Origin of the sequence: Tenacibaculum halocynthiae, assembly GCF_964512825.1 — a bacterium.
Taxonomy (GTDB): Bacteria; Bacteroidota; Bacteroidia; order Flavobacteriales; family Flavobacteriaceae; genus Polaribacter; species Polaribacter halocynthiae.
In genome coordinates, this window is the sequence record NZ_CAZELG010000012.1 from 240,411 (window position 1) to 350,868 (window position 110,458).

Consider the following 110,458-nt stretch of genomic DNA (forward strand, 5'->3'; position numbering starts at 1 on the left):
ATCATATGTTTCTCCACTATCTGCAAAATCTCCATCTTGATTCCAATCTATCCATGCTATTGCATCAACTCTATAATTACCATCAGTATTTACTGATACTGTAAGGTTTACTGATGAAGATTGAGATACTGTAGTACTTAAATTAGTAAAGTTTTCATATCCAACATTTTTAGCTGGTCCATCAGCTTTATTAATAGACCCGAATACTACTCTTGTAACTCCTGTTGCATATGATGTATTTCCACTAGATGCACAATAGTTTATTTGTACTGCTGTAGTTGTAAAGTTTACTGAAGCACTATAACTAGAGTTTCCTGATGAACACTTGCTACGAACTTGAGCTTCATATTGTGTAGAAGCTGATAATCCACTTAATGTAGCTGATGTAGTTGATGATGCATTAGTTGTCCATGAACTAGTTCCAGCTTGACGGTATCTAACATCATACGTTGCTCCTGAAACTGCTGTCCAGTTTACTGTTGCTCCTGTTGCAGTAACTCCACTTGTTGAAACTCCTGTTGGTACTGTTGCATTACAAACACTTCCACTACCAAACTTATCAGATAACGCTAAACTACGTCTAGAACCACCTGCTTCTAATACAGCACGCATTCTATTTTTTTGTCCTAATGTAAATAAGTTCATACATGTATCATCCGAATAGTCCATATAATTTTGAACCATATCTTCAGAACCACAAGAAGTATGACCAGTTTTACAACCATAATTAGCTGCATCAGATTCTGGTGTATCAGATACAAAATCATCTGAACCACATGGTCCATCACCCCATATATGACGTAAGTTTAAAAAATGTCCAACCTCATGAGTTGTTGTTCTACCTCCATCAAATGGTGATTGCGCAGTACCAGTTGTACCAAAATACTGGTCAGCCATTACTACTCCATCAGTAGAAGCTGCTCCACCTGGAAATTGAGCAAATCCTAAAATTGTACCTGAACCTCTTGTTAATTTATCAACAATCCACATGTTAAGATATTCAGAAGTATTCCAAGGGTCAACTCCACCTCTAGATGATTTCTTCATATCATTACTAGTGCTCTGATTTTGAAGATCCCAAGTAGATTTACTAACTGAAGTTCTAGTAATACCTGTTGTAGGGTTACCATTAGGGTCAATAGTTGCTAATTTGAATTCAATTTGAGTATCAGCAGCTTGTGACCATTTATTAGTTCTATCTGAATTTGTTCTCCTAAAATCAGCATTCAACACATCTAATTGTGATTGAATTTGTGCCGTACTAATATTATTAGTTGAATTTGTATATAATATATGAACTACTACAGGTAGTGTAATTATTGATCCAGAAATTTTTCTCTTGGTATTGTTGTTCTCTTTGATTTTTCTTTGGGTGAATCTTTCAATTTCATCCATTCTTTTTTGTAATGTAGGGTCTTGTCTTTTTCTATTTTCCAAGTCTTCCATTGCATGGCAAGTTCTTTTCTGTTGGGCAAAGGTAGCTCCAGCAAAAAATACGCACATTAATAACAAAGTAATTTTTTGTCTCATATTAGAAGGGTTTTAAGTTAAATTATTAATTATTTTATTGTTTTTTACATAAAAATGTATAGAAAGTTCGGCAAATATATAAAATTTATAAAATAAAACAACAAACAGCCTCAATTCGATACATTATTCGTAAAATAAAATCTAATAAAAAAGGTTATTTTTACAAAAAACACCTATAAATGCTACATATTAAAAATTTATCTATTTCTTTTAAAACAAATGAAATTTTAAACAAAGTTTCATTTTCAATATATAAAAATGAAATTTTAGGTATTGTTGGAGAAAGTGGTAGTGGAAAATCTATTAGTTCACTAGCTATTATGGGTTTATTAACTAAAAACGCTACAGTTTCAGGAGAGGTTCTTTTTGAAAACAGAAACCTACTATCTCTTAAAGAAAATGAATTTCAAAAAATTAGAGGAAAGGAAATCGCTATGATTTTTCAAGAACCCATGAGTTCTTTAAACCCAACTTTATCTTGTGGTTTTCAAGTAGCAGAAATTTTACACCAACATAATTCTTTTACCAATAAAGAAATTAAGCAAGAAGTAATTAAATTATTCAAAAAAGTAAAACTACCAAGGCCAGAACAATTATATAATTCATATCCTCATGAAATTAGCGGAGGGCAAAAGCAACGAGTTATGATAGCCATGGCAATAGCATGTAAACCTAAAGTTTTAATTGCTGATGAACCTACAACAGCTCTTGATGTTACTGTTCAAAAAGAAATTATTTTACTATTAAAAGAACTTCAAGAAGAACATAAAATGAGCATTATTTTTATTTCTCATGATTTAGCTTTGGTTTCAGAAATTGCAGATAAAGTTGTTGTTATGTATAAAGGGAACATTGTTGAAAAAGGAACTGCTTCATCTGTTTTTTTAAATCCAAAAGAAAACTACACAAAAGCATTAATAAAATCAAAACCAACTATAGATAAACGGCTAAAAAAACTACCTACTATTAGTGGTTTTATCAATGGTACTGTTAAAAATACAGTGTATACTAATGAAGAACGAGAGTTATTTCATCAAAAAATATACAATCAAACTCCTTTATTAGAAATAATTGATTTAAAAAAAGAATTCATTACTAATGGCTCATGGTTCTCTAAGAAAAATAAAGTTGTAGCAGTAAATTCAGTTTCATTTAAAATCTATGAAGGAGAAACCTTAGGTTTAGTAGGAGAAAGTGGTTGTGGAAAAACAACCTTAGGTAGAACAATTTTACAACTAGAAAAAATAACCTCTGGACAAATAATTTACAAAGGAAATGATATTACAAAACTTTCAAAAAAGGACTTAAAAAGTCTAAGAAAAGAAATTCAAATTATATTTCAAGATCCTTTTTCTTCTTTAAACCCCAGAATTACTGTTGGAAAAGCTATTATAGAACCTATGATAGTTCATAATATTTTAACATCTAATAAGGAGCGTAAAGAATATGTTTTAAATCTTCTTAAAAAAGTAGGTTTAGAAGCCGATCATTTTCATCGTTATCCTCATGAGTTTTCTGGAGGTCAACGTCAAAGAATTGGAATTGCTCGCACTATCGCTTTACAACCCAAACTTATTATTTGTGATGAATCTGTATCTGCTTTAGATGTATCTGTTCAAGCACAAGTTCTTAATTTATTAAATCAATTAAAATCAGAATTTAATTTTACATATATCTTTATTTCTCATGATTTATCAATTGTAAAATATATGGCCGATCAATTAGTTGTTATGAATAAAGGGCTTATTGAAGAAATAAATGATGCCGATATTATTTACAACAACCCTAAAACAACGTATACAAAAACGTTAATTAAAGCAATTCCAAAAGGGTTATAACTTTTTTCAAAGATTATTTAATAGTATATTGCAGCATTAAAAAAGAAACATATGAAAATTATTGTTCCTATGGCAGGAATTGGGTCTAGATTACGACCTCATACTTTAACTATTCCTAAGCCATTGACTGTTATAGCTGGTAAACCTATTGTACAACGTTTAGTTGAAGATATTACTTCTGTTGTTAATCAACCTATTGAAGAAATAGCTTTTATTATTGGCCCAGCAGCAAAAGGTTTTCCTTCAAATACTAAAGATGAACTTTTAAAAATAGCCTCTAGTTTAGGAGCAAAAGGAAATGTATATGTACAAGAAGAAGCTTTAGGTACAGCACATGCAGTTCATTGTGCAAAAAATTCTTTAAGTGGACCTTGCGTTGTAGCTTTTGCTGACACTTTATTTAAAGCAGATTTTACATTAGATGCAAATGCAGATGGTGCTATTTGGGTAAAACAAGTAGAAGATCCTAGTGCTTTTGGTGTTGTAAAATTAAAAGAAGGTGTAATCTCTGACTTTGTAGAGAAACCAAAAGAATTTGTTTCTGATTTAGCGATTATTGGAATTTACTACTTTAAAGATGGTGATAAATTATTAAATGAAATTAATTATTTAATTGATAATGATATTAGACCTTCTGGAGAGTTTCAATTAACTGAAGTTTTAGAAAATTTAAAGCAAAAAGGAGCTCAGTTTATTCCTGGAAAAGTAGATGCTTGGATGGATTGTGGTAAAAAAAACCCAACAGTGGATACTAATAAACAAGTATTAACTTTTGAACAAGCTGATGGTAATAATTTAGTATCAAAAGACGTTATATTAGAAAATTCAGAAATTATACAACCTTGTTACATTGGAGAAAATGTAGTTTTAAAAAACACAAAAGTTGGACCTTATGTTTCTATAGGGGCTAATAGTGTAATTGAAGATTCTACTATTGTAAATTCATTAATTCAAACCAATGTTCAAATATCTAATGCTAATTTAGATAATGCTATGATTGGTAATCATGCAAAATATAATGGTAAATATACATCAGTAAGCATAGGTGATTATACAGAACTTACATAAAAAAAACTTTAAAATTTGGATTGAAAGTAAAATTAGTAAACATATTTTTTGTGCTTTTTTTACTTTCATTTTACTCCTCATTCCTTCTTCATTACTTTCTCAAGACAGTATTCCTTTAGCTGCTTCTGTTGATGAGCAAAAAAGTATTGATTTTCAAAAACATTTTTTTAAAGCAATCACTCATAAAGCCATTAACAACCATCAAAAAGCTATTGAAAGTTTAGATGAGTGTAATCAACTTATTCCAAATGATGTAAGTGTTCTTTTTGAGCTTTCTAAAAACTATCACAAGTTAAATAAATATATTGAAGCTGTTGAGTATGCTAATAAAGCGTTAGTTTTAAAACCAAATAATCTTTGGATTTCTGAGCATTTAGTTCAAGTGTACAGAAGAAATAATGCTTTAGATCAAGCTGTAGAAATACAAAAAAACATTTCAAAACAGCATCCTAAAAAAAAACAATATCTAGTCTATTTATACTTACAAAAAAACGATATTGATTCAGCTAAATCAGTTTTAGCTGAGCTTGAAGCTGCTAAATTATTATCTCCTAGACTTAGGCGAATAAAAAAAAGGTTGACCCATCCTAACAATACTAAAAATCAATTATCAAAAAATATTGATAATACTACCAAGGCTAACTATGAAAGTCAATTCAAAAAAAATAAATCTTTTTCTACATTAAAAACACTACTTACAAAGTTAGATTTAGAAAACAATTCTAAATTACTAGTGTATAGTAAAGAAGGTATAACACTCTTTCCTGCACAACCTTTAGTGTATTTAATGAATGCAAGAGCAAACAATAAAAGCAAAGAATATAAAAAAGCTATTGCTAGTTTACAAAATGGTATTGATTTTGTGATAGATAATCCTGTTATGCAAACTAACTTTTATAATGAGCTTATTAAATCCTATCAAGGTATTGGAGACACTAAAAATGCTAATAAGTATCGTAAAAAAATAAAAAAATAATTTTTCAAACCTATAAAAGAATGAAATTATTAAAATACATACTTGTTTTATTAGTTGTTTTTACTTCGTGTAAATCAAATAAGTCAATAACTACAACCAAAGTTGTAAAACAAATGTCAGCTAGAAGAGTTGCTAAAAAACACACAGCTGAAAATTTTGAAAAAAGAACTATTGACGCAAAGTTAAAAGTAAATTACAAAGACAATAAGGAGAATATAGGTTTTTCAGTAAGAATGAAAATAAAAAAAGATGAAGTAATTTGGTTAAAAGGAACTAAGTTTATTACTGTTTTTAAAGCTAAAATAACTCCTACAAAGGTTAGTTTTTATTCTCCTTATAAGAAGAATTATTTTGAAGGTGATTTTTCGATGTTAAAAAAATTACTTGGTACTGACATAAATTTTAAACAACTTCAAAACATGTTACTTGGTCAAGCAATATTTGATGTAAAATCACAGCGTCAGAACGTTGAAATCATCAAAAATTCGTATCAATTATCACCCAAAAAACAACCTAATTTGTTTGATGTATTTTTCTATATAAATCCATTACATTACAAATTAGATAAGCAATCATTAGTAAACGCTATTAAAAATCAACGCTTAGATATTTCATATCCTACTTATATGAATAAAGAAAACATTGTTTTTCCTAACAAAATAAACATCTTAGCAAAAGAAAGTTCTAAATTTACTAATATTAATATGACGGTACGATCTGTTAATTTTAATACTAATTTAAATGTTGATTTTTCAATTCCAAAAGGATATAAAGAAATACAGTTATAAATGAAAAAATCTCTTTTTTACATATCATTTTTATGTCTGCTTTTAACTAGTAGTTTTTCTTCTTATTCACAAACAAGAAAAGAACTTGAAAAACGACGTTTTAATATAAAAAAAGAAATTAAACAGGTAAATACTTTGCTTTTTAAAACAAAAAACAAAAAAAGTAATGCCTTAGATGATTTAAAAGACATCAATCAAAAAATCAGTATTAGAGAGCGTTTAATTGAAACAATTGAACTTGAAACTGAAACACTTGATAAAGAAATTGAAAAAAATAAAAAGCAATTAGTAAACTATAATGAGCAATTAGTTAAGCTTAAAAAAGATTATGCTGATATGGTTGTAAAAACACATAAAAGTAAATCTTTACAAAGTAAAACTATGTTTTTACTTTCTTCTCAAAGTTTTTACCAAGCCTATAAAAGGCTTAAATACATGGAGCAATACAATAATTTCAGAAAAAAACAAGGAGAAGAAATTATTGTAAAAACAAAAGATATAGAGAAGTTAAATGATTCTTTACTTACTAGAAAAAAAATCAAAAAACGTTTAGTTGGTGAGGAAAAAGAAAATAAAGAAGAAATTGAAAGTGATAAAGAAAATCAAGAGAAATTAATTTCGAAAATTAAAAAACAAGAAAAGAAATATAAAAGAGATCTTTTAAGAAAACAAAGAGAAGAAAAAAGAGTAGTAGCTAGAATTGATAAATTAATTAGAGATGCTATTGCTAGATCAAATAAAAAGAAGAAAAAAGGAACTAAAAAATCAACTGAATTTAGTTTAAATGCTGAAGAAAAAGTTTTACTTGCTAGCTTCGAGCAAAATAAAGGTAATTTACCTTGGCCTGTAAAAGGTATTATAACTAGAAAATATGGTGTTCAACCTCACCCTACATTTCCTGGAATAAAAATAAACAGTCCTGGATTGCATTTCGTAACAAAACAAAACTCAAATGCTAAAAGTATTTTTAATGGAAAAATACTGGTTGTTCAAAGGCATGCAGATGGAAGAAAATCAGTTTACGTTCAACATGGTAATTATATTTCTACGTATAACAATTTAGAAAAAGTATATGTAAAGAAGGGAGATGCCATTAAAACCGGTGACAAACTTGGTAAAATATTTACTGATAAAATAACAGGTAAAACTAAATTAAGTTTTGTTTTATATAAAAACACGAACCGTTTGAATCCTTCTGACTGGATACAATAAAAGTTTATAATCAAAAGAAGAAGTGAAAAACGCAGCATACTTTATCGTTATTACTATAGCTATTCTAGCAACATTAGTTATTGGAAAAGGAATTCTAATTCCTTTTATTTTTGCTTTAATTTTTTGGTTTTTAACAAGAGAAATACGAAAAACTATATATCGTATTCCATTAACTAAGAAATATATTCCTAAATGGCTATCTAATGTATTTGTTTTCACTTTAATCATACTTAGTTTTAGTTTTATTTCTGAAATAATAACAAATAGTATTACCACATTAACCTCATCATATCCAAAATACGAACCTAATATTGATGCTATCATTACTAAAGTTGATAGTTATTTTCATGTTGATATTATTAAATCTGTAAAAGGTTTTATTGGAAAATTTAATTATGGATCTATTTTAGGTGATATTGCAAATGGTATCAGTAGTATTTTAGGTGATACTTTTATGATAATAATTTATGCCTTATTTATATTTTTAGAAGAATCTAGCTTAAAAAAGAAATTGCATAAAATGTTTCTTAACGACGAGGAAAATTATAATAATATGCAAACCATGTTAAGTAAGATAGAAGAGTCTATTTCAAACTATTTACGCTTAAAAACATATGTGAGCTTACTTACAGGTATTCTAAGTTATATTGTTTTACTTTTAGTAGGTGTTGATAGCGCACCCTTTTGGGCATTTTTAATATTCTTATTAAACTATATACCAACTATAGGATCTTTAATTGGTACGGTTTTTCCTGCCATATTTTCCTTATTACAATTTGGGGAGTTAACACCTTTTTTAATTGTTTTATTTGCCGTAGGAAGTATTCAAGTAATTGTTGGTAATTTTATAGAACCTAAACTTTTTGGAAAATCATTAAACTTAAGTCCTCTAGTAACTATAATATCACTTGCTGTTTGGGGTAAAATATGGGGTATTACAGGTATGGTGTTAAGTGTACCCATAACAGTAATCATGATTATTATATTTTCACAATTCGAAAAAACAAAATCAGTTGCTATTATTTTATCTGAAAATGGTGATATAGAAGAAATTTAATCAAAAGGTTAATTTCTTTTATACATTTTTAAAACGTTTTAAAGCCTTTTAAGACGTAAACAACGCTTTTAACTCTGTAGCGTTCTTTGGTTCCATTTTACCTGCTAAAACCAAGCTTAATTGCTTTCTACGTAAAGCGCCATCATAACGTTTTTGTTCTAATTCTGTTTCTGGTTCAATTTGTGGAATTGGTACAGGCTTTCCAGTTTCATCAACAGCAACAAATGTATATATACCTTCATTTACCTTTGTTTTCTCTCCAGATTGACGGTCTTCTATCCATACATCAACATAAACTTCCATTGATGATTTAAAAGCACGTGAAACCTTTGCTTCAATAGTAACAACACTACCAACAGGAACAGACTTTGTAAAAGCAACATGATTTACTGTAGCAGTTACCACAATTCTTCTAGAATGACGACGAGCAGCAATACTACACGCTCTATCCATGCGTGCTAATAATTCACCTCCAAAAAGATTATCTAAATAATTTGTTTCTCCAGGTAAAACTAAATCCGTAAGTGTAGTTAACGATTCTCTAGGTGCTTTTGCTCTCATCTTATAAGTTTGATGCAAAGATATACATAATGCAACAAAATAAAAGAGCTAAAAAAAGATATAAAAAAGACTATTTTTCTAATAGCCACGCATCTTCAGAAACAGTTTCTTTTATGCGTAATAATTCCTTACGAGCCAATTCTTTAGTTTTATAACCATCAAATGCTACTTGCGTTAATCCCCAAGAGTTTTTACCAAGAATTTTTGCATCAAACCCTTGTTTTTTTAATTCTTCAACCTTTTTAACAGCATTTTCTTCTACTTGAAATGCACCTGCAACAATATAAAAGTTTATTCCTTCTTCTTTTGTTACATTTAAATTTATTGTAGGTAATGGACTATCTATTACAAAAGTTGCTGATTGTATTTTTTTCTCTAAAGATTTTTCTTGACTAGCTAGCATTTTTTGTTGCTGTTTATTTTGAACTCCATTCCATCCAGTATAAATAACCCCAACAACTGCCGCTGCAACTGCCGCTCTTTTAACAAAAATAGGAATCACTTTTTTAGTTTCATCTTCCTCTAATGAAGGTAATGTTTTAACCTCTTCATTGAATCGTTTAATTTCTTTGGATTCAGTCTCTGATAAACCAAAAGATTCTACTAAAAAGTTGCTATTATTATTAGGTTCAAAAATTAACTGCTTATCTTCATTTAAAGTAAGCGTACCAACTTTATCAACCTTAACAAGTGAAGTTTCTAATTGTTCCTTCCATTTAGTAACTTCAATTGAAATTTTCTCAGTAGCTTTTTCAAAAGAAATTTTTTCTACCGAAGCAATATGGTTTGCCAATAAACCATCATTATGTTGTAAATACGCATTAAGTGTTAATTTCTTTTTAGGCGGATAAAAAGTACTTGTAGAAGCATTTATTTTTGCACCAATTTTATTGGTTACGAACCCTCCAAAATTAGGAACAATTACGCAGTCGTATCTATATAATAATTCGTTTATGTAGTTGGCTAATGTCATAAAAACAAAACTAGTAATTTTAATAGTTGTTTCTATTTTTTTATTAGAATACTTATTAACACTTTTTTTGTATATTGATACTCAATTTTTTGCGCTATGAAAAAAGAAAAATTACTGGCCATTCTTAGGCTACAGGCTACAAAAAACGTAGGAGATATTGTTGCGAAAAAACTTATTTCTGCTACAGGTAGCCCAGAACAAGTATATAAAGAGTCTCCTAAATCACTTGCAAAAATACCTGGAATTGGTTCGCATATTTTGCAGCATTTATTTGACAAAAAAACATTGTATAAAGCTGAAAAAGAACTCTGCTTTTTAGATAATAATAACTACTCATTTTCATACTTTTTTGACAATGATTATCCTAATAATTTAAAACAATGTATTGATGCTCCTATTTTAATTTTTAATGATGGAAACATAGACCTCAACAATTCTAAAATTTTAGCAATTGTGGGCACACGAAATATTACTTCCTATGGAAGAGAATTTTGTGTTGAACTTATAAAAGACTTAACACAATACAATCCAATAATTGTAAGTGGTTTTGCGTATGGTGTTGATATTTGCGCTCATAAAAACGCTATTAAAAACAACTTACAAACCATTGCTGTTTTAGCTCATGGATTAGAAGAAATATATCCAAAAACTCATAAAAAACATATTCATTCAGTAAATAAAAATGGAGGATTTATAACAGAGTTTTGGCATGATGAACAACCTGTTAGAGAAAATTTTTTAAAAAGAAATCGTATTGTAGCTGGGTTATCACAAGCTACTATAGTTATTGAATCGGCTAAAAAAGGAGGTTCATTAGTTACAGCAGATATTGCAAATTCATATAACCGAGATGTTTTTGCTTTAGCAGGAAGAGCAACCGACGTTTTTAGTACTGGTTGTAATGATCTTATTAAATCTAACAAAGCACATTTACTAACTTCAGCCAACGATATTGCTAAAATGCTTAATTGGGACTTACAACCATCATCTGCACCAAAACAAATTGAACTGTTTGTAAACTTAAATGAAAAAGAACAAAAAGTATATGACTATCTTACTATAAGAGGAAAACAATTATTAGATATTATAGCTTTAGATTGTGACATTCCTGTTTATCAATTATCTTCTATTCTTATCCAAATGGAATTAAAAAATGTTATTACCCCTTTACCTGGTAAAATGTTTGAGGTTTAATAAACTATTCTTTTAAAAAAAAGAGCCTAATTATAGGCTCTTTTTTTTAATTTAAGTTAATCAAATTAAGGTTTTCATCAACTGCTCCTATAAAGGTTTTAACTAAAGATAAGTTACCGATACCAGCAACTTCTTCAGTAGTATTATAACCTGAGACGAAGAAAATTTTATTGTCATATTCAATTAAATTTGGTGTAAAATCTCCTTTAAATTTAAATGACTTTAACTCAACTCCATCATTTGAATACTTTCTAATAAATTCATCTTCTGTAATTATAAATCCATCATTTACAACTATCAATGATTGTATTCTGGAAGTGTAATACCCCGAAAAATTGACCTTCTTTAATTCTTTTCCTTCTTTAGTAATAATCCTAAGTTCACTATGACTATAAGCTACGTAATTACCATTATTTAATTTCTTTAAATTGAAAACACCACTTAAATCATTATTTGTTTTAACGACCCCACCTAATTCAGTATCATAAGTTTTATGGCTTAAGAACTCTAATTTATCATTAAAAAATAATATTATAGGTTTATAATTTTTAAAAGTTGAAAAATCAATTGGTTCTGTTTGCCCACCAAAAGCTATATACCCAGTACTAGTTTTTAACATAGCACCTATAAAACCTTGCTTTATTTGATTATATATCTTTCTTTCTATAAACTTACCTTCTTTATCTCTAATTTCAATTGTAGGGTTATGATAATCTTTATCTCTGTACGAACCATAGTATAAAAATTGATCTGATTTTTTCATAAAACCATAATAAGCTTTATAAGAAAAATTTTCGTTTTTTAAGCTATTCCAAGTAGCATCTAATAAAACCTCTTTTCCACCATTTCTATCACTTAATGTTCTTGAAAAAACAATGTTTTTAGTTGAGTTTTCTAAAAAATTTACAAAAGCTCTACTTGCATTGTAATACTTATCAGCAATATATTTTTTAGTAAATTTTTTAGTAGCAAAATCAAACTCCACAAAATTAAACACGTTTTTTGAAGAATTAGAAGCAAAATTAGTATGCCTCTCTATATAATACAGTTTACTATTATACACTCCTGAGTTTATTGGAAAAAAGTTATCTCCAAGAAAAGAAGGCACTTCTACATAACTACTTTTTACGTTTGTTACTGTTATATTAATTGTTTTTTTTAAAAACTCCCCTTTACTGTTTTTTACAGTTAGAGTTACTTTTTTTTCACCGTCATTATCAAATAATAATACAGGATTTTTTTCTGTTGTTGTTTTCTTATAATCATACTCAAAAAGATATGAAACTGCATTTTTTGAACAGTTTGTAATAGTAACTGGTTCATTCACTTTAACAACCATTTTATCAACTTCAAAACAAACAGTAAGCTTAGTATCTATAACATCTTCTGAACTACATGATGTCAAAACAACAAATATTAGTATTAAATTAAAAAATCTCTTTTTCATTTTTATTGTTTATAATTAAAAAAAGGCAAAACTAATATTAATTTATCTATTTTTGAGAAAAACCCATCTATGTCTTCTGAAGAAAAATTAATGTCGCAAAAAAAACCTGCGTTTCCTGTAACTAATCAATTAAACAATTACTTAATTGAGCATAGTAGGAACATTAAAATTCCCATTTTTTATGATGACTTATTACGTTTTCAAGGATCTATTGTGGTTTATGATAAAAACGATGAAGACACCTTATGGGTACGTACGTATTATTCAGAATTTGAACGTCAAGAGATAGATTTAAGCCTAAAAAAAGTATATACTATTTTACATTCAAATGGTAATGATGATACCATTCCTTATTTAAATGTCGATGCTATTGATTATTGCACCTTTGGTAATTCAAAACCTTTTAGAGTAAAAATTCGTAATGTTTTAAATGATAACTATACTTATTTTTATGTAAAAAAAACTGATGCTTCTAGAATATATGGATTAGAATTAGAACATATTTTATCTCCCTATAATCTTAATTTTTTGGTATATAAAGACACTTTAATTGAAGAACATATTGCTGGAATACCTGGTGATGATTTTATTAAAGATTTTTTACCTAAATGTACTGAGTCTGAAAAAGCTCAAATAGCTAAAGAGTTTGTAAAGTTTAATGAACGTTGTATGATTCGTTTATTGGGCGATATGCGTTCTTATAATTATGTAATTGTTCCTACTCATGATTTTGACCATGTAGTTTATAAAATTAGGGCTATTGATTTTGACCAACAATGCTTTGAGGGTAAATTTAAAGTATATTATCCTCAGTTTTTCAAAGAAAACTTCCCTATGGTAACCCTAGTAGGTCAAAAACTACAAGAAGCTTCTATTAATCAATACAAAATAGAAGAAAGATCTATTGTTGCTAAACGTATTCTAAGTTCTGAAACTAGAATTCAAGAACTAGTTTCTTGTATGAAAAATGATATAGTTTCTACTGAAAAAAACGTGAAAATATTAAAACAACAAATTTTCGATTTCACCAAAGATGTTCTTTTTAAAAAGAACTCAAGTATGGGAGAAATATTAGAAACCGCATTACAATTTGTAAAACGTAACTATGAGAACATGAGAGTTTCTTAATTTATTTTATTAAAATATCGCTTCCAGAATAATTAGAATTTAACTCTCTCCAATGACGAATTCTAGGGATGTTTATTGAATTGATCATATATTTTCCCTCAAAAATTAATCGTTCACCTTTTTCTGGGTTATTTGGAAAAATCATTTCCAAACCTAGTATTTTGAAGTTTTCTTTTGCTACATATAATATCCAATGTTTTGAAAATAGCTCTTTGTGTAATTCTATAGATAGTTTATAACTTTTTGTAGAATTAAAAAGGGTTTCTTCTACAGAGTCTATTTGTTTAATTTCAGAAGGCAATGACATTGGTAAGCCTAAAAGGGTTTTATAAAATCGATGATACCCTTTATTTCTCGTAGGTTCTAATCTATATTTTTTTACTAAAACAGAATCTGTAATTATTTTTCCATCAAGAAAAGTAATAGAACTTTTTTTATTTATTCTATGAATTGAAACATGTTTATTTCTATTACGTTGTAATTCAAAAAAATCAGAGGCATTATTTAACTCAACAATCGAGTATCTATATGGATTTCTTATTCTTGGCTCTTGAATATGTACTTTAAAATGAGAAGTTTCCCATTCATTTTTAGGATCATGAAACTGAATACTCTTCTTTAAAATAGTTTCTTTGTTAATGATAGCTTCTTTTTTATTACAACTACCAAAAACAACTACCATTGTTAGTATTGTTAAATATCTAATTAAAAACATTTTATAAAGTACGATACTATTTTATAAACATCCTAATAAAACATTATTAAAACAACTAAAAAACGTGTTTGAGGTATCAAACACGTTTTTTAACTTATTAAAATTTATTTTCCTTAGTTTTTGTACACTAACCCTAAAGAGAAACCTCTTTCATTTCCAAAATTTCGTCCATCCAAATTAAATCCATATCCAGCAGAAAAACCAAAATTGTGTTTAAAAACTGGAACATATACATCAAAAGAAAAGTTAGTATAATCAACCTCTGTTTGCGATAAAGCAAGAGGCCCTCCGTTAGCTCCAAACTCAGCAGATCCAATATCATAACCTGATGTAGCATCTTGAATACCTAACTTTGCATGTGCATATATCCACTCGTTATAATAACCAAGTTTTACACTATACAATAATGCATTAGGGATTGTAAAGTCAGAATTACTTCTAATACTATATCCTGATTGTAATTCAGCAAATAAATTAAAGTTTGTTGTGTATTGAGCAACAACTAAACCATCAATAGCAGTTGCTTTATTTCCTACTGATAAAATACCGTTTCCTTCATAATTACTAAGAGGAAAACTAATTCCAGTGGAACCACCAAAAGAAAATTTACCACCATCATCAAAGTTTTTTTCAAATAATCTTGCTTTTAAAAAAAGAGATAAATCTTGAATACCACTTACCTTACTTTTTTGATGAACAGGATCTACATTACCTTCACCACTTTTTACTGAGATGTATGGAAAAGAAGCAATGGCAGATAGCCAATTATTTATTCCGTACTCTCCATAAACACTTACAATTGACGAAGAAATCTCTCCTAAATTAGCTGGATTAGTGTCGGTTAAAGTAGCTCCACGATAAAACTTATCGTAACTTTTATTAGAGTAACTCATAGCAATAGTAAAGCTGTTTTTTTGAGGATAAAATCCACTAATTGGAGTTTGAGCTTTTGCTACAAATGAAAAGCACAAAAGCATAGCTGACCCAAAGAAGGTAGTTTTTAATTTTAGCATGATAGGTAGTTTTTAGTTGTATCGTTAGACGAAACTAAAAAACAGCCCTTACAAAATAATTTAATCCCTATTATCCAATAGCTTATAAGTTACTTTCTCTTACTCCTTATACTTTCAATAACAACAGTAGCTAAAATTAAACTACCTCCTATAAAGGTATTGATAGTAGGCATCTCTTTTAAGAAGAAAAAAGCCAATATAATACCAAATATAGGTTGTACACTACTTATAATACTTGCAGTTGATGCTGAAAAAAACTGTAACGAATGTACCATTAAACTATGACCAATAGCGGTTGTTAGCAATGCTAACAATAATAAATATGGCCATTGAGTTTGAAAACCTGAAATATCCATAAAAAACAATACTGGCAGTAAACATATTGTTATTATTAGTGTTTGATAAAACATTAACATTACTCCATTGTATTGAAGTACGTATTGCTTTAAAATTAGCAATCTTATTGAATAACACAGGGCCGACAATAATCCAAACAAAATGCCTTGTGCATTTGAATTTTCGAGATTAAAATCTGGCGATAAAATATACAAACCAGCCAAAACTAAAACCCCTAAAACAAGGTAAATAGGATTAAATTTTATTTTAAAAAACAAAGGTTCTAAAAAAGCAATCATAACCGGAAATGTATATAAAGACAACATTCCAATGGCAACATTTGATAATTTTAAAGCATAAAAATAGGTAATCCAGTGTGCAGCCATAAAAACACCACCAACAATAAATGGTCCATAATGTTTGGATGATTTTATGCGAATATCTATTTTTTTGTATTTACAAAACACAAATAAAAATACCATAGCAAAAGATGAACGAAACCATATAATTACTTCTGAAGGCATAGCAATATACCTACCTAAAACACCAGAAGTACTTATAAAAAGTGTGGCTAATAATAATCCTAAAATATTTTTAATGTGATTGTTTTGCATTGGTGCTTTGTTTTCGCCTATTAAATAAGTTCAGTGCAATATATAAAATAGCAGGAATACCAATCCAAATAAGTTCACTATAAATAACTCTTAACCCCCATTTACTAAAAAATTTACTAGCTCCAATTGGGGAAACTTGAATTGGTCTCCATGAAAAAAAGTAACGTGTATTATCAAAAGGAGAAAATAAGGCTACTCCTAGCCCACCATTAGTTAAGGCATCTAATATAGCATGAGACATCGTACAAAGTGTAAAAAAAAGTATATATAACACTCCCTTTTTAGTCAAAAAATGTTTTCTGTAAAAGAGAAATGTAATAACTCCTCCTAGTAAAATTGAGAATACAAAAGAATGAGAAAAGCCTCGATGCCCCCAAAAGCTTTCATACTTAATACCAAAACTAAATCCCATTACATCAGCATCAGGTAAAATGGCACAAATAATGCCTAATATCCAAAACTTTTTATTTTGAATGGTTTTTGAAAAGCTAGTTCCTAAAGCTACAGCCGTTAGTGCATGTCCAAATATTGATGCCATATTAGTGAAAGTTACATTTTAGTGAAAAACATTAAAGAAAACAATCCTATACCTATATAAATAGCTCCAATAACGTAACTTTGAGTATTTGGCTTAAAAAAATCTCTTTTAAAATACTTTATAAATTTAGTATATATTGATACTACAAAAATTCCCCAAAGTATTGCTATTAATATAAAAATTAATCCCAGAAATAATATTTGGGACGCTTCTCCCTTTTTAGAAATTGTTATAAACTGAGGTAGAAAAACGATAAAAAACAAAATAGATTTAGGGTTAAAAAAACTAATAATAAGACCGCCAAAAAACACATTCTTTGATGGCTCTTTTGTCTTTTTTTTCTTCTTTGAAATCCCTTTAGTTTTAAGTATCTTATTCATTCCCAAAATTATTAAATAAAACACACCTCCATATTTTAGTATAGTAAACCCAAATCTAGAATGGATTAAAATTTCTGAAAACCCTATGGTTATCGCAACAACATGAATAAATGTTCCAGCTTCAATACCCAATACAGATAATATTCCAGCTTTATATCCTTTTTCTACTGTTCGTGCTATAATATAAACAATAGCTGGTCCAGGTGTAATTATTAAAAAAATAGAAGCTATAATAAATAGTAAAACATTTGTTAGATCGGGTATTGTCATTTTTTTGATTTTTTTATCAAAAGTAGCCCCGATTAAACAACAAAACCTTAATCTGTATTAAGGTTTTGTTGTTTCATTTTTATTACGAAGTGAACTCAAAAACTCTGGACTTACCCCTAAATAAGAGGCTATTTGCCTTTGTGATAACCTCAACTCAATTTTTGGGTAATCACTTAAAAAGTCATTATATCTTTCTTTAGCTGAACAAGAAAGACTTTGTTTTATTCTTCTCTCTTTTTTATACAACATTTCATTTCCTAACAACCTAAAGTAACGTTCAAACTTTGGAACTTTTATTAATAATTTATCTATATCTGATCTCTTTAATTCAAAAACTTCAGTGTTTTCAATAGCTTCTATTGTATAAATAGAAGATGTCTCTTTCCAAAAACTTTGCATATCTAAAATCCATTGATTTTCTATACCAAATTCAAAAACTCTTTCTTTTCCTTCTGTATTTATATAATATTTTCTTATACAACCTTTTACTACAAAAAATTTAGATAAACATATACCACCTGAAATTAACAGTTTTTCTTTTTTAGTAATTTTTTTATAGCTTACTAAAGAAACAAAAAACTCTTCTTCTTCTTTACTTAGTTCAATATGTTTATGTAGAGATTTTAACAATAAATTAAATTCCATTTGTTTAAATATCTTGCAACGTTTTCAACGCTTTATTTACTGAATCTATTTTAATAAACGTGATTAACAAACGTAAACCATTTTTGGTTTCCTTTTCTTTCATAACACAACTTTTTGAATGTTTTTGAACATACTGTAGCATCTTAGAAAAAGCTTCTGTTTGATAAAAATCGCTTTGCTGATTAGAAACAAAATACCCAATCATTCGTTTTTGTTTTAAAATCATTTTTTCCAAGCCTAACTCTTTCGCTAACCACTTTATACGAACACTGTCTAATAAATCGGCAACTTGTGTTGGATATTCTCCAAAACGATCAATAATTTCACTCTCAAATACCAATAGTTCTTCTTCAGTAGTTAGGTTAGATAGTTTATTATACAAGCTTAATCGTTCAGACACAGAATTTACGTAATCATCAGGAAATAGGATTTCAAAATCAGTATCAATTTGGACTTCTTTTACATATTCTTTAGGGCCTTTATCTTCTGTATTATAAAGCTCTTTAAACTCATTTTCTTTCAGTTCTTCAATAGCTTCATGAAGTATTTTTTGATACGCATCAAAACCAATATCATTAATAAAACCACTTTGCTCACCTCCTAATAAATCACCAGCACCACGAATTTCTAAATCTTTCATAGCTATATTTAATCCACTACCTAAATCAGAAAATAACTCTAGTGCTTGAATTCTTTTACGAGCATCTTCAGTCATATGATGATACGGTGGTGTTATGAAATAACAAAAAGCTTTTTTATTTGAACGCCCTACACGACCTCTCATTTGATGTAAATCAGACAGCCCAAAATTATTCGCATTGTTTATAAATATTGTATTTGCGTTTGGAACATCTAATCCACTTTCAATAATCGTAGTAGACACCAATACATCAAACTCATTATTCATAAATCCTAACATGAGTTCTTCTAACTTCTTACCTTCCATTTGTCCATGTCCAATACCAATTTTAGCATCAGGGACTAAACGCTGTAATAAACCTGCCACTTCTTTAATATTTTCTATTCGATTATGAATAAAAAATACTTGACCTCCTCTAGAAACCTCATAAGAAATAGCATCACGTATAGTTTCTTCAGTAAAGCGAATTACGTTTGTTTCAATAGGATGACGATTTGGTGGTGGTGTTTTAATTACTGATAAATCACGTGCAGCCATTAAACTAAATTGTAATGTACGTGGTATAGGTGTTGCTGTTAGTGTTAGCGTATCAACATTTTCTTTAATCGTTTTCAATTTATCTTTAGCAGAAACTCCAAACTTTTGTTCTTCATCAATAACTAACAATCCTAAATCTTTAAATTTAATACTCTTATTTGTTAGCTGATGCGTTCCTATAACTATATCTACACTTCCTTCTGCAATTCCTTCTAAAACTCCTTTTCGTTGTTTTGCGGTCCTAAATCTATTTAAGTAATCAATTGTAACCGGAAAGTCTTTTAATCGACTAGAAAAGGTTTTAAAGTGCTGAAACGCTAAAATAGTAGTTGGCACTAACACTGCCACTTGCTTTCCATTATCTACAGCTTTAAATGCTGCTCGTATGGCAATTTCAGTTTTTCCAAATCCAACATCACCACAAACCAATCGATCCATTGGTTGTTCTTTTTCCATGTCAGCTTTTACATCTTGAGTTGAAGTAAATTGATCTGGAGTATCTTCATATAAAAAACTTGCTTCTAATTCGTGTTGCATATGAGTATCAGGTCCAAATGCAAAGCCTTTTTCTAACCTTCTCTTAGCATATAATTTTATTAAGTTAAAAGCTATTTCTTTAACTCGTTTCTTCGTTTTTTGTTTAACTTTTTTCCAAGCACCTGATCCTAGTTTATATATTTTAGGTGCTTTTCCATCTTTTCCATTGAATTTAGATATTTTATGTAACGAGTGGATACTTACATATAAAATATCACGATCTCCATATATTAACTTTATGGCTTCTTGCTTTTTACCTTCTACATCAATTTTTTGTAATCCTCCAAATTTTCCAACTCCATGGTCAATATGTGTTACATAATCACCAACATCAAGTTTTGTTAATTCTTGAAGTGTAATTGATTGCTTTTTTGCATATCCGTTTTTTAATCTAAATTTATAATAACGCTCAAATATTTGATGATCTGTATAGCAAACAATTTTCTCGTCTTCATCTATAAATCCTTGGTATAATGGAAATACAATAGTCTCATAATGTACTTCCTGTTCAGCATCATCAAAAATATCTTTAAATCGCTGTGCTTGTTTATCATTCGCACAAAAAATATAATTGGTAAATCCGTTATTATGATTTTCGTTTAGGTTATCAATTAATACATTGAATTGTTTATTAAACGAGGGTTGTGGCTTTATGTGAAAAAGAACATCTTTATTAGTATTTTCTTTTTTTAACTCTGAACGAAATGAAATTTCTGCTACAGTAAAATTCTCTAATTGTTTTTTAATTTCATTACCGTTACTAAATAAAGCTGATGGCTCTGAATGGTTTATTTCTTTTGATAATTCACTAAATGCAATTTCTGCTTTTTGAAAAAACTTATCTAACTGTGCCCCTATTAATTCAATATTTCTAGCAAATATTATTGTTTTTGAAGAAATATATTTTAGAAAACTCTCTCTGCTTTCTTGCAAAGTTTTATTTTCTACATTAGGCATAATACTAACCTTACTTAATTTATCTTTAGAAAGTTGTGTTTCTACATCAAAAGATCGAATACTATCAACTTCATCACCAAAAAACTCAATTCGGTAAGGTTCGTCATTAGAAAATGAGAATACATCAATAATACCTCCACGGACCGAAAATTCTCCTGGTTCGGTAACAAAATCAACTCGATTAAAATTGTATTCAAACAGTACTTCGTTTACAAAATCTAAAGATACCTGTTCACTAACCGCTAACTTTAAAGTGTTTTTTTCTAGTTCTTTTTTAGTAACTACCTTTTCAAAAAGTGCCGTTGGATACGTAACTATAATTGCTGGTTTTTTACGTGAATTAATCCTATTTAATACTTCAGATCGTAATAATACATTTGCATTATCTGTTTCTTCTATTTGGTACGGTCTTCTGTAAGAACCTGGATAAAACAGTACATTTTTTTCTCCCAATAATTGTTCTAAATCATTGAGATAATAAGCAGCTTCTTCCTTATCATTAAAAATTAATAAATAGGGTTTATCTGCTTGTTTAAAAGTTTCTGAAATAGTAAAAGACAACGAAGAACCGACCAAATTCGTTATTTGAAAATGGTTTTGTTCTTGTTGAAGCTGGTTTACAATCTGTTTTACTTTACCAGATTGTTGGTAATGATTTACAATAGTTTGCTTACTCAACGTAAAAAATTTTACACAAAAGTAAGATTATTATTTTTTGTAATGACCTTGAAGTTATTTTGATTGCATATAAAAAAACACCTATTTTGGTTTCTTAAACAATTGCTATATGAAAAACTTACTTTCTATTATACTCTTCTCTATTTCTACTATTCCATTATGGTTATACATAGTTGATGGTTATTATCAAAAAAATATAAAAAAAGGATTTCATTATATACTTACATTCATTAGTATTATTATAATTTCTTTTATTATGTTAAGTATATACAGGTTATATTTTGTTTTTACTCTTCCTTTAATTATATTCATTTTTATTATTCAAACTAAAAGAAAAAAATAATTTAAATACTCTTTATTTTACAAATTTCTTTATTAGGTAAAACAATGACTCCGGTAGGATAAGTATATAGGATTACACCTTCAAAAGCACTTTCAAACTCTAAAAGAGCTTCTTCATTTTCTAATTCACATAATATAGCTCCTTCTTTGATTAGATCTCCCTCGTTAACATGCCATTTCTTTATTTTTAAGTTTTAAATTTCTTTAAAATCTGGAACAATGATCGAAGATTCTTTTCCTTTTTCTAAAACAAGACTCTTTTCTTCATTATTATCAATCAGTTTTTTTTCCTCATTAATAATTTTAAAAATATTTTTAAATAGTTTTTTTATCATTTTAAAACACTTTTTTATTAAAATTAAGTATAAAAATTCTTAAAATATCAAAAGTGTTCCTTTATTAAAATATTCAGCAGTTATTTTTGTTCCATTAATAACATCTGTATCCCAATCTTGACTTATAAGCCATTTGTTTTTGAGTTTGTTAATTACTACATGAAATCTTCCATAAGTAATAAAAGGTTCTTTATTTTTTTCAGTGTATTTAATGCGATAATATCCTACTTCGTACCCTATGTTTTTTTTATAAACTCTTTGTTCAAAACTGAAGTCTATTTGCCTTTTTCTAGTACTTGTTTTTTGATATGATGACTTTACTGTGTTTTTATACTCCTTACCCATTCGTATACCATAACTGTTAACTCGTAGTACATCATCGGTATGTAACTTGTTAAATTCCTTCCAATTTTTAGCTTCAAAGTGTTTTTTAAACGGTTTCCAAAGTTCTTGATTAACTTCACGAATAATAGCTTTTTTATTTTGTGAAAAACTACATATGCTTAAAAAAGCAAAAATCAGTAATATATACACAGATTTCATAAATACTTTACTTATAATTAACCTGTTAACAAGTTACTGATTTTTATTTACAATACTTATTTTTAGATAGTTTCTAAAAATTACTTGTTTTGACAATAGTTTTCTTTCAGTTTTACATTATGTAGTTTTTTCCATATTTGGTGTTCAAATGGTTGTGGTGAAAATCGAAAAAGGGGCATATACTTTTTTGTTTTTTTACAATAAAAGCTCTCTACAGATACCTGAAGTGTAATCAACTTTTTTGTTCTGAAAGAATCGTGTGTAATTATTTTTCCTGTAAATTTGGTTATTCCGTTGGTTTCTTCTTTAGCTATAATAGTAACCTTAGCTTCTGGAATTATTTTATCTTTTTCTTTATTTACCGCTTTCATTAATCCATCAAAATATAACTTCAAATTATCTTGAAAGAATTTAGCATTTGGTTTCTCTTGCAAGTTTATATTCCATACAAAAACGTACGACCAAAATTCTGAACTTTCAATATTACCCCACCCTTTTGCAAATCGAATATCTTCATAGCCTACAAAGTCAATTTCTGGTGCAAAACCAAAAGGTAAATGAATAACTTCTTTACCCCAAGTACTATCTGCTACTAACAAGAGGTTCTCTTCTTTTTGTCCAAATGTTGCTATAGTTGTTAATAGTAGTGTTATTACAAGTAGTTTATTCATGTTTTATTTATTTTTAAATATTTATCAAAGAATACAGTTGAAAATCTCTTCTCTATTATATTACAATTGTAAGGTAACATCAAAACCAATAGCGTCAGATATTGCTCCATCTCTAACTTTACTTGTATAATTAACTTTCCAACGTCTTCTATCTATTTTAAATTTTGTTGTTAGCCTTTTATTTTCATAATCCATTGTAGCATTAAAGTTAATAGGTTTTGTAATACTTTTCAAGGTAAGGTTTGCTTCAATTCGAACTGCACCATCTTTAAAATATTTCACTTTTGTAATTATCAAACTTGCTTTAGGGTGTTTTTGAACATCAAAAAAATCAGGATCTTTTAAATGGTTTTCCAAATTTGTCTTCGCTTTACCTTTTTCAATGTCAGTACTCACTAAAGTATTCATATCAATAATAAATGAACCGCCAGTAATTTTATCGTTAGTTTTAATAAAATACCCTTCAGTAAAGTTAATAGTTCCTTCATGACCTCCAAAATAAAAAGTATAGTATCCATTCCATTTTATGGTACTGCTTTTTGTGTTTATTATTAATTTTTCTTGAGCCTTAATATTCATTGATAGACTCATAATACTGATAATTACAATTAAAAAATTTTTCATGATATTTATATTTTGAAGTAAAACTAAAAGGGCTTTAAAATATAAGTGTGAAAAAAGTGTAAAAGAAGTGTCAACAGTTGTAAAATGTCAGATAATTATATGTTATTTACCAAAATTATGAGCAAAAAAAAGATTTATATATACTTTAGTTTGGCCAGTATTCTATTATTAGGGTCATTCATTTCTTATTTTAATTCTGATGAAAATGATTTTTCTGAAAGAGTAAAAGTATCATTACGTTCAGTAGGTAATCAATTATTACTTTCAAGTAATGATAGTACTTCTTTAGTTTTACCTATTCGTGAAATAAGTTCTTATAAATATAAGCTGTCTTTTCAGAAAAATCTGTCTTTTGAACCTAGTGATTTAACAACAATTATTAAAAATAATTTTGATAAATCATCACTTCCTAATTTTTATAGAATAGCAATTTTACGTTGCTCTGATAGTGAAGTTGCTTATAGTTATGAAATAAAAAATCATAGTGAAAAAGATATTATACCATGTAAAGGCAGAGTATTGCCTAATACTTGTTATACTGTTGATGTTAAATTTACCAACAAAACAGAACAATTTTTCAAAAAATACATTTTTCTATTAGCATTTCTCCTACTAATCATAATTGTTTTTTTAGATTTCCTTTTTTCAAAAAATAAACTTACTCATTCATCAAGTACTTCTTCTAAAAATAGAATTACTATTGGAAGTTTTAGATTTTATCCTGATCAACATAAACTGATACGTGAAGCTGTTGAAATTACCCTTTCTAAAAAAGAATGTGAATTGCTTGCAATTTTTGCCGACAGCCCAAATCAAATTATTAAACGTGATGAACTTTCTAAAAAAGTATGGGAAGACAATGGTGTTTTTGTTGGTAGAAGTTTAGACACCTACATTTCTAAATTACGTAAAAAGTTAAAGGAAGATTCTTCAATTAAAATTACCAATGTTCATGGTGTAGGATATAGTTTAAAAATTGAGGATACTAAAAATTAATACTTTTATTTTCTCTTTTTAATAAATACTTTTTGTTTATTAAAAAAACAGGTTTTAACCATGTTTTTTTAAGTGATAATATCAACTGTAACTAAACTATCTCCTTTTTTTAAAACTCCCTTAAAAAGTGCATTAAAAAAAGCCGTTTTAATTAATCAATTTTATACTATTTAAAACATAGTATAAGAAAAAGTGATAGTTAATTTTAGCAAGAGATTTTAAAAAAAATCTACATTTTATTGTTTGTGACTTTTTTTAAAATTGCGCTTCTAAAAAATACAAGATTGTTTACTTTTACATTAATTAAAAAAATAAAAAAATTATGTCTATATCAGATTTATATGCAAGTGGAAAACACAAACAAGAAATAGGTCATTTTGCAAGTGTAGTTAAAATAGCAAAGATTGATAATGTGATTTCAGAAGGAGAACAAAAATTATTAGATAGAGCTGCAGTAAAATTAAATATTAGTACTGAAGAGTATACAGAAATTTTAAAGAGTCCTGAAAAATTTCCTGTAAACCCTCCTGTAAGTTATGATGAACGTATTGAACGTTTATACCGATTAACAAAAATGATTTTTGCAGATGAAAGTGTTGATAGAGATGAAGTGATTATTATGCGTAAAATTGCTGTTGCTTTACAATTTCCTACTGATAATGTAGAAAAAGTTTGTGATGAAGCTATACACTTAATATTAAATAATAATGAGCTTGATGCTTTTACTGAAGCTATAAAAAAGGTAAATTTAATTTGATTATATACTAAATTTACATAAATTTAGTTTTTAGTATAAACTCATACCTTTATGAAATCAACGTTTTTTATAGTACTTTTTTGTTGTTCATTAACAACATCTATCATTTCGCAAAACTTAAATGAGTCATGGCAAATTGGTGTAGGTTTTGGTATTGCAAAATTTAATGAAAGTGATGCTGGTTATATTGGTGATCAATATATTTTTCAAACACCTAGATTAAATTTAACAATGCCTATTGGTGAGCGTTTATCTGTTGATGGTGCTATTTCATTTAATACCATAAATGATGTTGGTATTATGACAAACTCTGTTAAATACTTTTCAATGGATGCTTCAATACGTTACAATTTTGATGCAATTTTAAATAATTTTAGTCCGTACCTTTTTGTTGGTGGAAGTATTGTAGATTCAGAACGTAAAATGACACCTACTTTTAACATTGGTGCGGGTGGTATTTATTGGGTTTCTGATAGAATAGGAATTAATCCTCAAGTATATTACAAGCATTCTTTAGAAAGTTATGAAAGCATGCGTTCTCATATACAAGGTGCCTTAAGTATAATAATTAAATTAGATTGGAATAATCTATTTGAAGGTGGTAATCACGCAGCTAGATCATCTGGATCATGTAATTAACACTTACAATATAAACAAAAAAAAGAGCGGTTTAAAACCGCTCTTTTTTATTTATAATTTATTTACTGCATTCTGTAAACGTTGAATCGTATTTTCTTTACCAACCATTTCAATAATATCAAATAAGTGAGGCCCTTTTAAAGCTCCTACTAAACTTAATCGTAAAGGTTGCATTACTTTACCAAAACCTACTTCTTTTGAAGTAATCCATTCTTTAACTATTTTTTCAATGTTCTCAGAAGTGAAATCTTCAATACTAGAAATTACAGTTATTAATTCTTCCATTAATATTGGAGTTCCTTCTTTCCATTGTTTTTTACTTGCTTTTGCATCGTATTCGCTTGGATTAACAAAGAAAAAGTTAGATAACTCCCAAAAATCAGCTACAAATGTTGCTCTTTCCTTAATTAACGAAACTACTTTCTCAATATATTCATTGTCTTTTTCAATTCCTTTTTCCTTTAAAATTAATAAAAACAGTGCTGTTAATTCTGAATTTGATTTTTGTTGCATGTATTGCTGATTAAACCAATTAGTTTTTTCAGGGCTAAATTTTGCTCCTGACTTACTAACTCTAGTTAAATCAAAATTTTCTACTAATTCTTGTAACGAAAACAACTCTTGTTCAGTACCAGGGTTCCATCCTAAAAAAGCCAACATATTTATAAATGCATCTGGAAAATATCCATCTTCTTTATAACCACGTGAAACATCTCTTGTTTGCTCATTTGTATACTCTAAAGGAAACACAGCAAACCCTAACTTATCACCATCTCTTTTTCCTAATTTACCTTTTCCAACTGGTTTTAAAATAAGCGGTAAATGAGCAAACTTAGGCGCTTCCCAAGCAAAAGCTTTATACAAAAGTATATGCAATGGCATAGATGGCAGCCATTCTTCTCCACGAATTACATGAGAAATTTCCATTAAATAATCATCAACAATATTAGCTAAATGGTATGTTGGCATACCATCTGATTTATACAGTACTTTATCATCTAAAGTATTTGTATCTATTTTTATTGTACCACGAATTTCATCTTGCATAATTAAAACTTCATCTTGTGGAGTTTTAAAACGTACTACATATTTTTCATCAGCTTCTAATTTAGCTGTAACCTCTTCTTTAGATAATCTTAATGAACTTTGAAGTTTTTCACGATTATGCCAATTATAAATAAAGGTTTTCCCTTCTGCCTCATGCTGTTTACGATGTGCATCCAACTCTTCTGCAGTATCAAATGCATAATAAGCCCATCCGCTTTCAATTAATTGATTAGCATACTGTTTATATAATTCTTTTCTTTCTGACTGACGGTATGGTCCAAACTTTTCATTTTTACCTGGCCCTTCATCAAAAGGTATATTACACCATTCTAATGAATCTATGATATACTTTTCTGCGTTAGCCACATAACGAGTTTGATCAGTATCTTCAATACGTAAAACAAAAGTTCCATTATGTTTTTTAGCAAATAAATAATTAAATAAAGCGGTTCTAACACCACCTATGTGTAAAGGTCCTGTAGGACTTGGAGCAAAGCGTACTCTTACGTTATCAGTCATTTTTTGTACTTTTAAATCTGTGTGTACCAATTTTGAAATCACAAAGATACTTATACCTATCAAAGTTTAAAATTATACATAACAAAAAAGCTCTTCAAAAAATTTGAAGAGCTTTTTTAATACAGTTATTGATTACTATATTTTTAAAATTTATAATAAATTCCAAAATTTAAAGCTGCTTTTTTAGCTACATTTCTTCCGCCAAAAGCACCACCAAAACTAGCATTTGCTCCAAAATTTTTATTTATTTCTCCTATTAACTTTAAACCAAAAGCAGCATAACTTTGGTCATTTACATATAAACCTGTAAGATTATTACTAAGAGGTAAAGCTATTTCTCCATTTTTTAAAGACATTACACCATCTAAAAATCCTGCAACCCAAAGCCAATTAATAGCTTTATAACCTAGTTCTCCTCCTAACTTATAAGCACTACTATAATCATTTGTTCTAATATCAAACCCAGTAAATGCCTGAATATACCAAGAGTTAAAACCTCTTCCTGCTAAAAATAATGGAGTAACTGTCCAAGCATCATAACCAGTTCTTAATCCTGATGCTTCATTAAAACTTCCAGTATTTGCCTCAATTCCTAATTGTCCAGATAAAACCCATTTTTTATTGTAAAAATTATGCTTTACTCCAAATTGAATATTTCCAATTGAAGAAGTAGATTCTTTTGTTGTAAAAGGAATTGGTAATAATGTTTGACCAGCAATATCTCCAGATTGAACCATTTTTAAAGGAATATTCGCAAATAAAGTCGTTTTATCAGAAATTCCATATTCACCATACAATTGTAACGTATTATCAGTAATTTTTCTTTCGGTATTATAATCAGGATTACCAAAAAGTTTATCATAATTTGAAATAGTTGTGAATGATAATTGTACATATCCTTCATTCTTCTTTTTTGTCCACGGACTTTGAGCAAACACTGAAGTTGCAAATAATACGGTTACTAAAACGCCTAGTTTTTTCATGTTTTTGTTTTTATTTGAAATTAATAACACTTGTTCTGTTATTCACTATAAATATAAAATTAGTAATACTATTTTAAAGTTCTATACAACTCAAAAAGTTATTAATTATAAGGTTTAGTGGTTTATTTTTGGTTTTTCTTACAAAAAACACTTCAAATATTTTATTATAAAAGTAGTATTTTTATAAGTTATAAAAAATGAATAAAAGAGAAAGATTTAGAATAAAGATGCTTAAGTACAAGAAAAGACTTAAGATTTTAGGAATAAATGAGGTTGAATATGAGAATTTGTATGCATACAGATCTCATGGTAAACCATGTAGTTGTTTTTTATGTAGAAGTGAAAAACACAAAAGAAAAATAAAACACAAAAAAAGCTATATCATATAGCACACTAATTTTAAGAAGTTACTTTTATGGAAGTGTTCAATTCAATAGAACAAAAACTACAACAGTTTAGTAAAAAATACTATACAAATGAATTAATAAAAGGAGGAATATTATTTTTTTCATTAGGATTAATATATCTTTTTTTTACTTTATTTATTGAATATTTTTTATGGTTAAAACCAACAGCTAGAACCTTATTATTTTGGTTGTTTATATTAGTAGAACTACTGCTATTCTTTCGTTTTATTTGCTTTCCTATTTTTAAACTGGTTGGTCTTCAAAAAGGTATTTCTATTAAAGATGCTTCAAAAATAATAGGTGATCACTTTCCTGAAGTTAAAGACAAATTATTAAATGTATTACAACTTAAAGATAATACAGATCAGTCCGATCTTTTAGTAGCCAGCATAGAACAAAAATCAAAAGAATTACAACCAATTCCCTTTACAAAAGCTGTAAGTTTTAAATCAAATTTGAAATACGCAAAATATGGATTGATTCCTGTTTTAATTTGGTTTTTAACCTTAATAACAGGCGTAAATACTAAGCTTAGTCAAAGTTTAAATCGTGTAATAGATTATAAAACAGCATATGCTCCACCAGCTCCTTTTTTATTTTCCTTAACTAATAATATGCTAAATGTTATAAAGGGTAAATCAATAACAATTTATATAGAAGCTAAAGGAGAAATAATTCCTGAAGAAGCTAAAATTTATTTTAACAATCAACAATATTTTTTACAAAATAATGGTAACGGATTGTTCTCCTATACCTTTAGTGAAGTACAAAAACCAATATCTTTTTATGTAAAAGCAAATAATGTTTCTTCAAATGATTATCAAATAAATGTTATAAAAACTCCTTCTATTCAAAACATTTCACTTGAATTGAATTATCCAAATTATACTAAAAAGAAAAAAGAAATTATTGCTAATTCTGGAAACATAAATGTTCCACAAGGAACATTCATTACTTGGGCTATTAAAACATCTGAAACTGATAGTGTTGCATTTATTAATGATCATAAAAAATATTTTTTTAATAAAATTAGCGAAGACAGTTTTAATTATAAAAAACAAATTTTAAATAATACCAATTATATAATTTCAACTTCAAATAAAAATTTAAAAGGGTATGAACAATTACAATTTTCTATTAATGTTATAAAAGATGAGTTACCTAATATCACCGTACAATCTAATATAGACAGCCTAAAAAGAGGTGATGCGCAATTTATTGGTCAAATTTCTGATGACTATGGTTTCACAAAACTTGAAATTGTATATAAAGAAGAAAAAAATCAACAAAACACTGATTATCAGTTAATTAAAATAAATAATAAAGCAATACAAAGCTTTTATTATGAGTTTCCAAAAGGAATAAAATTAAAAAAAGGAGTTAATTACGAAGTTTTTTTTCAAGTATATGATAATGATAAAGTTAATGGTAGTAAAAAAAGTATAAGTAGAAAATTTTATTACCGTCAAAAATCAAAAAATGAAATTGATGATGAACTTCTAGAAGAACAAAAGAACTATATAGATAAATTAGAAAAGTCTTTACAAAAACAACAAAACAGTAAAAAAGATCTTGAAAAAATTCAATTTGATTTACAAAACAGAAAAAACCTGAGCTGGAGTGATCAAAAAAACATTAAAAGTTTAATTAAGCGTCAAGAACAATATAAACAAATGATGCAACGTCAAACCGATAAAATACAAGAAAACTTCACGGAAAAGAATGAAAAAAACGAAGATTTAAACAAGAAAAAAGAAGATTTAAAGAAACGTATAGAAGAACTGAAAAAGCTTGATAAACAACAAAAGCTATTAGATGAACTGAAAAAATTAACTGAAAAACTAAATAAAGAAGAACTTGTTAAAAAGGCTAAGGAATTATCTGAACAAAACAAACAAGAAGAAAGAAGTCTTGAACGTATTTTAGAAATGACAAAACGTTATTATGTTGAGCAAAAAATGAATCAAATCGCTAATAAACTTGATGACTTATCTAAAAAAGAAGAAGAAGAATCGAAAAAAGAAGATCAAGTACAAAACAAAGATCAAGCTAAAGAAACTCAGAAAAAATTAAATAAAGAATTTGATAAAATAAAAAAAGACCTTAATCAATTAAAAAAAGAAAATGAGAAATTAAAGCAACCAATGGATATTCCAGAAATGGACAAACTAAAGGATGAAACACAAAAAGAACTTAACAAATCATTAGAAAAACTAAAAGAAAATAAGGGGTCTGATGCAAAAAAAAGTCAAAAGAAGGCATCAGAAAAAATGAAAAAAATGAGTCAAAAAATGCAAGAATCTATGCAAGCAATGAGTGCAGAAATGCAAGAAGAAAACATGGAAGGCCTTCGACAAGTATTAGAAAACTTAATTACTTTTTCATTTAATCAGGAAGAATTAATGAATACTTTTTCAAATACATCATCATCACATCCAAATTTTGGTTCAAATTTAAAAAAGCAACATCAATTAAAAACATACTTCGAACATATAGATGATAGTTTATTTACACTGTCAATACGTGTACCAACAATTAGCACAAAAATTCAAGAAGAACTTGCCAATGCACATTACAACATGGACCAATCATTAGAAAATTTTGCTGACAATAATTTTAGAAATGGAATATCTAATCAGCAATACGTAATGACTTCTGCTAATACGTTAGCTGACATGTTAAGTAATACCTTAGATTCAATGAAAAATCCAAAGCAAGGACAAGGTAAAGGAAAAGGAAAGGGAAAATCATTTAGTTTACCTGACATCATAAAAAAGCAAGGAGAATTAATGAAAAAGATGAAAGATGGAATGAAGAAAAGTTCTCAGGGAAAACCAAAAGATGGAAAAGGAAATAAAAAAGGAGAAAAACAGGGACAAAAAGGAAAAGGAAACAAGCAAGGGGAAGAAATGAATGGAGAACTATATCAAATATATAAAGAGCAATCAAAATTAAGGCAACAATTAGAAAATGCTATAAAAAACGGTAAGGATGGAAATGGAAGTGGTAAAAAAGCTTTAAAACAAATGGAAGAGTTAGAAAATCAAATATTAGAAAAGGGTTTTACACAAGAAAGTCTTAATAAAATGAAACAATTAAACTATGAACTTTTAAAGTTAGATAAAGCAGCTTTAGAACAGGGTAAAAAGAAAGAAAGAAAGGCAAATACCAATTTGAAAGATTATATAAACGCCAACAAAAAAGAACTTAAATTTAAAAAGCTCTTTTACAATCAAACAGAAATTTTAAACAGACAATCACTACCTTTGCGCCAGAACTACAAAACAAAAGTTAAAAAATATTTTACAACTACAGAAAAGCAAATTTAAACTGTTTACATAACATGTTTTTACTTAAAAATAAATATGCCTTTCGATAATTCAAAAGAATGATACAATTTAATTACGAAACTGATTTCAAATTATTAGATGAAACTAAAACTAATAGTTGGATAAATGAATGTATAGAAAAAGAAGGTTTTGAACTAGGTGAAATCAATTATATTTTTTGTAATGATGAATATTTACATAAAATAAATATTGAGTTTCTACAACATGATACATTCACAGACATTATAAGTTTTGACTACACACTGGGTAAAGAAATTAATGGTGATATTTTCATATCAATCGAAAGAGTAGAAGAAAACTCAAACAAATATGCTACTTCTTTTCAAGATGAACTACACAGAGTTATTATTCATGGTGTTTTACATTACGTAGGATTAAAAGATAAAACTGATGATGAAAAAGAAAAAATGCGTCAAAAAGAAAATGAATACCTAACAATTTTTAATAAAAAATAAAACGAGTTCCACGTGGAACTGAATATAAAATATGAGTTTATTTAGTACAACATACGATGTTATTGTAGTAGGTGGTGGTCATGCAGGAAGTGAAGCAGCTGCATCTAGTGCAAATATGGGTGCACATACTTTGTTAATTACAATGAACCTTCAGAACATAGCTCAAATGAGTTGTAACCCAGCTATGGGTGGAATAGCTAAAGGTCAAATTGTACGTGAAATTGATGCTTTAGGTGGATATAGTGCAATAGTAACTGACAAAACAGCTATTCAATTTAAGATGCTTAATAAATCAAAAGGACCTGCTATGTGGAGTCCTAGAGCACAATCAGACAGAATGCAATTTGCTGAGTGTTGGAGGAACATGCTTGAACAAACTGATAACTTAGACTTTTATCAAGATTCTGTAAATGGTTTGATATTTGAAAATAATACTATAATAGGTGTAAAAACTGCTTTAGGTTTACAAATAAAAGCTAAAACAGTAATTGTAACAGCTGGTACATTTTTAAATGGTTTAATCCATATTGGAGAAAAAACTTTTGGTGGTGGAAGAGCTGGTGAAGGAGCTTCAACTGGTATAACTGAAGATTTAGTAGCAAAAGGCTTTGAATCTGGAAGAATGAAAACAGGTACTCCTCCACGAGTAGATGGTAGATCATTAGATTATTCTAAAATGACAGAACAGCCTGGAGATGAAATAACCGAAAAATTTTCTTACTTAAAAACAAGTAAACCTTTACAAAAACAACGTTCTTGTTACCTAACATATACTAATCCTAAAGTGCATGAATTATTAAAAGAAGGTTTTGAAAGGTCTCCAATGTTTAATGGAAGAATTAAATCTACAGGTCCAAGGTATTGCCCTTCTGTTGAAGATAAAATAAATCGTTTTGCAGAAAAAGATAGACATCAGATATTTGTAGAACCAGAAGGATGGAATACTGTAGAAGTATATGTAAATGGTTTTTCTACTTCCTTACCTGAAGATATTCAAGACAAGGCTATACGATCAATTGAAGGTTTTGAAAATGTAAAATTTTTCAGATATGGCTATGCAATAGAATATGATTACTTCCCACCAACTCAGTTAAAACATAATTTAGAAACAAAATTAATTGAAAATCTATTTTTTGCTGGTCAAATAAATGGAACTACAGGTTATGAAGAAGCAGCAGCACAAGGTTTAATGGCTGGTATTAATGCTGCCCTTAAGACACAAAATAAAGAAGCTTTCATCCTTAAAAGAAACGAAGCTTACATTGGCGTTTTAATAGATGACTTAATAACAAAGGGAACTGAAGAACCATATAGAATGTTTACTTCTAGAGCTGAATATAGAACTCTATTAAGACAAGATAATGCAGATTTGAGATTAACAGAAAAAGCATACCGATTGGGGTTAGCCTCTAAAGAAAGATTTGAAAGAGTATTAGATAAGAAGAAAAAAACGGAGCTTACAGTTAATTTTATCAAAAATCTAAGTGTTACTAAAGAAGAAATCAATCCTATTTTAGAAAGCAAGAAACTAGCTATAGTAAATCAAACAATGAAGTTATATAAGATTGCTTCACGCCCACAATTAAATTTCAACGATCTAAAAAAGGTAACAAAGTTAGCATCTTTTATTAATGAAAATAATATAGATAATGAAATAATAGAACAAGTAGAAATAGATTTAAAATATTCTGGATATATAGAGAAAGAAAAAAACAATGCAGATAAATTAAATAGATTAGAGAACGTTCCTATACCTTCTAACTTTAATTATAGTAAAGTAAAATCACTTTCATATGAAGCTAGAGAAAAACTATCAAAAATACAACCTACTTCAATATCACAAGCAAGTAGAATAAGTGGTGTTTCACCTAGTGATATATCGGTATTACTTGTATACATGGGACGATAATTATATTTAAAACATTTATAAAAAAGGACGATTCAAATGAATTGTCCTTTTTTATTTATAACATAAACAAATAGATAACAATAGTAAAAAAAAACAATTAATAATTTATATTTAACCTTATAATGATAACTAATAATTTCTAACTAGGAAGAATAAAACAACATATGTTTCATGTGGAACATAATTATTATTTAGAAATAATATATAATTACTCATAAAAAAAAAACAATAATTCAAACCATAATTATAACCACACTTCTACTCTATTAAAAATATTAACTAAATTTATTAATAATAAAAATTAATAAGTGATAAAATATTAAACAAAGAGCGTAACAAATAAAAAAACTCCTACTCTATTTATACTATTAAACAGAAACTAATCAATTATTAATTAATACAAAAATCAATAGATAATAAAATGTTTCATGTGGAACATAAATAATTTAAAATACTCCTACTATATTTATACTACTATACAAAAACTAGACAATTATTAATTAATATAAAATCAATAGATAATAAAATGTTTCATGTGGAACATAAATAATTTAAAGAACTCCTACTCTATTTATAGTACTAAACAGAAACTAATCAATTATAAATTAATATAAAAATCAATAGATAATGAAATGTTTCTTGTAGAACATAAATAATTTAAAGATCTCCTACTATATTTATACTACTAAACAGAAACTAGACTATTATTAATTAATATAAAATCAATAGATAATAAAATGTATCATATGTTCCATATGAAAATTAAAAACACTCCTACTATATTTATACTATTTAAACAGAACTTGATCAATTATTAGTTAATATGAAAAAGATAGATAACATATGTACAAATGATCATTTACTTTATATTTTAAAATAGCTTATTAACACAAATACATAAAAACAACTTTCAAAGTTTATAAGTAATCTATTAAAAATAATTAAAAAATTAAAGATGTTCCATGTGGAACATCTTTAATTTTTTATGTAATATTGTCCTAGGAAAATTATTGTTCCCCGTGGAACATTATAAAATATATAATAATGAGCAAAGAAAAAGAATTTTATAAAAATCTTCATCCATATCTAAATTGTATAGATTATACTGTTTCAAATGAAAGTTATGAGGTTATGCATAATAAAGAATACGACATGTTAGTAACCTCTCCTCTACCAAGTAATTTAGATAAATATTATAAAAGTGAAGATTACATTTCACATACTGATGGTTCAAAAAATATATTTGAAAAAACATACCAATTAGTAAAATCTTACACATTAAATAAAAAATTAAAATTAATAAATTCATTAAAAACTGATAGTAAAACAATACTTGATATTGGTGCTGGTACAGGCGACTTTTTAAAAACTTGTAAAGAAGGAAACTGGTCAGTATTTGGAATTGAACCTTCAGTAGATGCAAGAAAAATAGCTAAACAAAAAAAAATAAATTTAGTAGATAATTTAGAACTAGTATATGATAAAAAGTTTGATGTTATAACACTTTGGCATGTACTTGAGCATATTCCAAATTTAAAAGAATATACAAATAATATTAAAAAATTACTAAAGCCGAATGGAGTATTAATAATAGCTGTTCCTAACTATAAAAGTTTTGATGCTAATTATTATAAAGAATTTTGGGCAGCTTACGATGTACCAAGACATGTGTGGCATTTTTCAAAAACATCTATAAATAAAATTTTTAATGAAATTAAAATGGATGTAATAAAAATACTTCCTATGAAGTTTGATTCTTATTATGTATCATTGTTGAGTGAAAAATATAAAAAGGGAAAAATGAATTATATAAATGCTTTTTATATTGGTATGAAGTCAAATTTTAAAGCAAAAAGAAATTTAGAGTATTCTTCTTTAATTTATTTAATAAAAAACACTAAATAATTATTTTAAATGCACTTATTTGTATTTAATTAAAAAACATATACAAATACCTTATTAAAAATAAAAAACCTCTTAAAACTATGTTTTTAAGAGGTTTTTTAATAATTAAAATATATAATAATACTATATAATATAAGAATTATTTATTCAATAAAAACATGCCAAAAACTGTAATTAAAAAATAAACAGCTAATGTCATAGCTCCTGCATAATCTTTTGCAAGTCGTTGACCTATTAATAAAAATATTAAAGTTAATGCAGAAAGTTGAACTCCTAATAAAGCTAATTCTTTTGAACCTGTAGTTATAATATTAAAAATACCTACAAACATAAAAGCTCCTGCAATAATTTCAATAACTAAAATTATTCCTAATAATAATGGTACCATGTTTTTAAATGGTGAATTTTTGAAGTGTTCTTTAATAAAAGATAAATTACCATTCCAATCTGTTACTTTATCAACACCCGATTGTAAAAAAGTGACAATTAAAAAAAGTAAGATTAAAATTTCTGTAGCGTTGTTTTGAATAAGTTCCATAAAATTGATTTTAGCAAATATAAGTTATAAATAAAAAAATGTAACATTTATTAAAAATTACGTCATATAGTTGTTAAGTGTTATATTTAGCTTAAAAACTCAATCAACTTAAAACTTTCAAATTATGCCAGTATTTTTATATCCAATTATTTTCTTAGGGATAGTACTTATATTATCTTCTTTCTTTACAGTAAAACAACAATCAGCAGCTATTATAGAGCGTTTTGGTAAGTTCCATAGTATTCGCCAATCAGGTTTACATCTAAAAATTCCACTTATTGATAGAATAGCTGGGAAATTAAGCTTAAAAATTCAACAATTAGATGTAATTATTGAAACAAAAACTTTAGATGATGTTTTTGTAAAATTAAAAGTATCAGTACAATATAAAGTAATAAAAGATAAAGTATATGATTCATTTTATAAGTTAGATTATCCACATGACCAAATTACATCTTATGTATTTGATGTAGTTCGTGCAGAAGTTCCAAAAATGAAGTTAGATGATGTTTTTGTTAAAAAGGATGATATTGCTATTGCCGTAAAATCAGAATTAAATGAGGCAATGATGACTTATGGATATGATATTATTAAAACATTAGTAACTGATATTGATCCTGATGCTCAGGTAAAAGAAGCTATGAATAGAATTAACGCTTCTGAACGTGAAAAAGTAGCAGCTCAATACGAGGGTGATGCCCAACGTATTTTAATAGTAGAAAGAGCAAAAGCTGAAGCTGAGAGTAAGCGTTTACAAGGACAAGGTATTGCAGATCAAAGAAGAGAAATTGCACGTGGTTTAGAAGAATCAGTAGAAGTTTTGAATAAAGTTGGAATTAACAGTCAAGAAGCGTCTGCTTTAATAGTTGTTACACAACATTATGATACTCTACAATCTATTGGTCAAGAAACTAATAGTAATTTAATATTATTACCAAACTCACCACAAGCTGGAAGTCAAATGCTTAATGATATGGTTGCAAGTTTCACAGCTAGTAATCAAATAGGAGAAGCTATGAAGAATAGTAAAAAAAATGACAATAAAGAATAATAAAAACTAAAAAAAAGTTATGATAGTTACTACAACACCAACTATAGAAGGAAAACCTGTTAAAGAATATTTAGGTATTGTTACAGGTGAAACAATTATTGGAGCTAATATTTTTAAAGACTTCTTTGCAGGAATTAGAGATATTGTAGGTGGAAGATCTGGATCTTATGAAAAAGTGCTTAGAGAAGCTAAAAATAGCGCTTTAGAAGAAATGGAAGAGATGGCAAAGCAATTAGGTGCTACTGCTATTGTTGCTGTCGATTTAGATTACGAAACTGTTGGACCCAATGGTGGTATGCTAATGGTTACTGCTTCAGGAACAGCTGTTGTTATATAATAAATGTACAAACATTAAAAGAAAAGCCCAATCAATTATGATTGGGCTTTTTTATTATACTTAATTATTTTTTTTCTTCTATTTGTTCTTCTCCATCTTCAGTTTTTGTAGCATCTTTAAATTCTTTAATACCTGTACCTAAACCTCTCATTAATTCAGGAATCTTTTTTCCTCCAAAAAGTAATAATACTAAAGCAACTACAATAGCTATTTGCCAAGGACCTATCATTCCTAAAAATATAGTAAGTGAAATCATTTTTAAACTAAATTTATACTAGCAAATATACAAAATTAACTTCGGTGTTCAATTACTCCACCTATTACTTTTTTGTCTTTTAAAACTTCAGGGGTTCCTTTATAAAAAATAGATCCACCAAATGACACTTTAGCATCTAAAACTTCACCAGATTGAACTTCAGCTTTTGCCCCAGAACCAGCTCTAATAATATTCATACTAGATACAGTAACATTAAATCCATGATAATTTGCACCTAAGTCAACTTTTACAGTTTGGTTTTTAGTTTTACCAGATAACTTAATTACTGAAGCAGAAGTACTTTTTACTTTCAAATGTTTAACATCGATAACCATGTTAATAAATGCTCCTTCTTGAGCCTTCACTTCTACTTTTTGTTGTTTAATACTTTTACTTGTTATAATTGCACCTTCATTTGCGTCAATAATTGCTATATCATTTGCATAATATAAAGTAATTTTTGCCTTACCTTCAGCTGTAGTTTCAGGAAAAGAAAGAACTATTTTTAATGTATCATTAATAGCTTTAAATTTTACTTTATTAGCCTTCTGCCCTGTTACAACTGCATTAAATTTATCAGATTTTACTAATTCAACATCAATACCATTATACACTTTAAGAGTTGTAAAACTTCCTAAATCTTTAGTAATACTATTTTGAGCAACGATTATAATACTTACAAAAAACAGACTTAAAAAAATAAATTTTTTCATTTTTATTATATTTAATTTGTTTAACATTTAATAAGTTAAACAAGCATAGTATGATTATTATGACAATAACTATACCATTACTATAAAGACAAATATTGAAATTTATTGTTACATTTTAAAGAATTAACTAGTTATTAATTCAAAATCTAAGTGTTTACGCTCTAAATCAGTATGCTTAACTTTAACAACAACTTCATCTCCTAATTGAATCATGTTTTTAGTTGATTGACCAACTACAGCGTATTGTTTTTCATCAAAAATATAGTAATCATCTTTAATATCTCTGATTCTTACCATACCCTCACATTTATTAGATTTTATTTCAACATAAATTCCCCATTCAGTTACTCCAGATACTACTCCTTCAAACTCTTGGTTTTTATGATCTTGCATGTATTTAACTTGCATATATTTTATTGAATCTCTTTCTGCCTTAGAAGCTAACTCTTCCATTTTTGAAGAATGTTTACATTTTTCTTCGTAAATATCAGCTTTAGGTGAATTTTCTCCATCTAAATAATGTTGTAACAAACGATGTGTCATTACGTCAGGATAACGTCTTATTGGTGAAGTAAAATGTGAATAATAATCAAATGCTAATCCATAATGACCTATATTTTGAGTAGTATATTCAGCTTTACTCATAGATCGTATAGCTAAAGTTTCTACCATATTAGCTTCACCCTTTCCATGAACATCACTTAATAGTTGGTTTAAACTTTGAGAAGTTTTTTCTTTTGTTTCGGTATTAATTTTATAACCAAATTTACTTATAATGTTTTGTAATGAAGCTAATTTTTCAATATTAGGCTCATCATGCACACGATATATAAAAGTTTTGTTAGTTGCTTTTCCTTTAGAAAAACCAATAAATTCAGCAACTTTTCTATTAGCTAATAACATAAATTCTTCAATTAATTTATTAGCATCTTTAGATTCTTTAAAAAATACACCTACAGGGTTGGCATTTTGATCTAAATCGAACTTCACCTCTACTCTATCAAATGAAATTGCACCTTCTTTCATACGCTTTTTACGTAATTTTTTAGCCAATTCATCTAATTTTAAGGTAGCTTCAACAATAGCCTCATCTACCATATAACTTTCACCTGTTAATGAAATTTCTGCAGGAATAGTATTTTCTTTAGTTTCAATAATCACTTGAGCTTCTTCATAAGCAAATCTTTTATCAGAATATGTTACAGTTCTTCCAAACCATTCATTTACAATATGAGCTTTCTCATTAACTTCAAAAACAGCAGAAAAAGTTAATTTTTCTTCATTAGGACGCAATGAACATACTCCATTAGATAGCATTTCAGGTAACATAGGTACTACCCTATCAACCAAATATACAGATGTTGCCCTATCATAAGCTTCGTCATCTAATTTAGTTTTAGGTTGTACATAATGCGAAACATCAGCAATATGAATTCCAATTTCGTAATTACCATTTTCTAATTTAGTAAAAGACAAAGCATCATCAAAATCTTTTGCATCTTTAGGATCAATAGTAAAAGTAAGATCATTTCTCATATCTCTTCTTTTTGCTATTTCTTCTTTAGTAATGTCAAATGATAATTTACCTGCCTCTTCTTCTATTTCTTTAGGAAAATCATACGGTAAACCGTATTCTAACAAAATAGAATGTATTTCTGTATCATGTTCACCTGGTTTTCCTAAAACCTGAGTAATTTTTCCAAAAGGATTTTTAGAATTATCTGGCCAATCAGTAATTTTAGCTAATACTTTATCACCATGTTCTGCTCCATTAAGTTTACTTTGTGCAATAAATATATCTGCATACATTTTATTACTGTCAGGTAATACAAAACCAAAATTTTTATTCAATTGTAGTACTCCAACAAAATCTTGCTTTACACGTTCAATAATTTCAACTACATCAGCTTCTAACTTATTACTTTTTCTTTTTTTGTAAACATAAGCTCTTACAACATCATTATGTAATCCTTTGCCTAAGTTTACTGACGGTACAAAAATGTCGTTTTCAAAATCATCAGAAATGAAATATGCATTACCATTTGAAGTAACATCTAAAGTTCCTATATGATATTTCCTATCTTCATTAATTTTATACTTTCCTCTTTCTACTTCTTTAATTTTTTTAGTTGCTGTTAATTCTACTAATTTTTGAAGTATTTGAGTTTTACCATCAGTACCAGTAACACCTAATGCCGAAGCTATTTGTTTATAATTATATTGTTTGTTACTATCTTTATTAAGTATTTTGAAAATATTTCGGGTTAAATCTTTAATTACTTTACCCTTTTTTTTGTAGATTTTTTTCTTTCTAGTCATTAATCTTGCTTCTTATAAAATTTGTACCAAAGTACAAATAAATTTATACCTCAACTTATTAAATAACTGTTATGAATACATTTTTGTATTTTACAACCTTATTAACTTTCTTTTTATATGACAAAATCTTGGTTTCTAATTGTAAATCCAACAGCTGGTAATGGTAATTTTAATAAGCTATGGTTAGAAATAAAACATGAATTAAAAATACAACAAATAGAATATTCATTTGTGTTAACAAACTATCATAAACATGAAATTGATTTAGTTCATGAAGCAATAAATAAAGGTTATAAACATATAATATCTGTTGGTGGTGATGGTACTTTGCACCATATAATTAATGGAATTATGACACAAAATGAAGTAGAAAGTAATCAAATTACTGTTGGTATAATACCTTTAGGTACTGGTAATGATTGGATTAAAACATATAATATTTCTAAAAATATTAAAGAAGCTATTTTATTAATAAAAAAAGAAAATACTGTTTACCAAGATATTGGTTTTCTACAATTAAAAAATACGTCAGCATATTTTAATAATGTTGCCGGTATTGGCTATGATGGTTATGTTGTTAATAAACTTAATAAATTAAAACGTTTTGGACCTGTTGCTTACTTATTAAGTGGAATTGCTGGTTTAATTTTTTATAAAAAAACAACTTTTACTATAGCTATTAACAATCAAATTGTTAGTACTAAGTGTTTAATGACATTATTTGGAATTTGTAAATATTCAGGAGGTGGTATGCAATTAACTAATTATAAATCTCCTAATGATGGTTTATTAGATGTAAGTATTGTAAAGAATTTAACTTTTTTAAATTTATTATTTAATTTGCCTAAACTGTACAACGGCTTAATTACTAAACATAAAAAGGTTAATACTTACTTATCAAACGAATTGTTAATAACCCCTCAAAATATAGAACAATCTATATATATTCAAGCTGATGGAGAATTAATAGGAACTGGTAAAGTTAAAGTAACTCTTTGTAAGGAAGCTATACGATTTGTTATCAATAGTTAATTTTAGTTAAAAAAATCTTAATAAAATTGTAACGTTTTTAAAATTTATTCGTCTTTATAATAGAAAGGCTTTAAAAATGAAAAACTTACGAAAAATAATAGCTTTATTTTTACTTATATTTATTACAGGAATTATAGTTACTGTTATAAGTATAAACACTTCTTTCAAAAAAAATACTTCAGAACAAAAAATTACCTCAAAAGATAGTATCTATTTATTAAAAAAGAATATTTAAAAAACTCTTTTTACTTTTATTCATTCTTCACTTATAAGAAGTATGTTTATTAAGTATATTAAGTTCTATTTTTAAATTTTGAAATACTTTTTACAGTTATTAACATATTATATTATTAATATAAAGAATTTTTAAAATTTTAAAAAAAGAATGATTGTTATTATAGCTTGTGAATATGTAGAGTAAAAAGTTTATTTAAAATTAGGTTTTCTTACTTATTAAATAAGTTAAACAAGTTATCATTTATTTAAGTTCTTTAAAATCAATTATGAAATGTAGTTATTAACAAAAGTTATAAACACTAGTTAACTAACTTTATTGAATTACTTATTTCAATTTCATTGTAAATAAATTGTAAATTTTATGTTGATAAATGTTTCTTAAAAAATCAAAAAAAAAGTTGCATATCTAATATCTATTCTTGTATTGTAAAAAAAATGTAAAAAATCAAATTTTCTTTTTAAAATCTACAAATAGTTCTTAACATTTTAATAATACAATTAAGTACTTAAAAATTAATAGGTTATTAATAACTCTAAAAAAAGCATTGTTAATTACTGTTGATAACCGTTAATAATGGTATTTTTGTGTTTCACAACTAAATTAAAATCAACATATTATGATTATTGCTGTAGGAAACGACCATGCTGGTACTGAATACAAGTTTGAAATAGTAAAACTTTTAGAAGAATTAGGACACAAAGTGATTAATTTTGGTACTAATACAAATGATAGTATGGACTATCCTGATACAATTCATCCAACAGCGGAAGCTGTAGAAACAGGACAAGCTGAAATAGGTATAATTTTATGTGGTAGTGGTAATGGAGCTCAAATGACAGCTAATAAACATCAAGGTGTTAGAGCAGCATTGTGTTGGAATAATGAATTAGTAGAATTAACTCGCCAGCATAATAATGCTAATGTGTTAACAATTCCTGCTCGTTTTGTTTCATTACAACAAGCTTTAGGTTTTGTAAAAATATTTTTATCTACTGAATTTGAAGGAGGGCGTCATGCTAATAGAGTTAATAAAATAGCATGTGAATGTTAGTGAAGTTTGTAGTAAAAAACTTTAAAGAATTAACAGCTTCAGAACTATATGATATACTTCAATTACGTTCTGAAGTTTTTGTCGTTGAGCAAGATTGCGTATACCAAGATATTGATGGAAAAGATGATATAGCATTACATGTTTTAGGTATAAAAAATAATAAGATTATTGCTTATACTCGTTTGTTTGATGGAAATCAATATTTTGATACACCTAGCTTTGGAAGAGTTATAGTAGCAAAATCTGAACGTAAATTTGGATATGGTCATGATTTAATAAAATCATCAATTGAAGCAATTTATAGTAATTTTAATACTAAAAAAATTACGATTTCTGCACAAACTTATCTACAAAAATTTTATAAATCACATGGGTTTGAACCTATTGGAGAAGAGTATTTAGAAGATGGAATACCACATATAAAAATGATAATGAATTAATATGTTTTTTATTTATTTAAAATTATATTAATTCATTTACTTCTTTTACGTCACCTGGTTTTAAGTTTCCTATAAAAATTTCTCCAATTCTAACTCGTATTAAACGAAGTGTAGGAAAACCAACAGCAGCAGTCATTTTTCTGACTTGTCTAAATTTTCCTTCTGTAATAGTTATAGCTATCCAACTTGTTGGGCCATGTCTTTCATCTCTAATTTTTTGAGTTCTATCAGGGAAGTTAGGCTTAACTATTGAAAAAGCTTTACCAGGTTTTGTTATATATTTTTTACCATTAAAACCAATTTCTACTCCTTTTTGAAGCTTATTAATTGCATCTTGAGAAATAATTCCATCTACTTGAACATAATATTCTTTTTCTATTTTATTACTTCTTACTTGTTCACTTACCTTACCATTAGTTGTTAATAAAAGTAAACCTTCAGAAGGAACATCTAAACGGCCAATTGCCATTGTTCCTTCTGGAAAATCATATAACTCTCCTAGCATTTTTTTCTTCCTTTTTGTTTGATTATTAATAAATTGAGAAAGAAAACCATAAGGTTTATGAATTATAAAATGACGGTGTTTTAACATAAAAACAAAAGTAAAACTATTTTAAATTAAATAGAATTTAGAATATATAAATAATTAGACCTCTTATTTGAATAAAAATTTTTTTAATAGACACTTTCCTTATAATTCTCAATATAAAATACATCTTTTCATAGCTTTAATTTTAGGGCTATTATTATTTATTTAAAAATACCTTTATATAGGTAATAACATTTAATATTATAATTGTATTTAGTTATAGTAATGGTATCAATACTATTAATTTCAGAAAAAAGAGAAATTAGTTCATTATTTAATAAACTTCTGTCATCTGTTAAAATCAAGCCTTTTGAATTAGTTTTATAAGAAATATTTTTTGTCCAATAATTAAATTGATCAAATCTTGACGAGTAAGAATATATTTTAGGATTATTCATAGAAAAAGCTAATAAAGAAGCATTTCTATAAGAAGAAGTTAGTATAGGTATTTTATTATTTTCTTGATGTTTTAATACTTTACTTTTTATTTTATGCCAACCATAATGATAGGTACTATCTTCATCTTTACCACCAAAAATTAAAGTTAATGGAACACCGCCGAAATGAATAGTTATAGCAATAATTAGAATAGAAGAAAATATTAAAGAAGATATTTCTTTTTTTTTCTTTATAAGAAAGTTAATAGCCAAAGGTGTTATGAAAAGTAAACCTACAATATTCCAATAATATAAAACATTTGAAAAAATAGATAAGAATAAAAAAGTTATGGTAGATACTAAAAAAATATGCTTAGAAAATTTTATATAAACAATTGTATAAGAATTAATTTCATTATTTTTTTTCTTTTTAAAAAGTTCAATAATTCCCCACCATATAAAAGGAGAAAGCATTACTAAACTACCTAAAATAAAACCAATATAGTTACCTTTAAAGAATTCATAATTTATAAAAGGATCTATGGTTCTTTGTTGAATATTAAATTCAAAAGAACCAAACTTATTTTTAGCATTCCAAATAAGAATAGGAGAACTAACCATTAGTATAATTAATAAACTTAAATAAAGTCTATAATCTTTAAAAACACAATGGAGTTTTTTAGTAAAAATTAATAAAGAAATAATCCCTAATCCTAAAAATATGGCATTGTATTTTGATATAATTGCTAACCCTAAAAATAAACTTCCTAAAAAAATATTTTTAGTAGTGCCTTTTTCATTTACCCATATTTCGTGTATAAAATTTATGTAAAAATAACCGGATATAAAGCAATTGGTTATTAGTATGTAATCGTTCCAAGCAAAAGAAGTAAATAAATAAAATAAAGGACTTGAAAAGAATAGAATGAGATACAAATAGGGAGTGTTATAATTTAATTTTTTTATTATAAGAATTAATATATATGAAATACAAATAGAAGATAAAAAAACTGGAAGTCTTAAAATAAATAAAGACGTTCCAAAGAATGAAGTGAACATATTTTGAATTAAAGCTTGTAATGCTGGATGATCATGGTAAGATAAATCAGGATGTTGGCCCCAAAGCCAGTAATATGCTTCATCTGGATTAGGAAAAATAAAAAACCAGTAGTAAATTTTAGTAGCAATTGTAATAAATGCTAAAAAGAATATAAATGTTCTTTTTGTAAAAGTATTCAACACTATATTTTTTGTTTTCAAAAGTAAATTAAGTAAGTATATTGTATGTTATTATATTGTGATTTTACTGATAAAAAAAAAATATAAAAATGAAAAGTATTGCTACTTTTTTATAACTTAGCAACTCTTATTTTTACACTAATTTTAGCAGATTTTATGGCAGCAGATAAAGAAAAAGAAGCAAAATTAAAAGCGCTTCAACTTACACTAGATAAGTTAGATAAAACTTATGGAAAAGGAGCAGTAATGAAATTAGGTGATAGTCAAGTAGAAGATATTGAGGCTATTTCATCAGGATCATTAGGTTTAGATTTAGCTTTAGGCGTAGGAGGATATCCAAGAGGAAGAATTATTGAAATTTATGGACCAGAATCATCAGGTAAAACTACTTTAAGTATACATGCAATTGCTGAAGCTCAAAAGGCAGGAGGTATTGCTGCTTTTATTGATGCTGAACATGCTTTTGATCGTTTTTATGCAGAGAGCTTAGGAGTAGATGTTGATAATTTAATCATATCTCAACCAGATCATGGTGAACAAGCATTAGAAATTGCTGATAATTTAATACGTTCAGGTGCAATTGATATTGTGGTTATTGATTCAGTTGCTGCATTAACACCTAAATCAGAGATTGAAGGTGAAATGGGAGACTCTAAAATGGGACTTCATGCTCGTTTAATGTCACAAGCATTGCGTAAATTAACAGGTACTATTAGTAAAACTAACTGTACAGTTATATTTATAAACCAATTACGTGAAAAAATTGGTGTTATGTTTGGAAATCCTGAAACAACAACAGGTGGTAATGCCTTAAAATTTTATGCTTCAGTTCGTTTAGATATCCGTAGAAGAACTCAAATTAAAGATGGCGATAAAGTTATTGGAAACAGTACTAAAGTAAAAGTTGTTAAAAATAAAGTAGCACCACCATTTCAAATGACTGAGTTTGATATTATGTATGGACAAGGTATTTCTAAAGTAGGAGAAGTATTAGATATTGGTGTTGAATATGGAATTATAAAGAAAAGTGGTTCATGGTTTAGCTATGGAGACACAAAATTAGGTCAAGGTAGAGATGCTGTAAAAGGTGTTATAAAAGATAATCCTGAGCTAATGGAAGAACTTGAAAATAAAATAAAAGAGGCTATTGAAAATCAAGATTAAGTATATACATTAAAAGTTCAAACTATTACTAATCAAAGCTGTAGAAGTTAATTCTATAGCTTTTTTTATGGTTTTTATGTTTTATTTAATAGTAATGTTAATTTATTACCATATTATAATATTATATTAACTATTAATGTTGTTTAGGTGTTTTTAATGTTAAATTGCTGAAAATTTAATATTTAATTAACTCTTCTAAACATGAAACAACTAACTAGAACTATCCTATTATTAATTGGATTACTATCATTTTCAACCTATTCTCAAGAAAGTGATGATATACCAACTCGGTGTGATACACCATCACGACAAAACTATTTTTTGCAAAATGATAAAGCAAGAATAGAAGCAGAAAAACATGAACATTTAACTAAAAAATTTATAAAAAAAAGAAAAGAAGAATTTAAAAAAGGAACAGCAAATAGAGCTTCTAAATATGTTATACCTATTGTATTTCATGTTTTTGGTACTGATTTCGTTGGTAAAAAGGTTGATGATGCTTTAGTTAAAGATGCCTTAAAAAAAACTAATGAAGATTTTAATGGGCTTAACAATGATTTTCATGATGTATCTGATAGATTTAAAAACCTCAGGTCAACCTTAGATGTTGAATTTCGTTTAGCTGAAGTAGATCCTAACGGAAATCCAACAACAGGTATAAATTATTATACAAATAGAGCCGGATTTGGAGCAGATAACATTTATGATGAAGAAATTGCCAAGTTTGCTTGGGATAATTATAAATATTTTAATGTTTATATTTTATTAGACTTAAAAAAGGATGGCAAACTTAATAGATCTGGAGTAGCATGGTACCCAAATAAAGATCAATCAGATAGAAATGTAGCAAGAGCAGTTTTTAATGGGAGATATTTAGGAACTAATAGTAATGAAAACTTTAGAAGAATATTAACTCATGAATTTGGTCACTATTTAAATTTAGCACACACTTTTGAAGGTGGGTGTTCAGGTACAGGAGATAATGTTAATGATACTCCAGCAACTACAGTTAGCTTAGATTGTATAGTTACACAAGAAAAATGCTCAGGAGCAGGAATTCCAAATTCTGAAAATTTTATGGATTATTCTGATTGTTATAGAATGTTTACAAGAGGTCAAATACAGCGTATGCAAGCTGCTTTAGATTTCTCTTCAAGAAAACCTTTATGGCAAACAAGCAATCATGCTGAAGTATTTTCACAAAATACAAATGAACCAAGATTGTATTATAATTACACTACATTTACTGAAAGTTTTGAAAATGATGGAACCATTGGTGGAGGAAGAGATGTAAAAATTACATTAGTAAATGGCCCAAAATTTTCAAATGTAGGAACATTACCTAGTAATAGTTATACAGTTGAAAACTTACCTTCTGGTTTAAATGTACAAGTGGTAAGTAATAGTACTACAGAAGCTGTAGTTCGTTTAACTGGGAAAGCTGTAAGCCATATAAAAGATAATAACATAAGAAACTTAAAGTTAACATTTAATAATGCTGCTTTTATTGGTTTTAATGCTGTAAATATTAAAGGATATAGCCGACCAGATTTACGTATAGAGTATAATAATGCTTATGAAAGTACATATTTAACTTTTGATGAATTAAGACAAGTAGCTATAGACGGAAATAACTTTGTAGGTTTTGGAATAACCCCAGGTCAACAACGTCCTAGGTATGAGCTTTCTGTAGATGATAATAAATTAATGATCGGATTTGATGCAGGAACTAAACATGTGGCGGTTAATGTTAACAAACAAGTTTTATTAATTGAGGAAGGTACTACAATTGGGCCTAATTTAAACTGGGATCATGATGACAGAGATAGACTTTTATTAGATAATACTTATCAAGTATGGAAAGGTAAAAGAGGTTTTGTAGGTATGAGAATTGAAAGAGAATCTTTTCCTGGAAAATATTTTTATGGATGGGCAAGAGTTGAGGTATCTTCAGATGGAAAAATAGCACGATTTATTGATTATTATTCGCATAAAAACCCAGAAGCAACTGTTAAAGCAGGTATAGGAGATAAACCATCTATTGCATTATCTAAGCCAGTTTTTTTTGAAGACGAAGTTAATAACGGAACTTTTTCAGAAGAAATAGATATTATTCTAGAAGGTAGTGCAAATTTTACTTCTCAAAATTTAGCTAATGGTATACATTTTACAATTACTAATTTACCACCGGGATTATCAGCTAGTATTCAAAAAGTAACTAGTAAATTAGGGAAGTTAAAAATACAAGGTACTGCAAGTAGTCATGTTGTAGGTGATGGAACATTAGCAAAAATTCAATTTAATGAATCAGCATTTACTATTGCTCCAAGCAATAAAACGAATTTTGACTTACAAATTAGATTTTTTGATCCTTATGATATTACATACATAAGTACAGAAAATTTAACTCCTTGGATTAATAGTAGTAACACCAATAGATGGATCTATATAGATACAGATTTTGATTTTGGTGATAATTCTAGGTATTCTATAACTCATTATACTGATAATTCTAACAATGGAGAATATGTAGTATTAAATGCTAGAGGAAAAGGATTTACAATGGATGCTACTACCCTACATCCTATTTCTCTTAATGTTGGAACGCAAGTAAACGCATCAAGTAGTTTTGTTTCTACTGGTTATGGGGTTAATAATGCCCCAAGACTATCAGGAACTGGTGTTCCTCATAATGGAAAAATTACTTATACAGGATTACGTTTTAGAGACCGAGCAGGAAGATTACACTATGGATGGATGAAATTTGAATCTAGACCAAACGGATTTGAAGCTAGGTTACTTGCTATAGCTTATAACAAAAGACCAAATGAAGCAATTACGGTAGGTCAAATACCTAATGATTATTGTTATGCAGCTGCAAATATTAATGAGAAATATGATGATTATTCTAGTGCAATAGGAACTTTTAATTTTGAACAGTTTTCTCAAAAATCAGATTTTCCTCAAAACTATACTGACTTTACAAGTAAAACGATAAAAGTACGTCCTGGTGCTAATAATTTTTCTATAAAAGATGATGGAATAAAAACATCAGGAACAAATATTCTTGGTATTTGGATTGATTTAAATGGAGATAAAGATTTTGAAGATAATGGAGAACAAATTCATATGTCAAACCCTTATCCAGCAGGAAGTGATTATGGAGGAGAAGTAACATTACCAAATGTAAACGGAACTTATACATTACGTATTACAATGAAAAATGAAACAGAATCAGATAATCCTAAACCATCTCCTTGTGATTTCTTTTTACATGGTGAAGTAGAAGATTATACTATTAATATTTCAAATTCAAATCCAATATATCCAGTAGCTAAATTTGAAATGCCTGAGAGTATTTCTGCCAAAGAGTTATTGGTAGTAACAGATGCTTCTACTAGAGAACCAGATTCATGGAATTGGGAATTTGAAGGAGGAGTTCCAGCTACGTTTAATGGTAAAACTCCACCTAGTATTTATTATGAAAATGTAGGTACTTTTAAAGTGAAATTAACAGTTAAAAAAGGAAGTGTTTCACAAAGTATTGAAAAATCATTAAAGGTTAATCCACATCCAACAGAGTATTGTCAAGTTTCAAGAAGAGGAACTTATCCACGAAGAAATGATGTAACAAAAGTTGTGTTTGGTGATATTAACAATGTAACACAAAAAGGTGGAACTGGATATGGTGATTTCACTAGTTTATCTACAAGTTTAATACAAGGACAAACATACCCTATTGAGTTAACAACATATCAACAAATTACAAATGCAACTAGTGAAGCAGGAACTAATTTAGTTGTTTGGATTGACTGGAACAGAAACAATGAATTTTCTGATAATGAAATAGCTTATGAAAGAAGAGCAGTAGCTTCAGATACTCCAGATATGGTATTAAATGGAAATATAACTGTTCCTAAAATTTATTCAAATGGAACATCTTTAATGAGAGTAATTCGTTATTATTCATACGACAATAATGATAGGCCAAGATGTGGTGAAATAGTTGAAGCTGATATAGAAGATTATACAGTTAATCTTACAGGAACAACAGTTCAAGCTCCAGTAGCTAATTTTGAAGCAAATTCAACTACAATTACAGAAGGAACAACAGTTGTTTTTACTGATAGTTCTACAAACAGTCCTACAGGATGGTCATGGTCGTTTGATGGAGGTACTCCAACTACATCAATAGAACAAAACCCTTCAATTACTTATAATTCAGAAGGTACATTTAAAGTAACGTTAACAGCTAGTAATTTAGGTGGTGATAATACAATGACAAAAGAAGGGTATATTACAGTAAATAAAGGCTCAAGTATTACCTATTGTGAATCAGCAGGAACACGAGTACAATACGAATGGATTTCAGGAGTAAAAGTAGGTAGTTTTATAAATAACTCAGACGCTCAAAAGTATTCAGATTTTACATCAAAAACCATAACATTACCAGGAGGTTCATCAAATGAAATAACGTTAACACCAGGGCATTCAGGATCTGCTTATAAAGAGTATTTTAAGGTTTGGATAGATTATAATCAAGATGGAACTTTTGGAACAGATGAGGTAGCTTTTGATGCAGGGTCAGCATCAGCAACAGCAGTAACTGGAACAATAGAAGTACCAGCAAGCGCAAAATCTGGAAATACAAGAATGCGAGTATCGATGAAATATAATGCTGCTCCAAATCCATGTGGTAGTGTTGGAGATGGAGAAGTAGAAGATTATACTGTAAATATTTCAGGGTCAACAAATCCAAATCCTATTACGTATTGTGAATCCGCAGGAACACGAGTACAGTATGAATGGATTTCAGGAGTAAAAGTAGGTAGTTTTATAAATAACTCAGATGCTCAAAAATATTCAGATTTTACATCTAAAACAATATCATTAGGAACTGGGTCTTCAACAGAAATAACGTTAACACCAGGGCATTCAGGAACTGCTTATAAAGAGTATTTTAAAGTATGGATAGATTATAATCAAGATGGAACTTTTGGAACAGATGAAGTAGCTTTTGATGCAGGATCTGGATCAACGACTGCAGTAACTGGAACAATAGAAGTACCTGCAAGTGCAAAATCTGGAAAAACAAGAATGCGAGTATCAATGAAATATAATACTGCTCCAAATTCATGTGGTAGTGTTGGAGATGGTGAAGTAGAAGATTATACTGTAAGTATTAATTCTAATGCTCAGTCAAGACTCAATACTTCTGATATACAGTTAGATGAAACTACAATATATCCAAACCCTGTTAGTCGTGAATTAATAATTACTTTAAGTAATAAAACTGTAATTAAAAATTCAAATATTAAAATTCAAATATTAGATATTACAGGTAAAAATATTACAGAAAAAAGAAATATTAATAGTCAAAAAATCAGACTTAATATAGAAAATTTAGAAAACGGAACTTATATTTTACAAATTATAAATAGAAATAAAAAAGAACATAAAATATTTATTAAAAAATAAAATAAGTTTAAACATTATAAAAACTGCTAAAAATTATTTTTAGCAGTTTTTTTGTTTTTAGCATAGGGTAAAATTTTAGTTAGACGTATTGTAATTAATGAATCACTTAATAGTGGTATATCATTATAAAAACCTAACTATATGAAACAATATTATTTTTTAGTATTATTATTAACTACTACTTTAGTAACTGCACAAGAAATAGTTATTAATGAAATTCAAGCAAAAAATTTAAGTACTTATAAAAATCCAAAAACAGGAGAATACTCTGATTGGATTGAATTAAAAAATACAACAAGTTCATCAATTGACCTTAGTGGTTATTTTTTAACTGATGACAAAGAGAACTTAAAAAAGTGGACTATTCCTTCAGGAACAAAAATATTAGCTAATGGTTTTTTATTAATAATAGCAGATAATACAAATTCTGGTTTAAGTACCAATTTTAAGTTATCAACTACAGGAGAAGAAATTATACTTTCTAAAAAAGATGGCTCAGAAATACATAAAATAGAATACCCTTTAATTCAAAATGATGTTTCTTATGGTCGTTTAGTTGATGGTTCTTATTCTTTTATGAATAAACCAACGCCAAGTTCAGAAAACACAGATAGTTCTGCATTTACTTTATTAGATTCTGATATTAAAATAAACATACCTACAGGTTTATATAGCGCTAATCAAACTATAGAAATAACAAAAAAAGGAGAAGGGAAATTGTATTATACATTGAATGGAACAAAACCATCATTGAGTTCAATATTATATTCTGGACCAATAACTATTGATAAAAACACAGTGTTAAAAACAATAGTAATTAAATCATTAACAGAGTATAGTAGTATTGAAAACCGATCTTATATTATTGGAGCTACTCATAATTTACCTGTAGTTTTATTAACGTCAGATAATTCTTATTTGAATTCAAATAAGAAAGAAGTAATTGATGGAAGAGTTCAATTTAATTTTATAGAGAAAGATGGTACAGTTGCTATTAATCAGTATGCAAATTTTAGAGAGTCAGGAAGAACATCAAGAAATCAACCTCAATTAAATGGTAAAGTAGAAGCTGATGGAGTATACGGAGATGATGATTTTGATTATAAAATGTACCCAAATAAAAAAACAGATGAATTTGAGAGTTTTTTACTAAGAAATGCAAGTCAAGATTGGTCAGAAACACATATGAGAGATGCTTTTATAGCTAGGTTATTAGGTCAAAATAATTTAGCAGATTTTCCTTTTGAAGGATATCGCCCTGCAGTTTTATATGTAAATGCAAAATATCAAGGTATTATTAATGTAAGAGAAGATGATGATAATGATTATGTGAAACATAATTATGATTTAAAGAAAGGAGAATTTAAAAAAAATGGTAGAGATTGGATTCCATATACTTTTACAACAGATAGAGAAAAATTTGATAAAATATTGAATTTTAATGATCATGTAAATGCTCAATTTTTAATTAGTTATGCTGAGTTAAATGAATATGGATTTGGAAGTTGGAAAGATTTATCAGGTAAAACAGCTCATGAAAACCACTATTTTATGCATGATTATGATGCTACTTTTGGTTTACTTGGAGAAGATCATGTTCCTTTAACTGGATCGATGCCGGTATCATCAATTATACCTTCTGAAATGAAAGCACATGAGGCTTATAAAACAGAAGCTATACAATTTATTAGCGCTACTATAAATCATATTTATAATAAAGACCGAGCAATTACTATTTTAAATAAAATGGAAGAAGAACTGGAAAGTGAAATTCCAGCACATGCAATTATAAATTCTAAATTAGCTGTTGATCAAGGTTATAATAAATATAATAAACCTCCTTTTGCAAATTTAACTGAATGGAAAAATAATGTTGAAGCGCTTAGAAAAGATATAAAAGGAAGATTTGATTCTACTATTTTTAATAGAATAAAAAATGAATATTCACTAGAAGATCCAATACTAGTAACTTATGAGAGTTCAGATATAACAAAAGGAATTATAAGAGTTCATAATGTGAAATCTGTTAAAGAAACATTTACAGGAACATATTTTAAAAATATACCTATTCATTTTTCTGCTGAAGCTTTACCAGGATATAAATTTGTTCGATGGGAAGGAGATTTTACAAGTACAGATTTAAATATTTCTCCAGTTTTTTCAACAAATTCTAGAATTAAAGCAGTTTTTGAACCAGTAACATCATCACCAACTAATTTAGTTATAAACGAGGTTCAGGGAAAAAATGACACAACTATTGCTGATGAAAAAGGAGAATTTGACGATTGGATTGAAATTTATAATCCAAATGATAAACCAGTAAATTTAGCAGGTTATTATGTATCTGATAATCCATCAGAACCATTAAAGTGGAAAATTCCAAATACTAATGTTAGTAAAACAACTATTAAAGCAAAAGGTTTTTTGTTACTATGGGCTGATAAAGATGTAGATCAAGGAGAAAACCATTTAGGTTTTAAATTAAAAGGTACAGATCAAGTAATATTAACAGCGCCTGATGCAACTAAAAAAATTCAAGAAATTTCTTTTACAGCTATTGATACAGATTTTTCTTACGGAGCAAAAGTAGATGCAAGTACTGAGTACGTTGTTTTTACTAAACCAACCCCAGGAGTCTCTAATAATTCTGTATTAAGTACAGAAGATTTTGAAGGAATTACTTCTAAAATAGAAATATACCCAAATCCAACAATTGATGTAATTACGATCAAAGGAATATCTGAAAAATTGAATTGGAAATTATACGATATTACAGGAAAAAAAATAAGAAAAGGAATAAAAAAAGTAATACAATTAAATGATTTAGAAAAAGGATTATATGTTTTAATTATAAATGATAAAACATCATTAAAAGTCTTAAAAAAGTAAGCTATAATTTATTGTTTATACTAATTTAAAAAAGTGATTGATATTTCAATCGCTTTTTTTGTATTTTAAAGGTTGTCAATTTAAGACAAAAATAAAACAGTAATCCTAGTATACATTTGCATTGTGGAAACAAAAGAATTCTATAAAAACCGGTTGCAACAAGTTGTTTCTTATTTACGATCTAAATACAATGAGAAAATATCTATTCAAGAACTTGAAGAGTTTTCGAGTTTTTCATATAGGAATCTTCAGCGTGTATTTAAAGCATACTATAATGAAACTATAGGAGCTTATGTTACAAGAATAAAGGTGGAAAACGGAGCAAAGATGTTAGTATATTCTTTAAAAGAAATTAAGTTAATAGCTGAAGAAATAGGATATTCAGATGTACAAACATTTAGTAAATCGTTTAAAAAACACTTTGGAATTTCACCAGCAAAGTATAGAAATAAAAAAGAAGAATTATTTCAAAAGAAGAACAAAAATAACATAAAAACCATGCCTTTTTTTGAAGAAAGAATTACTGTTTTACCTGCTCAAAAAGTAGTATATACTACTTTTAAAGGCGATTATTATAGTACGAAATTAGATAGAGCTTGGGAAAAGTTTTTAGAAGAAGCTTCTAAACTTAAAATAGATGTTAATACAGCAGAATTTTTTGGAATTATATGGGATGAACCTATAATATCTGAAATAATTAATTATGATTATGATGCTTGTATTGTAATTGATTCTATTGAAACACCTCCAAAAAAGTTTAAGGTGAAAACTATTCCTGAGCAATGTTATGCAGTATTCAAACATATAGGAACGTATCAAAGTATTTCTAAAACGTATGATAAAATTTTCACTAGATGGTTATTTACAACAGATCTTGAAGTTTCAGAAAAACCTTTTATTGAAAAGTATACGAAACATGAAGGAAATACAAATAATGAGAGTGAATTTGAAACAGAAATTTATATACCTTTAAAAAAAGGCTGATTTATAATTAGCCTACAACATGAAACAAATGAAAATTATAATTATATTATTTAGCTTTTTATTTACTTCTAAGTCATGTACTAAAAAAGAAGAGATAAAAATGAACACTCAACAAGTATCAATTCAAAAGCTATATTTTAATGCTAAAATATATACAGTTAATGATGCAAAACCTTGGGCTGAAGCAATGCTTATTGAAAAAAACAAAATAGTTTTTATAGGAACAAATAAAGAAGCAGCATTAAAAGCTGATAAGAATGTTGAAAAAATAGACTTAAAAGGAAAATTAGTATTGCCTGGCTTTCATGATGTTCATATGCATCCTATGGAAGTAGGGTCTACAACAACTTCTTTTGTGTTAAATGAAAATGAAACAAATGCAGAAAATTATATTTCAGAAATAAAAAAAGCATCAAAAAAAAATCCAAACGTTAAATGGTTAATAGGATTTGGACACTCAATTAATACATTATTAGATGCAAAAAGAAACCCATTAACTATTATAAATGAAGCTATTTCTGATAGACCTGTAATTATAATGGAACAAACCTCTCACTCTATGTGGTTAAATTCAAAAGCATTAGAACTAGCAGGAATTACTAATATTAGCCCTAGCCCTCAAGGAGGAATTATAATGAAAGATAATGGGAAGTTAAATGGTATTTTAATTGATAATGCAGGAGATGTAGTTTTTCAACAAGCCATAAAGGCAGTTAATAACCCTAATGGAGAATATGATGGAATGGTTTCTTATGTACTTCCTGAATTAGCAAAAAATGGTATTACTTCGGTTTCTGATGCAAGAACATATTGGAAAAGAAAGCAACATAAAACTTGGGAAAATTTAGCTACTGATGGTAAACTAACAGCTCGATTTAATTTAGGTTTATGGGCATATCCAACAGAAAAAGATAAAGATCAAATTGCTTCATTAAAAGCATTATTTTCTAATGATGAAAACAGTTTATTAAAAATTAACCAAATCAAATTGTATTCAGATGGTATTACTCATAATACAACCGCTGCATTACATTCGAATTATAAAGAAGATTTCTTTGGTTTATCAACTAATAATGGGTTGAATTATTTTACAGAAGAAAGAATTGGAAAATATATTCAAGAATTAGAATCAGTAGGATTTGATTTTCACATTCATGCAATAGGTAATAGAGGTGTTCATGAAGCACTCAATGCAATTGAAAAGAAAGGTACTACTATTGGAAGGCATAGATTAACTCATGTAGAAATGGTTGATATTTCTGATTTAAGTAGGTTTAAAAGATTAAATGTAACAGCTGATGCTCAGGTTACTGGAGATTTTACTCAGCCTCAATACTGGCATGAAAACAATCATTTATTAGGAAGTACATTAGCCAATAATCAAGTACCTATAAAATTATTAAAAGAAGCTGGAGCAAGATTAACTTTGAGCAGTGATTGGAATGTAAGCACATTAAATCCATTTGTTGGAATTCAGAATGCAGTTACAAGAGTACCACAAAATATATCATTAAAAGAAGCAATAAAAGCATATACAATTAATGGAGCTTATGTAATGCGTCAAGAAGATAAAGTTGGGTCTTTAAAAGTAGGGAAACTAGCAGATTTTGTTGTTTTAGACAAAAACATTTTCACAATATCTTCAAATCAAATTAAAACAACTAAAGTTATTATGACAGTATTTAATGGGAAAGAAATTTATAAAAAGTAGTTTTCGAATAGTTTTTTGTTATAAAAATTAAATAAAAAAATGATTTAGTATAAATCTAAACCAATAAATAATTATACTATAATTATAAGTAAATTCGTATTAAAAAACGAATGATTCATATATCAGAAGACATACAATTAAAAGAGATTTTGAATTCAGATTCTGAATCTCTTTTTAATTTAATGAAGGAAATTTACCCAGCAGCTTATAGTCATTTTTGGAAAGATGGGGGAGAATGGTATGTGCAGAGTCAATATTCTGAAAAGAACATTTTAAAAGAACTATTACAAGAAAACACAGATTATTATTTTGTAATTTACAAAGGAGAAATTATAGGTAATTTTAGAATTATTTGGAATAGTGAATTAGAAGGTTTAGAAAATAAGAAGTCTGTAAAACTTCATAGGGTTTATCTACATTCAAAAACACAAGGAAAAGGAGTTGGTAAAAGTTTATTAAATTGGTTAGAAGAAGAAGCAATAAAAAAACAATATGAATTAATATGGTTAGATGCTATGGATGAGCAACCGCAAGCTTTTGAGTTCTACAAAAAAAAGGGATACCAATATCATTCACATTGTTTTTTAGATTTTGACTTATTACATGATGAGGTTAGAAAAATGAGTCAGGTGTATAAATTAATTTAAACACCAGTGCTTCCAAAACCACCAGCACCACGTTCAGTTTCGTCAAGAACAGTTACTTCTTGCCAGTTAATACGTTCATGTTTTGCTATTACCAATTGAGCAATACGTTCACCATCATTTATAACAAAATTTTCATTAGAAAGATTTACTAAAATAACTCCAATTTCTCCTCTATAATCTGCATCAACAGTTCCAGGAGCATTTAAAACAGTAATTCCTTTTTTTGCAGCCAATCCACTTCTTGGTCTAACTTGAGCTTCAAAACCAACAGGTAAAGCAATAAATAAACCAGTTTTTACGATTACTCTTTCTAAAGGCTTTAATGTTATTGCTTCTTCAATATTAGCACGTAGGTCCATCCCTGCAGAACCTTCTGTTTCATATGCTGGAATTTGGTGTTTTGATTTGTTAATAATTTGTACGTTCATCTGCTTTTATTTTTTCAAGTTCAAATATAATAACCTTAAGTTTTAGATAGTAGTTTCTATATTTATTAATTTCGCATTATTAAACAAACTACTTTATGAAAGACACTAAAAGGATAGCCGTTTTAGGAGGCGGAAGTTGGGCAACAGCTATTATAAAAATGCTTTCTGAAAATTTAGAAACCATAGGTTGGTATATGCGAAGTGTATATGCAATTGAACATATTAAACGTAATAAGCATAACCCTAGTTATTTAAGTTCAGCAGAGTTACATCCAGAACAATTAGATTTATCAGATGATATGAACGTTATAGTTGATAATTATGATATTTTAATTTTTGCTATTCCTTCAGCTTTTTTAAAAACAGAATTAGATAAACTAACAACATCTTTAGAAAATAAAGTTATTTTTTCTGCCATTAAAGGAATCGTTCCCGAATCTGGCCTTATAGTTGGTGAACATTTTCATGAAAAACATGCTATTCCGTTTGAAAATATAGGAGTTATAACTGGGCCTTGCCATGCAGAAGAAGTTGCTATGGAGCGTTTATCATACTTAACATTAGCTTGTCAAGACCAAGAGAAAGCTAAAGATTTAAGCAATTTTATTGCAGGACGTTACATAAAAATTAAAATTTCAGATGATATTATTGGTACCGAATATGCGGCAATGCTTAAAAATATTTATGCTATTGCAGCTGGAATAGCTCACGGATTAGGATATGGAGATAATTTCCAATCAGTATTAATGAGCAATGCTATACGTGAAATGAAACGTTTTATTAAGAAAGTACATAAAATGAAACGTAATATTAATAACTCTGCTTACTTAGGAGATTTATTAGTTACAGGATATTCTGTATTTAGTAGAAATAGAATGTTTGGAAATATGATAGGTAAAGGATATACTGTTAAATCAGCAATGTTAGAAATGAGTATGGTTGCTGAAGGATATTATGCAGCTAAAAGTGCATATAACATTAAGAAAGATAATGGGGCTAAAACACCTATAATTGATGCAGTTTATAATGTTTTATATGACAAGAAAGAAGCGAAAGATGAGTTTAAAAAGTTAACAAATAGATTAGATTAGTTGTTTGCATTTGTACAAATAACCTCTTCTTATAAATAAGAAGTCTCATCAATCGCTTCTATAATTGAGTTGTGTGTGGTTTTGTATAGAAATACAATAGCGACAAATTTAGGCTAAAAATCTGATTTACAAATTTTTTTATAAAAAATCTTACTTTAAGATAAAAAGTATATTTTTACACTTTAAATAATTTTTATTACTTTTAGTTTAAAATTTAACAAAAATGAAAACAATTCAAGAAGCTGTTGAAATTACTATCAGAAAAACTCCCTTTATAGAAGAGGCTTTAAATGAAAAGTTAATTAACGTATCATCACTAGCTAGAGAAATATTACCTGATGTTTCTAAGTTACTTAAAAAAGAAATAAAAGTAGGTGCTGTAATGATGGCTATTAATAGGTTATCTCCAGTAAACGAATTACGTATTAGAAAAAATATTAAAAAACTAGCATTAGATTTAGGAGATGTTATAGTTCGTTCTGATTTGTGTGATTTTACTTTTAAAAATACTACTTCTTTACTAAAAGAAATAGCAAAGATTTTAAGTAAATCTGCTGATAGTAATGATTACTTTTTAACCGTTTCTCAAGGAATTTTTGAAACTAATATTGTTACTAGTAAAAATTTACAACCTTTTGTTGAAGATATCTTTAAAAGCGAAATATTAATTAACAGTGTTAATGATTTAGCTTCAATAACAATTAAACTTCCAAAAGAAAATTTAGAACAATCAGGTGTTTATTATTTTATATTAAAGCAATTTGCTTGGGCTAATATAGCTGTGCAAGAGGTAATATCAACTACCCACGAAATGACCGTTGTAGTTAAAGAAGAAGATGTTAATGAAACTTTTGCCATTTTAATGGACTTAAAATTGAATTAGAATAGAAAGAATGTCAAAGAAAGACCCCTATGCTTCGTTAAGAATTAAAGAGTTTAATATTTTTCTTTTAGTACGATTTGCATTAGTTTTTGCATGGTCCATGCAATTTATTATTATAGAATGGCAGGTTTATTCATTAACTAAAGATCCTTGGAGCTTAGGTTTAATAGGTGCTTTTGAGTTTTTACCAGCTTTTTCTATGGCTTTGTTTGCTGGACATATTGTTGATCAAAAAGAGAAGCGAAATTTATTAGCATTGTGTATAGGCTTGTTTTCTTTAATTAGTTTAGGGTTATACTTTTTAACAGACCCTAATTTTGTAGAAGGATGGAGTTCTAACACCGTTTTATATTCTATATACGCATTAGTTTTTTTTGGTGGTTTTTTACGTTCATTTTTTGGACCAACTATTTTTTCATTAATAGCTTTAATAGTTCCTAAAAAATTATACCCTAATGCAGCTACTTGGAGTAGTACAACATGGCAAATAGCAAGTGTTTTAGGACCAGCTTTTGCAGGGTACTCTATTCACCTTTTAGGTGTAAACCTTTCATTATGTATTGTATTCGGATTGGTGTTATTTTCTTTTTTTATGGTGTTTTTTATTAAAAGAAAACCTATTATGAATCCTAAAAAGGGAGAACCTATAAGAAAAAGTTTAGGAGAAGGAATTTCTTTTGTTTTTAAAACAAAAGCTATTTTAGGTGCAATTACGTTAGATATGATTTCTGTTCTTTTTGGTGGAGCAATTGCTTTATTACCAATATTTGCACAAGATATTTTAGAAGTAGGTGCTAAAGGTTTTGGCGCTTTACGAGCAGCTCCAGCAATAGGAGCGTTCTTAACCATGTTAATTACTGCTTATATACCCATTAGTAAAAATGCTGGTATGAAGTTATTAAGTGCAATATTTGGTTTCGGACTTTGTATTATTGTTTTCGGATTATCAACGTCATTTTATATTTCTCTAGTAGCTTTATTTTTTAGTGGAGTTACTGACGGAATATCTATGGTTATTAGACAAACCATTTTACAGTTAAAAACACCTGATCATATGAGAGGAAGAGTATCTTCAGTAAATTCTATGTTTGTTGGATCATCAAATGAATTAGGAGCTTTAGAAAGTGGTTTAACGGCTAAATTAATGGGGACTGTAACTGCAGTTGTTTTTGGAGGAACAATGACATTAATTACCGTAGTGTCTACAGGTATTCTAAATCCAACACTTCGTAAGTTAGACCTAACAAAAGATTTAGAAGAGCATGAAAAAGATGAAAGTTAAAATTACTTTTTTCTAGTCTTAGTAAATAAATCCCATAAAACTACACCGCAACTAACAGATATATTTAAAGAGTGTTTGGTTCCTAGTTGAGGTATTTCAATACAGGTATCAGAAATAGAAACTACTTCTTGTTGTACTCCTTTAACTTCATTTCCAAATACAACAGCATATTTTTGGTTGTCTTCAGGAGTAAAAGTATCTAACATTGTACTATTTTCTGCTTGTTCAATACTTAAAACCTTTATGTTTTCATTTTTTAAACGCTTAACTAACTCTATGGTGTCTTCTATATGTTCCCAAGCTACCGATTCAGTAGCACCTAAAGCGGTTTTGTGAATTTCTTTGTTAGGAGGTGTAGCTGTAATACCACACAAATAAATTTTTTCAATTAAAAAAGCATCAGAAGTTCTAAAAACTGAGCCTACATTGTTTAAGCTTCTAATATTATCTAAAACTACTAGAATTGGTGTTTTTGAAGTTTGTTTAAACTCTTCAACACTAATTCTACCTAATTCGTTGTTTTTAAGTTTTCTCATTGCTGTTCATATTAATTAAAAATTCTAGGTTTTTAGTATAAAACAGACTACTAAAAACCAACAACTAGTCACTTTTTTTTATCTTCGCAAAACTAACTGAAAAAATCCATAAACTTGGCAAAAGCAAAGGCAAAAAAGGTAACACCATTAATGCAACAGTATAATGGAATTAAATCTAAATATCCAGATGCAATGTTGTTATTTAGAGTGGGAGATTTTTATGAAACCTTTGGTGAAGATGCGGTAAAAGCATCTGAAGTTTTAGGCATTATATTAACTAAAAGAGGAGCCGGAAGCGAAAGTGAAACAGCCTTGGCTGGTTTTCCTCATCATTCATTAAATACATACTTACCTAAATTAGTAAAATCAGGTTTACGTGTTGCTATTTGTGATCAGTTAGAAGATCCAAAAATGACAAAAAAGATTGTAAAACGAGGTGTTACTGAATTAGTAACTCCTGGTGTTGCTTTAAATGATGATATTTTACAATCAAAATCGAATAATTTTTTAGCATCTGTTCATTTTGGAAAAAAACTAATAGGAGTTTCTTTTTTAGATGTTTCTACTGGTGAGTTTTTAATAGCGCAAGGAAATGAAGAATATGTTGACAAACTATTGCAAAATTTTGAACCAAGTGAAGTACTTGTTCAAAAACAGTATAAACAACGTTTTTTAGAATTATTTACAAATAGATTTCATACTTTTTATATAGAAGATTGGGTGTTTCAAAAAGATTATGGTTTTGAAACGTTAACTAATCATTTTAAAGTAAATAATTTGAAAGGTTTTGGTGTTGATGAATTGGAATATGGTATTGTAGCTGGAGGAGCAGCTATGTATTATCTTTCAGAAACACAACATAATAAATTAGAACATATTCAATCTATAAGCAGAATTGCAGAAGATAATTATGTTTGGATGGATCGATTTACTATTAGAAATTTAGAATTACACGGTGGTAACTCAGTAAACTCTGTTTCGTTATTAAATATTATTGATAAAACGATTTCTCCTATGGGAGGAAGGCTATTAAAGCGTTGGTTAGCTCTTCCTTTAAAAGAATTAGATGCTATTAATCAACGTCATGAATTAGTAAAGTTTTTAATTGATACAGATGAGTTTTTAGAGACTGTTACTTACCAGTTAAAACAAATTTCAGATATAGAGCGTTTAATATCTAAAGTAGCTACAGGAAAAGTATCACCAAGAGAGGTTATTTTACTTAAAAACTCTTTAAAAGCAATAATTCCTATAAAAACAGCTGCTGAAAATAGTAAAAACGGATCGGTAAAATTAATAGGAAAACAGTTAAATGATTGTAAAGAGCTTATTGATAAAATATCAATAACTGTTTTTGAAGAAGCTCCAGTAAATATTAATAAAGGAAACGCTATAGCCAATGGAGTTTCTGAAGAATTAGACGAGTTACGTAACATATCAAATTCGGGTAAAGAGTATTTAGATGAAATGCTTGCACGTGAAACGGAACGAACTGGAATTACGAGTTTAAAAATAGCTTTTAATAATGTTTTTGGCTATTATATTGAAGTTAGAAATACACATAAGGATAAAGTTCCAGAAGAGTGGATTCGTAAACAAACGTTAGTAAATGCTGAACGTTATATTACTGAAGAACTTAAAGAGTATGAAGCTAAAATATTAGGAGCTGAAGAAAAAATACAATCATTAGAAACAGAAATTTTTGGAAAACTTGTTAATTATATCATTGGTTTTGTTCAACCAGTGCAACATAATGCACAATTAATAGCTCAAATTGATTGTTTGTTATCATTTGCAACACTTGCAATTGATAATAATTATGTTCGTCCTATTGTTGATAAAAGTACAGATATTGAAATTAAAAATGGAAGGCACCCAGTTATTGAAAAGCAACTTCCAATAGGAGAAGAATATATTGCTAATGATGTTGTATTAAATAGAAATCAACAACAGGTAATTATGATTACAGGACCAAACATGTCTGGTAAATCAGCTATATTACGTCAAACTGCTTTGATTGTTTTACTTGCTCAAATGGGAAGTTATGTACCTGCCCAAAATGCACGTATAGGTTTGGTCGATAAAATATTTACTAGAGTAGGTGCTAGTGATAATATATCAATGGGAGAATCTACTTTTATGGTAGAAATGAATGAAACAGCTTCTATTTTGAATAATATTTCTGAAAGAAGTTTAGTATTGTTAGATGAAATTGGTAGAGGAACTTCTACCTATGATGGTATTTCAATTGCTTGGGCAATTGCTGAATATTTGCATGAACACCCCTCTAAAGCAAAAACATTATTTGCTACGCACTACCACGAACTTAATGAAATGACTACAACTTTTGATAGAATTAAAAACTTTAATGTATCTGTAAAAGAATTAAAAGATAGCATTATTTTTTTAAGAAAATTAGTATCTGGAGGTAGTAACCATAGTTTTGGAATTCATGTAGCAAAACTAGCAGGAATGCCTGGAACAGTTATTCGAAGAGCAAATAAAATTCTAAAACAGTTAGAAGAAAATCATGCACATAAAGAGGTAAAAGATACTTTGAAAGATATTAACAATGAAGAAATGCAATTAAGCTTTTTTCAGTTAGACGATCCTTTATTAGAAGATTTACGTGAAGAAATAGTAACTACAAATATTGATACATTAACTCCTATTGAAGCATTAATGAAGTTAAATGAAATTAAACGAATGTTAATAAAGAAAAAGTAGCTATTTAATATCATCTTCAGTTCCAAAAACACCATCTTTACCAGAAGAACTTAATACATATTTATTTCTATTTATAAATTCATATTGAAAGTTATTATTCCAATAGTCTTTTGTTAAGTTAGCCCTTAAAGGATTGTTTCTAATAACCATTTCTAGTTTTTCAGGATAGGTACCTAGAATAGATTTTTCATTATCTAATAACTCTTTAAGTTCCTTTATTTTTTGAGTAGTTATTGAGGTTCCTTTTGATGAAGGTATTAACATAAAAAAAGTTATAAAAACAATCATAACTCCTACTATTATAAAGACTCTTTCATAGGGTGAAATCATTCTTTTCTTAGGAAAACTATTCTCTTTTTCATACGCACGTTGCTTTTTTCTTTTTTTTCTAAAGAAAAACTCTTGAATATCTAAAATAATTTCAGAGATGCATTCTATCAAGTCTATCATAAAATACTATTCATTTATCAAAAATAAGTATAATCAAAACTACAAAATGAAGAATGAATATTCCTACTTTTGATTATTATATCATGAATCAAGAAATTACATTTAAACGAATAAATAAATTAGCAATACCTGCATTAATTGCTGGAGTTGCTGAACCGTTATTGTCTACAACTGATTTAGCTATTGTTGGTAATATTCAACAAAATGCTACTGAAAGTATTGCAGCAATAGGAATTGTTGGGGCATTTTTATCTATGTTAATTTGGGTTTTTGGTCAAACACGAAGTGGCATATCATCAATAATTTCCCAATATCTTGGTGCTAACAAACTAAATGAAGTTAAAGAGTTACCAGCACAAGCAATTGTATTAGTGGTAAGTATTAGTTTTCTTATTTTGGCAATAAGCTATCCTTTTACCAAGGAAATATTTCAATTTTACAATGCCTCAGGAACTATTTTAGAATATTCAACAACCTATTATAAAATTAGAGTTTTTGGTTTTCCTTTTACATTATTAGTTATTGCCATATTTGGCATTTTTAGGGGATTACAAAATACGTATTACCCTATGCTTATTGCTATAGTTGGTACTATTGTTAATGTTGTTTTAGATATTGTATTAGTGTACGGTATAGAAAATTATATACCTGCCATGAATATTGAAGGAGCAGCTTATGCAAGTGTTTTTGCTCAAATAACAATGGCATTAATGGCTATATACTTATTGTTAAAAAAAACAAGTATTTCATTAAAATTCACGCTACCTTTTAATAAAGAAATCCGTCGATTTATAGTTATGGTAGCAAACTTATTTGTACGTACAATAGCTTTAAATGTAGCATTGTATTTTGCTACTTCTTATGCTACAGATTATGGAAAAGAATATATAGCAGCGTATACTATTGGTCTCAATATTTGGTTAATGGGAGCTTTTATGATCGATGGATACTCGAGTGCTGGGAATATTTTATCTGGAAAATTAGTAGGAGCTAAAGCATACAAAACATTAATTTTATTAGGAAGAAAATTAATTATTTATGGTCTAATTTTTGGAGGGGGATTAGCGTTAATAGGTTTTGTTTTTTATCATTTTATAGGAAGAATATTTACACAAGAAATAGTTGTTTTAAAACAATTTTATAATACTTTTTGGATTATTTTAGCAATGCAACCTATTTGTGCAGTTGCTTTTATTTATGATGGTATGTTTAAAGGCTTAGGAGAAACTAAGTATTTACGAAATATACTATTACTTTCTACATTATTAGTTTTTATACCAGTATTGTTAATTTTTGATGCTATGAACTATAAGCTATATGCTATTTGGATAGCATTTTATGGATGGATTATAGCACGTAGTATTCCATTAATTTTTGTGTTTAGAAAAAAGTTTTTCTTGTTATCAAGAAAAGAAAATTAAGCTCTTATAAATAGAATTTAAGAATAAAAAATAGTTGATTTAGAATTATGTTTATGACCGTTAAAAATATTTTTTAACGGTCATAATATGTTTTTTGGATAACAGTTATTCCCAAATAACTTTTATTTGTTGCCATGTTTGGTTCCACCCTTTTAGCCACAACTCAGGTTTTTGACTGTTAGTTAAAGTAGATTCTTCAAACTCAATTTCAATATTTTCTTCTGATTTCCCTAGCATGGAAAAATAGTTTTTATCATAAAAAACTGGTAAAACTCTTTCTATATCCATACCTTTTTTTACTGGTTTTCTTACTTGCAATCGGTTCCAAAAAGAAACCAAAGCTCCATTATTATTGGCAGTTAATTGAATTTTATAACTTCCTTTTTTAGCTATAATACCATTTGCTGTACAAGTAATTATTGAGTTTTTATAGGTCTCTAATTCATCAAATTGACCATTTGTACTCAACCAATAAAAATTCTCTGAAGTTATCCCTTTATTTGTAGTCATTTTTAATTTAAGGAAATATACTTTTTCATCTGTTTTTAGCTTAGAAAGAACAGTTTTAAGATCTAAAGAATATACTAAACCAGTTGATGACCCAGCAACAATACCTTTGTTTAATTGTGATTCCATAGAAATATTTCCAGTTCCTATCATTTCAGAACAACTATAAACGTTCCATTCTATAGAGTTACTTTGAATTTTATTTACAGTATGGTTTACAATGTTAATGTCAAAAGTAGAAGAATTTGGGTAATTGATTAAGTTTAATTGTACATGTATAGCTTCACAAGCATTTTTTACACCCCAATAACCACCTGTTGATTCTAAAAACCAATCGTATAGTTTTGCACGTAAACCTGTCCATGGCCCTTGAGATTTCCATATTATAAGTCCTGTATATCGTTGCCACATATATGTCAAATACCCTTCCCACAATTCTTTGTAATGAAAATAACTTGCTAATTGAGCACGTTCACAAAAATCTTCAATATTTTTTGGAGTTCCATAAGTATAGATTTGATCATTTAAAGGTGTACCAGATGGTGAATTAATAAAATATTGACTGTATTTTAAATGCTGCCAACTAGGTAAAACATCTGATGTTTTTGCATTTCTTTTAGGAATAGTTTTATCACCTAATGAATTTTCATCTAGTACCAAACGCATACTTTCTACTGGTGGTACTCCTAATGAACCAATTTCAGGATTGAATGACCCAGTAAATCCATCTGGTAGCCATTTGAAATATCTATCGGGGTTATATATACCATAAGGACCATCATTTTCAACTTGTCCTGAGATCGCTTTAGAATTTTCAATAAGAATTCTTTGAGTGTCCAAAGATCCTTTAGCACCAATATAAGTTTTCAGCTCAACTAACAATTCTTGTGGTGGTATAGATTCATTTGCTGCACACCAAAATAATAAGCTAGCATGATTTCGTAACATTTTTATAGTGTCTACCGCGCATTTTGTAAATGTTTTTTTGTAGGTTTCTGGAAGGTTACTATTGTTATAAATAAATTCACTAGAAAACCAAAATTCTTGCATTACTAAAATCCCAAATTCATCACAAGCTTCATAAAATTCAGGTCGCTCTGCAATTCCACCTCCCCAAACACGAATCAAATTTATATTCATTTCTTTGTGCATTCTAACTTCATTACGATAACGGTCTGCTCCCATTCGAAACAATGCATCTGTTCCCATCCAATTTCCTCCTCTAATAAAAATTGGATTTCCATTTACAAAAAACTTTCGACTTTTTCTTTTTGAAGGACTTGTTGGGGCGTCTACTTTAAAATCATTCTTTATAGAAAACTCTCTGATTCCGACACGGACCTTTTTTTGATCAGACAAGGTTTCAGAACTTATATTCTCTCCTAAGTAGATGTATATATCTAAATCATACAGTTCAGGAAGTTTGTCGGTTCCTGAAGGATCACAACCATGAGGCCACCATAATTTCGGATTCGAAATTATTATTTCTGGAAAAGTAACTTTTTTAGCTTCAGTTGATGGAGGTATTTTAATAGATAACTTTTCTATTTTTTCATTTAAAACATACTTGAGAGTTCCTATTTGTATTTTATTTGTAGAATTGTATACTTCAACAGAGATATTAACTTTCGCATTGTTTGTTAAGATACCATTTTCGAGAACAGTTGTTGTTATATGCGGGTTTTTTAATACCAATGATTTGGTAGTTTCTATTGAAACCTGGTCCCACAAACCTGTACTTCTATCAGGAATTGTAGCCATCCAATCCCAACCAATAGGGTAACGCATAGTAACATTCTCTCCAATATTTGGGACCCCTTGAATACCACCATTATTTGATAAAGTTGGTATTCCAACAGGGTTAGGTGGTACTATACGAACAGCTATTCTAGTAACACCATCTTCACTTGGAAATGTAGAAATATCAAAATCATTTCTAAAAAACATACCTTTTAACTGTTCTTTATTTAGTTGTTTCCCATTGATAAATATATCTGCAGTATAATTTATTCCTCTAAATTTTAACCAAAAATGTGAGGCATCATTAATTTCAGGTAATTTTATTTCTGTATAGTACCAATATGTATAAAATGTAATTCCCTTGTTATTTACATCTGGAATATGTAATAAGTTAGTATCAAAATACGGATTAAAAAAAGTAGTGCTACCAGGCTGTTCGCTTAATATTTTTGAAGGAATGTTTTGTTTAATCCATTCCGAATTATGAACTAGTGTGTTTAAGGTAGTTCCTGGTATAATTGCATCAATCCAATTTGTAGGTTTATAACTTACTGAGGTATATTGAATTCCTTTTTCTTTTATTTCTATTGCCGACGGCTTTTCTGGTAAGTCATCTTTTATTGCCAACCATTTTACTAGAGTTGAATTTAAAATGATAGGTGAAGAAATTTTAGGAGTTACGATTGTTGTATTAGGTTTGTCCATAATATTTAGTGTAGGTATGTTTTGTACTTTTTTATTTATATTAATAAATAATTCTAGTGTTCTTAAACAGTTTAAATTTAGTTAAGTAACTATCTAAATTTTGAAAGAATGCCATAAGTACTATGTATTTTTAAATGAGTGGAAGTATTATAGGTATAAATGAAAATAGAATAGTTTACTTATTAAGAGTAAAAAACATGCTTAATAGTTTATAAAAAAGTAGTTAGAAATTAAGAATTGTAAGAAAGGGAATACTAAAAATAAAGTATTAAATTTGAAAAATAAAGTTGCATATTTTCATGCATTAATTATACATAAACGAAATTTTTATGACCACTAATAGAGCAAACGGAAGTTTATATACTAGCGTAGAAAATAAGATTGCAACAATTGAGTTTGGACATCCAGCAAGTAATTCTTTTCCTAGTGAATTATTAGAGCGACTAGCTAATAAATTAGATGAATTATCAAGTAATGATGAGGTAGCTGTAGTAGTGTTAAAATCGGAAGGAGAAAGAGCTTTTTGTGCAGGGGCTTCTTTTGATGAGTTAGTAGCAATTGATAATCTTGTAGATGGGAAAAAATTCTTTTCAGGTTTTGCTAACGTTATTAACGCAATGCGATCATGTTCTAAATTAATTGTTGGCCGTGTACAAGGAAAAACTGTAGGTGGAGGAGTAGGTTTAGCTGCTGCTTGTGATTATGTTTTAGCGACTGAACATGCAGCTATAAAATTATCAGAATTTACTATAGGTATTGGTCCGTTTGTAATAGCACCCGCAGTAAAACGTAAAGTTGGAGTAAGTGGATTGGCCGAATTAACTTTAGATGCTAGTAGTTGGAAAAATGCATATTGGGCAAAAGAGAAAGGTTTATATGCACGTGTTTTTGAAAATATTGAAGAGTTAGACAAAGAACTTGAGGTGTTTACTGAAAAATTAGCCTCTTATAACCCAGAAGCTTTAGATGAAATGAAAAAAGCATTGTGGATTGGTACAGAAAACTGGGATAGTCTTTTAATTGAGAGGGCTGAAACCTCAGGTAAACTAGTGCTTTCTGATTTTACTAAAAAAGCATTAAAAAAATTTAAGAGCTAAGAAATTAGCTCTTTTTTTTATAAAAATAATCTGGTTTCCATACTAAGTTTCCAAAAATAATTCTCAGTTTATGGCTTAATGTTTTACACTTTTTAACATCGGTCCATATATTTTTATATTCAATAAAGTTTATTTTAATAGGGTTATTAGTTTTAATGTTTTTTGTTAATCCATAAATAACCTTTTCTTCTTCTCTTTGAAATGTACCAAATATCTTATCCCAAATAATTAAAAAACCACCATAGTTTTTATCTAAATATTTGTTGTTAGATCCATGATGTACACGATGAACAGAAGGAGTATTAAATACTTCATCTAACCAGCCTAATTTACCAATATATTCGGTATGAATCCATGTTTGAAATTGGGCAACTAATACTAATCCAATAATTGCTTGAAAAGGAGAAAAACCGATTAAAATCATTGGAATTAAGAAAACCCATTCAAATAAACCTTCAACAATACTTAAACGCATTGAAATAGTAAGGTTATAATCTTCTGAAGAATGATGTACACTATGACTAGCCCATAAAATTCTATGTTCGTGTTCTAATCGGTGCATCCAATAATAGGTAAAATCAGCGACTAAAAAGGCTAATATCCATGTATAAGTATTCATAGATATTGATAAAGGTGTTATCCAATGAAATGGCATTAAACATATTACACCAATAGAACCTATAATTGTTTTTTCAATTAGTTGATTTAAGAAAAAAATAGAAATGTTAGCAAATGAATCTTTCCAACGTCTTTCCTTTTTAATTAAAAAATCAATAAATAATTCAATGATTATTAAACTTGTATTAAATAAGAAAAAGTAACCTACATATAGCATGATATTAGATTCTTGAAACAAGGATATTATTTTAGAAAAACTCATTTTTAATTGTTTTTATTTTCAGGAATAAAATATGAAAACCATAAAAACCACAATAGGTTTGTAAGTACCCATGCTGAGTTATTACCTTGAAAAAATAGTATTATAAAAGGTATATAATAGAACCCAATAAGACCAAAAAACCCTAAATACCAATAGCTGTTAAATTTGTAACCTTTCATATTATTCATAATTATAATACAAAATTAAGTTATGAATGAAAGGTTTGTTTGTTCAATTAGGACATTTACAGAATAGGAATGTATATTTCTGTAATTAGATCTTTTTTAGGAGTAACATCATCGTCATTTGGGTAAAATTCTAGTATAGGCTTGTCATCAAACTCTAAACCAACGTCAATCATCCAACGAGCATAAATATCATTATAGGTTTCAAAACAACTTTCATGACTACCTTTATGAATAAATTTAGCATATTTTTGAGATGGAATTTCTTTTACTATAAATAGACCTTCAGAATTAAGAGATTGATTATCATTTAAAACTATACAAGCATTATATCTACAATGAATTGAAGAAGAAAGTTCATTATCGTCTAGGACTTCACCAAGAACAATTGTTTTTTCTGACAACAACTTTTTTTTATAAGCATATTTTAAAAGCTGTTTCCATGTTTTTTCAATTTCTTTAATGTTTTCATACGACCCTTTATATTGTATGTAGACTATTTTAATTGTAGGAAGTGTTTCGACTTCAAAATTTAGCTCTTGAGTATTCTCATGTTGACTCTTATTCTTTAAAATTTCATTTGTTATTTTTTGCTGTAAAGAAAACGACTTTCTAAATTGAGTAGGATTACATCCGAAATGCTTTTTAAAAGATTTACTAAAGGCAGCTATATCTCCATACCCTATTTCCAGGGCAATATCAGAAATTTCAATAGTTGAGAACTTTAAATATTCTGCAGCTTTTTCTAATCGACGTCTTTTAATAAATTGACCAATAGTTTCATGTTGCAAAGCCAAAAATATACGGTTGATGTTCCGATAAGAATAAAATGAAACCTCTTCTATATCTTCTGCTTTAATAGTAGACTTGAATTTCTTTTCAAGAAACTCTATTAATTTAACATAGCGATTTAATTGGGTTTGATTTTTCATATGCCAAAGTTAAATATACTATTATTTTCAATGTTTGTTAATTAAGGACAAGTTAATTATTGAGCTAAAGGAACAAACATTGAAAATTCAAGTAAATTAAATTCAAAGTTGTATTTTTGACGCGTAAAAACATTTTGAAATTATGGGTGGAGATTATTTATTTGCCGTATTAGCATTTTTAGTGGCTATCGTATACTTTTTTAATAAATACAGAAGTAATAAAAAATTTAAAAGGTAGTGGCTAATATTAGAATTACAAAGCAATTTAGTTTCGAAACAGGACATGCATTATATGGTTATGATGGTAAGTGTAAAAACGTTCATGGTCATAGTTATAAACTTTCTGTAACTGTTATAGGTGAACCTATTAGTGATACTTCAAATGTTAAATACGGAATGGTAATTGACTTTGGTGATTTAAAAAAAATTGTAAAAGAAGATATTGTTGATGTATTTGACCATGCAACGGTATTTAATAAAAACACACCGCACGTAGAGTTAGCTAAAGAATTACAAGATAGAGGACATCATGTAATTTTAGTTGATTATCAACCTACAAGTGAAATGATGATTATTGATTTCGCTAGTAAAATTAAAAAGCGTCTTCCTGGGAATATAAAATTACATTCTTTAAAGCTACAAGAAACAGATACTAGTTTTGCAGAATGGCACGCTAGTGATAATTAATTATTTAATTTGTAACATATTAATATATTTTGCTACTTATTATTAGTAATCAAAATAAATTAATTATGACTAGAACTATATTTGAAAAGCTTTGTAAATTTTATAAATGTGAACTTAACACCTTTAATAAAATTTTAGGAATTTATAAATAAAGGTATTTATTTACCATTAAATTCATTCATAGTATTAGCTAATCCTGCATTTATAAAAGAAGTTACTGCGTTAACTGAGGTAGGTATACGCTCTATCATTGCGCTTTCTTCTTCTTTACTCCAGTTTCCTAATACAAAATCAACTTGGCGACCTTTTCCATAGTCGGCACCTACTCCAAAACGAAAACGAGGATATGCTCCGGTATTAAACTTATCTTGAATATCTTTTAAACCATTATGACCTCCAGAGCTACCTTTTCCTTTAATACGAAGTTTACCAAAATCAATATTTAAATCATCTGTAATAACCAGTAAATTTTCAACTTTAATATTTTCTTTTTTCATCCAATAAACAACAGCTTTTCCACTTAAGTTCATATAGGTACTAGGCTTTAAAACAATAACAGTTTTACCTTTAATTTTTAATTTGGCTATATCACCTAATTTATCAGTTTCAAAGCTCTCTTGATGCTCTTTTACAAAGGCATCAACAATTTTGAATCCTATATTATGACGAGTATCATGGTATTTTTCACCAATATTACCTAAACCAACAATTAAAAATTTTTTCATGGTGCTTTTCTTTTTTGAATTAAAAATAGTTTTAAAGAAAGAGATGATATTCATAGTGCAAACATAAAAAAAGCGTTACACAATGGTAACGCTTTTCTATATTTTTAAATAGTAGAAGCTTATTCTTCTGTTGCTTCTTCTTCAGAAGCAGCTTTAGATGCATTACGAGACATACGTACTTGAGCTACCACAGTGTTTTCTGGATGTAAGAATGTATATTTTTCATTCTTTAATTCAGTAACATATAATTTATTACCAATTTCTAATTCAGTAATATCAGCTTCAATAAAATCAGGTAAGTTAGCTGGTATAGCTTTTACTCTTAATTTACGTAAGTTATGACGTAAAGCACCACCTACCATAACACCTTTAGAAGTACCTACTAAACGTACAGGAATTTCCATAGTTACAGCTTTATCATCGAAAAGTTGATAAAAATCTACGTGTATAATTTTATCTGTTACAGGATGAAACTGAATATCTTGTAAAACTGCGTTATAAGATGTTCCACCTAATTCAATCGTTGCAGTATATACATTTGGAGTAAACACTAAACTTTTGAAAGATAATTCTTCTGCTGAAAAGTGTACAGGTTTGTCTCCTCCGTATAATACGCAAGGAACCTTTCCAGCATTACGTAAGGCTTTAGTTGCTACTTTACCTACGCTTTCTCTTTGAGATCCATTGATTGTAATTGATTTCATTACTTGTTTATTTAATTAAAATTTACATTAAAAATTCATCGCTTATTGATGTATTATCTTGCACTTTATGCATTACATCTGCGAATAAAGTGGCGCAAGATACACTTTTTATTTTAGATACATTCTTTTTTAAAGGAATTGTATCTGAAACAATTAACTCTGTTAATTTAGAGTTTTGTATTCTTTCGTAAGCTTCACCAGAAAGTATAGGGTGTGTACAAAGAGCACGAACACTTATAGCTCCTCGTTCCATCATTAAATCTGCGGCTTTTGCAAGAGTTCCTCCCGTGTCAATCATATCGTCAACAAGAATAACGTTTTTACCTTTTACATCACCAATTAATTCCATATGAGAAATTACATTGGCTTTTTTACGTTGTTTATAACAGATAACAACATCACTTTCTAAGTATTTAGAATATGCATAAGCTCTTTTTGAACCACCCATATCAGGAGATGCAACAGTTAAGTTATCTAATTTTAAACTTTTTACATAAGGTAAGAATATAGATGATGCATATAAATGATCAACTGGTTTTTCAAAGAAACCTTGAATTTGATCGGCATGTAAATCCATTGTCATAATTCTTGTAGCACCAGCTTCTTCTAAAAGTTTTGCTACTAATTTTGCTCCTATTGCTACTCTTGGTTTGTCTTTTCTATCCTGACGAGCCCATCCAAAATAAGGTATTACGGCTGTTATATGTCTTGCAGATGCACGCTTCGCAGCATCAAGCATTAATAACATTTCCATTAAATTGTCAGCATTAGGAAAAGTAGACCCTACTATAAAAATACGTCTTCCTCTTACTGATTCTTCAAAAGCAGGTTGAAACTCTCCATCACTAAAACGTGATATTTTTACATTTCCTAGTTCAGTTCCAAAACTTTTAGCAATCTTTTCTGCTAGCTCTGTACTTTGAGAACAAGCGAATATTTTAGGAGTTAATTGATTTGTAGGCATTTACCGAAGTTTATTTGTTGTTAGTGTTGTTGTGAGGGGCAAAAATATAACTATTTTAAGAGTTTAAAAGTATTTTAACGAATTAACTAAAATATTTTATAGATTTGCAATCCATTTATTAAAATGCTCGAGTGGCGGAATTGGTAGACGCGCTGGATTCAAAATCCAGTTCTTTCGGGAGTGTGGGTTCGATTCCCACCTCGAGTACAAAAAAAGCTTCAACAAATTGTTGAGGCTTTTTTATTAGAATTTAATTATTTAAAGAATCTTGTAGGTATCTAAACTTATTAGAGAACTCACCATAGTTAAAAAGAGTGTTTTTTGTTACATAAGCATCCCAACAGTTTTTTAGAAACTCTAAATTTGGCAATGTAATTTTTACTTTATAGCCATAAAGAATAGAAAACTCTTCCGAAGTATAGTTTGTTAATTTTTGTAACTCTTTTTTACCTTTATGTTTACCAGAGCACACTAGAAAATATTGAGTATTTTTAGAAAAATGTTGTGCTAAAAAACAACCTAAAGCCATTAAATTAATTTGAGATAATTTAGTATAATCTAACCATAGTGTTACTTCAGAATATATGCTTAGGTCTTCTAATTGTAAAATAGGTTTTATAGTAGCGTCAAAATAATCTATTCTCATTTTTTGATGCTTGGTTTCAAAATAAGAATAACGTTCAGACCAAAAGTTATCGGAAAAAACATCTTTGGTTAAAGGTCCTTCGATTAAATTTTCATCAAAAAAAATGGTACTTCCTTCAATAGAAGAGTTTTTGAAAATTGTTAATGCTTTATTATTACAAAAAATGTGTAATACGTTATTCATGCCTTTCCTAATTAAGCTTCAAAAATAGTTAAAAACTATAATTGATAATAGCAAAAGATGGAACAGTAGGAAAGTTCAATAAATACCGATATAAATTATTTCTATTTTAAATAAAAACATAATCACTTTACTTTATTTAAATTTACTATTAAACTTAATCCATTTAAAAAATGAAAAAATTTTATTTAGTAGTAGCAGCAAGTTCTTTACTTTTCGCTTGCAGCAGTGGTGAAAACCATAGTGAAGTAAAAGAAAAAGGAAAGTGCCCTTTTGGTTTTGATAAAGGACATAAAAAAGAGCAAATTTCACAAAAGAAGTCTAATAAAGATTGGTGGCCTAACAAATTGGATTTAGATGTTCTAGCACAAAACTCAGCATTATCAAATCCAATGAAAAAACAGTTTAATTATGCTGAAGAATTTAACAAACTAGATTACGCGCAATTAAAAAAGGACCTTACAAAGTTAATGACTGAATCTCAAGATTGGTGGCCAGCAGATTATGGTCATTATGGACCATTATTTATACGTATGGCTTGGCATAGTGCAGGAATTTATCGTACAGGTGATGGAAGAGGAGGTACACGTATGGGACTTCAACGTTTTGCTCCTCAAAATAGTTGGCCTGATAATGGTAATTTAGATAAAGCTAGAAGGTTATTGTGGCCTATAAAACAGAAATATGGTAAAAAAATTTCTTGGGCAGATTTAATGATTTTAACAGGAAATGTAGCTATTGAATCGATGGGATTAAAAACGATTGGTTTTGCAGGAGGAAGAGAAGATGTATGGGAACCTCAAAAGGATGTGTATTGGGGATCAGAATCAGGATGGTTAGAAAGTAGAAGACTGAATAAAGAAGGAAAGTTAGATCTAGATATTGAAAATCCTTTGGCAGCTGTACAAATGGGATTAATTTACGTAAACCCAGAAGGGCCAAATGGAAAACCTGATCCAGTTGCTTCTGCTAAAAACATACGTATATCTTTTGCTAGGATGGGGATGAATGATGAAGAAACAGTTGCTTTAATTGCTGGAGGTCATACTTTTGGAAAAACGCATGGAGCTGGACCTGCAGAAAATGTAGGAACTTCTCCTGAAGCAGCTGGTATTGAAGAACAAGGATTAGGGTGGAAAAGTAGTTATAAAACAGGAAAAGGTAAAGATGCTATTACTTCTGGTTTAGAAGTTATTTGGACCCCGACACCAACAAGATGGAGTCATGCTTTTTTAAATACATTATTTGATAACGAATGGGAATTAACTAAAAGTCCTGCTGGTGCACATCAATGGTCTGCAAAAGGTGTTGGAGAAGTTTTTCCTGATGCTTTTGATAAAAACAAAAGACATAGACCTACCATGTTAACTTCAGATTTAGCACTGAAATTTGATCCTGATTATAAAAAAGTATGTCAAAAATTTTTAGAAAACCCTTTATCTTTTGATGAAGCATTTGCAAAAGCTTGGTTTAAACTTACACATAGAGATATGGGACCAAAATCAACGTATTTAGGTTCTGAAATTCCTAAAGAGAATTTTATTTGGCAAGACCCAATTCCAACACGAAAGGATAAATTAATTACAAAATCTGAAATTAAAATACTTAAAAAAGAAATTCTTAATTCTGGAATTCCTCATAATCTGTTGGTAGAAACAGCATGGGCATCGGCTTCTACTTACAGAGGATCAGATAGAAGAGGTGGGGCTAACGGTGCTCGTATTCGTTTAGAGCCACAAATTAATTGGGAAAGTAATAATCCAGCTCAATTAAAAAAGGTGTTAGGTGTTTATAAAAAAATTCAATCTGAATTTAACAATACATCTAGAAAGGTTTCTATTGCCGATTTAATTGTTTTAGGAGGTTCACTAGCAGTAGAAGAAGGTGCTAAAAAAGCAGGGTTCTCAGTAGAAGTTCCTTTTAATCCTGGAAGAATGGATGCTACACAAGAACAAACAGATGTTACTTCATTTGCTGTTTTAGAACCAATGGCAGATGGATTTAGAAATTATCAGAAGAAAAAATATACACTTACAACCGAAGAGTTGTTAGTAGATAAAGCGCAGTTATTAACTTTAACAGCTCCTGAAATGACAGTTTTAGTTGGAGGAATGCGTGCATTAAATGTAAGTTATGATGCTTCAACTAAAGGAATTCTTACTAAGACACCAGGTGTTTTAACAAATGATTTTTTTGTAAACCTTTTAGATATGGGTACTTATTGGACTCCTGTTTCTGAAGAAAAAATGGAATTAGAAGGTAAAGACAGAAAAACGAATGCTGTTAAATGGAAAGCTACCAGAGCTGATTTAATTTTTGGATCTAATTCTGAATTAAGAGGTTTAGCAGAAGTATATGCAAGTAATGATGCTAAAGAAAAATTTATTACTGATTTTATTGCTGCTTGGGTTAAAGTAATGAACTTAGATAGGTTTGATTTGAAATAAGAAAATATTCTTTTGTATATACTCTAAATTGGGGTAAAAGTTTATCCCAATTTAGAGTATTTTTAATTTACACACTCTTTTTAATTTCTTGAGAAGCAGTTTCAAAATCTTCAGGAGTATTGATGTTTCTGATAAAAGTATCTTTAATTTCTACAATTTTAACATCAGAATTAATGAGCATTTTACGAGGGCAAGAATATCCTTGTGCTAAATACTGTAATAATTTTCCGTAAGCTTTAGGCTCATATATGGTAATTAATGGTTCTGGAAATTCTTTCCCTTTTCCTTTAATAGCAGTTGCTACTTTACTAGGATCTCTGTTTTCTAATAAAAGTTTAATAATTTCTTCATTTACAAAAGGAATATCAGTAGCCATCACTAACCATGCTGCGTTAGGGTCTTGTTGAAAAGCAGAGCAAATTCCACCAAAAGGACCTAGATTTAAAAATACATCATGAATTTCATTGTCTTTTTCTGAAGGTTGCTGAACAGAGAAAAAAGTTGGTAAAGAGCATTTTTCTAAGAGTTCTTTTACATGCTCTTTTTGAGGTTTCCCAAAGTAATTTAATTCAGATTTATCAGTACCCATTCTAGTACTTTTTCCTCCAATTAACACTAAACCTTTTATAGGAGCAATATGTTCTTGAATTAAACTGTTTATATGATTTGTGATTTTATCAACCTGATCAATTGTGTATGAAGTTATGTTTTTAATATTTGGAAACTTCTCTGTCAAACATTCAAAATATGGAGTGTTATCATTTAATTTTATGATGAATTGAATGTTTGTTAGTTGTTTTAAGCGTTTTTTTACTGAAGCTTCTTTTTCATCGTCTAAAATTAAAATTTGTTTAGCACCTTGATAATGATTTCCGTTAATAAACACGAAATCATGATTGTAAAACTGTAATCGTTGTTCGTATTTATTTATGGGAGAAGTTGTATTTATTTGAAGGTTTCCTTCATGATGAAAGGTATACTCAGAGAAATTATTTTGTGGAACATCTTTAGCATGTGAAGCATCAAAATATCCAAGATTATAATGTGATAGTTTGTTTGAAACTGTAGTCACTAAATCAGCTATAATACCACATTTTGTTCCCAAAATAGATACTTCATTAGGAGCAAAATTATCGTTTTGTTTTTTAGTTAGTTTGGTATGTTTTGAATGCTTTTTATCCATTTTTAATATCTGATTTACCTCCTGTTTTTTCTACTAATTTAATTTCTTTTATTATCATTTCCTGACTAATAGCTTTACACATATCATAAATGGTTAAACATGTAGCTGATGCTCCAGTAAGCGCTTCCATTTCAACACCTGTTTTTCCTTCAATAGTTACTTTACAAAATACTTCTACTTGTTCTTTATCTACAATATTGATGTCAATGTCAACCCCATTAATCAACAACGGATGACACATAGGAATAATATCTGACGTTTTTTTTACTGCCTGAATTCCAGCTATGATGGCTGTTTGAAAAACTGGACCTTTTTTAGTTGTTAATTCATTGGTATTAAAATGACTAATAATTTCTTCACCTAAAAACATGGTAGCTTTTGCAATAGCTGTTCGTTTCGTGATTTTTTTATCAGAAACATTCACCATTTTAGGATTGTTTTTTTCGTTTATATGGGAAAAATTGCTCACGTTATTAGTTTTAAATTTTAATATCCTAATTCATTATTTGTTCTCGATACAAATTTGTTCATTCTTCACAAATTCACTCGAACTGACAGCTCTCTTCTATCTATATTTAATTACTGGAAAAACACTACCTTTTTTAAACTCAGTTTCTTCTGTTTTTGGAATTTCAATAAATCCATCTGTTGAAACTAAACTAGCTAAATCACCTGAGCCGTTTCCTTTTATAGGAGTTGCTATTAAATGACCAAAACGATAGCTTAATTTAACTTGTAAAAAATACGTTAGGTTGGGTTTAAAATTTACATCTTCAGCAAGAATTGCCGTTTCTTTTTTGGGTTTAATACCTACAGATGTATAATACCAATCATAAAAATAAACCATACAATTTACATAAGTTGAAATAGGATTTCCAGGGAAAGCAAAAACAACCGTACTTTTTGTATTAGCCAAAGCACCTGAGCGTCCGAACCAGAATGGTTTTCCTGGGCGTTGTGCCACTTTATGAAACAGTTTTTCAACTTTTAACTCTTCTAAAACTTCAGGTAGAAAATCGAATTTTCCTTTACTAACAGCACCGCTAAAAAGAAGTACATCATATTCTTGTAAAAAGGTGGCTATTTTTTCTTTTAGAACAGGTTTTTCATCTGCTATGTGAGCTGTTTCTGAAGGAATATTTAATTTTTCTAACAAAGAAACTAAGGTGTACACATTACTTCTTCGAATTTGATGAGCTAACGGATTTTTATCTACTTCAACTAATTCATCACCAGTAGAAACAATCATCACCTTAGGACGTCTAGCTACTTTTACGGTAGCTTTACCTACAGTTGCTAAAACTCCAATTTCAGCAGGAGAAATACATGTGTTTTCTTTAATTAATAAATCGCCTTGTAGTTTATCAGAACCTTGTTTGTGTATGTTTTGCCCTTCTTTGATAGCATCTACAATAATTGTTGCTGTACCATTAGTTATTTGTAGATCTTCATATCTAATTACTGTATCAACATTATTAGGTAAGGTAGCACCAGTCATTACTTCGTAACAATTGGCTGCATTTTTAAGTGTTTCTTGTATACTACCAGCTGGTTGAACTCCTTCTATTTTAAAATCATGAATTCCTTCTTTAAAAAAACGATAATTGATAGCAATACCATCCATAGCCACACGATTGAATGGAGGGAAATCTCTATCGGCAACAATATTTTCTTTTAAGATTCTACCAACTGACTGTATAAAAGGAATTTCTTCAATTTCAAAATTTTGTGTGTTTTCTAAAATTATATGTTTTGCTTCTTCTATAGAAATCATTTTATCAAGCTTTAAAAATTATAATAAGCCCTCCAATTATGAAGAGAACAATTAATCCAATCATATTCATATTAGCCGTTTTTAAAAGAACTGTTTTATGTTTATTATCTTTTTGTTTTTTTAGGCTTTCTATCTGATAAACTAATAACCATGCACCAATTATAATAAGTATTATCCCAGAAATTATAGGGTTGTTATCAATGAAATTATCCATAATAGTTAGCCTCCAATAGTACTCATACTTTCTGAAACGTTTCCTTTTTTTCTATTCGCTTCAGCCACAAAACCATTTTCTGGTTTTTCTTTTACTAAAGATAAAAACAACTCTTTTAAATCGTTGTTACTTGCTCCATTTCGAATAAAGTCACGTAAATTAAAAACACCATCATCAAACAAACAATTTTTAAAAGTACCTGTTGAGGTAATTCTAATACGGTTACAATCATTACAAATAGTTCTAGTAAAAGCAGGAATTATTCCCACAGTTCCTAAATGATTTTTTGCTTGATAATTTCTAGAGGTCGATGATTTTTTTGCAGGAATTTCTTCAACATCAAATTGCGATTGTATTTCTTGTAAAATTCGTTTAAAATTCCAATTTTCTTTTAAGTCACGTTGCCCACTTCCGTTAAAAGGCATTTCTTCAATAAAGCGAACAGCAATATTTTTTTCTTTTGTTAAACGAACAAAATCATTGATTTCATTTGTGTTGAAACCAGATTGTACAACTACATTTAATTTTAAGTTTAATGAGCTTTTTTCTAATAACTCAAAGGTTTTATATACTTCAGGAAAAACATCACGTCTTGTTATGGTTTTAAATTTCTCTTCCTGTAAACTATCAATACTTAAATTGATGTTCTTAATCTTTTTAAGGCTTTCTAATTTTTCTAAGTGTTTAGAAACTAACGCTCCGTTAGTAGTAACATTTATGGTATCTAATAAATCGTTATAAGAAAGCATTTCTAAAAAGCCAATAAAGTCTTTTCTAACAAAAGGTTCTCCACCAGTTAAACGTACTTTATTTACACCTAATTCAGTAAGTACTCGAATAATTCGATACATTTCTTTATAGGTAAGCAATTCTTTTCTTGGAACAATGTCAATACCATGAGCAGGCATGCAATATTGACAACGCAAGTTACAACGATCAGTTACTGCTAACCGAACATAGTTAATTTGTCGTCCGAAACTATCAAGAAGTGTATGCATTTAACAAAGGTACGTATTAATGAATCAATTTTTTCCTGTCATTTATCATAGTTTATTGAAAACTAAGATTTATACAATTTCCATTTTTTGTAATAAAAAAGAAGCGTTCATATTTTTGCAAACACCATTTTTCATTTCATAATCAAAATACAGTTCATTATTAACAATTTCAGCATCAAAATAATAATTAGCTATTTGTGAATGTTCATTTGCTAATTCACATAAACTAACATCGTGAGTAGCTATTATTCCAGTAGATTTTGAGCCGTTTAGTTTTTCAACAAACTTTTTTGAACCAATAGCCTTATCTTTACTATTGGTACCTTTTAAAATTTCATCTAGTATTATAAAATAAGTATCAGTTTTTATTTGATCAACAATAAATTTTAAACGTTTTAATTCTGAATAAAAATAAGATTCATCATCTGTTAATGAATCAGATGTTCGCATACTGGTTATTAACTTTATAGGTTTGTAATTGTAACCTTCAGCGCATACAGGTAATCCACAATTGGCCATAACTATTGATAAAGAAACGGTACGTAAAAATGTACTTTTCCCGGCCATATTTGCTCCAGTAATAATAAAAAATTGCTCGTTATTAATAGTAAAATTATTATCTATTCTTTTTGATGGATTTAATAAAGGATGTCCTAAGTTTTTTGCTTGAATAGTTGTTTCTTTTTCCTGAATAATAGGGAAAACATATGAAGGTTGATTATAAACAAAGTTAGCAAGTGAGTTTTGAGCATCAAAAAAGCTAACAGTTTTAAACCATTTATCAACAGTGTTTTTGTATTGATTAATCCAACGCTCAGTTTTAATAGCGTTTAAAATGTCCCATAAAAACAACCCGTTACCAACTACAGCTATAATGATGTTGTTTCTTTGGTCAAAAGCATCCAATATTTTAGAAAATTCTTTAAAAATTGCAGATGCTTTTTTATTTTCTGAAGTAATATCTTGTTGTTTGTTTTTTAAAATACTAGAAGTAAAATTTTCATTTTCTATTTGTTCTAGTAAAAGATGATATTGTTTAAAGATATCTTTAGCATTACCGGCTTCAGTATATAGTTTTTGTGTTTTTTTTATAGTATATCCAGTAATTGCTAAACCAATAAAAAACCATGTTAATACTATTGAAAATGTAATTATTTTGAAACTAAATAAACCAATAAGTAGTATTGAAATGATAGAGAAAATTTTAGAAAACATAGCTAAAAAAGCAGGCAATTTTGAGGTGTAATTAGTAATCCAATTAGTAATTTCTGTTGTTTCTTTTTTAGAAGAAACAGCAGTTTCTAACGCAGAAAAATGCTGACGCCACTTAATTTTTGAGGCTAATTCTTGTAAAGCAAGTTGTTTTTCTTTAATGCCTGTAATAACATTACTTACCAATGTTAAAGCAAGTTGCTTTTTTCCATCATTGGTTACAGTTCTGTTTATATATTGAAAAAAAGAACCTATTCCGAATAAATCAATATCGTTACTAAAAAAGTGTGATGGATTTATAAATTCTTCACCAGTATCTAAATCAAAATAGCGCCTGTTTAACACATTAATTTCAGTAGTATTAATTGCTTTCTTTGCAGTAATAATTTTTCGGTAGTCTTTTAGTTTTTCATGTTTTAATACTAAAAAAGCAAAAAGTAGTAATCCTACTATACCTAGTAGTAAAGGAATCTTAGAAAGTTGAAAAGTATAGTAAATACTTATTGTTGTAGATAAAAAAATTACAAAACGTAAAACACGAACAGTAATAATTTTTTTTGTAATTGTTGTGTAGCTTTCTTCTAACTCAACAAGTTGTTTTTTATAAAAATCTAATGGTTTTTGCATCTAAAAATAAATATGGATAAATGTACGTTATTACAGTTAATTTCTTTTTATAAAATTGTATTTTCGTTGTATGCCTACAGCTTTAGAATTACAAGTTAAAACACTACCAGATTCACCCGGAGTATATCAGTATTTTGATAAGGAGGATGTTATTATATACGTGGGTAAAGCTAAAAATTTAAAGAAGCGAGTATCATCTTATTTTACTAAGAATCACGACAATGGAAAAACACGAATTTTAGTAAAGAAAATTGTACGAATTGAACATGTTGTAGTTGATACGGAAACTGATGCGTTACTTTTAGAAAATAACCTAATTAAAAAATACAAACCTCGATATAATATTTTATTAAAAGATGATAAGTCATATCCATGGATTTGTATTAAAAAAGAGCGTTTTCCACGAATATTTTCTACTCGTAGGGTAATTAAAGATGGATCTGAATATTTTGGACCCTATACAAATGTTAAAACCGTATATGCTTTATTAGACTTAATTAAAGAGTTATATCCGCTTCGAACGTGTAATTATGATTTGCATGAAACTAAAATTAATGCAGATAAATATAAAGTTTGTTTAGAATATCATTTAGGAAACTGTAAAGGACCTTGTGAGGGGCTACAAACTGAAGAAAACTATTTGCGAGATATTAAAGCAATTAGAGATATTATTAAAGGTAATTTTAAAGAAAGTTTAGAACAATTTCATCAAATAATGCTTGATTTTGCAACTGACATGAAATTTGAAGAAGCTCAAAAAATTAAAGAAAAATTAGATTCTTTACAAAATTACCAAGCAAAATCTACAATCGTTAATCCATCGATTAATAATGTAGATATATTTTCTATTATTTCTGATGAAACTCATGGTTATACTAACTTTTTTAAGGTTATGAACGGTGCTATAGTGCAGTCGTATACCACAGAAATAAAGAAGAAGTTAGATGAAACAGATAAAGAATTACTGGAGTTATTTATTATTGAAACTCGCCAACGTTTTAATTCATTATCAAGGGAAATATATGTGCCTTTTAAAGTGAATCTAGGAGAGCATATAAAAGTTACAGTTCCTAAGTTAGGTGATAAAAAACGGATAGTTGAGTTATCAGAAAGAAATGCAAAATATTACCGTCAAGAACAGTTTAAACAAATTAAAATTGTAGATCCTGAGCGTCATGTAAAACGTATTATGGGACAAATGCAAAAAGATTTACGATTACATGAAGAGCCAAGACATATTGAATGTTTTGATAATTCAAATATTCAAGGAACTCATCCGGTTGCTGCTTGCGTTGTGTTTAAAGATGGAAAGCCTAGTAAAAAAGAGTACCGTCACTTTAATATAAAAACGGTTGAAGGACCTGATGATTTTGCTTCAATGGAAGAAGTAGTATACCGAAGATATAAACGTTTATTAGAAGAAGAAAAATCATTACCACAGTTAATAGTAATTGATGGTGGAAAAGGACAGTTATCATCTGCTTTAAAGAGCTTAGATATTTTAGGATTAAGAGGAAAAATAGCTATTATTGGTATTGCTAAACGTTTAGAAGAAATCTATTATCCAGGTGATAGTGTTCCTTTATATTTAGATAAAAAATCAGAGTCTCTTAAAATTATTCAATACTTACGAAACGAAGCACACCGTTTTGGAATTACTTTTCATCGTAACAAGCGAAGCAAAAGTGCTATACAATCAGAATTAGAAGAAATACCAGATATTGGTAAACAAACCATTACTAATTTATTGCGTACATTTAAATCAGCGAAAAGAGTTAAAAGTGCAAATCTAGATGAGTTAAAAGAGGTGGTTGGCTTGTCAAGGGCTCAAAAAATTTACCAGTATTATCATAAAAAATGACTATGAGAAAAATACTTTTTTTATTACTTATTCCAACTTTTTTATTTGCTCAAGAGCAACCAAAAATCGGATTAGTTTTAAGTGGAGGTGGAGCAAAAGGGTTTGCCCATGTTGGTGTACTTAAACAACTAGAAAAGGCAGGAGTACAAGTTGACTATGTTGGAGGTACTAGTATGGGAGCAATTATTGGTGGGTTATATTCGGCTGGTTATTCTGCAAATCAAATTGAAAAAATTATTGAAGGGGCAGATTTTATGTCGTTACTTCAAGATAAAGTAAGTAGAAATAACAAACCATTTTTTATGAAACAACATGGTGAAAAGTATGCTATTTCACTACCTATAAAAAAAGGAGGAGTTGGATTGCCTTTAGGATTATCAAAAGGACAAAATGTACTTAATTTTTTAACTGAATTATTAGCTCCTGTTGATAATGTCAATGATTTTTCAAAACTACCAATTCCGTTTTATTGTATTGCAACAAATATTGAAACTGGTAAAGAAGTTATTCTTGAAAAAGGATCTTTGCCCCTAGCTCTTAGAGCAAGCGGAGCTTTTCCTTCGTTATTAAATCCGGTAGATATTGATGGTAAATTATTAGTTGATGGTGGTGTTGTAAATAATTTTCCTGTTGATATTATGAAAACTAAAAACATGGACCTTATTATTGGGGTGAATGTTCAAGGTGAATTATTAAAGAGAAAAGAATTAGAGTCGGTAGCTTCTATTTTATTACAAATCATTAATTTTCAGATGTATGAAAAAGCTGATGAGCAGGTAAAATTGTTAGATATTTGTTTAAAACCTAATATTTTAGAATACAGTGTTATTTCTTTTGATAAAAAGCAAGAAATTTTAACAGAGGGAATTCGTGTAGCAAAACCTTATAAAGTTGTTTTTGATAGCATTGCTAAATTGCAAAAAGCAAAGAAAAGAAGACCTCAATTAAAATTTTCTAACGATAAAATATTAGTTGATAGAATAATTATTAAAGGGAATAAAAATTATACAAATAATTATATTTTAGGAAAACTACAGTTAAAAGAAGGTGATAGTGTTTCGTATCATGATATTTCAAAAAAAATTAGCTCATTAACTGCTACTAAAAACTTTGAAAGAATAGATTATCATTTTGAAAAATCATTTAAAGGAAAAAAGTTAGAACTTAAAGTTAAAGAAGATAATATTAAATCTTTTTTACGTTTTGGGTTGCATTATGATTTGTTGTACAAATCGGCAGTTTTATTAAATTATAGTCATAAAAAATTATTAAAGCAAAATGATGAGTTTTCTTTTGATGTAGGAATTGGTGATAGAATTCGTTATAATTTAAATTATTTTATAGATAATGGGTTATTACCTAGTTATGGTTTTTCTTCAAGATACAATTCTTTTAGAGGAGCTTTTCTATTTAATGATGCTGTTATTAATAGAATTAACATTAGATATATAGATTTTACAAACGCTGTTCATTTACAAACTACAGTTGATAAAAAGTTTGCTTTTGGTATTGGATTAGAGAACAAAAAAATTAAAATAACTTCAGAAACAATTTTAACGAATGATAAAGAAACTGTTTTTGATAATAGCAATTATATAAACGCTTTTACATTTTTAAAATTAGACACTTATAATAAAAAAATGTTCCCAACAAGTGGATTTTATGCTGATGTAGATTTTAAATGGTTTATTTGGTCTGATAGAAATGAAAATATTAATCAAAAAGAGATTGTATTAACAAATAAATATAGTCAGTTCTCACAGTTGTCAGGAACTTTAGGTTTTGCAAAAACTTTTTACGACAAGCTTACTATTCAATATACATCAGAAGCTGGTTATACATTAGGAAACGTAGCTTCAGGAATATTTGATTTTAACTTAGGAGGATACAACAAAAATTATATTAATAATTTTAAATCTTTTTACGGTTATGAAATAGGTGCTCTAAGTAATCAATCTTTTTTAAAATCAGAATTTAATTTTAGATACAGTGTTTTTGATAAACAATACGCAACATTTATTGCAAATTATGCACGTGTTGAAAATGATATTTTTGCTGACGGTAAGCTGTTTAAAAACACAAAATCTGGTTACGCTTTAGGTTACAGTGTAGAAACGCTTTTAGGACCTGTAGAAATCAAGTATTCTTGGTCTCCAGATCATAAAGAAAAATATTGGTTATTTAACTTAGGTTTTTGGTTTTAAAGATCACATTGCTTTTTCTAAAGTAAAAGAAAACTCTGAGCCTTCACCATAATTACTTTTTAAAAGTATAGTTTCACCATGTGCTTCAATTATATGTTTAACAATTGATAACCCTAAACCTGAGCCACCTTGTTCTCTAGAACGGCTTTGATCAACTCTATAAAAACGTTCAAATAAACGTGATAAATGTTCTTGCTTAATTCCTTCACCGTCGTCAATAACTTTTATAATAAACTTGTTTGGATTATAACTTTCTATACTAACTGTTGTTACTCCACCTACTTTACCATATTTAATAGAGTTAACTACTAAATTAATTAACACTTGTTCAATACGTTCAACATCACCTTTTACAAAAAATGGAAACTCATATAGTTTATCAAACTTTAGTTTAATGTTACGTTTTTTTGCTTTCATTTCAAACAAATCAAAAACGTTTTGTATTAATTCTAAAATATTAAAAGGCTCAATATTCATTTTCATTCCCTCAGTTTCAAGCTTAGCAATCATATCTAAATCTTTAATAATAGAGGTTAATCTTTCTACTCCTTTATTAGCTCTTTCTAGGTATTTTGTTCTAATCTCTTGATCATCAGCAGCACCTTCTATTAAGGTTAAAATATATCCTTGAACGGTAAAAAGAGGTGTTTTTAATTCATGAGCTACATTTCCTAAAAAATCTCTTCTAAAAGAATCTCTTTGTGTTAAATGAGCAATTTCTTCACTTTTTCCTTCAACATATTCTTGTACAGTTTTTGTTAAAGCTTCGATATCTGTTGTAACTTTTTTTCGTTTTAAATCATTAATATCTAATACAGAAATATCTTCATATAATTTTTTTATTCTTTGATATATAAAATGCTCTGTTCTATATTGAATGATAAAAAAAGAGATTATAAAAAAAAGAATTCCAAAAATAATAATGGTAATACCACCTATGAAATTATAAAATAAAAGATAAGAAAGCGCAGCAAAAATTATTGAGAGTAGAGTTAAATATAGCGCTGACCAAAGGGCGTATTTATATGTTTTTTTTATTTTCATTTTTAGTATAAATAAAAGTAGATTGCTGAAAAGCAATCTACATAAATATTTTTATATGATTTTATTAGTTATCTAGTTCTTCTAAAACAAATTTATAACCAACACCTTTTACAGTTTTAAAATAATCATCACCAATTTTTTCACGTAGTTTTCTAATATGAACATCAATTGTTCTTCCACCTACAACAACCTCATTTCCCCAAACGCTATCTAAAATAACTTCTCTTTTGAATACTTTTCCAGGTTTTGAAGTTAATAAAGAGAATAGTTCAAATTCTTTTCTTGGTAATGAAATTTTAACATCACCTTTAAAAACAACATATTCATCTCTGTTAATAACAATATCTCCAATTTTAGTAGTTGTATCAGCTTTTTCTTCTGTTTTTAAACGACGAAGTAAAGACTTTACCTTACTAACCAATACCTTTGGTTTTACTGGTTTTGTAATATAATCATCAGCACCAGCATCAAAACCAGCAACTTGAGAATAATCTTCACCTCTAGCAGTTAAAAAGGAGATAATAACGTTTTCAAGAGACTTTATATTTCTAATTTTTTCACAGGCTTCTATACCATCCATTTCAGGCATCATAATATCTAATAATATTAGATGGGGATTTACTTTTTTTGCCGTTTTAACTGCTTCAGCACCATTGTTTGCGGTAAAAACTTGATATCCTTCAGATTTTAAGTTATAACCAACTATTTCTAAAATATCTGGTTCATCATCAACTAATAAAATCTTAATATCGCTAGTATTCATACATTAATTTTTAAGTAGTAATACCCAAAAGTAACGATAAAATAACAAATTGTCCATACTCCTAGTTAACTTAACATTGATTTAATGTTTTATAAACTTTAGAAAAAGTTACTAGTTAAAAATCAGAAACTTACCATTTTTATTGCTTGAATATTGTGTTGTTTCTACTTTTAAATATAGAATAATGAATTAAAGTCAATTTTTGTATATTTAAAAAAAATTGATTTTATGAAATGCATCACCACACTAAGAATGTTTACTGTAAAATGTAAACATAATTTTAAGTTATTCAACCCAAACTCTTTAATAATATTAAAAAGGAGGTTATGTTAAATAAGTTAGCGTTACAAAATGTATTATTTTTAGATATTGAAACAGTACCTCAATATGAAGGGTGGAATCAAGTATCTGAAAACGAACAAGAATTATATGCTTTAAAAACGAAGTATCAACGAAAGGAAGAGTTTTCTCCTGAAGATTTTTATGATAAAGCAGGTATATGGGCAGAATTTGGTAAAATAATTTGCATTTCAGTTGGGTACTTTATTATTAAAAATAATAAAAACCAACTAAGAGTTACTTCATTTTATGGAGATGATGAAACTATACTGTTGAAAGATTTTAAAAAATTATTAGATAAGCATTTTAACTTAAAAAAACATCTTTTGTGTGCTCATAATGGAAAAGAATTTGATTTTCCATATATAGCTAGACGAATGGTTGTGCACCAAATTCCATTACCAGATATGCTTAGCTTATTTGGAAAAAAACCATGGGAAGTTAACCATATTGACACACTGGAATTATGGAAATTTGGTGATTACAAACACTATACCTCTTTAAAATTATTAACACATATTTTAGGAATACCTTCACCAAAAGAAGATATTGACGGAAGCGAAGTTGCTAATGTGTATTATAAAGAGAAAAATTTAAAACGAATTGTTGAGTATTGTGAACGTGATACTATTGCAGTTGCCCAACTAATACTTCGTTTTTGTAATAAACCGTTATTAGACGATACAGCTATTGTAAAAGTTTAATATCTAATTAACAGGTATTGTTTTTTCTTCGAAAATATCATTACCATTATTGTCTTTACCTTTCCAGAATTTAAAAATATAATCTTCTTTTTGTTGAATTTGGATTGGTATTTTTAATTCTTTAGAGATAGTTTGCTGTGAACAATTTGCATTTAGCTTTTCTAAAGCTCTAATTGCAATAATTCTTGCATTCCCATCACTTTGATAGTATAAACTAAAAAAAGAGTGACAGCTGTTAGGTAAGGTATATTTTACCTTGATGGTATCTTTAGATTTATAGGTGAAACTTTGTGGAGTAAAAGATTCATCGATAGTTAATAATTTAACAACCTGGTTGTCTTCACTATCTAGAGAACATGCTGCAAGAGATAAAGCAAAACATAATAAAAGTAATTTTTTCATGACATAAATTTTAAAATTGATAACTAATTCCTGAGTATACACCAAGTGTGTATGGTTTAAATCCGTTTGAGTTTTTTGAAAAAGTGTTTAAGTGTATTTTAAACATTGGATTTACAACGAATTTTATTTTTTTATTAATTGAATATTCGAGATCGAGTCCTAAATTCCCACTAAAATTGAGTGTGTTTAAATTAGAAGCTTTCCCAATGGTTTGTGATATTCTTTCTGATGTTACTGAAACTTCATTTTGATTTAAAAATAATGAGCTAAAGCCAGTAACTATTTTGGTGTTAAATTTTGAAGTTTTTAAGACAGCGTACTTTAGTTCAATAGGAACTTCAATATAACTATATGTTTGGTTTAAAGATGCTTCACTAGTAACGATACTCGCGCTACTTAATGTGTTAACATCAGTTGTGTTATTAGATTGACTTAAAATAAGTAAGGGGCTAGATGTTAGTTCTACACTTTCTAAACCAGCTCCTCTTACATTTGCCATAACCGACAAGTTTTTATTTGTAAAACCAACTTTTTGTGTAAATAACCCTGATTGTATAGACCATTTATTATTTAGTTGATAGGCTACTCTTATACCATAAGAAATATTGTTATCACCTGTTAAACTAGCTGAGGTTAAACTTTTATCTAAAGCTGAGCTTTGCGTAAGAGAGTTAGCATGAGTTAACGCAAAAACAGGAGATACAGACCATTTATCCTTATTTGTTTTGATAGTTAACACACTATCTTTTTTACTTATTTCAGCAAGAAAGTCTTTTTTTGTAAACAGTTTTTTTAGAGTATCTTTTTTAACTACATTTTTTTCTTTTTTCTTTTTTTCAATAATAATCTTTTCCATAGCTCTTTTTTTACCCGATAAAACCCCTTCAACTATTTTACCAGATACTATCTTTTTACGTGCAATTAATTTGTTATTTGTAGCTCTTTTTTTTGATGAAACATTTATAGTTTTCTTTTCTGCTATTATTGTGTTTTTTTCTTTTATACTATTGTTACTATTCTCTGTTATTAAAGGTATATCAGTATCTATTTCTTTTTTATGATTATTAAAATCATCAGGAGTTTTAACAATGTTTTCAGTTGGGTTAATAACCGGTTCTAAAGGAATAGTACTTTTAAAAAAAGGATATAAAACAAAACCTAATATAAAAACAGCCGTAATACCACTATACAACCACCACATAGGTAAAACTCTTCGTTTTTTCTTTTTAAGCTTAGCCTCAATATCATCCCACATTTCAGGCTTAGGTGAAGCTTCAAATCCATTAAGCTTTTCTTCAAATAATCTGTCTATGTTCTTTCTATCATTCATTTATGCTTCCTGTTGCATTTTTTGATAAACTTCAATTTTTCTTTTTAATAATAATCTTGCTCTTGATAAATTTGACTTAGATGTTCCTTCAGAAATTTGTAGCATTTTGGCTATTTCTTTATGTGAAAATTTATCTAAAACGTATAGGTTGAATATCAGCCTATACCTGTCTGGTAATTTTTGAATTGTTTCTAATAAAAAAGAGACACTTATTATAGAATCATCGTATTCAACTTCTTCAATATCTTCTATAGATTCTTCTTTTACTATTTGTAAAGGAGATTTCTCTCTATATTTTTGAAGAGCAGTATTTATAGCTATACGTTTCATCCAACCTTCAAAAGAACCTATGTTATTATATTGTTTAATTTTTTTAAAAATAGTTAAAAAGCTATCTTGTAAAGTATCCTGTGCATCTTCATAATTTCTAGAATACTTTAAGCAAAGTCCAAAGAGCTTATCAGAAAAAAGTTGATAAACCTTTGCTTGTGCCTTAATATTTTGCTGGCAACATTGCGCTATGATTTCTTTTAAATTAATGTGCTAAATATTTTTTTAAAAATACTAATATTTTAACACTGCTACTCCATTATCACACTCTATATTAGTAGGTTTTGGAGGAATGTCGCAAGTAGAAACAATTCCCCACTTTTTATTATAAACATCTTCAGCTTTTGTGTAATTTTCTACCTTTTTTAAAAACCCTGAGACATCAATTTTTTTAGAATAAGCAATATAACCTTGTGGTCCCCCACAAGCTTTGCTTCCATAATTAGTATATGTCCAATCATTTGAATTTTCACAAGTTTTACTTGTAGCTATAGTATGAAATATGCTATACATTTTCAGTAATTCCTGATGTTCTTTTTCTCTTTCTGTTAAGGCAGTTTTTACAACTAACTCTTTCTCAGTTAAAGAAACAATTTCCCAATTAAAATTTCCAGAAAAATTATCTAATTGCACTTTTATTAATACTTTGTCAGCATTATAAGTACCTTTATCATCATAAAAAGTTAAAGGAGGAGTACCACAAAATCCTGAAGTTTTCTGTATAAAAATATTAGCATCATTAAATGCAACACCATACTCTTTTTCTGGTAATGATTTAACACGTTTAAAAGTTATTGTTTCTCCATTATGTTTAGCTTTAGCCCAAACACCTTTTAATAAATTATTAGAATCAAAAGGAATATCATTATTATTACACCCAATAAGTAATAAGCTAATAAAAGCAGTTAAAATACAAATAAAGGTTAGTAGTCTGTTCATTTTAGTTTTCATAATATTTTGTTTGTTAGCAAGGTAAGTTTTCAGAAAGTTTCTTTGTTTTTGTTAGTACTCTAACTAGGGAAAACGTTTTTTCTATATCATTTTCAGAAACTATTAATTCATATTCATAACCATCTTCATAAATAAAGCCTTTAATATCCCTATTATAAAGAGTCCAATCATTAAAGCTTTTTTCTTTAATTAAAATTCCTTTTTTTAAAGAATTTATGTTGTTGACTATTCTTTTAGATGCAATAGTTATTAACTTTTCTTTTTTTGGCTTTTTAGATATGGTTCTTGTAAAAAGCGAACTTATTTTGGTATAAATCATGGTTCCCATACGTTGTCTTTTATACAAGATGCAGAAAAACTTAAAAGGTTGCGTAGAATACTCTTATTTTTGTAAAAATTATGCGAAACAAGGTTTTTAATATACAGTCAGAAAAAGAGTTTAACGAAGTAGCGTTATCCGTTTTTAAGCATCAGTTTAAAAATAATAAGATATATCGTTCTTTTTGCGATTTATTATATATACATCCATCAGATGTTGATACTATTGATAAAATTCCATTTTTACCAATACAATTTTTTAAAGATAAGCAAGTAGTTTCATCAAATGACGAGGTTCAAGAAGTTTTTACAAGCTCAGGAACCACAGGGACTTCTACAAGTAAGCACCATGTAACAGATTTATCATGGTATGAAACTAGTTATTTAAAAGGTTTTAAACATTTTTATGGCAATATTCAAGAGTATGTTGTTTTAGCATTGCTTCCTAATTATTTAGAACGAAAAGGCTCTTCTTTAGTATATATGGTTGACGATTTAATTAAGCGTTCTGAAAATTCTGAAAGTGGTTTTTATTTGAATAATTTATCTGAATTGGCTGAAAAACTTATCAAATTAGATAAACAAGGTCAAAAAGTACTACTTATAGGAGTTTCTTTTGCTTTACTAGATTTAATTGAAAAATATCAATTCAATCTTCAAAATACCATAGTTATGGAAACTGGAGGAATGAAAGGTAGAAGAAAAGAATTAATACGTGAAGAGTTGCATCAAATATTAGGTAACGGATTTGGTGTTGAAAATATTCATTCTGAATATGGAATGACTGAATTATTAAGTCAAGGATATTCCAACGGTAAAGGAGTTTTTAATTGCCCTCCCTGGATGCGTCTATTGACTAGAGATACAGAAGATGCATTAACTATTTTACCAAAAGAAAAGTCAGGAGGAATTAACGTAATTGATTTAGCAAATTACAATTCTTGTTCATTTATAGCAACACAAGATTTAGGAAAAGTACATACTGATAATAGTTTTGAAATTATTGGTCGATTTGATAATTCTGATATACGAGGTTGTAATTTACTCGTATTATAATTTACTTGTTTTTTATCCTGTTTTTAAATATCTTTCCCTAGTAAAAAAAGCTTGTAAAAAGTTCATTATATGGATGTAAACTCAAATTTAGCAGTACTTATTGATGGTGATAATATTCCTTCAGCTTATGTAAAAGAAATGATGGAAGAAATTGCTAAATATGGTAATCCTACTATCAAAAGAATTTATGGAGATTGGACAAAGCCAAATTTATCAAAGTGGAAAAACTTATTACTAGAAAATGCGATAACACCTATTCAGCAATATGGGTATACTACTGGTAAAAATGCAACAGATTCAGCAATGATAATTGATGCAATGGATATTCTTTATTCTGAAAAAGTAAATGGTTTTTGTTTGGTATCAAGTGATAGTGATTTTACAAGATTAGCTACTAGGTTAAGAGAGGCTGGAATGCAAGTAATTGGTATAGGTGAAAAGAAAACCCCGAATCCGTTTATTGTAGCTTGTGATAGGTTTATTTATATAGAAATATTAAAAAGTAAAACTGCTATACAAAATATAGAAGCTGGTAAGGAAGAATCAACAAAATATAATGTTGATAAAATTACTAGAAAAGAAATTGAATTAATAAGCACAACGATAGCTGATGTATCTGATGATGATGGTTGGGCTTTTTTAGGTGATGTAGGTAGTTTATTGCAAAAGAAACAACCTAATTTTGATTCAAGAAATTTTGGTTTTGATAAGCTTACTCCTTTAATAAAGTCAATTGATAAATTTGAAATTGAACAAAGAGAAAGTCCAAAAGGAAGACACAAATTAATTTTTGTGAAAATCAAAGAAAAAAAAACAAGAAACAAACGTCGTTAAATAACTATTCTATAAATTTTAATTAAAAAATGTAAGTACTCTTACTTTTTATCGACTCTCTCTTTATGAAAAACATATATACTCTTCTAATAGTGATGTTTTCTGCATCACTTTTCGCACAAACAACAGATTATAATACTAAAAAGGGCTACATAGCTGAAGGTTATGATGTTGTTTCGTATTTTATAAATGCAAAACCTAAAAAAGGAAAATCAAAACATCAAACAACGTACGATGGAGTAAAGTTTAAATTCTCATCTGAAAAAAATAAAAATTTATTTGAAAAAAATCCAACTCAATATATTCCTCAATACGGAGGATATTGTGCATATGCTATAGCGGCAAAAAAAACAAAGATGTATATTGATGCTGAAGCTTATGAAGTTAGAGATGGTAAGTTGTACTTGTTTTACAGTTCTTGGTTATCTAATAAATTAGAAGATTGGCAAGAAGGTGATACTAAAAAACTACAATCAAAAGGAGATAAAAACTGGGAAGAAATAAAACACATTAACAAGTAGAGCATGAATAAATTAATCTACGTTTTATTTTTTGTAACATCTTTTGTTGGTGCACAAAACAATTACAATTTAAAAAAAGGAGCAGTAGCAAATGGGTACGATGTTGTTGCTTATTTTAATAATACTGCTTTGAAAGGAAGTAAAAAAATAACAGCAAAACACGATAATGTTACTTTTAGATTTTCTTCTGAAAAAAACTTAAAAGCTTTTAAAAAAGAGCCTCAAAAATACATTCCTCAATATGGTGGATACTGTGCTTATGCAATAGGTAAAAATGGAGAAAAAGTATCTATAAATCCTAAAACTTTTGAAATTAGAAATGGTAAATTATACCTTTTTTACAATTCATGGGGAACAAATACATTGAAGTTGTGGTTAAAAGAAAACCCAGAAGAACTTCAAAAGAAAGCTGACCAAAATTGGCAAAAAATTAATCAATAAATAATTATTGATTTTAGTCCGGGGGGACTATAAAAAGAGCTGAAAATTTTTCGGCTCTTTTTTTATAGCTTAACAACTCTTTTTTATTCTTATTTTTGTTGGAAAACACCTTTCTACTATGAACAATTTTTCGTTTTTTAACCGTACAAATATTCAACAAGAACTTGAAACCACAGAGTTTGATATGTTAATTATTGGTGGTGGAATTACAGGAGCTGGAATTGCTTTAGATGCAGCATCAAGAGGAATGAAAGTTGCTTTAGTAGAAAAAAATGATTTTGCTTCTGGAACAAGTAGTAAGTCAACTAAACTAATTCATGGTGGCTTACGATATTTAAAACAATTTGATTTCTGGCTAGTTAAAGAAGTAGGTACAGAGCGAGCAATAGTACATAAGCTAGCTCCTCATTTGGTAATTCCTGAGAAAATGATTTTACCACTTATTGAAGGAGGAACTTATGGATCATGGTTAACATCTATAGGGCTAAAAATATACGACGTATTAGCATCAGTTGAAGGTGATGATAAACGTAAAATGTTAGACAAAGAAGAGGCGCTTGAAAAAGAGCCATTATTGCCAGATAGTATTTTAAATGGTGCTGGGTTTTATGCAGAATATAGAACTGATGATGCTCGTTTAACGATTGAAATATTAAAAACTGCTAGTCAATATGACGCGCAAATTTTAAACTATGTGCAAGCTGATGAGTTTATTTATGAAAATAAACGTGTAGTTGGAGCTAAAGTTACTGATGTTTTAACTGATAAAAGTTTTAATATTAAAGCGAAGTATGTTGTAAATGCAGCAGGACCTTGGGTAGATGAACTACGTCAAATTAACAATTCAAAAATTGGAAAACGTTTACATTTAACTAAAGGAGTCCATTTAGTAGTAGCTCATGAAAAATTACCTGTAAAGCAATCGGTGTATTTTGATATTCCTGATGGACGAATGATGTTTGCTATTCCTAGAGGAAAAGTAACTTATTTTGGAACCACAGATACCAATTACCAACAAGATAAAGACAACGTAGAAACTAGTATTGTTGATGCACTCTATTTAATAGAAGCAGTAAATAATATGTTCCCAGATATAACACTTACATTAGAAGATATTCAGTCGTCATGGGCAGGTTTACGACCATTGATACATGAAGAAGGAAAATCAGCGTCAGAGTTATCTCGTAAAGATGAAATATTTGTGTCTGATACGAAGTTAATATCTATTGCTGGAGGTAAATTAACAGGGTATCGTAAAATGGCTGAACGTATTGTAGATATAGTAGCTAAAAAGATGACCCGTAGGTTTGAAAAAGAATTTGAACCCATACAAACAGAAGACCTTATTTTATCAGGAGGACCATTTTTAAATTACAAGTCTGTAAAAATTTACACGAATCAGGTATATAAACGTATAAAATCATTTGGTTTAACAGAGAAAGACGCTAGTTATTTAGTACATAACTATGGAAAACAAACCGATATTATTTTAGATAAATTTGATGAGTTAACTGAAGAAAACTCAGAAAAACAATTATTAAAAGCGGAGGTTTGGTTTACTATTCAGCATGAAATGACGTGTACACCAACCGACTTTTTTATGCGACGTACAGGACGCTTGTTTTTTGATAAACCAAGTGTTGATAATTATAAGCAATTTGTACTAGACGAGTTTATAAAACACTTTGAATGGAACTCTAAAACTTCTTCAAATCATTTACAAGAATTAGAAGATAAAATGGCGTTAGCAATTGGGTTTAAATAAACTCCTGTCAATGCGATAAGGCACGAAGAAGCAATCTTTCTAATAATAGTTGTTAATTATATTTTGAGTACAAGATGAACAGACTACTTCATTTCACTGCGTTTTATTCGTAGTGACGATTGTTAATGTCATTGCGAGGAAGTATGACGAAGCAATCTCTCGAATAATAGTAGCAATTATATTTTGAGTACAATATAAACAGGCTACTTCACACCATTACATTATGTTCGTAGTGACGGTTTTGAATGTCATTGCGAAGGAGGTTACGACTGAAGCAATCTCTCGAATTAGAGTTAGTGTTTAAATTTTGAACAGAGAATAAAGAGACTACTTCATTTCTCTACGTTTCATTCGTCATGACATTTCACTTTTTTAGAATGAAAGTTCCTAGAAAACTCTCTAACATGTTTAAACATAGATTAATTTAAAAAGCATTACTTTTAAACAAAAATTGTTATTTAAATTATGCGATTAGTCCTATGTGCTATGCTGTTTTCTGCTATGGCATTTTCTCAAGAATATCTATTCTCAAAACAAAAAGGTGAAAATAAACGTAACGAAGTTTGGGGTAACTTATGGTTAGATCAAGGAGTTTATTATCAAAATGATGATAGACATGAAAAAGCAATAAAATATTTTAAATATGGGTTAGCTACTAAAAATATTAAAATGAAAGCACCTCAAGTTTACGCTAACTTAATAGAAGGTATAGCTATCAGTAATTATGTTTTAGGTAAAAAAGAAGGTGTTATTAAAAAATATAATGAAGCGGTATACATAAAAGAAAGATTAAAAAACAATGAAGGTTTATGTTTTACGCACACAAATATTAGTCTGTACTATATTGATAAAAAGAACAAGAACTTAGCAAATAAACACGCTATTAAAGCTTTTGAATATGCGCTTAAAAGTAAAAATAAGGAACTTCAATTACAAAAATTAGAATTAATTCTAAATCAAAATATATATTCTAAATCAAAATATTATTTTAAAAAATACGTACAATTAAAAGATAGTTTAATTGATGTAACTAATAAATTACAAGAAAAAATTGCGAGATTTAATTACCAAACAGTTAAAAGGGAAAAAGAAAATACGCTCTTAAAGTCTGAAAATAATAGAAGTCAAGAAGAAATATCATATCAAAAGCAACAAAAAACAATTGGTTGGTTATTAACACTTATAAGTTTGTTGGGGCTAAGTATAGGTTCTTTGTTTTTTGTATTACGTAGAAGAAAATTAGTATACCAAACACAATTACAAAAAGCTGAGACTAGATATTTAGAAAGAGATAGAATTGCACAAGAATTGCACGATGGAGTTTTAAGTAAGCTTTTTGGAACTCGACTTAGTTTAGGTTTTTTAAAACTTCAAGGTGATATTGATGAGTTAAATAAACACCAATATCTTTTAAATGAGTTACAAAATGTAGAAAAAGAAATCAGAGAAGTTTCACATAAATTGAGCCATACTATAAGTCAATCAGATAATTTTAAACTATTAATTAAAGAGCTTTTTGAAGAGAAAAGTAAAATAGGAGGTTTTGAATATAGTGTAGATATTTCAACAGAGATTGATTGGAAAAAGATTGATGAAAAAGGAAAAATTAATATTCATCGAATTCTTCAAGAAGTGATACAAAATTGTATTAAACACGCAAAAGCAAATACTATAAAGCTAAAAATAGTTCAAGAAGGTGGCAATATGAACATAAAAATTGAAGATAATGGAGTTGGTTTTGATTCAGAAAAAGAAAATAAAGGAATTGGATTGAAGAATATAAACTCAAGAATAAAAAAATTAAAAGGAGTTATTAAAGTAAACTCTAAATTAGGAGAAGGAACTACTATTGAAATTGAACTTCCAATAAAATAATAAACAAGCTGTCATTGCGAGAAAGTACGACGAAGTAATCTCTCTAATAAGAGTTAACAATTATATTTTGAGTACAAAACAAACAGACTACTTCACTCCATTGCATTATGTTCGCAGTGACGATTTAGATTGTCATTGCGAAGGAGGTTACGACTGAAGCAATCTCTCCAATAAGAGTTAACAATTATATTTTGAGTACAAGATAAACAGACTACTTCATTCCACTGCGTTTCATTCGTAGTGACGATTTTGACTGTCATTACGAGGAAGTTACAACTGAAGTAATCTCTCTAATAAGAGTTAACAATTATATTTTGAGTACAAGATGAACAGATTACTTCACGCCATTGCATTTCATTCGTATTGACGATTATTAATGTCATTACGAGGAGGTATGACGAAGCAATCTCTCCAATAAGAGTTGGCAGTTATATTTTGAGTACAAGATGAACAGACTACTTCATTTCACTGCGTTTCATTCTTAGTGACGATTGTTAATGTCATTGTGAAGGAGGTAACGACTGAAGCAATCTTTCTAATAAGAGTTAGCAATTATATTTTGAGTACAAGATGAACAGACAACTTCACTCCATTGTATTACGTTCACAGTGAAGATTTTTCGCTATAACTTCAAGTAAGTAACTACTATAGAAATCCCTTTAATTTCCTAGCTGATTATACCTTTTTTATAAAAACTCATGACATTTTAGTCATTTATCAAAAAACTTTCCTGTTAAAAAGCTAAAAAACTCTTAAAACCTTTTGTTTTAAAGGATAAAATACTATTTTTAAAAAACGTAAATTTAAACATTAAACAAAAGGGAAGATGAAAAACAATTACACTTTAGAAGAGCAAGCAATACAATTTGGAGGAGGAGCAACGACTTTAGATAGCAATGGAGGTGGAAGTACTGATACTGATACAGGTGGAGGAAGTGGTACTACTGGAGATGGAGATGGAGGAAACTAAACTCTGATAATAATATCAATTAAAATTAAAAGGTTGTTCTGTATTGTATAGAGAACAACCTTTTTAAATATAAATACTTATTTTACTAAGATAGTTTTGTAAAAAAAATATTACTTTTAGGAACTTTTATAAATAAAGTATGCGTCTCTTCTTTTTATTTCTTTTTATTTCTACCATGGTTGTTTCTCAAAAAGAGAAAGATAGTCTTTTATATAATAAACAAAGAAAGACCATTATTGATATCGGAATTAAAGCTTATAGAGCCAAGGATACTTTTATTTTAAAAAAATCTACGAAACAACTTTTCAATTTTTATAAAAGGCATAAAGATTCTATAGTATTAGCTAAGTATTATCATTTTAAGGCCTTATATCAAAAAATTGTTTATACAAATGATAGTGCTTTTTACTATTATCACAAATCTAAAAATATTTCAAAACTATTGAAAGACTCTATAGCAGTTGGTGGTAGATTATTAGGTATATCAGGATTACAAAGAGGGGCAAAGGATTTTTTAGGAAGTGAAATAAGTTCTATAGAAGCTTTAGAATATTTAGAACCTATAAAAGCGTATAATTTTTTAGAAAGTATATATAATAGTTTAGGGTTAGCTTCTGAAGAATTGAATCAAAAAAAGGAAGCTATAAAATATTATAATAAAGCATATGAGGTAAGTAAACTAAATAAAGATTCACTAATAAAAGAAAAAGGGTATTTACGTGTTTTTAATAATTTAGGATTATTATATCAAAAGCAAGATCAACATAAAAAAGCAATAGAGTATTTTAAAGAAGGCTTAGATTTTGATAGTATTAAAATTAAGTACCCTGAGCAATATGTGTTTTTATTAGAAAATTTAGCATACAGTAATTTTTCTTTAGATAAACAAAAAAATGTATTGAGCCAGTATGAAGAGGTTTTAAAAATAAGAGATAGTTTAAAAGATTATAGAGAGTTAAGTACAACTCACATAAATATCTGTTTGTATTATAAAAAGAAAAAAAACTTCAAACAAGCACGTTTTCATGCAAATAAGGCACTAAAATATGCAAAAGAAACTCACAATAATGAACGTTGGTTAGATGCTTTAGAAGAACTTTCTCAATTAAGTACTGGAAAAAAAGCTACAGAATATTTAGAAGAGCATATAGAGTTAAATGATAGTTTGGTACAAAAAGAACGTACGCAGAAAAACCAATTTGCTAAAATTAGGTATGAAACAACCAAAAAAGAAAAAGAAAATAGTTTTTTAAAAATAGAAAATGATAAAAAACAAACAGAAATAGTTCGTCATAAACAACAAAAAGTTATTGGTTGGCTGGTGGCAGTTGCTGGTTTTTTAAGTTTGGGTTTAAGTATTTTATTTTTTGTGTTAAGACGTAGAAAATTAATTTACCAAGCACAGTTACAAAAAGCACAAGCACGTGAGCAAGAGCGTAAACAAATTGCAAAATCATTGCATGATGAGGTAGCAGGAGATTTACGTTTACTACATAGAAAATTAGAAAAATCACAGTTGTTTGAAGAGGCTCAAAAGCTTGATGCGGTTAAAGAAAATGTACGTCAACTATCACATCAATTAAGTAGTGTGAGCTTTAAAAAAGTTGGCTTTAAAGACCAAATAATAAACTTAATTTCTGATTATTTTGAACTTACTTTTAAAATAACAGTAAAAGGGTTGCATGAGCAAGATTGGTCGCAAGTTAATAGTGCAATAAAAAGATTATTGTATTTAAGTATTAGAGAAAGCATACAGAATAGTAAAAAACATGCCAAGGCAACAAAATTTACGATCGCTTTTTCAATACATAAAAAAAATGTATTTTTGGATGTTACTGACAACGGTATAGGTTTTGATACCTCTGTTAGTAAAAAAGGGATCGGTTTACATAATTTACAAGAAAGAGTTGAAGAGTTAAATGGAACACTATCAATTACTAGTACTGTAGGGGCTGGAACCGAAACACACATTCAAATACCTTTAAATGTCTGAAAAAATTAAAATACTTTTTGTTGATGATCATCAACTAATTATAGAAGGAATTCTTTCCTATCTAAAAGATATTGATGGTCTAGAAATTACAAGTACCAATTCTTGTGATGAAGCATTTAACTTAGTAAAATCTCACTTAAATACTGATCCGTATCAAATACTTTTTACTGACTTAAGTTTTGATAATGCCAGTGATAACTCAAATATTGATGGTGGTGAAAACTTAATTAAAGCACTTCAAAAAGAAAATGTACCTATAAAAATAGGAGTAATAACTGGGCACTCTGAAACAAATAGAGTTTATAATGTAGTGCGTAACTTAAACCCGTTAGCTTATATTTTAAAAGGAAAATGTAATACTACCGAATTGAATTTCGCAATCCAAAAAATGTTAGCAGATCAGGTGTATTATACCCATGAAATTCATGAGAAATTATTAAAAAGAGCATTGATTGAAATTCAAATGGATGATGTTGCTGTTCAAATTTTAAAAGAATTACCAAAGCATTCAAAAATATCTAATATGGAAGGTATTATCACTAAAAGTGATGGAAACCTTGTTAAAATTAGAGCTATAGAAAGTAAGTTAGCCAAGCTACGTACAGATTTAGATGCAAATAATAATACAGATTTAGTATTGAAAGCTAAGGAGTTAGGGATACTTGACTAATCCTTTGCGGAAAATCACACTATTTACTGCGGAAATCCCCTTTTGTAACTTTTAAGTAAAAGATACCTTTGTAATAGAATTAACACTGTAAGGGAGAAATTCTAGAAAAGAAGAGAAAAGATCAAAAACCTTTTAGCATATTAGTTAAAAGGTTTTTTGTGTTAAAATACTTTCCTTAATAATTAAATATTCCTTTTAAAATACTACAAGGAATAAGTTTTCATAGTATAAGAATAAATTCTTTAATGTTTAACTAATTGATTTAAAAAATGTTAAATATTTTTTTTACGGAAAACTACATTTTTTTCTGCGGAAATCCCCTTTTTTAAAAAGTAAATGAAAACTACATTTGTTGCATCACTCATTTAATGAGCGGATATTTTAAGGGGAAAAACAAAACCTTCTAGTTTCTCATACTACTAGAAGGTTTTTTTATGCAGTAAATTTAAGGTAACGGAAAGTTACATTTTAAAGTGCGGGAAACCCCTTTTGTACACTTGAATTTCAATATACATTTGCAGTGTTGTTTTATTAAACACAAAAATAAAGGGAAATTCAAAGTAGTATATAATGGGGAAAATATTCGTAAAAAAAGCAAACAATGTAATGGTTAATTTATTAATAGGATTAGCCGAGTTAGGAAAAGGAGCGAGCTACGCACTTAAGCATTAAAAAATATTCAATAATAAATAAAAACCTCCTAGAACTTTATCTAGGAGGTTTTTTTATGGGTAAAAACAAACTACGGAAAATTACATGTTTTTCTGCGGAATTCCCCTTTTATGAGTTTTTATTGCGAGGTACATTTGCCATGTCACTCATTTGTTATGAGTAGATAAATTAAGGGGAAAAAGAAACCTTCTGACTTAGCTGTCTAGAAGGTTTTGTTTTTAGTAGAAGTACATTATAACATTAAGGAGAATTACTTTTTTAATATATAACTAATTGATTTAAAAAACGTTAAATATGTATTTTGCGGAAAACTACATTTTTTTCTGCGGATATCCCCTTTTTTAAAAAGTAAATGAAAACTACATTTGTTGCATCACTCATTTAATGAGTGGATATTTTAAGGGGAAAAACAAAACCTTCTAGTTTCTCATACTACTAGAAGGTTTTTTTATGCAGTAAATTTAAGGTAACGGAAAGCTACATATTAAAGTGCGGGAAACCCCTTTTATACACTTGTATTTCAATATACATTTGCAGTGTTGTTTAATTAAACACAAAAATAAAGGGAAATTCAAAGTAGTATATAATGGGGAAAATATTCGTAAAAAAAGCAAGCAATGCAATGGTAACTTTATTAACAGGATTAGCCGAGTTAGGAAAAGGAGCCAGCTACGCACTTAAGCATTAAATATATATTCAATAAAAAATATAAAACCTCTTAGAACTTTATCTAGGAGGTTTTTTTATGGGTAAAAAAGAACTACGGAAAATTACATTTCTAGATGCGGAAATCCCCTTTTAGGAGTTTTTATTGCGAGGTACATTTGCCGTGTCACTCATTTATTATGAGTAGATAATTTAAGGGGAAAAAGAAACCTTCTGACTTAGTTGTCTAGAAGGTTTTGTTTTTAGTAGCTGTATGTAATAATGGAAGAAGTTAAGTTTGTTATGTATTATAAAAACTTGATTTAAAATCAATTAAGGATTTGTTTTGCGGAAAACCGCATTTTTTTCTGCGGAAAACCCCTTTATAAACTTGTTAACCAGTACTATATTTGTTGCATCACTCATTTTTATGAGCGGATATTTAAGGGGAAAACAAACCTTCTGGCACAGCTGTCTAGAAGGTTTTGTCATTTTATAGATATAGAATAAAGAGAATAATATTAGCTACGGAAAGCTACATTTTTAGATGCGGACATCCCCTTTTCTGGCACTGAATTTGCAAGTACATTTGCCATGTCACTCATTATTATGAGCAGATGATTTAAGGGGAAAACAAACCTTCTGGATAAAGTTCTAAGAGGTTTTGTCTTTTATATATAATAGATTACATCTAAAGACTATGAATTATACAAGGCAGTTTTTTTATTTGAAGGTTAATGAAAATGTAAGTTACGGAAAATCACGTTTTTATGCACGGATATCCCCTTTTAGATATTGATAATCAGGTATATATTTGTAGTGTTGTTTATTTAAACACAAAAAACAAGGGAAATTAAAAAATTTAGAAAAATGGGAAAAATGTTACTTAAAAAAGCAAATGAAGTATTAGTTAATTTATTAGAAAGTTTAGCCGATTTAGGAAAAGGAGCGAGCTACGCACTTAAACACTAAAATTAAATTAATATTCATTGTAAAACCTCCTAGAAGAACTCTAGGAGGTTTTATTTTATATAAAAAATAACAGTTACGGAAAGTTACATTTTTAGATGCGGACATCCCCTTTTCTGGCACTGAATTTGCAAGTAAATTTGCCATGTCACTCATTATTATGAGCAGATGATTTAAGGGGAAAACAAACCTTCTAGATAAAGTTCTAGGAGGTTTTGTCTTTTATATATAATAGATTACATCTAAAGACTATGAATTATGCAAGGCAGTTTTTTTATTTGAAGGTTAATGAAAATGTAAGTTACGGAAAATTACGTTTTTATGCACGGATATCCCCTTTTAGATATTGATAATCAGGTATATATTTGTAGTGTTGTTTATTTAAACACAAAAAACAAGGGAAATTAAA

Annotated in this window: 94 protein-coding genes and 1 tRNA gene (1 of these 95 running past the window's edge); 48 read left to right on the forward strand and 47 right to left on the reverse strand. The window is 28.2% G+C overall.

Annotated elements, in window-relative coordinates:
- Positions 1–1,530, reverse strand: the 5' portion of a protein-coding gene (locus ACKTTQ_RS04415; RefSeq protein ID WP_408048511.1) for a GEVED domain-containing protein. It extends 1,173 nt beyond the left edge of the window; only the first 1,530 of its 2,703 coding nucleotides appear in the window; it begins with the start codon at positions 1,528–1,530; the stop codon falls past the left edge of the window.
- 179 nt (positions 1,531–1,709) lie between these two features.
- Between ACKTTQ_RS04415 and ACKTTQ_RS04420 the strand changes: the two genes are divergently transcribed.
- From ACKTTQ_RS04420 to ACKTTQ_RS04445, 6 genes are read left to right on the forward strand one after another with little or no spacing between them, the layout of a single operon-like run.
- Positions 1,710–3,368, forward strand: coding sequence for an ABC transporter ATP-binding protein (locus ACKTTQ_RS04420; RefSeq protein ID WP_408048512.1), 1,659 nt, complete (start codon positions 1,710–1,712; stop codon positions 3,366–3,368).
- A 51-nt stretch (positions 3,369–3,419) separates the two neighbouring features.
- A complete protein-coding gene (locus tag ACKTTQ_RS04425) occupies positions 3,420–4,436 on the forward strand; it encodes a sugar phosphate nucleotidyltransferase (RefSeq protein WP_408048513.1) in 1,017 nt (338 codons plus the stop codon).
- Complete coding sequence (locus tag ACKTTQ_RS04430; protein ID WP_408048514.1) at positions 4,414–5,412, forward strand: tetratricopeptide repeat protein; 999 nt, start codon at positions 4,414–4,416, stop codon at positions 5,410–5,412. Before ACKTTQ_RS04425 ends, ACKTTQ_RS04430 begins: the two co-directional genes overlap by 23 nt.
- A 20-nt stretch (positions 5,413–5,432) precedes the next feature.
- Positions 5,433–6,200, forward strand: coding sequence for a DUF4292 domain-containing protein (locus ACKTTQ_RS04435; RefSeq protein WP_093869555.1), 768 nt, complete (start codon positions 5,433–5,435; stop codon positions 6,198–6,200).
- Positions 6,201–7,412 (forward strand): murein hydrolase activator EnvC family protein, encoded by a 1,212-nt coding sequence (locus tag ACKTTQ_RS04440; protein ID WP_093869554.1) that lies wholly within the window; start codon positions 6,201–6,203, stop codon positions 7,410–7,412. It abuts the gene before it with no gap.
- 22 nt (positions 7,413–7,434) lie between these two features.
- Positions 7,435–8,469: an AI-2E family transporter gene (locus ACKTTQ_RS04445; RefSeq protein WP_408048515.1), complete on the forward strand. Its 1,035-nt coding sequence runs from the start codon at positions 7,435–7,437 to the stop codon at positions 8,467–8,469.
- A gap of 48 nt (positions 8,470–8,517) precedes the next feature.
- On the opposite strand, the gene ACKTTQ_RS04450 is transcribed toward ACKTTQ_RS04445, so the two are convergent.
- Together ACKTTQ_RS04450 and ACKTTQ_RS04455 are read right to left on the reverse strand one after the other, a co-directional pair.
- Positions 8,518–9,030, reverse strand: a complete 513-nt coding sequence (locus ACKTTQ_RS04450; RefSeq protein ID WP_093869552.1) for an acyl-CoA thioesterase — start codon at positions 9,028–9,030, stop codon at positions 8,518–8,520.
- A gap of 70 nt (positions 9,031–9,100) precedes the next feature.
- Positions 9,101–10,003, reverse strand: a complete 903-nt coding sequence (locus ACKTTQ_RS04455; RefSeq protein WP_408048516.1) for an HU domain-containing protein — start codon at positions 10,001–10,003, stop codon at positions 9,101–9,103.
- A 96-nt stretch (positions 10,004–10,099) separates the two neighbouring features.
- Here ACKTTQ_RS04455 and dprA point away from each other — a divergent pair, with 96 nt between their 5' ends.
- The gene (gene dprA, locus ACKTTQ_RS04460) at positions 10,100–11,197 is read left to right on the forward strand and encodes a DNA-processing protein DprA (RefSeq protein WP_299132871.1); all 1,098 of its coding nucleotides are present in this window, start codon (positions 10,100–10,102) and stop codon (positions 11,195–11,197) included.
- 46 nt (positions 11,198–11,243) lie between these two features.
- On the opposite strand, the gene ACKTTQ_RS04465 is transcribed toward dprA, so the two are convergent.
- Positions 11,244–12,644, reverse strand: coding sequence for a PKD domain-containing protein (locus ACKTTQ_RS04465; protein ID WP_408048517.1), 1,401 nt, complete (start codon positions 12,642–12,644; stop codon positions 11,244–11,246).
- Between the two features lie 69 nt (positions 12,645–12,713).
- On the opposite strand from ACKTTQ_RS04465, the gene ACKTTQ_RS04470 reads away from it, so the two are divergent.
- Positions 12,714–13,772 (forward strand): hypothetical protein, encoded by a 1,059-nt coding sequence (locus tag ACKTTQ_RS04470; RefSeq protein ID WP_299132867.1) that lies wholly within the window; start codon positions 12,714–12,716, stop codon positions 13,770–13,772.
- Position 13,773: 1 nt separating this feature from the next.
- Here ACKTTQ_RS04470 and ACKTTQ_RS04475 read toward each other — a convergent pair whose 3' ends face one another.
- From ACKTTQ_RS04475 to ACKTTQ_RS04530, 12 genes are all read right to left on the reverse strand, one after another.
- Positions 13,774–14,487, reverse strand: a complete 714-nt coding sequence (locus ACKTTQ_RS04475; RefSeq protein WP_113786254.1) for a DUF6503 family protein — start codon at positions 14,485–14,487, stop codon at positions 13,774–13,776.
- A 113-nt stretch (positions 14,488–14,600) separates the two neighbouring features.
- Positions 14,601–15,500 carry a hypothetical protein gene (locus ACKTTQ_RS04480; protein ID WP_408048518.1) on the reverse strand — a complete coding sequence of 300 codons (900 nt, stop codon included), beginning with the start codon at positions 15,498–15,500 and terminating at the stop codon, positions 14,601–14,603.
- A gap of 89 nt (positions 15,501–15,589) precedes the next feature.
- The gene (locus ACKTTQ_RS04485) at positions 15,590–16,450 is read right to left on the reverse strand and encodes a DMT family transporter (protein ID WP_113786256.1); all 861 of its coding nucleotides are present in this window, start codon (positions 16,448–16,450) and stop codon (positions 15,590–15,592) included.
- Positions 16,431–16,988, reverse strand: coding sequence for a metal-dependent hydrolase (locus ACKTTQ_RS04490; RefSeq protein ID WP_299132855.1), 558 nt, complete (start codon positions 16,986–16,988; stop codon positions 16,431–16,433). The genes ACKTTQ_RS04485 and ACKTTQ_RS04490 overlap by 20 nt, the downstream gene beginning before the upstream one ends.
- 11 nt (positions 16,989–16,999) lie before the next feature.
- Positions 17,000–17,638: a LysE family translocator gene (locus tag ACKTTQ_RS04495; RefSeq protein ID WP_093869542.1), complete on the reverse strand. Its 639-nt coding sequence runs from the start codon at positions 17,636–17,638 to the stop codon at positions 17,000–17,002.
- Between the two features lie 57 nt (positions 17,639–17,695).
- A complete protein-coding gene (locus ACKTTQ_RS04500) occupies positions 17,696–18,283 on the reverse strand; it encodes a Crp/Fnr family transcriptional regulator (RefSeq protein WP_408048519.1) in 588 nt (195 codons plus the stop codon).
- A 4-nt stretch (positions 18,284–18,287) separates the two neighbouring features.
- Entirely contained in the window at positions 18,288–21,632 is a 3,345-nt protein-coding gene (mfd, locus tag ACKTTQ_RS04505) for a transcription-repair coupling factor (protein WP_113786259.1), read from the reverse strand.
- Between the two features lie 344 nt (positions 21,633–21,976).
- The gene (locus tag ACKTTQ_RS04510) at positions 21,977–22,159 is read right to left on the reverse strand and encodes a biotin/lipoyl-containing protein (RefSeq protein ID WP_408048585.1); all 183 of its coding nucleotides are present in this window, start codon (positions 22,157–22,159) and stop codon (positions 21,977–21,979) included.
- Between the two features lie 9 nt (positions 22,160–22,168).
- Positions 22,169–22,309, reverse strand: coding sequence for a hypothetical protein (locus ACKTTQ_RS04515; protein ID WP_408048520.1), 141 nt, complete (start codon positions 22,307–22,309; stop codon positions 22,169–22,171).
- Positions 22,310–22,348: 39 nt separating this feature from the next.
- Positions 22,349–22,852: a nuclear transport factor 2 family protein gene (locus tag ACKTTQ_RS04520; RefSeq protein ID WP_408048521.1), complete on the reverse strand. Its 504-nt coding sequence runs from the start codon at positions 22,850–22,852 to the stop codon at positions 22,349–22,351.
- 80 nt (positions 22,853–22,932) lie between these two features.
- Positions 22,933–23,523 (reverse strand): hypothetical protein, encoded by a 591-nt coding sequence (locus ACKTTQ_RS04525; RefSeq protein ID WP_299132839.1) that lies wholly within the window; start codon positions 23,521–23,523, stop codon positions 22,933–22,935.
- Between the two features lie 60 nt (positions 23,524–23,583).
- Positions 23,584–24,147, reverse strand: coding sequence for a YceI family protein (locus ACKTTQ_RS04530; RefSeq protein WP_299132836.1), 564 nt, complete (start codon positions 24,145–24,147; stop codon positions 23,584–23,586).
- A 117-nt stretch (positions 24,148–24,264) separates the two neighbouring features.
- On the opposite strand from ACKTTQ_RS04530, the gene ACKTTQ_RS04535 reads away from it, so the two are divergent.
- From ACKTTQ_RS04535 to ACKTTQ_RS04545, 3 genes are all read left to right on the forward strand, one after another.
- A complete protein-coding gene (locus ACKTTQ_RS04535; protein WP_408048522.1) occupies positions 24,265–25,143 on the forward strand; it encodes a winged helix-turn-helix domain-containing protein in 879 nt (292 codons plus the stop codon).
- 322 nt (positions 25,144–25,465) lie between these two features.
- Positions 25,466–25,900: a tellurite resistance TerB family protein gene (locus tag ACKTTQ_RS04540; RefSeq protein ID WP_093869534.1), complete on the forward strand. Its 435-nt coding sequence runs from the start codon at positions 25,466–25,468 to the stop codon at positions 25,898–25,900.
- A gap of 51 nt (positions 25,901–25,951) precedes the next feature.
- Positions 25,952–26,539 carry a hypothetical protein gene (locus ACKTTQ_RS04545; RefSeq protein ID WP_093869533.1) on the forward strand — a complete coding sequence of 196 codons (588 nt, stop codon included), beginning with the start codon at positions 25,952–25,954 and terminating at the stop codon, positions 26,537–26,539.
- 51 nt (positions 26,540–26,590) lie between these two features.
- On the opposite strand, the gene gltX is transcribed toward ACKTTQ_RS04545, so the two are convergent.
- Both gltX and ACKTTQ_RS04555 read right to left on the reverse strand, forming a co-directional pair.
- The gene (gene gltX / locus ACKTTQ_RS04550) at positions 26,591–28,105 is read right to left on the reverse strand and encodes a glutamate--tRNA ligase (RefSeq protein ID WP_408048523.1); all 1,515 of its coding nucleotides are present in this window, start codon (positions 28,103–28,105) and stop codon (positions 26,591–26,593) included.
- A 143-nt stretch (positions 28,106–28,248) separates the two neighbouring features.
- Complete coding sequence (locus tag ACKTTQ_RS04555; protein ID WP_408048524.1) at positions 28,249–29,088, reverse strand: transporter family protein; 840 nt, start codon at positions 29,086–29,088, stop codon at positions 28,249–28,251.
- A 415-nt stretch (positions 29,089–29,503) separates the two neighbouring features.
- Here ACKTTQ_RS04555 and ACKTTQ_RS04560 point away from each other — a divergent pair, with 415 nt between their 5' ends.
- The 4 genes from ACKTTQ_RS04560 (at position 29,504) to ACKTTQ_RS04575 (ending at position 37,114) form a co-directional block, all read left to right on the forward strand.
- Complete coding sequence (locus tag ACKTTQ_RS04560; protein WP_408048525.1) at positions 29,504–32,824, forward strand: DUF4175 family protein; 3,321 nt, start codon at positions 29,504–29,506, stop codon at positions 32,822–32,824.
- A 59-nt stretch (positions 32,825–32,883) separates the two neighbouring features.
- On the forward strand, positions 32,884–33,300 hold the full coding sequence (gene ybeY / locus ACKTTQ_RS04565; protein ID WP_093869531.1) for an rRNA maturation RNase YbeY: 417 nt from the start codon (positions 32,884–32,886) through the stop codon (positions 33,298–33,300).
- 31 nt (positions 33,301–33,331) lie between these two features.
- Positions 33,332–35,209, forward strand: a complete 1,878-nt coding sequence (gene mnmG / locus ACKTTQ_RS04570; RefSeq protein WP_408048526.1) for a tRNA uridine-5-carboxymethylaminomethyl(34) synthesis enzyme MnmG — start codon at positions 33,332–33,334, stop codon at positions 35,207–35,209.
- Positions 35,210–36,253: 1,044 nt separating this feature from the next.
- Positions 36,254–37,114: a class I SAM-dependent methyltransferase gene (locus ACKTTQ_RS04575; RefSeq protein WP_093869529.1), complete on the forward strand. Its 861-nt coding sequence runs from the start codon at positions 36,254–36,256 to the stop codon at positions 37,112–37,114.
- Positions 37,115–37,253: 139 nt separating this feature from the next.
- Here the strand turns inward: ACKTTQ_RS04575 and ACKTTQ_RS04580 are convergent, their stop codons facing one another.
- A complete protein-coding gene (locus tag ACKTTQ_RS04580) occupies positions 37,254–37,652 on the reverse strand; it encodes a DoxX family protein (protein ID WP_408048527.1) in 399 nt (132 codons plus the stop codon).
- Positions 37,653–37,776: 124 nt separating this feature from the next.
- Here ACKTTQ_RS04580 and ACKTTQ_RS04585 point away from each other — a divergent pair, with 124 nt between their 5' ends.
- Both ACKTTQ_RS04585 and ACKTTQ_RS04590 read left to right on the forward strand, forming a co-directional pair.
- Positions 37,777–38,703: an SPFH domain-containing protein gene (locus ACKTTQ_RS04585; RefSeq protein WP_093869527.1), complete on the forward strand. Its 927-nt coding sequence runs from the start codon at positions 37,777–37,779 to the stop codon at positions 38,701–38,703.
- A gap of 19 nt (positions 38,704–38,722) precedes the next feature.
- Positions 38,723–39,040 carry a heavy metal-binding domain-containing protein gene (locus tag ACKTTQ_RS04590; protein WP_093869526.1) on the forward strand — a complete coding sequence of 106 codons (318 nt, stop codon included), beginning with the start codon at positions 38,723–38,725 and terminating at the stop codon, positions 39,038–39,040.
- 64 nt (positions 39,041–39,104) lie between these two features.
- On the opposite strand, the gene ACKTTQ_RS04595 is transcribed toward ACKTTQ_RS04590, so the two are convergent.
- From ACKTTQ_RS04595 to rnr, 3 genes are all read right to left on the reverse strand, one after another.
- Complete coding sequence (locus ACKTTQ_RS04595; RefSeq protein WP_093869525.1) at positions 39,105–39,296, reverse strand: Sec-independent protein translocase subunit TatA/TatB; 192 nt, start codon at positions 39,294–39,296, stop codon at positions 39,105–39,107.
- Positions 39,297–39,331: 35 nt separating this feature from the next.
- Complete coding sequence (locus ACKTTQ_RS04600) at positions 39,332–40,009, reverse strand: head GIN domain-containing protein (protein WP_093871964.1); 678 nt, start codon at positions 40,007–40,009, stop codon at positions 39,332–39,334.
- 123 nt (positions 40,010–40,132) lie between these two features.
- Positions 40,133–42,328 carry a ribonuclease R gene (gene rnr, locus ACKTTQ_RS04605; RefSeq protein ID WP_093869524.1) on the reverse strand — a complete coding sequence of 732 codons (2,196 nt, stop codon included), beginning with the start codon at positions 42,326–42,328 and terminating at the stop codon, positions 40,133–40,135.
- Between the two features lie 117 nt (positions 42,329–42,445).
- On the opposite strand from rnr, the gene ACKTTQ_RS04610 reads away from it, so the two are divergent.
- The 4 genes from ACKTTQ_RS04610 (at position 42,446) to ACKTTQ_RS04625 (ending at position 45,089) form a co-directional block, all read left to right on the forward strand.
- The gene (locus tag ACKTTQ_RS04610; RefSeq protein ID WP_408048528.1) at positions 42,446–43,360 is read left to right on the forward strand and encodes a diacylglycerol/lipid kinase family protein; all 915 of its coding nucleotides are present in this window, start codon (positions 42,446–42,448) and stop codon (positions 43,358–43,360) included.
- Positions 43,361–43,436: 76 nt separating this feature from the next.
- Positions 43,437–43,595, forward strand: coding sequence for a hypothetical protein (locus tag ACKTTQ_RS04615; RefSeq protein ID WP_158530825.1), 159 nt, complete (start codon positions 43,437–43,439; stop codon positions 43,593–43,595).
- Between the two features lie 619 nt (positions 43,596–44,214).
- Positions 44,215–44,649: a ribose 5-phosphate isomerase B gene (rpiB, locus tag ACKTTQ_RS04620; RefSeq protein WP_093869522.1), complete on the forward strand. Its 435-nt coding sequence runs from the start codon at positions 44,215–44,217 to the stop codon at positions 44,647–44,649.
- On the forward strand, positions 44,643–45,089 hold the full coding sequence (locus ACKTTQ_RS04625) for a GNAT family N-acetyltransferase (protein ID WP_176974355.1): 447 nt from the start codon (positions 44,643–44,645) through the stop codon (positions 45,087–45,089). The genes rpiB and ACKTTQ_RS04625 overlap by 7 nt, the downstream gene beginning before the upstream one ends.
- A gap of 22 nt (positions 45,090–45,111) precedes the next feature.
- On the opposite strand, the gene ACKTTQ_RS04630 is transcribed toward ACKTTQ_RS04625, so the two are convergent.
- A complete protein-coding gene (locus ACKTTQ_RS04630; RefSeq protein ID WP_093869521.1) occupies positions 45,112–45,681 on the reverse strand; it encodes a pseudouridine synthase in 570 nt (189 codons plus the stop codon).
- A gap of 158 nt (positions 45,682–45,839) precedes the next feature.
- The gene (locus tag ACKTTQ_RS04635) at positions 45,840–47,294 is read right to left on the reverse strand and encodes an ArnT family glycosyltransferase (RefSeq protein WP_408048529.1); all 1,455 of its coding nucleotides are present in this window, start codon (positions 47,292–47,294) and stop codon (positions 45,840–45,842) included.
- Between the two features lie 156 nt (positions 47,295–47,450).
- On the opposite strand from ACKTTQ_RS04635, the gene recA reads away from it, so the two are divergent.
- The 6 genes from recA (at position 47,451) to ACKTTQ_RS04665 (ending at position 60,167) form a co-directional block, all read left to right on the forward strand.
- Complete coding sequence (recA, locus tag ACKTTQ_RS04640) at positions 47,451–48,458, forward strand: recombinase RecA (protein ID WP_093871962.1); 1,008 nt, start codon at positions 47,451–47,453, stop codon at positions 48,456–48,458.
- A gap of 201 nt (positions 48,459–48,659) precedes the next feature.
- Positions 48,660–53,936, forward strand: a complete 5,277-nt coding sequence (locus tag ACKTTQ_RS04645) for a GEVED domain-containing protein (RefSeq protein ID WP_408048530.1) — start codon at positions 48,660–48,662, stop codon at positions 53,934–53,936.
- A 141-nt stretch (positions 53,937–54,077) separates the two neighbouring features.
- Entirely contained in the window at positions 54,078–56,825 is a 2,748-nt protein-coding gene (locus ACKTTQ_RS04650) for a lamin tail domain-containing protein (protein ID WP_408048531.1), read from the forward strand.
- A 123-nt stretch (positions 56,826–56,948) separates the two neighbouring features.
- On the forward strand, positions 56,949–57,809 hold the full coding sequence (locus ACKTTQ_RS04655) for an AraC family transcriptional regulator (RefSeq protein WP_408048532.1): 861 nt from the start codon (positions 56,949–56,951) through the stop codon (positions 57,807–57,809).
- Between the two features lie 28 nt (positions 57,810–57,837).
- Positions 57,838–59,520 carry an amidohydrolase gene (locus ACKTTQ_RS04660; RefSeq protein WP_199488192.1) on the forward strand — a complete coding sequence of 561 codons (1,683 nt, stop codon included), beginning with the start codon at positions 57,838–57,840 and terminating at the stop codon, positions 59,518–59,520.
- Positions 59,521–59,630: 110 nt separating this feature from the next.
- A complete protein-coding gene (locus ACKTTQ_RS04665) occupies positions 59,631–60,167 on the forward strand; it encodes a GNAT family N-acetyltransferase (RefSeq protein ID WP_093869515.1) in 537 nt (178 codons plus the stop codon).
- Here the strand turns inward: ACKTTQ_RS04665 and dut are convergent.
- The gene (gene dut, locus ACKTTQ_RS04670) at positions 60,164–60,595 is read right to left on the reverse strand and encodes a dUTP diphosphatase (protein ID WP_299132778.1); all 432 of its coding nucleotides are present in this window, start codon (positions 60,593–60,595) and stop codon (positions 60,164–60,166) included. The genes ACKTTQ_RS04665 and dut overlap by 4 nt on opposite strands.
- Before the next feature lie 95 nt (positions 60,596–60,690).
- Here dut and ACKTTQ_RS04675 point away from each other — a divergent pair, with 95 nt between their 5' ends.
- The 3 genes from ACKTTQ_RS04675 (at position 60,691) to ACKTTQ_RS04685 (ending at position 63,851) form a co-directional block, all read left to right on the forward strand.
- Positions 60,691–61,686: an NAD(P)H-dependent glycerol-3-phosphate dehydrogenase gene (locus tag ACKTTQ_RS04675; RefSeq protein WP_093869513.1), complete on the forward strand. Its 996-nt coding sequence runs from the start codon at positions 60,691–60,693 to the stop codon at positions 61,684–61,686.
- 223 nt (positions 61,687–61,909) lie between these two features.
- A complete protein-coding gene (locus tag ACKTTQ_RS04680) occupies positions 61,910–62,569 on the forward strand; it encodes a hypothetical protein (protein WP_093869512.1) in 660 nt (219 codons plus the stop codon).
- A gap of 10 nt (positions 62,570–62,579) precedes the next feature.
- The gene (locus ACKTTQ_RS04685; protein ID WP_113786280.1) at positions 62,580–63,851 is read left to right on the forward strand and encodes an MFS transporter; all 1,272 of its coding nucleotides are present in this window, start codon (positions 62,580–62,582) and stop codon (positions 63,849–63,851) included.
- Positions 63,852–63,853: 2 nt separating this feature from the next.
- Here the strand turns inward: ACKTTQ_RS04685 and ACKTTQ_RS04690 are convergent, their stop codons facing one another.
- Positions 63,854–64,387, reverse strand: coding sequence for an RNA methyltransferase (locus ACKTTQ_RS04690; protein WP_299132771.1), 534 nt, complete (start codon positions 64,385–64,387; stop codon positions 63,854–63,856).
- 114 nt (positions 64,388–64,501) lie between these two features.
- Here ACKTTQ_RS04690 and mutS point away from each other — a divergent pair, with 114 nt between their 5' ends.
- Positions 64,502–67,114, forward strand: a complete 2,613-nt coding sequence (gene mutS, locus ACKTTQ_RS04695; RefSeq protein WP_299132768.1) for a DNA mismatch repair protein MutS — start codon at positions 64,502–64,504, stop codon at positions 67,112–67,114.
- Here mutS and ACKTTQ_RS04700 read toward each other — a convergent pair whose 3' ends face one another.
- A complete protein-coding gene (locus tag ACKTTQ_RS04700) occupies positions 67,115–67,564 on the reverse strand; it encodes a type II secretion system protein GspG (RefSeq protein WP_299132765.1) in 450 nt (149 codons plus the stop codon).
- Positions 67,565–67,647: 83 nt separating this feature from the next.
- Between ACKTTQ_RS04700 and ACKTTQ_RS04705 the strand changes: the two genes are divergently transcribed.
- Positions 67,648–68,985: an MATE family efflux transporter gene (locus tag ACKTTQ_RS04705; RefSeq protein ID WP_299133466.1), complete on the forward strand. Its 1,338-nt coding sequence runs from the start codon at positions 67,648–67,650 to the stop codon at positions 68,983–68,985.
- 105 nt (positions 68,986–69,090) lie between these two features.
- Here ACKTTQ_RS04705 and ACKTTQ_RS04710 read toward each other — a convergent pair whose 3' ends face one another.
- A complete protein-coding gene (locus ACKTTQ_RS04710) occupies positions 69,091–71,937 on the reverse strand; it encodes a glycoside hydrolase family 2 protein (RefSeq protein ID WP_408048533.1) in 2,847 nt (948 codons plus the stop codon).
- 329 nt (positions 71,938–72,266) lie between these two features.
- Between ACKTTQ_RS04710 and ACKTTQ_RS04715 the strand changes: the two genes are divergently transcribed.
- Entirely contained in the window at positions 72,267–73,034 is a 768-nt protein-coding gene (locus ACKTTQ_RS04715) for an enoyl-CoA hydratase/isomerase family protein (protein WP_408048534.1), read from the forward strand.
- 4 nt (positions 73,035–73,038) lie between these two features.
- Here ACKTTQ_RS04715 and ACKTTQ_RS04720 read toward each other — a convergent pair whose 3' ends face one another.
- Together ACKTTQ_RS04720 and ACKTTQ_RS04725 are read right to left on the reverse strand one after the other, a co-directional pair.
- Entirely contained in the window at positions 73,039–73,914 is an 876-nt protein-coding gene (locus tag ACKTTQ_RS04720; protein ID WP_299132755.1) for a sterol desaturase family protein, read from the reverse strand.
- Between the two features lie 244 nt (positions 73,915–74,158).
- The gene (locus ACKTTQ_RS04725) at positions 74,159–75,031 is read right to left on the reverse strand and encodes an AraC family transcriptional regulator (protein WP_113786286.1); all 873 of its coding nucleotides are present in this window, start codon (positions 75,029–75,031) and stop codon (positions 74,159–74,161) included.
- A 237-nt stretch (positions 75,032–75,268) separates the two neighbouring features.
- On the opposite strand from ACKTTQ_RS04725, the gene ACKTTQ_RS04730 reads away from it, so the two are divergent.
- A complete protein-coding gene (locus tag ACKTTQ_RS04730; RefSeq protein ID WP_093869502.1) occupies positions 75,269–75,718 on the forward strand; it encodes a 6-pyruvoyl trahydropterin synthase family protein in 450 nt (149 codons plus the stop codon).
- A 158-nt stretch (positions 75,719–75,876) separates the two neighbouring features.
- On the opposite strand, the gene pth is transcribed toward ACKTTQ_RS04730, so the two are convergent.
- The 3 genes from pth to ACKTTQ_RS04745 form a co-directional block, all read right to left on the reverse strand.
- The gene (gene pth / locus ACKTTQ_RS04735; RefSeq protein WP_093871961.1) at positions 75,877–76,443 is read right to left on the reverse strand and encodes an aminoacyl-tRNA hydrolase; all 567 of its coding nucleotides are present in this window, start codon (positions 76,441–76,443) and stop codon (positions 75,877–75,879) included.
- Between the two features lie 119 nt (positions 76,444–76,562).
- Complete coding sequence (locus ACKTTQ_RS04740; RefSeq protein WP_093869501.1) at positions 76,563–77,147, reverse strand: 50S ribosomal protein L25/general stress protein Ctc; 585 nt, start codon at positions 77,145–77,147, stop codon at positions 76,563–76,565.
- Between the two features lie 22 nt (positions 77,148–77,169).
- The gene (locus tag ACKTTQ_RS04745; protein ID WP_093869500.1) at positions 77,170–78,111 is read right to left on the reverse strand and encodes a ribose-phosphate pyrophosphokinase; all 942 of its coding nucleotides are present in this window, start codon (positions 78,109–78,111) and stop codon (positions 77,170–77,172) included.
- Positions 78,112–78,236: 125 nt separating this feature from the next.
- Here ACKTTQ_RS04745 and ACKTTQ_RS04750 point away from each other — a divergent pair.
- Positions 78,237–78,318 (forward strand) — tRNA-Leu (locus ACKTTQ_RS04750).
- A gap of 43 nt (positions 78,319–78,361) precedes the next feature.
- Here ACKTTQ_RS04750 and ACKTTQ_RS04755 read toward each other — a convergent pair.
- Positions 78,362–78,940: a DUF1835 domain-containing protein gene (locus ACKTTQ_RS04755; protein WP_093869499.1), complete on the reverse strand. Its 579-nt coding sequence runs from the start codon at positions 78,938–78,940 to the stop codon at positions 78,362–78,364.
- A 170-nt stretch (positions 78,941–79,110) separates the two neighbouring features.
- On the opposite strand from ACKTTQ_RS04755, the gene katG reads away from it, so the two are divergent.
- Positions 79,111–81,384 carry a catalase/peroxidase HPI gene (katG, locus tag ACKTTQ_RS04760; RefSeq protein ID WP_408048535.1) on the forward strand — a complete coding sequence of 758 codons (2,274 nt, stop codon included), beginning with the start codon at positions 79,111–79,113 and terminating at the stop codon, positions 81,382–81,384.
- Positions 81,385–81,451: 67 nt separating this feature from the next.
- Here katG and ACKTTQ_RS04765 read toward each other — a convergent pair whose 3' ends face one another.
- The 6 genes from ACKTTQ_RS04765 to ACKTTQ_RS04790 all read right to left on the reverse strand — a co-directional run bounded on the left by ACKTTQ_RS04765 (position 81,452) and on the right by ACKTTQ_RS04790 (position 87,392).
- Positions 81,452–82,567: an NTP transferase domain-containing protein gene (locus ACKTTQ_RS04765; RefSeq protein WP_093869497.1), complete on the reverse strand. Its 1,116-nt coding sequence runs from the start codon at positions 82,565–82,567 to the stop codon at positions 81,452–81,454.
- Positions 82,560–83,036, reverse strand: a complete 477-nt coding sequence (moaC, locus tag ACKTTQ_RS04770) for a cyclic pyranopterin monophosphate synthase MoaC (protein WP_093869496.1) — start codon at positions 83,034–83,036, stop codon at positions 82,560–82,562. The genes ACKTTQ_RS04765 and moaC overlap by 8 nt, the downstream gene beginning before the upstream one ends.
- Before the next feature lie 96 nt (positions 83,037–83,132).
- Positions 83,133–84,341 (reverse strand): molybdopterin molybdotransferase MoeA, encoded by a 1,209-nt coding sequence (locus ACKTTQ_RS04775; RefSeq protein WP_408048536.1) that lies wholly within the window; start codon positions 84,339–84,341, stop codon positions 83,133–83,135.
- A 4-nt stretch (positions 84,342–84,345) separates the two neighbouring features.
- On the reverse strand, positions 84,346–84,555 hold the full coding sequence (locus ACKTTQ_RS04780) for a hypothetical protein (RefSeq protein ID WP_093869494.1): 210 nt from the start codon (positions 84,553–84,555) through the stop codon (positions 84,346–84,348).
- A gap of 5 nt (positions 84,556–84,560) precedes the next feature.
- Positions 84,561–85,553: a GTP 3',8-cyclase MoaA gene (gene moaA / locus ACKTTQ_RS04785; protein ID WP_408048537.1), complete on the reverse strand. Its 993-nt coding sequence runs from the start codon at positions 85,551–85,553 to the stop codon at positions 84,561–84,563.
- A 69-nt stretch (positions 85,554–85,622) separates the two neighbouring features.
- The gene (locus ACKTTQ_RS04790; RefSeq protein ID WP_408048538.1) at positions 85,623–87,392 is read right to left on the reverse strand and encodes a MutS-related protein; all 1,770 of its coding nucleotides are present in this window, start codon (positions 87,390–87,392) and stop codon (positions 85,623–85,625) included.
- A gap of 70 nt (positions 87,393–87,462) precedes the next feature.
- Here ACKTTQ_RS04790 and uvrC point away from each other — a divergent pair, with 70 nt between their 5' ends.
- The gene (gene uvrC, locus ACKTTQ_RS04795) at positions 87,463–89,253 is read left to right on the forward strand and encodes an excinuclease ABC subunit UvrC (RefSeq protein WP_408048539.1); all 1,791 of its coding nucleotides are present in this window, start codon (positions 87,463–87,465) and stop codon (positions 89,251–89,253) included.
- 2 nt (positions 89,254–89,255) lie between these two features.
- Positions 89,256–91,457 carry a patatin-like phospholipase family protein gene (locus ACKTTQ_RS04800; protein ID WP_408048540.1) on the forward strand — a complete coding sequence of 734 codons (2,202 nt, stop codon included), beginning with the start codon at positions 89,256–89,258 and terminating at the stop codon, positions 91,455–91,457.
- 3 nt (positions 91,458–91,460) lie between these two features.
- Here ACKTTQ_RS04800 and ACKTTQ_RS04805 read toward each other — a convergent pair whose 3' ends face one another.
- The gene (locus tag ACKTTQ_RS04805; RefSeq protein WP_093869489.1) at positions 91,461–92,501 is read right to left on the reverse strand and encodes a sensor histidine kinase; all 1,041 of its coding nucleotides are present in this window, start codon (positions 92,499–92,501) and stop codon (positions 91,461–91,463) included.
- A gap of 64 nt (positions 92,502–92,565) precedes the next feature.
- The gene (locus tag ACKTTQ_RS04810) at positions 92,566–93,264 is read right to left on the reverse strand and encodes a response regulator transcription factor (RefSeq protein WP_113786326.1); all 699 of its coding nucleotides are present in this window, start codon (positions 93,262–93,264) and stop codon (positions 92,566–92,568) included.
- 326 nt (positions 93,265–93,590) lie between these two features.
- Between ACKTTQ_RS04810 and ACKTTQ_RS04815 the strand changes: the two genes are divergently transcribed.
- Positions 93,591–94,307, forward strand: a complete 717-nt coding sequence (locus ACKTTQ_RS04815) for a 3'-5' exonuclease (protein WP_408048541.1) — start codon at positions 93,591–93,593, stop codon at positions 94,305–94,307.
- A gap of 3 nt (positions 94,308–94,310) precedes the next feature.
- Here ACKTTQ_RS04815 and ACKTTQ_RS04820 read toward each other — a convergent pair whose 3' ends face one another.
- The 5 genes from ACKTTQ_RS04820 to ACKTTQ_RS04840 are packed head-to-tail and all read right to left on the reverse strand — an operon-like array spanning position 94,311 to position 97,648.
- Entirely contained in the window at positions 94,311–94,709 is a 399-nt protein-coding gene (locus ACKTTQ_RS04820; RefSeq protein ID WP_093869486.1) for a hypothetical protein, read from the reverse strand.
- 10 nt (positions 94,710–94,719) lie between these two features.
- A complete protein-coding gene (locus ACKTTQ_RS04825; RefSeq protein WP_408048542.1) occupies positions 94,720–96,039 on the reverse strand; it encodes an outer membrane beta-barrel protein in 1,320 nt (439 codons plus the stop codon).
- Positions 96,040–96,579: an RNA polymerase sigma factor gene (locus tag ACKTTQ_RS04830; protein WP_408048586.1), complete on the reverse strand. Its 540-nt coding sequence runs from the start codon at positions 96,577–96,579 to the stop codon at positions 96,040–96,042. It lies immediately after the preceding gene.
- A gap of 24 nt (positions 96,580–96,603) precedes the next feature.
- Positions 96,604–97,320, reverse strand: coding sequence for a hypothetical protein (locus ACKTTQ_RS04835; protein ID WP_408048543.1), 717 nt, complete (start codon positions 97,318–97,320; stop codon positions 96,604–96,606).
- A 13-nt stretch (positions 97,321–97,333) separates the two neighbouring features.
- The gene (locus ACKTTQ_RS04840; RefSeq protein ID WP_093869482.1) at positions 97,334–97,648 is read right to left on the reverse strand and encodes a DUF4377 domain-containing protein; all 315 of its coding nucleotides are present in this window, start codon (positions 97,646–97,648) and stop codon (positions 97,334–97,336) included.
- Positions 97,649–97,719: 71 nt separating this feature from the next.
- On the opposite strand from ACKTTQ_RS04840, the gene ACKTTQ_RS04845 reads away from it, so the two are divergent.
- From ACKTTQ_RS04845 to ACKTTQ_RS04885, 9 genes are all read left to right on the forward strand, one after another.
- Entirely contained in the window at positions 97,720–98,694 is a 975-nt protein-coding gene (locus tag ACKTTQ_RS04845; protein WP_408048544.1) for a LuxE/PaaK family acyltransferase, read from the forward strand.
- Positions 98,695–98,763: 69 nt separating this feature from the next.
- On the forward strand, positions 98,764–99,528 hold the full coding sequence (locus tag ACKTTQ_RS04850) for an NYN domain-containing protein (RefSeq protein WP_408048545.1): 765 nt from the start codon (positions 98,764–98,766) through the stop codon (positions 99,526–99,528).
- Between the two features lie 65 nt (positions 99,529–99,593).
- Positions 99,594–100,049, forward strand: a complete 456-nt coding sequence (locus ACKTTQ_RS04855; protein ID WP_093869479.1) for a YHS domain-containing (seleno)protein — start codon at positions 99,594–99,596, stop codon at positions 100,047–100,049.
- Positions 100,050–100,052: 3 nt separating this feature from the next.
- The gene (locus ACKTTQ_RS04860) at positions 100,053–100,490 is read left to right on the forward strand and encodes a YHS domain-containing (seleno)protein (protein WP_093869478.1); all 438 of its coding nucleotides are present in this window, start codon (positions 100,053–100,055) and stop codon (positions 100,488–100,490) included.
- A gap of 118 nt (positions 100,491–100,608) precedes the next feature.
- Positions 100,609–102,255 (forward strand): glycerol-3-phosphate dehydrogenase/oxidase, encoded by a 1,647-nt coding sequence (locus ACKTTQ_RS04865; protein ID WP_093869477.1) that lies wholly within the window; start codon positions 100,609–100,611, stop codon positions 102,253–102,255.
- A gap of 465 nt (positions 102,256–102,720) precedes the next feature.
- A complete protein-coding gene (locus ACKTTQ_RS04870; protein WP_408048546.1) occupies positions 102,721–104,130 on the forward strand; it encodes a sensor histidine kinase in 1,410 nt (469 codons plus the stop codon).
- 826 nt (positions 104,131–104,956) lie between these two features.
- Positions 104,957–105,100 (forward strand): hypothetical protein, encoded by a 144-nt coding sequence (locus tag ACKTTQ_RS04875; RefSeq protein WP_408048547.1) that lies wholly within the window; start codon positions 104,957–104,959, stop codon positions 105,098–105,100.
- A gap of 139 nt (positions 105,101–105,239) precedes the next feature.
- The gene (locus ACKTTQ_RS04880) at positions 105,240–107,093 is read left to right on the forward strand and encodes a tetratricopeptide repeat-containing sensor histidine kinase (RefSeq protein WP_408048548.1); all 1,854 of its coding nucleotides are present in this window, start codon (positions 105,240–105,242) and stop codon (positions 107,091–107,093) included.
- A complete protein-coding gene (locus ACKTTQ_RS04885) occupies positions 107,086–107,763 on the forward strand; it encodes a response regulator (RefSeq protein ID WP_113786338.1) in 678 nt (225 codons plus the stop codon). Before ACKTTQ_RS04880 ends, ACKTTQ_RS04885 begins: the two co-directional genes overlap by 8 nt.
- Positions 107,764–110,458: the final 2,695 nt, after the last annotated feature.

Bases quoted from the DNA above. Each gene is read 5' to 3' on its own strand.
- ACKTTQ_RS04420 (WP_408048512.1), top strand. From the start codon at position 1,710: ATGCTACATATTAAAAATTTATCTATTTCTTTTAAAACAAATGAAATT.
- ACKTTQ_RS04425 (WP_408048513.1), top strand. From the start codon at position 3,420: ATGAAAATTATTGTTCCTATGGCAGGAATTGGGTCTAGATTACGACCT.
- ACKTTQ_RS04435 (WP_093869555.1), top strand. From the start codon at position 5,433: ATGAAATTATTAAAATACATACTTGTTTTATTAGTTGTTTTTACTTCG.
- ACKTTQ_RS04440 (WP_093869554.1), top strand. From the start codon at position 6,201: ATGAAAAAATCTCTTTTTTACATATCATTTTTATGTCTGCTTTTAACT.
- ACKTTQ_RS04450 (WP_093869552.1), bottom strand. From the start codon at position 9,030: ATGAGAGCAAAAGCACCTAGAGAATCGTTAACTACACTTACGGATTTA.
- ACKTTQ_RS04455 (WP_408048516.1), bottom strand. From the start codon at position 10,003: ATGACATTAGCCAACTACATAAACGAATTATTATATAGATACGACTGC.
- dprA (WP_299132871.1), top strand. From the start codon at position 10,100: ATGAAAAAAGAAAAATTACTGGCCATTCTTAGGCTACAGGCTACAAAA.
- ACKTTQ_RS04465 (WP_408048517.1), bottom strand. From the start codon at position 12,644: ATGAAAAAGAGATTTTTTAATTTAATACTAATATTTGTTGTTTTGACA.
- ACKTTQ_RS04470 (WP_299132867.1), top strand. From the start codon at position 12,714: ATGTCTTCTGAAGAAAAATTAATGTCGCAAAAAAAACCTGCGTTTCCT.
- ACKTTQ_RS04475 (WP_113786254.1), bottom strand. From the start codon at position 14,487: ATGTTTTTAATTAGATATTTAACAATACTAACAATGGTAGTTGTTTTT.
- ACKTTQ_RS04480 (WP_408048518.1), bottom strand. From the start codon at position 15,500: ATGCTAAAATTAAAAACTACCTTCTTTGGGTCAGCTATGCTTTTGTGC.
- ACKTTQ_RS04485 (WP_113786256.1), bottom strand. From the start codon at position 16,450: ATGCAAAACAATCACATTAAAAATATTTTAGGATTATTATTAGCCACA.
- ACKTTQ_RS04490 (WP_299132855.1), bottom strand. From the start codon at position 16,988: ATGGCATCAATATTTGGACATGCACTAACGGCTGTAGCTTTAGGAACT.
- ACKTTQ_RS04495 (WP_093869542.1), bottom strand. From the start codon at position 17,638: ATGACAATACCCGATCTAACAAATGTTTTACTATTTATTATAGCTTCT.
- ACKTTQ_RS04500 (WP_408048519.1), bottom strand. From the start codon at position 18,283: ATGGAATTTAATTTATTGTTAAAATCTCTACATAAACATATTGAACTA.
- ACKTTQ_RS04515 (WP_408048520.1), bottom strand. From the start codon at position 22,309: ATGATAAAAAAACTATTTAAAAATATTTTTAAAATTATTAATGAGGAA.
- ACKTTQ_RS04520 (WP_408048521.1), bottom strand. From the start codon at position 22,852: ATGAAATCTGTGTATATATTACTGATTTTTGCTTTTTTAAGCATATGT.
- ACKTTQ_RS04525 (WP_299132839.1), bottom strand. From the start codon at position 23,523: ATGAATAAACTACTTGTAATAACACTACTATTAACAACTATAGCAACA.
- ACKTTQ_RS04530 (WP_299132836.1), bottom strand. From the start codon at position 24,147: ATGAAAAATTTTTTAATTGTAATTATCAGTATTATGAGTCTATCAATG.
- ACKTTQ_RS04535 (WP_408048522.1), top strand. From the start codon at position 24,265: ATGAGCAAAAAAAAGATTTATATATACTTTAGTTTGGCCAGTATTCTA.
- ACKTTQ_RS04540 (WP_093869534.1), top strand. From the start codon at position 25,466: ATGTCTATATCAGATTTATATGCAAGTGGAAAACACAAACAAGAAATA.
- ACKTTQ_RS04545 (WP_093869533.1), top strand. From the start codon at position 25,952: ATGAAATCAACGTTTTTTATAGTACTTTTTTGTTGTTCATTAACAACA.
- gltX (WP_408048523.1), bottom strand. From the start codon at position 28,105: ATGACTGATAACGTAAGAGTACGCTTTGCTCCAAGTCCTACAGGACCT.
- ACKTTQ_RS04555 (WP_408048524.1), bottom strand. From the start codon at position 29,088: ATGAAAAAACTAGGCGTTTTAGTAACCGTATTATTTGCAACTTCAGTG.
- ACKTTQ_RS04560 (WP_408048525.1), top strand. From the start codon at position 29,504: ATGGAAGTGTTCAATTCAATAGAACAAAAACTACAACAGTTTAGTAAA.
- ybeY (WP_093869531.1), top strand. From the start codon at position 32,884: ATGATACAATTTAATTACGAAACTGATTTCAAATTATTAGATGAAACT.
- mnmG (WP_408048526.1), top strand. From the start codon at position 33,332: ATGAGTTTATTTAGTACAACATACGATGTTATTGTAGTAGGTGGTGGT.
- ACKTTQ_RS04575 (WP_093869529.1), top strand. From the start codon at position 36,254: ATGAGCAAAGAAAAAGAATTTTATAAAAATCTTCATCCATATCTAAAT.
- ACKTTQ_RS04580 (WP_408048527.1), bottom strand. From the start codon at position 37,652: ATGGAACTTATTCAAAACAACGCTACAGAAATTTTAATCTTACTTTTT.
- ACKTTQ_RS04585 (WP_093869527.1), top strand. From the start codon at position 37,777: ATGCCAGTATTTTTATATCCAATTATTTTCTTAGGGATAGTACTTATA.
- ACKTTQ_RS04590 (WP_093869526.1), top strand. From the start codon at position 38,723: ATGATAGTTACTACAACACCAACTATAGAAGGAAAACCTGTTAAAGAA.
- ACKTTQ_RS04595 (WP_093869525.1), bottom strand. From the start codon at position 39,296: ATGATTTCACTTACTATATTTTTAGGAATGATAGGTCCTTGGCAAATA.
- ACKTTQ_RS04600 (WP_093871964.1), bottom strand. From the start codon at position 40,009: ATGAAAAAATTTATTTTTTTAAGTCTGTTTTTTGTAAGTATTATAATC.
- rnr (WP_093869524.1), bottom strand. From the start codon at position 42,328: ATGACTAGAAAGAAAAAAATCTACAAAAAAAAGGGTAAAGTAATTAAA.
- ACKTTQ_RS04610 (WP_408048528.1), top strand. From the start codon at position 42,446: ATGACAAAATCTTGGTTTCTAATTGTAAATCCAACAGCTGGTAATGGT.
- ACKTTQ_RS04615 (WP_158530825.1), top strand. From the start codon at position 43,437: ATGAAAAACTTACGAAAAATAATAGCTTTATTTTTACTTATATTTATT.
- rpiB (WP_093869522.1), top strand. From the start codon at position 44,215: ATGATTATTGCTGTAGGAAACGACCATGCTGGTACTGAATACAAGTTT.
- ACKTTQ_RS04625 (WP_176974355.1), top strand. From the start codon at position 44,643: ATGTTAGTGAAGTTTGTAGTAAAAAACTTTAAAGAATTAACAGCTTCA.
- ACKTTQ_RS04630 (WP_093869521.1), bottom strand. From the start codon at position 45,681: ATGTTAAAACACCGTCATTTTATAATTCATAAACCTTATGGTTTTCTT.
- recA (WP_093871962.1), top strand. From the start codon at position 47,451: ATGGCAGCAGATAAAGAAAAAGAAGCAAAATTAAAAGCGCTTCAACTT.
- ACKTTQ_RS04645 (WP_408048530.1), top strand. From the start codon at position 48,660: ATGAAACAACTAACTAGAACTATCCTATTATTAATTGGATTACTATCA.
- ACKTTQ_RS04650 (WP_408048531.1), top strand. From the start codon at position 54,078: ATGAAACAATATTATTTTTTAGTATTATTATTAACTACTACTTTAGTA.
- ACKTTQ_RS04660 (WP_199488192.1), top strand. From the start codon at position 57,838: ATGAAAATTATAATTATATTATTTAGCTTTTTATTTACTTCTAAGTCA.
- ACKTTQ_RS04665 (WP_093869515.1), top strand. From the start codon at position 59,631: ATGATTCATATATCAGAAGACATACAATTAAAAGAGATTTTGAATTCA.
- dut (WP_299132778.1), bottom strand. From the start codon at position 60,595: ATGAACGTACAAATTATTAACAAATCAAAACACCAAATTCCAGCATAT.
- ACKTTQ_RS04675 (WP_093869513.1), top strand. From the start codon at position 60,691: ATGAAAGACACTAAAAGGATAGCCGTTTTAGGAGGCGGAAGTTGGGCA.
- ACKTTQ_RS04680 (WP_093869512.1), top strand. From the start codon at position 61,910: ATGAAAACAATTCAAGAAGCTGTTGAAATTACTATCAGAAAAACTCCC.
- ACKTTQ_RS04685 (WP_113786280.1), top strand. From the start codon at position 62,580: ATGTCAAAGAAAGACCCCTATGCTTCGTTAAGAATTAAAGAGTTTAAT.
- ACKTTQ_RS04690 (WP_299132771.1), bottom strand. From the start codon at position 64,387: ATGAGAAAACTTAAAAACAACGAATTAGGTAGAATTAGTGTTGAAGAG.
- ACKTTQ_RS04700 (WP_299132765.1), bottom strand. From the start codon at position 67,564: ATGATAGACTTGATAGAATGCATCTCTGAAATTATTTTAGATATTCAA.
- ACKTTQ_RS04705 (WP_299133466.1), top strand. From the start codon at position 67,648: ATGAATCAAGAAATTACATTTAAACGAATAAATAAATTAGCAATACCT.
- ACKTTQ_RS04710 (WP_408048533.1), bottom strand. From the start codon at position 71,937: ATGGACAAACCTAATACAACAATCGTAACTCCTAAAATTTCTTCACCT.
- ACKTTQ_RS04715 (WP_408048534.1), top strand. From the start codon at position 72,267: ATGACCACTAATAGAGCAAACGGAAGTTTATATACTAGCGTAGAAAAT.
- ACKTTQ_RS04720 (WP_299132755.1), bottom strand. From the start codon at position 73,914: ATGAGTTTTTCTAAAATAATATCCTTGTTTCAAGAATCTAATATCATG.
- ACKTTQ_RS04725 (WP_113786286.1), bottom strand. From the start codon at position 75,031: ATGAAAAATCAAACCCAATTAAATCGCTATGTTAAATTAATAGAGTTT.
- pth (WP_093871961.1), bottom strand. From the start codon at position 76,443: ATGAAAAAATTTTTAATTGTTGGTTTAGGTAATATTGGTGAAAAATAC.
- ACKTTQ_RS04740 (WP_093869501.1), bottom strand. From the start codon at position 77,147: ATGAAATCAATTACAATCAATGGATCTCAAAGAGAAAGCGTAGGTAAA.
- ACKTTQ_RS04745 (WP_093869500.1), bottom strand. From the start codon at position 78,111: ATGCCTACAAATCAATTAACTCCTAAAATATTCGCTTGTTCTCAAAGT.
- ACKTTQ_RS04755 (WP_093869499.1), bottom strand. From the start codon at position 78,940: ATGAATAACGTATTACACATTTTTTGTAATAATAAAGCATTAACAATT.
- katG (WP_408048535.1), top strand. From the start codon at position 79,111: ATGAAAAAATTTTATTTAGTAGTAGCAGCAAGTTCTTTACTTTTCGCT.
- ACKTTQ_RS04765 (WP_093869497.1), bottom strand. From the start codon at position 82,567: ATGGATAAAAAGCATTCAAAACATACCAAACTAACTAAAAAACAAAAC.
- ACKTTQ_RS04775 (WP_408048536.1), bottom strand. From the start codon at position 84,341: ATGATTTCTATAGAAGAAGCAAAACATATAATTTTAGAAAACACACAA.
- ACKTTQ_RS04780 (WP_093869494.1), bottom strand. From the start codon at position 84,555: ATGGATAATTTCATTGATAACAACCCTATAATTTCTGGGATAATACTT.
- moaA (WP_408048537.1), bottom strand. From the start codon at position 85,553: ATGCATACACTTCTTGATAGTTTCGGACGACAAATTAACTATGTTCGG.
- ACKTTQ_RS04790 (WP_408048538.1), bottom strand. From the start codon at position 87,392: ATGCAAAAACCATTAGATTTTTATAAAAAACAACTTGTTGAGTTAGAA.
- uvrC (WP_408048539.1), top strand. From the start codon at position 87,463: ATGCCTACAGCTTTAGAATTACAAGTTAAAACACTACCAGATTCACCC.
- ACKTTQ_RS04800 (WP_408048540.1), top strand. From the start codon at position 89,256: ATGAGAAAAATACTTTTTTTATTACTTATTCCAACTTTTTTATTTGCT.
- ACKTTQ_RS04805 (WP_093869489.1), bottom strand. From the start codon at position 92,501: ATGAAAATAAAAAAAACATATAAATACGCCCTTTGGTCAGCGCTATAT.
- ACKTTQ_RS04810 (WP_113786326.1), bottom strand. From the start codon at position 93,264: ATGAATACTAGCGATATTAAGATTTTATTAGTTGATGATGAACCAGAT.
- ACKTTQ_RS04815 (WP_408048541.1), top strand. From the start codon at position 93,591: ATGTTAAATAAGTTAGCGTTACAAAATGTATTATTTTTAGATATTGAA.
- ACKTTQ_RS04820 (WP_093869486.1), bottom strand. From the start codon at position 94,709: ATGAAAAAATTACTTTTATTATGTTTTGCTTTATCTCTTGCAGCATGT.
- ACKTTQ_RS04825 (WP_408048542.1), bottom strand. From the start codon at position 96,039: ATGAATGATAGAAAGAACATAGACAGATTATTTGAAGAAAAGCTTAAT.
- ACKTTQ_RS04835 (WP_408048543.1), bottom strand. From the start codon at position 97,320: ATGAAAACTAAAATGAACAGACTACTAACCTTTATTTGTATTTTAACT.
- ACKTTQ_RS04840 (WP_093869482.1), bottom strand. From the start codon at position 97,648: ATGGGAACCATGATTTATACCAAAATAAGTTCGCTTTTTACAAGAACC.
- ACKTTQ_RS04845 (WP_408048544.1), top strand. From the start codon at position 97,720: ATGCGAAACAAGGTTTTTAATATACAGTCAGAAAAAGAGTTTAACGAA.
- ACKTTQ_RS04850 (WP_408048545.1), top strand. From the start codon at position 98,764: ATGGATGTAAACTCAAATTTAGCAGTACTTATTGATGGTGATAATATT.
- ACKTTQ_RS04855 (WP_093869479.1), top strand. From the start codon at position 99,594: ATGAAAAACATATATACTCTTCTAATAGTGATGTTTTCTGCATCACTT.
- ACKTTQ_RS04860 (WP_093869478.1), top strand. From the start codon at position 100,053: ATGAATAAATTAATCTACGTTTTATTTTTTGTAACATCTTTTGTTGGT.
- ACKTTQ_RS04865 (WP_093869477.1), top strand. From the start codon at position 100,609: ATGAACAATTTTTCGTTTTTTAACCGTACAAATATTCAACAAGAACTT.
- ACKTTQ_RS04870 (WP_408048546.1), top strand. From the start codon at position 102,721: ATGCGATTAGTCCTATGTGCTATGCTGTTTTCTGCTATGGCATTTTCT.
- ACKTTQ_RS04875 (WP_408048547.1), top strand. From the start codon at position 104,957: ATGAAAAACAATTACACTTTAGAAGAGCAAGCAATACAATTTGGAGGA.
- ACKTTQ_RS04880 (WP_408048548.1), top strand. From the start codon at position 105,240: ATGCGTCTCTTCTTTTTATTTCTTTTTATTTCTACCATGGTTGTTTCT.
- ACKTTQ_RS04885 (WP_113786338.1), top strand. From the start codon at position 107,086: ATGTCTGAAAAAATTAAAATACTTTTTGTTGATGATCATCAACTAATT.